Annotated in this window: 94 protein-coding genes and 4 pseudogenes (2 of these 98 cut by a window edge); 31 read left to right on the top strand and 67 right to left on the bottom strand. The window is 61.0% G+C overall.

Features of this window, described 5'->3' with window-relative positions:
• Positions 1–843, bottom strand: partial view of a methyl-accepting chemotaxis protein gene (locus tag AC07V9_RS09305; RefSeq protein ID WP_495015426.1) — the 5' portion only. The gene continues 783 nt to the left of window position 1, outside the view; only the first 843 of its 1,626 coding nucleotides appear in the window; the start codon lies at positions 841–843; the stop codon falls past the left edge of the window.
• Positions 844–1,055: 212 nt separating this feature from the next.
• On the opposite strand from AC07V9_RS09305, the gene AC07V9_RS09300 reads away from it, so the two are divergent.
• Positions 1,056–1,919, top strand: a complete 864-nt coding sequence (locus AC07V9_RS09300; RefSeq protein ID WP_495015425.1) for a pirin family protein — start codon at positions 1,056–1,058, stop codon at positions 1,917–1,919.
• A gap of 204 nt (positions 1,920–2,123) precedes the next feature.
• Here AC07V9_RS09300 and AC07V9_RS09295 read toward each other — a convergent pair whose 3' ends face one another.
• On the bottom strand, positions 2,124–2,849 hold the full coding sequence (locus AC07V9_RS09295; protein ID WP_495015424.1) for a dienelactone hydrolase family protein: 726 nt from the start codon (positions 2,847–2,849) through the stop codon (positions 2,124–2,126).
• Between the two features lie 78 nt (positions 2,850–2,927).
• Positions 2,928–4,832 carry a molecular chaperone HtpG gene (gene htpG / locus AC07V9_RS09290; protein WP_495015423.1) on the bottom strand — a complete coding sequence of 635 codons (1,905 nt, stop codon included), beginning with the start codon at positions 4,830–4,832 and terminating at the stop codon, positions 2,928–2,930.
• 333 nt (positions 4,833–5,165) lie between these two features.
• On the opposite strand from htpG, the gene AC07V9_RS09285 reads away from it, so the two are divergent.
• Complete coding sequence (locus AC07V9_RS09285; RefSeq protein ID WP_495015422.1) at positions 5,166–5,420, top strand: hypothetical protein; 255 nt, start codon at positions 5,166–5,168, stop codon at positions 5,418–5,420.
• A gap of 97 nt (positions 5,421–5,517) precedes the next feature.
• Here AC07V9_RS09285 and brnQ read toward each other — a convergent pair whose 3' ends face one another.
• The 10 genes from brnQ to sdhC form a co-directional block, all read right to left on the bottom strand.
• The gene (gene brnQ, locus AC07V9_RS09280) at positions 5,518–6,831 is read right to left on the bottom strand and encodes a branched-chain amino acid transport system II carrier protein (RefSeq protein WP_495015421.1); all 1,314 of its coding nucleotides are present in this window, start codon (positions 6,829–6,831) and stop codon (positions 5,518–5,520) included.
• A gap of 502 nt (positions 6,832–7,333) precedes the next feature.
• Complete coding sequence (gene sucD, locus AC07V9_RS09275; protein ID WP_495015420.1) at positions 7,334–8,221, bottom strand: succinate--CoA ligase subunit alpha; 888 nt, start codon at positions 8,219–8,221, stop codon at positions 7,334–7,336.
• A complete protein-coding gene (gene sucC, locus AC07V9_RS09270; protein ID WP_431745713.1) occupies positions 8,221–9,387 on the bottom strand; it encodes an ADP-forming succinate--CoA ligase subunit beta in 1,167 nt (388 codons plus the stop codon). The genes sucD and sucC overlap by 1 nt, the downstream gene beginning before the upstream one ends.
• 202 nt (positions 9,388–9,589) lie before the next feature.
• Positions 9,590–11,029, bottom strand: a complete 1,440-nt coding sequence (gene lpdA / locus AC07V9_RS09265; protein ID WP_495015419.1) for a dihydrolipoyl dehydrogenase — start codon at positions 11,027–11,029, stop codon at positions 9,590–9,592.
• Positions 11,030–11,196: 167 nt separating this feature from the next.
• Positions 11,197–12,429: a 2-oxoglutarate dehydrogenase complex dihydrolipoyllysine-residue succinyltransferase gene (gene odhB, locus AC07V9_RS09260; protein WP_495015418.1), complete on the bottom strand. Its 1,233-nt coding sequence runs from the start codon at positions 12,427–12,429 to the stop codon at positions 11,197–11,199.
• Between the two features lie 41 nt (positions 12,430–12,470).
• Positions 12,471–15,302 (bottom strand): 2-oxoglutarate dehydrogenase E1 component, encoded by a 2,832-nt coding sequence (locus AC07V9_RS09255; RefSeq protein WP_495015417.1) that lies wholly within the window; start codon positions 15,300–15,302, stop codon positions 12,471–12,473.
• Between the two features lie 324 nt (positions 15,303–15,626).
• Positions 15,627–16,331 (bottom strand): succinate dehydrogenase iron-sulfur subunit, encoded by a 705-nt coding sequence (locus tag AC07V9_RS09250; RefSeq protein WP_495015416.1) that lies wholly within the window; start codon positions 16,329–16,331, stop codon positions 15,627–15,629.
• An 11-nt stretch (positions 16,332–16,342) separates the two neighbouring features.
• Entirely contained in the window at positions 16,343–18,115 is a 1,773-nt protein-coding gene (gene sdhA, locus AC07V9_RS09245; RefSeq protein ID WP_495015415.1) for a succinate dehydrogenase flavoprotein subunit, read from the bottom strand.
• A 3-nt stretch (positions 18,116–18,118) separates the two neighbouring features.
• Complete coding sequence (sdhD, locus tag AC07V9_RS09240; protein ID WP_495015414.1) at positions 18,119–18,487, bottom strand: succinate dehydrogenase, hydrophobic membrane anchor protein; 369 nt, start codon at positions 18,485–18,487, stop codon at positions 18,119–18,121.
• Positions 18,481–18,855 carry a succinate dehydrogenase, cytochrome b556 subunit gene (sdhC, locus tag AC07V9_RS09235; protein WP_495015413.1) on the bottom strand — a complete coding sequence of 125 codons (375 nt, stop codon included), beginning with the start codon at positions 18,853–18,855 and terminating at the stop codon, positions 18,481–18,483. The genes sdhD and sdhC overlap by 7 nt, the downstream gene beginning before the upstream one ends.
• 364 nt (positions 18,856–19,219) lie before the next feature.
• Between sdhC and gltA the strand changes: the two genes are divergently transcribed.
• Positions 19,220–20,509 carry a citrate synthase gene (gltA, locus tag AC07V9_RS09230; protein WP_495015412.1) on the top strand — a complete coding sequence of 430 codons (1,290 nt, stop codon included), beginning with the start codon at positions 19,220–19,222 and terminating at the stop codon, positions 20,507–20,509.
• Positions 20,510–20,574: 65 nt separating this feature from the next.
• Here gltA and AC07V9_RS09225 read toward each other — a convergent pair whose 3' ends face one another.
• The 9 genes from AC07V9_RS09225 to AC07V9_RS09185 all read right to left on the bottom strand — a co-directional run bounded on the left by AC07V9_RS09225 (position 20,575) and on the right by AC07V9_RS09185 (position 27,919).
• Positions 20,575–21,180 carry an START domain-containing protein gene (locus tag AC07V9_RS09225; RefSeq protein ID WP_495015411.1) on the bottom strand — a complete coding sequence of 202 codons (606 nt, stop codon included), beginning with the start codon at positions 21,178–21,180 and terminating at the stop codon, positions 20,575–20,577.
• Between the two features lie 57 nt (positions 21,181–21,237).
• Positions 21,238–21,495: a YkgJ family cysteine cluster protein gene (locus AC07V9_RS09220; protein ID WP_495015410.1), complete on the bottom strand. Its 258-nt coding sequence runs from the start codon at positions 21,493–21,495 to the stop codon at positions 21,238–21,240.
• Positions 21,496–21,592: 97 nt separating this feature from the next.
• Positions 21,593–22,171, bottom strand: a complete 579-nt coding sequence (locus tag AC07V9_RS09215; protein WP_495015409.1) for a translation initiation factor 2 — start codon at positions 22,169–22,171, stop codon at positions 21,593–21,595.
• 229 nt (positions 22,172–22,400) lie between these two features.
• Complete coding sequence (locus tag AC07V9_RS09210) at positions 22,401–23,840, bottom strand: PLP-dependent aminotransferase family protein (protein ID WP_314582736.1); 1,440 nt, start codon at positions 23,838–23,840, stop codon at positions 22,401–22,403.
• 231 nt (positions 23,841–24,071) lie between these two features.
• On the bottom strand, positions 24,072–24,887 hold the full coding sequence (locus AC07V9_RS09205; RefSeq protein WP_495015408.1) for an OmpA family protein: 816 nt from the start codon (positions 24,885–24,887) through the stop codon (positions 24,072–24,074).
• On the bottom strand, positions 24,884–25,237 hold the full coding sequence (locus tag AC07V9_RS09200; RefSeq protein ID WP_495015447.1) for a DUF4398 domain-containing protein: 354 nt from the start codon (positions 25,235–25,237) through the stop codon (positions 24,884–24,886). The genes AC07V9_RS09205 and AC07V9_RS09200 overlap by 4 nt, the downstream gene beginning before the upstream one ends.
• Positions 25,238–25,259: 22 nt before the next feature.
• On the bottom strand, positions 25,260–26,099 hold the full coding sequence (locus tag AC07V9_RS09195) for a substrate-binding periplasmic protein (RefSeq protein ID WP_495015407.1): 840 nt from the start codon (positions 26,097–26,099) through the stop codon (positions 25,260–25,262).
• Positions 26,100–26,240: 141 nt separating this feature from the next.
• Complete coding sequence (locus AC07V9_RS09190) at positions 26,241–27,170, bottom strand: electron transfer flavoprotein subunit alpha/FixB family protein (protein ID WP_495015406.1); 930 nt, start codon at positions 27,168–27,170, stop codon at positions 26,241–26,243.
• Positions 27,170–27,919, bottom strand: coding sequence for an electron transfer flavoprotein subunit beta/FixA family protein (locus tag AC07V9_RS09185; protein ID WP_093459233.1), 750 nt, complete (start codon positions 27,917–27,919; stop codon positions 27,170–27,172). The genes AC07V9_RS09190 and AC07V9_RS09185 overlap by 1 nt, the downstream gene beginning before the upstream one ends.
• A 524-nt stretch (positions 27,920–28,443) precedes the next feature.
• Between AC07V9_RS09185 and AC07V9_RS09180 the strand changes: the two genes are divergently transcribed.
• Positions 28,444–30,108, top strand: coding sequence for an electron transfer flavoprotein-ubiquinone oxidoreductase (locus AC07V9_RS09180; protein WP_495015405.1), 1,665 nt, complete (start codon positions 28,444–28,446; stop codon positions 30,106–30,108).
• A 161-nt stretch (positions 30,109–30,269) separates the two neighbouring features.
• Here the strand turns inward: AC07V9_RS09180 and AC07V9_RS09175 are convergent, their stop codons facing one another.
• The gene (locus AC07V9_RS09175; protein ID WP_495015404.1) at positions 30,270–31,175 is read right to left on the bottom strand and encodes an AraC family transcriptional regulator; all 906 of its coding nucleotides are present in this window, start codon (positions 31,173–31,175) and stop codon (positions 30,270–30,272) included.
• A gap of 180 nt (positions 31,176–31,355) precedes the next feature.
• Between AC07V9_RS09175 and AC07V9_RS09170 the strand changes: the two genes are divergently transcribed.
• Complete coding sequence (locus AC07V9_RS09170; RefSeq protein WP_495015403.1) at positions 31,356–32,408, top strand: NAD(P)-dependent alcohol dehydrogenase; 1,053 nt, start codon at positions 31,356–31,358, stop codon at positions 32,406–32,408.
• A gap of 143 nt (positions 32,409–32,551) precedes the next feature.
• On the opposite strand, the gene AC07V9_RS09165 is transcribed toward AC07V9_RS09170, so the two are convergent.
• The 5 genes from AC07V9_RS09165 to AC07V9_RS09145 all read right to left on the bottom strand — a co-directional run bounded on the left by AC07V9_RS09165 (position 32,552) and on the right by AC07V9_RS09145 (position 37,741).
• Positions 32,552–33,367 (bottom strand): IclR family transcriptional regulator, encoded by an 816-nt coding sequence (locus tag AC07V9_RS09165; RefSeq protein WP_495015402.1) that lies wholly within the window; start codon positions 33,365–33,367, stop codon positions 32,552–32,554.
• A 64-nt stretch (positions 33,368–33,431) separates the two neighbouring features.
• Positions 33,432–34,745, bottom strand: a complete 1,314-nt coding sequence (locus tag AC07V9_RS09160; protein WP_495015401.1) for an MFS transporter — start codon at positions 34,743–34,745, stop codon at positions 33,432–33,434.
• Positions 34,746–34,854: 109 nt separating this feature from the next.
• The gene (dgoD, locus tag AC07V9_RS09155; RefSeq protein WP_495015400.1) at positions 34,855–36,003 is read right to left on the bottom strand and encodes a galactonate dehydratase; all 1,149 of its coding nucleotides are present in this window, start codon (positions 36,001–36,003) and stop codon (positions 34,855–34,857) included.
• Between the two features lie 84 nt (positions 36,004–36,087).
• The gene (locus tag AC07V9_RS09150) at positions 36,088–36,723 is read right to left on the bottom strand and encodes a 2-dehydro-3-deoxy-6-phosphogalactonate aldolase (RefSeq protein WP_495015399.1); all 636 of its coding nucleotides are present in this window, start codon (positions 36,721–36,723) and stop codon (positions 36,088–36,090) included.
• A gap of 1 nt (position 36,724) precedes the next feature.
• Positions 36,725–37,741, bottom strand: a complete 1,017-nt coding sequence (locus AC07V9_RS09145) for a 2-dehydro-3-deoxygalactonokinase (protein ID WP_495015398.1) — start codon at positions 37,739–37,741, stop codon at positions 36,725–36,727.
• 368 nt (positions 37,742–38,109) lie between these two features.
• On the opposite strand from AC07V9_RS09145, the gene AC07V9_RS09140 reads away from it, so the two are divergent.
• Positions 38,110–39,273 (top strand): acyltransferase family protein, encoded by a 1,164-nt coding sequence (locus AC07V9_RS09140; protein WP_495015397.1) that lies wholly within the window; start codon positions 38,110–38,112, stop codon positions 39,271–39,273.
• Positions 39,274–39,488: 215 nt separating this feature from the next.
• Here AC07V9_RS09140 and yegS read toward each other — a convergent pair whose 3' ends face one another.
• Positions 39,489–40,397, bottom strand: a complete 909-nt coding sequence (gene yegS / locus AC07V9_RS09135; protein WP_495015396.1) for a lipid kinase YegS — start codon at positions 40,395–40,397, stop codon at positions 39,489–39,491.
• Between the two features lie 896 nt (positions 40,398–41,293).
• Here yegS and AC07V9_RS09130 point away from each other — a divergent pair.
• From AC07V9_RS09130 to AC07V9_RS09115, 4 genes and pseudogenes are all read left to right on the top strand, one after another.
• Positions 41,294–41,629 (top strand): annotated as a pseudogene (locus AC07V9_RS09130) (sugar transferase); the annotation flags it as partial.
• On the top strand, positions 41,629–43,083 hold the full coding sequence (locus AC07V9_RS09125; RefSeq protein WP_495015395.1) for a mannose-1-phosphate guanylyltransferase/mannose-6-phosphate isomerase: 1,455 nt from the start codon (positions 41,629–41,631) through the stop codon (positions 43,081–43,083). The pseudogene AC07V9_RS09130 and the gene AC07V9_RS09125, both read left to right, overlap by 1 nt.
• Before the next feature lie 335 nt (positions 43,084–43,418).
• Complete coding sequence (locus AC07V9_RS09120; protein ID WP_495015394.1) at positions 43,419–44,732, top strand: cellulase family glycosylhydrolase; 1,314 nt, start codon at positions 43,419–43,421, stop codon at positions 44,730–44,732.
• Positions 44,733–44,734: 2 nt separating this feature from the next.
• Positions 44,735–45,948 (top strand): annotated as a pseudogene (locus AC07V9_RS09115) (glycosyltransferase family 4 protein).
• Positions 45,949–46,013: 65 nt separating this feature from the next.
• On the opposite strand, the gene AC07V9_RS09110 reads toward AC07V9_RS09115, so the two are convergent.
• The 8 genes and pseudogenes from AC07V9_RS09110 to moaB all read right to left on the bottom strand — a co-directional run bounded on the left by AC07V9_RS09110 (position 46,014) and on the right by moaB (position 55,266).
• Positions 46,014–46,949: a LysR family transcriptional regulator gene (locus AC07V9_RS09110; protein ID WP_495015393.1), complete on the bottom strand. Its 936-nt coding sequence runs from the start codon at positions 46,947–46,949 to the stop codon at positions 46,014–46,016.
• Between the two features lie 423 nt (positions 46,950–47,372).
• Positions 47,373–47,726: pseudogene (locus AC07V9_RS09105) on the bottom strand (REP-associated tyrosine transposase); the annotation flags it as partial.
• A 42-nt stretch (positions 47,727–47,768) separates the two neighbouring features.
• Positions 47,769–48,959, bottom strand: coding sequence for a CaiB/BaiF CoA transferase family protein (locus tag AC07V9_RS09100; protein WP_495015392.1), 1,191 nt, complete (start codon positions 48,957–48,959; stop codon positions 47,769–47,771).
• A gap of 78 nt (positions 48,960–49,037) precedes the next feature.
• Positions 49,038–50,465, bottom strand: a complete 1,428-nt coding sequence (locus AC07V9_RS09095) for an efflux transporter outer membrane subunit (protein WP_495015391.1) — start codon at positions 50,463–50,465, stop codon at positions 49,038–49,040.
• The gene (locus tag AC07V9_RS09090; RefSeq protein ID WP_495015390.1) at positions 50,462–51,514 is read right to left on the bottom strand and encodes an HlyD family secretion protein; all 1,053 of its coding nucleotides are present in this window, start codon (positions 51,512–51,514) and stop codon (positions 50,462–50,464) included. Before AC07V9_RS09090 ends, AC07V9_RS09095 begins: the two co-directional genes overlap by 4 nt.
• A 25-nt stretch (positions 51,515–51,539) precedes the next feature.
• Positions 51,540–53,084, bottom strand: a complete 1,545-nt coding sequence (locus tag AC07V9_RS09085; protein ID WP_495015446.1) for an MFS transporter — start codon at positions 53,082–53,084, stop codon at positions 51,540–51,542.
• Positions 53,085–53,505: 421 nt separating this feature from the next.
• Entirely contained in the window at positions 53,506–54,720 is a 1,215-nt protein-coding gene (locus tag AC07V9_RS09080) for a molybdopterin molybdotransferase MoeA (protein ID WP_495015389.1), read from the bottom strand.
• A 6-nt stretch (positions 54,721–54,726) separates the two neighbouring features.
• Positions 54,727–55,266 (bottom strand): molybdenum cofactor biosynthesis protein B, encoded by a 540-nt coding sequence (moaB, locus tag AC07V9_RS09075; protein WP_495015388.1) that lies wholly within the window; start codon positions 55,264–55,266, stop codon positions 54,727–54,729.
• Between the two features lie 78 nt (positions 55,267–55,344).
• Between moaB and mobA the strand changes: the two genes are divergently transcribed.
• Both mobA and AC07V9_RS09065 read left to right on the top strand, forming a co-directional pair.
• Positions 55,345–55,938 carry a molybdenum cofactor guanylyltransferase MobA gene (gene mobA / locus AC07V9_RS09070; protein ID WP_495015387.1) on the top strand — a complete coding sequence of 198 codons (594 nt, stop codon included), beginning with the start codon at positions 55,345–55,347 and terminating at the stop codon, positions 55,936–55,938.
• An 88-nt stretch (positions 55,939–56,026) separates the two neighbouring features.
• Positions 56,027–56,251: a YgdI/YgdR family lipoprotein gene (locus tag AC07V9_RS09065; RefSeq protein ID WP_110947197.1), complete on the top strand. Its 225-nt coding sequence runs from the start codon at positions 56,027–56,029 to the stop codon at positions 56,249–56,251.
• A 219-nt stretch (positions 56,252–56,470) separates the two neighbouring features.
• On the opposite strand, the gene AC07V9_RS09060 is transcribed toward AC07V9_RS09065, so the two are convergent.
• Genes AC07V9_RS09060 through AC07V9_RS09050 form a run of 3 tightly spaced genes read right to left on the bottom strand, consistent with a single transcriptional unit; the run spans position 56,471 to position 60,269 of the window.
• Complete coding sequence (locus AC07V9_RS09060) at positions 56,471–57,766, bottom strand: NAD(P)/FAD-dependent oxidoreductase (RefSeq protein WP_495015386.1); 1,296 nt, start codon at positions 57,764–57,766, stop codon at positions 56,471–56,473.
• A 9-nt stretch (positions 57,767–57,775) separates the two neighbouring features.
• Entirely contained in the window at positions 57,776–58,870 is a 1,095-nt protein-coding gene (locus AC07V9_RS09055; protein ID WP_495015385.1) for a polyamine ABC transporter substrate-binding protein, read from the bottom strand.
• 49 nt (positions 58,871–58,919) lie between these two features.
• Positions 58,920–60,269, bottom strand: a complete 1,350-nt coding sequence (locus tag AC07V9_RS09050; RefSeq protein ID WP_495015384.1) for a glutamine synthetase family protein — start codon at positions 60,267–60,269, stop codon at positions 58,920–58,922.
• Positions 60,270–60,521: 252 nt separating this feature from the next.
• Between AC07V9_RS09050 and AC07V9_RS09045 the strand changes: the two genes are divergently transcribed.
• Positions 60,522–61,403 (top strand): helix-turn-helix domain-containing protein, encoded by an 882-nt coding sequence (locus AC07V9_RS09045; protein WP_495015383.1) that lies wholly within the window; start codon positions 60,522–60,524, stop codon positions 61,401–61,403.
• 142 nt (positions 61,404–61,545) lie between these two features.
• On the opposite strand, the gene AC07V9_RS09040 is transcribed toward AC07V9_RS09045, so the two are convergent.
• Positions 61,546–63,021 (bottom strand): MltF family protein, encoded by a 1,476-nt coding sequence (locus AC07V9_RS09040; RefSeq protein WP_495015382.1) that lies wholly within the window; start codon positions 63,019–63,021, stop codon positions 61,546–61,548.
• Between the two features lie 186 nt (positions 63,022–63,207).
• On the opposite strand from AC07V9_RS09040, the gene AC07V9_RS09035 reads away from it, so the two are divergent.
• The 3 genes from AC07V9_RS09035 to AC07V9_RS09025 all read left to right on the top strand — a co-directional run bounded on the left by AC07V9_RS09035 (position 63,208) and on the right by AC07V9_RS09025 (position 66,021).
• Positions 63,208–64,017 carry a TatD family hydrolase gene (locus AC07V9_RS09035; RefSeq protein ID WP_495015381.1) on the top strand — a complete coding sequence of 270 codons (810 nt, stop codon included), beginning with the start codon at positions 63,208–63,210 and terminating at the stop codon, positions 64,015–64,017.
• 169 nt (positions 64,018–64,186) lie between these two features.
• Entirely contained in the window at positions 64,187–65,506 is a 1,320-nt protein-coding gene (locus tag AC07V9_RS09030) for a methyl-accepting chemotaxis protein (protein WP_495015380.1), read from the top strand.
• A 296-nt stretch (positions 65,507–65,802) separates the two neighbouring features.
• Positions 65,803–66,021, top strand: coding sequence for a hypothetical protein (locus AC07V9_RS09025; RefSeq protein ID WP_495015379.1), 219 nt, complete (start codon positions 65,803–65,805; stop codon positions 66,019–66,021).
• Between the two features lie 35 nt (positions 66,022–66,056).
• Here the strand turns inward: AC07V9_RS09025 and AC07V9_RS09020 are convergent, their stop codons facing one another.
• From AC07V9_RS09020 to AC07V9_RS08995, 6 genes are all read right to left on the bottom strand, one after another.
• Positions 66,057–66,851, bottom strand: a complete 795-nt coding sequence (locus AC07V9_RS09020) for an acyl-CoA thioesterase (protein ID WP_495015378.1) — start codon at positions 66,849–66,851, stop codon at positions 66,057–66,059.
• A 102-nt stretch (positions 66,852–66,953) separates the two neighbouring features.
• The gene (locus tag AC07V9_RS09015) at positions 66,954–67,733 is read right to left on the bottom strand and encodes a CHAD domain-containing protein (protein ID WP_495015377.1); all 780 of its coding nucleotides are present in this window, start codon (positions 67,731–67,733) and stop codon (positions 66,954–66,956) included.
• A 16-nt stretch (positions 67,734–67,749) separates the two neighbouring features.
• Complete coding sequence (locus AC07V9_RS09010) at positions 67,750–69,753, bottom strand: transglutaminase TgpA family protein (protein WP_495015376.1); 2,004 nt, start codon at positions 69,751–69,753, stop codon at positions 67,750–67,752.
• 25 nt (positions 69,754–69,778) lie between these two features.
• A complete protein-coding gene (locus tag AC07V9_RS09005; RefSeq protein WP_495015375.1) occupies positions 69,779–70,732 on the bottom strand; it encodes a DUF58 domain-containing protein in 954 nt (317 codons plus the stop codon).
• Positions 70,732–71,649, bottom strand: coding sequence for an AAA family ATPase (locus AC07V9_RS09000; protein ID WP_495015374.1), 918 nt, complete (start codon positions 71,647–71,649; stop codon positions 70,732–70,734). The genes AC07V9_RS09005 and AC07V9_RS09000 overlap by 1 nt, the downstream gene beginning before the upstream one ends.
• A 311-nt stretch (positions 71,650–71,960) precedes the next feature.
• Positions 71,961–72,239, bottom strand: coding sequence for a hypothetical protein (locus AC07V9_RS08995; RefSeq protein WP_062381160.1), 279 nt, complete (start codon positions 72,237–72,239; stop codon positions 71,961–71,963).
• A 175-nt stretch (positions 72,240–72,414) separates the two neighbouring features.
• Between AC07V9_RS08995 and AC07V9_RS08990 the strand changes: the two genes are divergently transcribed.
• Positions 72,415–73,476 (top strand): patatin-like phospholipase family protein, encoded by a 1,062-nt coding sequence (locus AC07V9_RS08990; protein ID WP_495015373.1) that lies wholly within the window; start codon positions 72,415–72,417, stop codon positions 73,474–73,476.
• A 264-nt stretch (positions 73,477–73,740) separates the two neighbouring features.
• Here AC07V9_RS08990 and AC07V9_RS08985 read toward each other — a convergent pair whose 3' ends face one another.
• The 7 genes from AC07V9_RS08985 to AC07V9_RS08955 form a co-directional block, all read right to left on the bottom strand.
• Positions 73,741–74,430 (bottom strand): response regulator, encoded by a 690-nt coding sequence (locus tag AC07V9_RS08985; protein WP_495015372.1) that lies wholly within the window; start codon positions 74,428–74,430, stop codon positions 73,741–73,743.
• A gap of 207 nt (positions 74,431–74,637) precedes the next feature.
• Complete coding sequence (locus AC07V9_RS08980; protein WP_495015371.1) at positions 74,638–77,295, bottom strand: DUF4118 domain-containing protein; 2,658 nt, start codon at positions 77,293–77,295, stop codon at positions 74,638–74,640.
• 155 nt (positions 77,296–77,450) lie between these two features.
• Entirely contained in the window at positions 77,451–78,002 is a 552-nt protein-coding gene (gene kdpC / locus AC07V9_RS08975) for a potassium-transporting ATPase subunit KdpC (RefSeq protein ID WP_495015370.1), read from the bottom strand.
• 79 nt (positions 78,003–78,081) lie between these two features.
• Complete coding sequence (gene kdpB, locus AC07V9_RS08970) at positions 78,082–80,148, bottom strand: potassium-transporting ATPase subunit KdpB (RefSeq protein ID WP_495015369.1); 2,067 nt, start codon at positions 80,146–80,148, stop codon at positions 78,082–78,084.
• A gap of 10 nt (positions 80,149–80,158) precedes the next feature.
• Positions 80,159–81,853, bottom strand: coding sequence for a potassium-transporting ATPase subunit KdpA (gene kdpA, locus AC07V9_RS08965; RefSeq protein ID WP_495015368.1), 1,695 nt, complete (start codon positions 81,851–81,853; stop codon positions 80,159–80,161).
• Between the two features lie 5 nt (positions 81,854–81,858).
• A complete protein-coding gene (kdpF, locus tag AC07V9_RS08960; RefSeq protein ID WP_037009437.1) occupies positions 81,859–81,954 on the bottom strand; it encodes a K(+)-transporting ATPase subunit F in 96 nt (31 codons plus the stop codon).
• A gap of 325 nt (positions 81,955–82,279) precedes the next feature.
• Positions 82,280–83,743: a glyceraldehyde-3-phosphate dehydrogenase gene (locus AC07V9_RS08955; protein ID WP_495015367.1), complete on the bottom strand. Its 1,464-nt coding sequence runs from the start codon at positions 83,741–83,743 to the stop codon at positions 82,280–82,282.
• Positions 83,744–83,924: 181 nt separating this feature from the next.
• Here AC07V9_RS08955 and mfd point away from each other — a divergent pair, with 181 nt between their 5' ends.
• Genes mfd through AC07V9_RS08940 form a run of 3 tightly spaced genes read left to right on the top strand, consistent with a single transcriptional unit; the run spans position 83,925 to position 90,642 of the window.
• The gene (gene mfd / locus AC07V9_RS08950; RefSeq protein WP_495015366.1) at positions 83,925–87,377 is read left to right on the top strand and encodes a transcription-repair coupling factor; all 3,453 of its coding nucleotides are present in this window, start codon (positions 83,925–83,927) and stop codon (positions 87,375–87,377) included.
• 9 nt (positions 87,378–87,386) lie between these two features.
• A complete protein-coding gene (locus tag AC07V9_RS08945) occupies positions 87,387–87,923 on the top strand; it encodes a peptidoglycan binding protein CsiV (protein WP_495015365.1) in 537 nt (178 codons plus the stop codon).
• 13 nt (positions 87,924–87,936) lie between these two features.
• Positions 87,937–90,642, top strand: a complete 2,706-nt coding sequence (locus AC07V9_RS08940; RefSeq protein ID WP_495015364.1) for a DEAD/DEAH box helicase — start codon at positions 87,937–87,939, stop codon at positions 90,640–90,642.
• 407 nt (positions 90,643–91,049) lie between these two features.
• Here AC07V9_RS08940 and AC07V9_RS08935 read toward each other — a convergent pair.
• Positions 91,050–92,717, bottom strand: a pseudogene (locus AC07V9_RS08935) (VRR-NUC domain-containing protein); the annotation flags it as partial.
• A gap of 151 nt (positions 92,718–92,868) precedes the next feature.
• Between AC07V9_RS08935 and AC07V9_RS08930 the strand changes: the two are divergent.
• The 3 genes from AC07V9_RS08930 (at position 92,869) to AC07V9_RS08920 (ending at position 95,646) form a co-directional block, all read left to right on the top strand.
• Positions 92,869–93,378 (top strand): nucleoside 2-deoxyribosyltransferase, encoded by a 510-nt coding sequence (locus AC07V9_RS08930; RefSeq protein ID WP_495015363.1) that lies wholly within the window; start codon positions 92,869–92,871, stop codon positions 93,376–93,378.
• Between the two features lie 217 nt (positions 93,379–93,595).
• Complete coding sequence (locus tag AC07V9_RS08925) at positions 93,596–94,336, top strand: response regulator (RefSeq protein WP_495015362.1); 741 nt, start codon at positions 93,596–93,598, stop codon at positions 94,334–94,336.
• On the top strand, positions 94,333–95,646 hold the full coding sequence (locus tag AC07V9_RS08920) for a sensor histidine kinase (protein ID WP_495015361.1): 1,314 nt from the start codon (positions 94,333–94,335) through the stop codon (positions 95,644–95,646). Before AC07V9_RS08925 ends, AC07V9_RS08920 begins: the two co-directional genes overlap by 4 nt.
• A gap of 174 nt (positions 95,647–95,820) precedes the next feature.
• On the opposite strand, the gene gntR is transcribed toward AC07V9_RS08920, so the two are convergent.
• Entirely contained in the window at positions 95,821–96,837 is a 1,017-nt protein-coding gene (gntR, locus tag AC07V9_RS08915; RefSeq protein ID WP_495015360.1) for an HTH-type transcriptional regulator GntR, read from the bottom strand.
• Positions 96,838–97,108: 271 nt separating this feature from the next.
• Here gntR and AC07V9_RS08910 point away from each other — a divergent pair, with 271 nt between their 5' ends.
• The 3 genes from AC07V9_RS08910 (at position 97,109) to csrA (ending at position 99,816) form a co-directional block, all read left to right on the top strand.
• A complete protein-coding gene (locus tag AC07V9_RS08910; protein ID WP_495015445.1) occupies positions 97,109–97,624 on the top strand; it encodes a gluconokinase in 516 nt (171 codons plus the stop codon).
• Positions 97,625–97,740: 116 nt separating this feature from the next.
• Positions 97,741–99,093 (top strand): GntP family permease, encoded by a 1,353-nt coding sequence (locus tag AC07V9_RS08905; protein WP_495015359.1) that lies wholly within the window; start codon positions 97,741–97,743, stop codon positions 99,091–99,093.
• A 531-nt stretch (positions 99,094–99,624) separates the two neighbouring features.
• The gene (csrA, locus tag AC07V9_RS08900) at positions 99,625–99,816 is read left to right on the top strand and encodes a carbon storage regulator CsrA (protein WP_495015444.1); all 192 of its coding nucleotides are present in this window, start codon (positions 99,625–99,627) and stop codon (positions 99,814–99,816) included.
• A 296-nt stretch (positions 99,817–100,112) separates the two neighbouring features.
• Here csrA and AC07V9_RS08895 read toward each other — a convergent pair whose 3' ends face one another.
• On the bottom strand, positions 100,113–100,355 hold the full coding sequence (locus AC07V9_RS08895; protein ID WP_495015358.1) for a DUF465 domain-containing protein: 243 nt from the start codon (positions 100,353–100,355) through the stop codon (positions 100,113–100,115).
• 177 nt (positions 100,356–100,532) lie between these two features.
• On the opposite strand from AC07V9_RS08895, the gene AC07V9_RS08890 reads away from it, so the two are divergent.
• Positions 100,533–101,780, top strand: coding sequence for a M20/M25/M40 family metallo-hydrolase (locus AC07V9_RS08890; protein WP_495015357.1), 1,248 nt, complete (start codon positions 100,533–100,535; stop codon positions 101,778–101,780).
• Positions 101,781–102,007: 227 nt separating this feature from the next.
• Here AC07V9_RS08890 and AC07V9_RS08885 read toward each other — a convergent pair whose 3' ends face one another.
• Both AC07V9_RS08885 and AC07V9_RS08880 read right to left on the bottom strand, forming a co-directional pair.
• On the bottom strand, positions 102,008–102,949 hold the full coding sequence (locus AC07V9_RS08885; protein ID WP_495015356.1) for a ketopantoate reductase family protein: 942 nt from the start codon (positions 102,947–102,949) through the stop codon (positions 102,008–102,010).
• A gap of 194 nt (positions 102,950–103,143) precedes the next feature.
• Positions 103,144–104,574, bottom strand: coding sequence for a pyridine nucleotide-disulfide oxidoreductase (locus tag AC07V9_RS08880; protein WP_495015355.1), 1,431 nt, complete (start codon positions 104,572–104,574; stop codon positions 103,144–103,146).
• An 898-nt stretch (positions 104,575–105,472) separates the two neighbouring features.
• Here AC07V9_RS08880 and AC07V9_RS08875 point away from each other — a divergent pair.
• Positions 105,473–105,790 (top strand): hypothetical protein, encoded by a 318-nt coding sequence (locus AC07V9_RS08875; protein WP_495015354.1) that lies wholly within the window; start codon positions 105,473–105,475, stop codon positions 105,788–105,790.
• Between the two features lie 37 nt (positions 105,791–105,827).
• Here AC07V9_RS08875 and AC07V9_RS08870 read toward each other — a convergent pair whose 3' ends face one another.
• The 3 genes from AC07V9_RS08870 to AC07V9_RS08860 all read right to left on the bottom strand — a co-directional run bounded on the left by AC07V9_RS08870 (position 105,828) and on the right by AC07V9_RS08860 (position 107,766).
• A complete protein-coding gene (locus tag AC07V9_RS08870) occupies positions 105,828–106,187 on the bottom strand; it encodes a hypothetical protein (protein WP_495015353.1) in 360 nt (119 codons plus the stop codon).
• Positions 106,188–106,649: 462 nt separating this feature from the next.
• Positions 106,650–106,919 carry a DUF1652 domain-containing protein gene (locus AC07V9_RS08865; protein WP_495015352.1) on the bottom strand — a complete coding sequence of 90 codons (270 nt, stop codon included), beginning with the start codon at positions 106,917–106,919 and terminating at the stop codon, positions 106,650–106,652.
• 370 nt (positions 106,920–107,289) lie between these two features.
• On the bottom strand, positions 107,290–107,766 hold the full coding sequence (locus AC07V9_RS08860) for a GNAT family N-acetyltransferase (RefSeq protein ID WP_495015351.1): 477 nt from the start codon (positions 107,764–107,766) through the stop codon (positions 107,290–107,292).
• A gap of 413 nt (positions 107,767–108,179) precedes the next feature.
• Between AC07V9_RS08860 and AC07V9_RS08855 the strand changes: the two genes are divergently transcribed.
• Positions 108,180–109,109: a hypothetical protein gene (locus AC07V9_RS08855; RefSeq protein WP_495015350.1), complete on the top strand. Its 930-nt coding sequence runs from the start codon at positions 108,180–108,182 to the stop codon at positions 109,107–109,109.
• A 172-nt stretch (positions 109,110–109,281) separates the two neighbouring features.
• Here the strand turns inward: AC07V9_RS08855 and AC07V9_RS08850 are convergent, their stop codons facing one another.
• Positions 109,282–110,139 (bottom strand): LysR substrate-binding domain-containing protein, encoded by an 858-nt coding sequence (locus AC07V9_RS08850; protein WP_495015349.1) that lies wholly within the window; start codon positions 110,137–110,139, stop codon positions 109,282–109,284.
• 112 nt (positions 110,140–110,251) lie between these two features.
• Between AC07V9_RS08850 and AC07V9_RS08845 the strand changes: the two genes are divergently transcribed.
• Together AC07V9_RS08845 and AC07V9_RS08840 are read left to right on the top strand one after the other, a co-directional pair.
• Positions 110,252–110,962 carry a haloacid dehalogenase type II gene (locus tag AC07V9_RS08845; RefSeq protein ID WP_495015348.1) on the top strand — a complete coding sequence of 237 codons (711 nt, stop codon included), beginning with the start codon at positions 110,252–110,254 and terminating at the stop codon, positions 110,960–110,962.
• A gap of 11 nt (positions 110,963–110,973) precedes the next feature.
• Positions 110,974–111,759, top strand: coding sequence for an aldolase (locus AC07V9_RS08840; protein ID WP_495015347.1), 786 nt, complete (start codon positions 110,974–110,976; stop codon positions 111,757–111,759).
• Between the two features lie 145 nt (positions 111,760–111,904).
• On the opposite strand, the gene dctM is transcribed toward AC07V9_RS08840, so the two are convergent.
• From dctM to AC07V9_RS08820, 4 genes are all read right to left on the bottom strand, one after another.
• A complete protein-coding gene (dctM, locus tag AC07V9_RS08835; protein ID WP_495015346.1) occupies positions 111,905–113,188 on the bottom strand; it encodes a C4-dicarboxylate TRAP transporter large permease protein DctM in 1,284 nt (427 codons plus the stop codon).
• Positions 113,188–113,820, bottom strand: coding sequence for a TRAP transporter small permease (locus AC07V9_RS08830; RefSeq protein WP_495015345.1), 633 nt, complete (start codon positions 113,818–113,820; stop codon positions 113,188–113,190). The genes dctM and AC07V9_RS08830 overlap by 1 nt, the downstream gene beginning before the upstream one ends.
• 93 nt (positions 113,821–113,913) lie before the next feature.
• Complete coding sequence (locus AC07V9_RS08825; RefSeq protein ID WP_495015344.1) at positions 113,914–114,909, bottom strand: TRAP transporter substrate-binding protein; 996 nt, start codon at positions 114,907–114,909, stop codon at positions 113,914–113,916.
• Between the two features lie 286 nt (positions 114,910–115,195).
• Positions 115,196–115,343: the 3' end of an HpcH/HpaI aldolase/citrate lyase family protein gene (locus tag AC07V9_RS08820; protein ID WP_495015343.1), read on the bottom strand. 683 nt of this gene lie beyond the right edge of the window; the window shows 148 of its 831 coding nt (coding positions 684–831); its start codon lies off the right edge, out of view — the gene reads right to left on this strand; it ends in the stop codon at positions 115,196–115,198.

The raw sequence follows: 115,343 nt of genomic DNA, 5'->3' as shown, positions 1-115,343 counted from the left end.
GCTCAACTCTTCCGAGGCCGACGCCAGCTGATTCGATGAATCGGAAATCCGCAGGATCGTGCGACGCAGACTTTGCTGCATGGTCTTGAGCGCCTCCAGCAAACGCGCAGGCTCATCTCGCCCCTGCACCACGATGCTCGCCGTAAGATCACCCGCCGCGATCACCTGCGCGATCCCCAGCGCCTGCGCTAACGGCTGAACGATGCTGCGGGTCAGACCCCAGGCCAGTACCAGCGTAATCAACGCGGTCAGTACCATCATGGAGGTGACCCAGCTGATGGCACTGCCGAACACCGACTGCGCGGCTTGCGTAGCATCGCTCGCACCCCGCTTGTTCAGGGCAGTGAGTTCGTTGAGGGCATGGGTCATCTTGTCGGCGAACTGATTCATTTCTCCGTTGATGACTTGGGTAGCGCCGTCCAGATCGCTCTGCCTGGACAAGTCCACCACGCGCCCCTGACGCTGAAAATACGCCTCTTTGGCCGTGGAAAACTGTCCATAGAGCTCACGCTCGCGGGGCGACTCGATCAGCGCGCCATAGCGTTGCTCGGCAGCCTGCAGCCCGGTTTTAAGCTGATCGATCTTGTCGTAGTTTTCCTGCAGCGCCGCAGGATCGCGACCAATCATCAGGCGCAGGGTGAGCGTACGGATACGCATCAAATCCTGCCCCATGGCACCCAGCTCCATGACGCTGGGCAGCCATTTGTTTTCGACCAGGTCCGACTGTTTGCGCATGCTCGCCATCTGCAGCAGCGCAAACGCCCCCAGACCGAACACCAGCAACGCCAGCACACCAAAGCCAAGCGCGGCACGGGGTGCAATATTCATATTTCGTACGGTCACAATGGGTCCCTCCCCAAAATCCTGCCTTCAAAGTGCGGCGGGTCAACGCCACGAATATCGGCTGAGAGGGTCAGGATCTGTAGGACAATTCCGAGATTTATTGGAGACTGACTCGCGATCACCATCGTTCGGCTGGAATAGGCAGCACAGACGATCCAGACGATGGGGTTTATGATTCGTACTCTGTCGCCAAGCCCATCGAGAGCCATGACATGTTGACCATCAAACCCCGTGCAGAAGACGTTGAAGGCCAGCCGATTCTGCGTCCTCTGCCCTCCGCGCAGTGCCGCAGCGTCGGACCGTTCGTGTTTTTCGATCACATGCTGGAAACCACCTACTCCCCCGGGACTGGCATGGACATCCGCCAGCACCCGCACATCGGCCTGTCGACCCTGACTTACCTGTTCGAAGGCCAGGTTCAGCACAAGGACAGCCTGGGCAGCGACCAACACGTCATGCCCGGCGAAGTGAGCTGGATGACTTCCGGAAGCGCGATTGCCCACATTGAACGCACGCCCCAGGCCCTGCACGACAGTGGCTCGCGAATGCATGGCCTGCAGGTCTGGCTGGCGTCGCCAAAGGAGCATGAACAAGGCCCCGGCCATTACAGCCATCACCCGGCTGCCAGCCTGCCGTTGAGTGACAGCATGGGCATCGCGATCCGCATGATCGCAGGCAGTGGCTTTTGTCTGGAATCGCCGGTGCCAGTGCTCTCGCCTACCCTGTACGCGGAAGTGAAGATGCAGACGGCGACGACGCTGTTGATTCCCGCCGAACATGAGCAGCGTGCGCTGTATGTGATAGAGGGCGACATGACGCTCGATGGCGAGCCGGTGGAGCCGCGCAGCCTTGTGGTGTTGGATGCTGACAGCGAACCGACACTGTGCGCCGACAGCGAATCCCACGCCGTGCTGATTGGCGGCGCGCCGCTGGATGGGCCGAGGCGGATGAACTGGAATTTCGTGTCCAGCGATCCAGCGCTGATCGATCAGGCCAGGGCGAAATGGGCGGCCGGAGACTGGCCGACCGTGCCGGGAGAAGTGGCACGGATTGAGTTGCCGGCGGGCAGAAAGTAGCGCCTGAATGGCACTCGACCTCTGTAGCAGCACGGCTTGCCGGCGGTGGCGCCCTCGAGAGTCCCTTCACGTCGAACGCAGAACCTGTGGGAGCGAATTCATTCGCGAGAGGCCAGTACATCCGACGCCGACGTGTCGGATGCTGCACCATCTCGCGAATGAATTCGCTCCCACAGGGGTCAGCTACATCTCATAGAGACGGTATTAACCCGCGAACACTTCATCCAGCAGGTTATGCATTGCCGTAAATGCACGCTTGGACACCGTCGGGTTGTACATCTGCACACCCGGGTTGTTCGCGTGCGGGTCGGTAAACGAGTGGAACGCGCCGCCGTAGCTCAGCAACTGCCAGTCGACGTTGGCGTCATTCATCTCGGCTTCGAACGCTGGCAACTGTTCTTTCGGCACCAGAGGGTCGCAAGCGCCGTGCAGCACCAGAACCTTGCCCTTGATGTTGTTCGCGTCAGCCGGATTGGTGGTGTCCAGAGTGCCGTGGAACGATACGGCCGCTTTCAGCGGAGCACCGGTGCGAGCCAGTTCCAGCGCACAGCAACCGCCGAAGCAGAAGCCAAAGGCCGCCAGGCTGTTCTTGTCCACGACTGCGATCGATTGCGCGGTCAGTTGATCCAGCGCCGCCTGCATGCGCTTGTTCAGCAAGGCGCGGTCGTTCTTCAGCGGCATCATCGCTGCCAGCGCCTGATCGGCATTGGTCGGGCGCACGCCCTGCCCGTACAGGTCAGCCAGGAACACCACATAGCCTTTACTGGCCACTTGCTTGGCAATCTGCTCGGCATCTTCGCTGATACCCATCCAGTTGGGTGCCATCACCAGGCCCGGCGCAGCTTTCGCGCCTTCGCTGAACACCAGGCGGCTCTCGTAGCTCTGGCCGTCAATCTGATACACCACGGACTGCACAGTAACGTTGCTCATTGCTGACTCCTGCTTTTGAGAATGTGGGGCTAATCAAATGACAAAACCCGCCGAAGCGGGTTTTGACTGGTTTCGATCTTAAACCGAGAGCTCGACCAACAACTTGTTCAAACGGCGCACGTAAGCGGCCGGATCTTTCAAGCTGTCGCCTGCCGCCAGCGCGGCCTGGTCGAACAGAATGTGCGACAGCTCGCCGAAGCGCTCTTCGTTCTGCTCGTTGTCCAGTTTGCCGATCAGCGGGTGAGTCGGGTTGAATTCGAAAATCGGCTTGGAATCCGGCACCTTCTGGCCGCTGGCTTCCAGGATCTGACGCATCTGCAGGCCCAGGTCCTGCTCACCGATGGCCAGGATCGCAGGCGAATCGGTCAGGCGATGGGACACCCGCACTTCGCTGACAGCATCGCCGAGCGCGGTTTTCAAACGCTCGATCAAACCTTCCTTGTCCTTGGCGACTTCTTCCTGGGCTTTCTTGTCCTCTTCGGAGTCCAGTTTGCCCAGGTCCAGATCGCCTCGGGCGACGTCCACGAAACCCTTGCCGTCGAAGTCGCTGAGATAGCTCATCAGCCACTCGTCGATGCGGTCGGTCAGCAGCAGCACTTCGATGCCTTTCTTGCGGAAGACTTCCAGGTGCGGACTGTTCTTGACCTGCGCGTAGCTTTCGCCGGTCAGGTAGTAGATCTTGTCCTGACCCTCCTTGGCGCGCGCCAGGTAGTCCGCCAGGGATACGCTCTGCTCGCCGCTCTCGTCGGAGGTCGAGGCGAAACGCAGCAAGCCTGCGATCTTCTCTTTATTGGCGAAGTCTTCGGCCGGGCCTTCTTTCATGACCTGGCCGAAGTTCTTCCAGAAGCCTTTGTATTCTTCCGGCTGGTTCTTCGCCAGTTTCTCCAGCATGTCCAGTACGCGCTTGGTCAGCGCCGACTTCATCGAATCGATGATCGGATCTTTCTGCAGGATTTCGCGAGACACGTTCAGCGACAGGTCGTTGGAGTCGACCACGCCCTTGATAAAGCGCAGGTACAACGGCAGGAAAGACTCCGCCTGATCCATGACGAACACGCGCTGCACGTACAGCTTCAGGCCGCGCGGTGCTTCACGCTGGTACAGATCGAACGGCGCACGGGCCGGTACGTACAGCAGCGAGTTGTACTCCAGCTTGCCTTCGACCTTGTTGTGGCTCCAGCTCAGCGGGTTCTCGAAATCGTGGGCGATGTGCTTGTAAAACTCCTGGTATTCCTCATCCTTCACTTCGGTGCGAGGACGGGTCCACAAGGCACTGGCGCGGTTGACGGTTTCCCACTCTTGCTCCGGTGCCGGCTCGCCTTCCACAGCGATCTGCTCTTTTGGCAGCTCGATCGGCAGGGCAATGTGGTCGGAGTACTTCTTGATGATGTTGCGCAGGCGGTAGCCGTCAGCGAACTCGTCTTCAGCGCCCTTGAGGTGCAGGACGATACGCGTACCGCGCTCGGCCTTGTCGATGGTGGCGACTTCGAACTCGCCCTCGCCTTTGGAGGACCAGTGCACGCCTTCGCTGGCAGGCGTGCCTGCGCGACGGCTGTACACATCCACCTTGTCAGCAACGATGAAGGCGGAGTAGAAGCCCACACCGAACTGGCCGATCAGGTGCGAATCCTTCTTCTGATCGCCGGTCAGGTTCTTCATGAAATCAGCGGTGCCGGATTTGGCGATGGTGCCCAGGTGGGTGATCACATCGTCGCGGTTCATGCCGATGCCGTTGTCTTCCAAAGTCACGGTTTTCGCGGCCTTGTCGAAGCTCACACGGATCTTCAGCTCGGCGCCGCCTTCCAGCAGCTCGGGCTTGGACAGCGCTTCGAAGCGCAGCTTGTCCACGGCGTCCGAAGCGTTGGAAATCAGCTCGCGAAGGAAAATTTCCTTGTTCGAATACAGCGAATGGATCATGAGGTGCAGCAGCTGCTTCACCTCGGTCTGGAAGCCCAGGGTTTCCTTTTGAGTTTCCACACTCATGGTCATCAAACTCCAATCAGTCCACACGAATCAGGGATACCGTCCAATAAGCCCGACAGCACAGGGCCGGACGGCGGGTTGTCATCAAGGTGGGGGCTGGGTGGAGGATTTCAAGGGCTGGTGTGGGGGCCTGATGAATCTTCACGAGCAACTAACGGTATTCATCGGACGATGGGCGCAAAGGCTTGCGAGCAAAAACGATTAATCAGCCCCGATCAGAGGTGGGGCGTAACACCCCTGAAACAGCGAATGATCAATCCTGCGCAAAGACGGAACTAAGTTAATAACGGCGCGTTCGAAGGCTCGTAGATATTCAATAAGGAGAAACACCCCATGCGTAAGACTTTAGCCATTGCCCTCATGCTCTCTGCCACCCTGGGTCTCGCTGCCTGCGACAAAAAATCCGAGGATAAACAGCAAGATGCCAACAAGGCTGCCCAGCAATCCCAAGAGTCGATGCAAAAAGCCCAGGACAAAGTGAACGACGCCGCCAAAGAAAGCCAGGAAGCGGCCCAGAAGAATGCCGAAGCCGCTCAAGAGCGCGCCAAAGAGGCCAACGAACAGGCGCCTGCTACAACTAAGCCGTAAGTTCCAAAGTTTCTAAAAATAAAGCCCGCATTATGCGGGCTTTATTTTTGGGCGATAAATGAACGACAGGGCAATTGCACCCTGCCGCTCACTGTGCTCAGGCCAGCGCTTCGCTGCGCTTGCCGATCATGCGGTCGACCACGAACGCGCCGAACAGCGTGATCAGCGACGGGATCAACCACGCCAGCCCCTGCTCGCTCAACGGCAGATGAGCGGCCGCGGCCGGCAGGTAATCACCCAGCCCTGCCCCTTTGAGCGCATCAACCATGCCGAACAGCAGCGACACCAGCATGACCGGTGCGACGATTCGGCCTTGCGACTGCCAGAAATCCTTGCAGAAGCTCAGTGCCACCAGCGCAATGCAAGGCGGGTAGATGGCCGTCAGCACTGGGATCGAGAACTGGATCAGCTTCGTCAGCCCCAAATTCGACACCAACAGCGAAAACGCAGCCAGCAGGATCACCAGCGTCTTGTACGACAGCGGCAGCAAGCGGCTGAAGTACTCGGCACAGGCGCAGGTCAGGCCCACCGCCGTTACCAGACAGGCCAGGGAAATCAGCACGGCCAGAAAACCACTGCCCAGCGAGCCGAAAGTATGTTGCACGTAGGCGTGCAGCACGGCAGCGCCATTGCTTGCGTCAGCAGCAATCGCGTGACTGTCCGAGCCCAGGCGGAACAGGCTGACGTACACCAACGCCAGACCGACACCGGCGATCAGGCCCGCAATGATGGCGTAGCGCGTGATCAGCTGGGGTGAGTCAACGCCACGGGAACGAATGGCATTGACGATCACGATGCCAAACACCAACGCGCCCAGGGTATCCATGGTCAGGTAACCGTTGATGAAGCCCTGGGAGAACGGCGCCGCCACATAAGCGGGTTGAGCCGTGCCGACATCACCGGCCGGCAAGGCGAACGCCGCGATGCCCAGAACGGCCAGCGCGATGATTTTCAACGGTGCGAGGAAACGGCCAACGGTGTCCAGCAGACGCCCCGGATACAGCGAGATCCAGAACACCAGCAGGAAGTAGACGAGGCTGTAAAGAAACAGTGCGAGCGGGCTTTCGCCGGTCAGCGGCGCCAGGCCAACTTCGAAGGAAACAGTGGCAGTACGCGGGGTCGCGAAGAGCGGGCCTACCGAGAGGTAACAAACCGCGGCAAGTACCGTACCGGCGACCTTGCCGATCGGACTGCTCAGGGCGTCCATCGCGCCGCCGACCTTGGCCAGCGCAACGACGGTCACCACCGGAAGGCCCACCGCAGTCACCAGAAAGCCCAGCGCGGCCATCCACACATGGGGACCGGCCTGAAGGCCTACGATAGGAGGGAAGATGATATTGCCAGCACCCACGAACAACGCGAACGTCATAAAGCCAAGTGCCAGGATGTCCTGGCCTTTCAACACTTTCATCAAAGAAACCACACTGCAGAATCGGAATTAAGAGGAGGATTTCCCAATGGGTCGAGGGAAATGCTGCCCGTCCTTATAAGACAGGCCCGTTGGGCGCGAAGACTCTTTTTGGAAGCCGACCACGCAAAATGGCGGCTAGCCTACCCTATTTGCTGCACTAAAGCAGGGCGGCACGACCGATGAACGCACTTTCACGTCGCATTTCGGAAATGTCCTACAGCAATGCGCTTGTTACCGAACCACAGCCGTCACCGCAGAACCTGTAGGAGCTACCGGAGCTGTGCGACAGCGGCGAAAGGGGGGTGTCAGGCGAAACATCTGATCCAGATAAACCGCTTTCGTCCGATCGCGGCCCGGGCCGTCGTAACCTCCGACTGCTCCTACAGGAACAACCCAGACGGAGCATCGTGTGCGTCCTTGCCATTAGTGAAAATCAAATCCCAGAAAACACAAAGGCCACCCGAAGGTGGCCTTTGTCGATCAAGCAGTGATCAGAGGGCGATCAGGCCTTCTTCACTTCCCAACCGGTCAGCTCAGCCAGGGCTTTGCCGATGTCTGCCAGCGAACGCACGGTTTTAACGCCTGCGTCTTGCAGCGCAGCGAATTTCTCGTCTGCAGTGCCTTTGCCGCCGGAGATGATTGCACCTGCGTGGCCCATGCGCTTGCCCGGAGGAGCAGTCACACCGGCGATGTAGGAAACAACCGGCTTGGTCACGTTTGCCTTGATGTAGGCAGCCGCTTCTTCTTCAGCCGAACCGCCGATCTCACCGATCATGACGATCGCTTCGGTCTTCGGGTCTTCCTGGAACAGCTTCAGGATGTCGATGAAGTTCGAGCCCGGGATTGGGTCACCACCGATACCGACGCAAGTCGACTGACCGAAACCGGCGTCAGTGGTCTGCTTCACAGCTTCGTAAGTCAGGGTGCCGGAACGCGACACGATACCGACTTTACCTGGCAAGTGAATGTGACCTGGCATGATGCCGATCTTGCACTCGCCCGGAGTGATCACGCCTGGGCAGTTAGGGCCGATCAGGGTAACACCCAGCTCGTCGCACTTGACCTTGGCGTCCAGCATGTCCAGGGTAGGAATGCCTTCGGTGATGCAGACGATCAGCTTGATGCCGGCGAATGCAGCTTCCAGGATCGAGTCTTTGCAGAAAGGAGCCGGAACGTAGATAACCGAAGCATCAGCGCCGGTTGCCTTGACAGCTTCGGCAACGGTGTTGAACACAGGCAGGTTCAGGTGAGTGGTGCCACCTTTGCCTGGGGTCACGCCGCCAACCATTTTGGTGCCGTAGGCAATGGCTTGTTCGGAGTGGAAAGTACCTTGCGAGCCGGTGAAGCCCTGGCAGATAACTTTGGTGTCTTTATTGATCAGGACGCTCATTATTTGCCCTCCGCAGCTTTGACGACTTGTTGAGCAGCGTCGGTCAGGCTGGTAGCTGCGATGATGTTCAAGCCGCTTTTTGCCAGTACTTCTGCGCCCAGCTCAGCGTTGTTGCCTTCAAGGCGAACAACAACCGGGATTTTCACGCCGACTTCTTTCACGGCGCCGATGATGCCTTCGGCAATCATGTCGCAGCGAACGATACCGCCGAAGATGTTGACCAGTACTGCAGCGACGTTGGTGTCGGACAGGATGATCTTGAATGCTTCGGTCACGCGCTCTTTGGTAGCGCCACCACCTACGTCGAGGAAGTTGGCTGGCTTGCCGCCGTGCAGGTTGACGATGTCCATGGTACCCATAGCCAGGCCAGCACCGTTGACCATGCAGCCGATGTTGCCTTCCAGTGCCACGTAGTTCAGTTCGAACTTGGCAGCGTGGGCTTCACGTGGGTCATCTTGCGATGGGTCGTGGAAAGCCTTCAGCTTTGGCTGACGGTACATGGCATTGGCGTCGATGTTGATCTTGGCGTCCAGGCAGTGCAGATCGCCGTCAGCCTTGATTACCAGCGGGTTCACTTCCAGCAGGGCCAGGTCATGGTCCTGGAACAGCTTGGCCAGACCGGTGAAGATCTTGGCGAACTGGGCAACCTGCTTGCCTTCCAGACCCAGCTGGAATGCCAGATCGCGACCCTGGAATGGCTGAGCGCCAACCAGTGGGTCGATAGTTGCTTTGAGAATCTTCTCAGGCGTGTCGTGAGCGATTTTCTCGATGTCCACGCCACCTTCGGTGGAAGCCATGAACACGATACGACGGCTCGAACGATCGACTACAGCGCCCAGGTACAGCTCTTTGGCGATGTCAGTGCAGGATTCAACCAGGATCTTGGTGACTGGCTGACCGTTGGCATCAGTCTGGTAAGTGACCAGACGCTTGCCCAACCACTGTTGAGCGAACGCAGCTGCGTCTTCCTTGCTGCGAACCAGCTTGACGCCGCCCGCTTTACCGCGACCACCGGCGTGAACCTGGGCTTTGACGACCCACTCGGTTCCGCCGATCTTGTCGCACGCTTCTGCTGCTGCTTCCGGGGTGTCTACTGCAAAGCCCTTGGATACTGGCAGGCCATATTCAGCAAACAGCTGCTTACCCTGATACTCGTGAAGATTCATGCTTATTACCGTCTTCGTTAGGTACTGCGCTTCGGTGCTGCTCGTCTATGCGTGCCGCACCACCTGTGACCGCTTCCCCCGGAAAGTCCCGAATGACCACTGACGTGGTCTTTCGAAATCCGCCGGGAGTTCGAGTCCAACGGACCTTCCGCGGCAGACCTTGCGAGCAAGGCCTGCGACGGGCGGTCCGTCGTGGTTTTTCTTAGCGTTTTTTCTTGTTCTGAATGTGGATGGCGCCGCCATTCACAGCCAGAGCCGCTTCGTGCAGGGCTTCGGACAGGGTTGGGTGCGAGAAGACCATCATGCCGATGTCTTCAGCGCTGGTACCGAATTCCATACCGATAGCGCCCTGCTGAACCAGTTCTGCAGCGCCTGGACCGATAACGTGTACACCCAGTACACGGTCAGTCTTGGCGTCAGCGATTACCTTGACGAAACCACCGGTGTCGTTCGCCGCCATTGCACGGCCACTGGCCGCGAACGGGAACTGACCGACGTTAACTTCAACGCCTTCGGCCTTCAAGGTCTGCTCGGTCTTACCGACCCACGCGATTTCCGGGTGGGTGTAGATGACCGACGGGATCAGGTCGTAGTTCATCTGGGTCTTGTGACCCTTGATGCGCTCAACCACCATGATGCCTTCTTCCGAGGCTTTGTGTGCCAGCATCAGACCACGAACCACGTCACCGATCGCATAGACACCCGGAACGCTGGTCTCGCACTGATCGTTGACGAAGATGAAGCCGCGCTCGTCGATGTCGACGCCGCTGTCCGAAGCCAGCAGGTCGGTGGTCACCGGGCGACGGCCTACAGCGACGATCAGGCGGTCGAACGTGATGTTCTGCTCGCCGTCCTTGTCGGTGTAGTTGACAACGACTTCGTTGCCGTTGACTTTCGAGCCGGTCACGCGAGCGCCCAGCTTGATGTCCAGGCCCTGCTTGGTGAAGGTCTTCTGAGCTTCCTTGGCGACTGCTTCGTCGGCGGCTGGCAGGAACTTCTCCAGTGCTTCCAGAACAGTGACCTTGGAACCCAGACGAGACCATACCGAACCCAGCTCCAGACCGATAACGCCGGCGCCGATCACGCCCAGACGCTCAGGCACAGCCGGGAATTCCAGGGCGCCGGTGGAGTCGACGATGACATTCTGGTCGACCGGAGCCGGTGGAATGTCGATCGGACGCGAGCCGGAAGCCAGGATGATGTTGTCGGCTTCGATGACTTCGGTGGTGCCGTCAGGCTTGGTCAGCTCGACTTTCTTGCCGGCCAGCAGTTTGCCGTGGCCTTGCAGGGAAGTGACGCCGTTGGCCTTGAACAGGCTGGCAACGCCGCCGGTCAGGCCTTTGACGATCTGCGACTTGCGACCGACCATGGCCGGCACGTCCATTTTCACGTCGCCCGAGATCGAGATGCCGTGCACGTTGAACTGGTTTTTCGCTTCATAGAACTTCCAGGAGCTGTCCAGCAGCGCCTTGGAAGGGATGCAGCCTACGTTCAGGCAGGTACCGCCGAGAGCCAGCTTGCCCTCTTTATCCTGATACTTCTCGATGCAGGCAGTCTTGAGACCAAGTTGTGCAGCCTTGATGGCGGCCACATAACCTCCAGGGCCTGCGCCAATCACTACCACGTCGAATTTCTGGGACATAACAAAGTTCCTTTAGCTACAAGCTTTAAGCTGCAAGCTGCAAGCTGATCTGCGTTGATCTGCAGATTCAACTCGCGACTTGTACATAAGGGCAATCCAAGCTACCCGAGCCACACACCGCTCTGCTTCTGACTTGAAGCTTGCAGCTTGCAACTCGGGGCTGCTTTTTAGATGTCCAGCAACAGACGAGCCGGGTCTTCCAGCAGGTTCTTGATGGTCACCAGGAAGGTCACAGCTTCTTTACCGTCGATCAAGCGGTGATCGTAGGACAGCGCCAGGTACATCATAGGACGAATGACAACCTGACCGTTGATCGCCATCGGGCGCTGCAGGATGTTGTGCATGCCCAGGATGGCCGCTTGTGGCGGGTTGACGATCGGGGTCGACATCATCGAGCCGAAAGTACCACCGTTGGTGATGGTGAAGGTACCGCCAGTCATCTCGTCGATGGAGAGTTTGCCGTCACGGGCTTTCTTGCCGAAGGTGGCGATGCCGCCTTCGATTTCAGCCAGGCTCATCTGCTCGGCGTTACGCAGCACCGGAACCACCAGGCCACGGTCGCTGGAAACCGCAACACCCACGTCGGCGTAGCCGTGGTAAACGATGTCGGAACCGTCGATCGACGCGTTGACAGCCGGGAAGCGTTTCAGTGCTTCGGTGGCAGCCTTGACGAAGAACGACATGAAGCCCAGGCGTACGCCGTTGTGGGACTTCTCGAACAGATCCTTGTACTTCGAACGCAGGGCCATGACTTCGGTCATGTCGACTTCGTTGAAGGTGGTCAGCATCGCCATGTTCGACTGGGCTTCGACCAGACGCTTGGCGACAGTGGCACGAACGCGGGTCATCGGTACGCGCTTCTCGGTGCGGTCGCCCGCAGCGAACACAGGAGCAGCGGCAGCCGGAGCGGCAGCAGGCTTGGCAGCTGCGGCCGGAGCGGATTTCTTCGCTTCGATGGCCGCGACGACGTCTTCCTTGGTGACGCGGCCGTCTTTACCGGTGCCCTTGATGCTGGACAACGCGATGCCGTTTTCTTCAGCCAGCTTGCGGGCAGCTGGAGCACCGATGGCGTCTTCGTCGGCAGCCGATGGAGCGGCGGCTGGCGAGGCAGCAGGTGTAGCGGCTGGTGCAGCAGCGGCAGCCGGAGCAGCCGATGCAGTGGCGCCTGCGTCCAGGGTTGCGATCAGTTCGTTGGACAGGACGGTGTCGCCCTCGCCTTTCACGATGGAAGCCAACACACCGTCCGCTTCGGCCAATACTTCGAGCACGACTTTGTCGGTTTCGATGTCGACCAGCAGCTCGTCGCGTTTAACCGCCTCGCCCGGCTGTTTGTGCCATTTGGAAATGGTGCCGTCGGCAACGGATTCCGGGAAAGAGGGGGCTTTGATCTCAATAGCCATTGTCTGTAATTCCTTAATTCGGTTTCTAGTGCGCGAAGGCGTTAAACAGTGAACGCGTCTTGCAGCAGTTTTTCCTGCTGCTCGGCGTGCATCGAAGCGTAGCCACAAGCAGGCGCGGCAGAAGCATCACGGCCCGCGTACTCGAGAACGAGGTTGCGGTTGTGATTGCCGATGCTACGGCGCAAGTGATGCTGGCTGCTGTACCAGGCGCCCTGGTTCATCGGCTCTTCCTGACACCAGACCACGTGGGTCAGGTTGGTGTAAGGCGCGATGGCCTCCATCAGGTCGTCTTCCGGGAACGGGTAGAGCTGCTCGATACGCACGATGGCGATATCTTCGCGGCCTTCGGCACGGCGTTTTTCCAGCAGGTCGTAGTAGACCTTGCCACTGCACAGGACCAGACGGGTCACCTTGGCAGGATCCAGGGTGTCGATTTCCGGGATGACAGTCTGGAACGAGCCTTCGGCCAGATCCTCGAGGGTCGAAATGGCCAGCTTGTGGCGCAGCAGCGATTTCGGCGTCAGCACAACCAGGGGCTTGCGCAGCGGACGAATTACCTGACGGCGCAACAGATGGTAGATCTGCGCCGGCGTGGTCGGCATGCACACCTGAATGTTGTGCTCGGCGCACAGCTGCAGGTAACGCTCCAGACGAGCCGAGGAGTGCTCCGGCCCCTGACCTTCGTAGCCGTGAGGCAACAGCATGGTCAGACCGCACAGACGGCCCCACTTGTGCTCGCCGCTGGTGATGAACTGGTCGATCACGACCTGCGCACCGTTGGCGAAGTCACCGAACTGGGCTTCCCAGATCACCAGCGCGTTTGGCGAGGTGGTCGAGTAGCCGTATTCGAACGCCAGCACCGCTTCTTCCGACAGGAACGAGTCATACAGGTCAAAGCGAGGCTGACCGGCATACAGGTTCTGCAGAGGCACGTAAGTCGTGGCGTCTTTCTGGTTGTGCAGCACGGCGTGACGGTGCGAGAACGTACCGCGACCGACGTCCTGACCGGTGATACGCACCGGGTGACCTTCGAACGCCAGGGTGGCGTAGGCCATGGTTTCGGCGTAGCCCCAGTTGATCGGCAGGCCACCGGCTTGCATCTTCTGGCGGTCTTCGTAGATCTTCTGGACCTGACGCTGAACCACGAAGCCTTCCGGCAGCTCCATCAGCTTGGCTGACAGTTCCTGCAGGGTCTTGAGGTCGAAACGGGTGTCGTGACGCGCAGTCCAGGCATGGCCCAGGTATGGACGCCAGTCGACGAACAGTTCCTTGTTGGGCTCTTTGACCAGGCTCTTCACAACGTGCATGCCGTTGTCCAGGGCGTTGCGGTACTCATCGACCTTGACCTGAGCGCCAGCGGCATCGAGCACACCGGAAGTCGCCAAGGCATCGGCGTACAGCTCACGGGTGGTGCGCTGCTTGGCGATCTGCTGGTACATCAGCGGTTGGGTACCGCTCGGCTCGTCCGCTTCGTTGTGGCCGCGACGACGGTAGCAAACCAGGTCGATCACCACGTCACGCTTGAATTGCATGCGGTAGTCGATGGCCAGCTGGGTCACGAACAGAACGGCTTCAGGGTCATCGCCATTGACGTGGAGAATTGGCGCCTGAATCATCTTGGCAACGTCGGTCGCGTACTCGGTGGAGCGCGCATCCAGCGGGTTGCTGATGGTGAAGCCGACCTGGTTGTTGATCACGATGTGAATCGTGCCGCCAGTCTTGAAGCCGCGGGTCTGCGACATCTGGAAGGTTTCCAGAACCACGCCCTGACCTGCGAATGCAGCGTCACCGTGGATGGAAATCGGCAGGACTTTTTCGCCCGTGGTGTCGTTGCGGCGGTCTTGACGCGCGCGTACCGAACCCTCGACCACCGGAGACACGATCTCCAGGTGAGACGGGTTGAACGCCATCGCCAGGTGAACTTCGCCACCTGTGGTCATGACGTTGGACGAGAAGCCCTGGTGGTATTTCACGTCACCGGAACCCAGCTCGACCTTCTTCTTGCCTTCGAACTCGTCGAACAGTTCTCGCGGGTTCTTGCCGAAGGTGTTGACCAGAACGTTCAGACGGCCACGGTGGGCCATGCCGATCACGACTTCCTTGGTGCCATAGGAACCGGAACGCTGGATCAGCTCGTCCAGCATCGGGATCAGGCTTTCGCCACCTTCCAGACCGAAACGCTTGGTACCCGGGTATTTGGTGCCCAGGTACTTTTCCAGGCCCTCAGCTGCGGTGACGCGCTCGAGCAGATGGCTCTGAATGTCGGCGGAGTATGCTGGACGGCCACGCACGCTTTCGAGGCGCTGCATGAACCAGTTGCGCTGATTGGAATCCACGATGTGCGTGAACTCGGCGCCGATGGTGCGGCAATATGTCTTCTGCAAGGCTTCGAAGATTTCGCGTAGGCTCGCCTCCTCCTTGCCGATGAACAGGTCGCCGGCACGGAAGGTGGTATCGAGGTCAGCGTTGGTCAAACCGTAATGGTTGATCGACAGGTCAGCTGGCGCAGTACGCTTCCACAAACCCAGAGGATCGAGTTGCGCACCCTGATGGCCGCGCATACGGAATGCCTGGATCAGTCGCAGCACTTCGACTTGCTTCTTCTCGTGTTCGCTGCTCACGCTCCCGGCGGAGACCGGCTGAGCGCGGCGCTGGTTCTTGCCCAGCAACACGAAATGATCGCGAACCGTAGAGTGCGATACATCGTTGGCAGTGCCACCTTCTGCAGGCAGCGTCTGAAAGTAGGTGCGCCACTCTTCTGGCACAGCGTTAGGGTCGTGCAGGTAGAGCTCGTAGAGCTCTTCCACATAGGCAGCGTTACCACCTGAAAGGTGGGCGCTGTTCCACATGCGCTGCATCACGCTTTCTTGCATGCTTGGTCACCCTCGGTTAGGGGACACCACCGGCGTCGACGCCAGAGCAAACCTGAAAAGCCCATGCAGCGAATGCATCCAGTCGCTGCCTGTATCAAGTCGCCAAGGATCACGCAGATAGCCCGGGTACCAGCCCGGATGCCCCTGCTGGTCTCATTTCTTCAAAATAAGAGCCGCAGCCATATGACCGCTGCTCAGGTTAAAACTACAGCGCCGGTTGAAGCCTGCGCCGCAGCGTTTACGGGTACAACATTTTCAAATACTGCGATGTATCGATGCCACTGGTGCAACGAACCGGCCCGCGCATCAGCACGGGCCGGAACATCAGATACCGCTGGTGAGAAGCATGCTGCGAACGTGACCGATAGCCTTGGTTGGGTTCAGGCCTTTCGGGCAAACGTTTACGCAGTTCATGATCCCGCGGCAACGGAACACGCTGAACGGATCGTCCAGCGATGCCAGGCGCTCCTGGGTCTTGGTGTCACGGCTGTCAGCCAGGAAACGGTAGGCTTGCAGCAGTGCGGCCGGACCGAGGAACTTGTCAGGGTTCCACCAGAACGAAGGGCAGGAGGTCGAGCAGCAAGCGCACAGGATGCACTCGTACAGACCGTCGAGCTTCTCACGCTCTTCAGGCGACTGCAGACGCTCGATGGCCGGAGCTGGCGTGTCGTTCTGCAGGAATGGCTTCACCTTCTCGTACTGCTTGTAGAAGATGCTCATATCGACGACTAGGTCACGGATGACCGGCAAGCCAGGCAGCGGACGCACCACCAGCTTGTTGTTCTTCACCACGGAAGACAGCGGCGTGATGCACGCCAGGCCGTTCTTGCCGTTGATGTTCATGCCGTCGGAACCGCAAACGCCTTCACGGCACGAACGACGGTACGAGAAACCTTCGTCCTGCTCTTTGATCAGCGCCAGCACGTCCAGAACCATCAGGTCCTTGCCGCCGGTATCGACGTCGAACACCTGGGTCTTAGGCGCCGAGTCGGTGTCGGGGTTGTAACGATAAACTTCGACTTTCAACATAGCGGCCACCCTTAGTAAGTCCGGACTTTCGGTTCGAACGCCGGTACGGTCTTCGGCGCAAAGTTGACGGCACGTTTGGCAACCCGCTTCTCACCCGGGTAGTACAGGGTATGGCACAGCCAGTTGACGTCGTCACGGTCTTCGAAGTCTTCACGGGCGTGAGCGCCGCGGGACTCGGTACGCGTATCGGCAGCGATCGCGGTGGCTTCAGCGACTTCCAGCAGGTTCTGCAGCTCCAGCGCTTCGATACGCGCGGTGTTGAAGCCCTGGGACTTGTCGTTGATCTTGACGTTGGCGATGCGCGCACGCAGGTCGGCCAGTTGCTCGATGCCCTTCTTCATGTATTCGCCGGTACGGAATACACCGAAGTAGTTCTGCATGCAGCTTTGCAGCTCGCGACGCAGAGTGGCAACGTCTTCGCCATCGGTACGGTTGTTCAGTGCGTTCAGGCGCGACAGTGCAGCGTCGATATCGGCCTGGGTCGCGTCGTCGTATTCGATGCCGTCGGTCAGGGCCTTTTCCAGGTGCAGGCCGGCAGCGCGACCGAACACCACCAGATCGAGCAGCGAGTTGCCGCCCAGACGGTTGGCACCGTGAACCGATACGCAAGCCACTTCGCCCACGGCAAACAGGCCCGGGATGATCGTGTCGTTGCCGTCAGCGTCCATGGTCATGGCCTGGCCATGAATGTTGGTCGCGACGCCGCCCATCATGTAGTGGCAGGTTGGAACGACTGGCACTGGCGCGACAACCGGGTCAACGTGAGCGAAGGTCTTGGACAGCTCACAGATGCCAGGCAGGCGGCTGTGCAGTACTTCTTCACCCAGGTGATCGAGTTTCAGCATCACGTGGTCGCCGTTAGGACCGCAACCGTTACCGGCGATGATCTCTTTGACCATCGAGCGAGCCACAACGTCACGACCTGCGAGGTCCTTGGCGTTAGGCGCATAGCGCTCCATGAAACGCTCGCCGTGCTTGTTGATCAGGTAACCGCCCTCACCGCGGCAACCTTCGGTGACCAGTACACCTGCGCCAGCGATGCCGGTTGGGTGGAACTGCCACATTTCGATGTCCTGGACCGGAACGCCAGCACGCAGCGCCATGCCAATACCGTCACCGGTATTGATCAGGGCGTTGGTGGTCGAAGCGTAGATACGACCCGCGCCGCCGGTAGCCAGTACAGTGGCCTTGGCCTTGATGTACATGGTTTCGCCGGTTTCGATGCAGATGGCGATCACGCCGACGAAAGCGCCTTCGGCGTTCTTCACGAGGTCTACAGCGTAGTACTCGTTCAGGAACGTGGTGCCGGCTTTCAGGTTGCCCTGATAAAGGGTGTGCAACAGTGCATGACCGGTACGGTCGGACGCGGCGCATGTGCGCGCAGCCTGACCGCCCTTACCGAAGTCCTTGGACTGACCACCGAACGGACGCTGGTAGATACGACCGGTTTCAGTACGCGAGAAAGGCAAACCCATGTGGTCCAGCTCGAAGACCGCGGCCGGGCCTTCCTGACACATGTATTCGATAGCGTCCTGGTCACCGATGTAGTCGGAACCCTTGACGGTATCGTACATGTGCCAGCGCCAGTCATCGTTCGGGTCGGCCGAAGCGATGGCGCAGGTGATGCCACCCTGGGCGGAAACGGTGTGCGAGCGAGTCGGGAATACCTTGGTGACTACGGCGGTCTTGTGGCCGCCCTGAGCCAGCTGCAGGGCAGCACGCATGCCTGCACCGCCGCCACCAATGATGATGGCGTCGAATGAAAGTGTATTGATGTTAGCCATGAATCAGATACCCCAAAGAATCTGCACACCCCAGACGAAGTACGCGAACATTACGATGCCGCATACAGCCTGGAACAGGAAACGCACAGTCAGCGCGGACTTGCCGAAACTCATTGGAGTCAGGTAGTCGGTGGCGATGGTCCACATGCCGACCCAGGCGTGAGCGCCTAGGGCAACGAGGGCCAGCAGACTGAAGATGCGCATTCCGTTATGGGAGAACAGACCGTGCCACGTGACATAGTCGATGCCAGGGTGCGCGACCAGGTATCCGATCAGAAAAATGAAATAAGCCGCGAGCACTACAGCGGAGACGCGTTGCGCCATCCAGTCGTAGAGGCCCGAACGAGACAGGTTCGTAACGCTGGTTACCATATCCAAACTCCCGCCAGAACGATCAGCACCACGGAGATGGCGATGACGATTTTCGAGCCCAGTTTGCCGCCTTCCAGCGTCTCACCGACACCCGTGTCCATGATCAGGTGACGAACACCTGCCACAAGGTGATACAGCAGGGCGGACAGAAGCCCCCATGCGATGAACTTGGCCAGAGGACTGGTCAAGGTCGCCTTCACATCGGCGAAGCCCTCTTCAGAACCCAGCGACTTGCTCAATGCCAGAAGCATGAAGAAGACGCCTACGAAGAGAATGATGCCGGAGATGCGGTGAAGGATCGACGTGATCGCGGTGATGGGGAGTTTGATGGTCCTTAGGTCTAGGTTTACAGGTCGTTGGCTTTTCACGGCTTTTTTTCACACTGAAGAGCCCCTAGGAATCAGGGCAAGTTGTTGGGAAGTGCACTGGTCAGGTACCCACTACCCAGGAAGTGACGACCCCCAAGAAAAACAGGCCTGCAAGCCCCTGGCGGTCGGGTGCCGAGTATAGACAGTTAGCCCGCTAATGACAACGCACATGCCCTCCCCCAATGGCGGATTGCTTTAGTGGAATAAAAGGCGTAAATGGCAGGGAATTTCGAGGAAAACCGTGGGTTAAAGCCTTCTGCTACAAGACTTTTGGCAAATTGACTTTAGAATTTATCTCACTATAGTGATGCGGGCCCTGCGTGGGGGGCCTGTCTGATGATTTGAAGCATAAATAGGAGGCCACATGGCTGACAAAAAAGCGCAGTTGATCATCGAGGGCGCAGCCCCCGTCGAGCTGCCCATTCTGACCGGCACCGTTGGTCCCGATGTAATCGACGTACGCGGCCTGACCGCCACCGGACGCTTCACATTCGACCCAGGCTTCATGTCGACCGCCTCATGCGAATCCAAGATCACCTACATCGACGGTGACAACGGCATTCTGCTGCACCGTGGCTACCCGATCGAGCAACTGGCCGAGCAGTCCGACTACCTCGAAACCTGCTACCTGCTGCTCAATGGCGAACTGCCAACCGCCGAACAGAAAGCCCAATTCGTGGTCACCGTGAAGAATCACACCATGGTGCACGAGCAACTGAAGACCTTCTTCAACGGCTTCCGTCGCGACGCTCACCCGATGGCCGTCATGTGTGGCGTTGTCGGCGCGCTCTCGGCGTTCTACCACGACTCGCTGGACATCAATAACCCGCAGCACCGCGAAATCTCCGCGATCCGCCTGGTCGCCAAGATGCCGACCCTGGCCGCAATGGTCTACAAGTACTCCATGGGGCAACCCATGATGTATCCGCGCAACGACCTCAGCTACGCGGAAAACTTCCTGCACATGATGTTCAACACGCCGTGCGAGATCAAACCGATCAGCCCGACGCTGGCCAAGGCCATGGACCGGATCTTCATCCTCCACGCCGACCACGAACAGAATGCCTCGACCTCCACCGTGCGCATGGCCGGCTCTTCGGGTGCCAACCCGTTCGCCTGTATCGCCGCTGGTATCGCTGCGCTGTGGGGCCCTGCCCACGGCGGCGCCAACGAAGCCGTGCTGACCATGCTCGATGAGATCGGCGATGTCTCCAACATCGACAAATTCATCGCCAAGGCCAAGGACAAGAACGATCCATTCAAGCTGATGGGCTTCGGTCACCGCGTCTACAAGAACCGTGACCCGCGCGCCACCGTGATGAAGCAGACCTGCGATGAAGTACTGCGCGAGCTGGGCATCACCAACGACCCGCAGCTGGAACTGGCGATGCGCCTGGAAGAGATCGCCCTGACCGATCCGTACTTCATCGAGCGTTCGCTGTACCCGAACGTCGATTTCTACTCGGGCATCATCCTCAAGGCGATCGGCATTCCGACCAGCATGTTCACTGTGATCTTCGCCCTGGCGCGTACCGTCGGTTGGATCTCGCACTGGAAAGAAATGCTCTCCAGCCCGTACAAGATTGGCCGTCCGCGCCAGCTGTACACCGGCGAAACGTCTCGCGACATCGTGCCTTTGGCCGAACGCAAGTAAGCGTATCGCAAACGAAAAAGGCTGCCATCGGCAGCCTTTTTTCATTCTTGCAGAAACTCTACCGGTTACTTCAGCGCGCGCTCACGCAGTGCCTTCAGCGTGTTGAACGGCGCATCTACCACAAATTTGTTCGCCAACCACGACGGCACGCTACCGCCAGGCTCGGTATGGACCTGATAGGTCACTTCGGTTTCATTGGGCCCTTTGGGCACTAACTTCCAGAAGCCGTCGACTTGCGTGACGCGCACGAAGCCCTTCTCTTCAGGTATGTAGGTCGGCTGGCCCAGGAGGTTGCGCGTCAGGCTGCCATCGGCGCCTTCGACCGTGGTGATCTGCAGGACCGAGTCGCGAGGCGTGACCGGCCACGGCGTATTGAACTGGGTGTAGGTCCAGGTTTTGTCGCCTTCGTGTTTGAGCACCTTCTGCGACTTGCACTCATGAACCCATGCGCACGCGCCCGCAACGTCCTCCTGCAGGCTGCGCAGTTTGGCGACACTGGCCTTGATGGTGGTAACACCTCGGTAAGCCTTGTATTGCGAACCCGAAACATCACTGAGGGAAACCTTGATGCCGTCTTCGTCCTTGGCGACTTTCCAGTCGTCAGCCTGCGCAGCACCTGCAACCAGTACAGTCATGCCAATTCCAAACGCGATCCGGTACAGCGAACCCATATTTTAATCCTTATTGTCAGTCGTTCAGATGCATCGATTCAGCGCTCGAATCGCCTTTCAGGCGACCGAGGTAGCCTGCTCCCACCAGCCAATCAGACGAATCGCTTCCTCGGAACTCTCGCCACACACCTCGGTATCCGCAGCAAAGCCACCGCAAACCGCAGGCCGATCTGGCTGGCCGAAAATCAGGCACAGCATGTCGACTGACAACTGCACGCAACGTTCTCCAGCCGGCTTGCCGTGGGGCATCCCAGGGATCGGTGAGGAAATGGAGGGGGCAATGCAGCAGGCACCGCAGCCCGGACGGCATTCCATGGAAACATTCTCTTGCAAAAGCGATGGGAGTTGACTGGATCTTACTCCCTGAAACGCACGTTTGAAATCGTGCTATCAGAGGCCGAAATCAGAGCCGTCAGTTCTTGAACTTGAAGTCCAGTGCCGCGCCGTCCACTTCCTTGCGCGCTTCGTTGCGCAGCTGCAGTTCCATTTCGTTGCTCAGCAAACGTCCCTGAAGCTCAAAGTCCGAGGGCGAGTCGGCGTCCGGAAACATCTTCGGCAACAGCGGTTTCCCCCCGGCGGACGGGGACTTGGCCTTGTGGTTGGCAGTGATAACGTTGGCCGGAGGGTTCAGTTGCTTGACCATGTCCGGCGGCAGGCTCAGATCCAGCGCCGCCTTGGGCAGCTTTGTGTCTTTGACCACCTGCGCAGGGGATTTGCTTTTGCTGGCGACCGGTGCGCGGTTCGCCACTTCGGCGTTATCCGCTTTGACCTTGGCGGATTTGGCGTTCGCGCTGGGGTTCTTCTGCTCGATCGCGGCGGCCTTGGCCGGGGTGGTGGCTTTCTTCGCGACCTCGGGCTTCACATCACCAGGCTTGTTGGCCGCCACCACAGGCACGACTGATACATTGGGTTTTAGCTCATGAACTGGAGCAGCAGGCTCGGGAGGCTTTTCTACCGGCGCGACGGCTTGCGGTGGCTTATTCTCAGGCACGACTGCAGGCGCCTGAACAGCAACTTTGGCAGGAGGTGCTGGTGACTTATCGGCATCACACCCGCTGAGCAACATCAGCAACAGCAGACCGACACAACGCAGTGAATTCATAATCGAACGGCAGAAAATAGGCAGAAGCCGATATGCTGGCTCTTTGCATGGCGGCTGACAAGTAAATGCCTTGTCAGCCAGCCCCTTCAAAGGGTGGAAAACGTTGCCTCAAAAGAGTTCACCAGGATTGACCGGCATCCTGACACAGCTGTTTGGCGAGCATGCCGAGGGTCATCAGCGCCCTCTCCGCTTCGCGATTCCATGGCAGGCCACAGTTCAGACGAATACAGTGGTTGAACTGCTCTGTGTTGCTGAAGATGAGGCCCGGGGCGATGCTGATGCCCTGCTCCAGCGCCCGCACGTGAAGCTCTTGAGTGTTCACCCGGCCCGGCAGGCTGATCCAGAGAATGAAGCCACCCGCAGGACGACTGATCTGCGTGCCTTCCGGGAACATCTGCTGCACCGCCAGCTGGAATGCACTCAGGTTCTTGCGATGTTCTTGTCGGATGTAGCGTAAATGACGATCGTATCCGCCGTTTTCCAGGTAGGACGCCACCGCCATTTGCGTCACGCTGCACGCCGAATGGGTGCTGAACGTCTGCAAGCGCTGGATTTCCGCCTGGTATTTACCGGCAATCATCCAGCCGATACGCACTCCCGGCGACAGGGTCTTCGAAAAGCTCGAACAGTAGATCACCCGACCCAGACGATCGAACGCCTTTAGCGCCTTGGTCTTGTTCTGCTCGTACATGAGCTCGCCGTAGATATCGTCCTCAATGACCTGAATGTCGAAGTCCGAAGCCAGCCGCAACAGATGCTTTTGGCGCTCTTCCGGCATGGTGCTGCCCAGCGGATTGCTCAGGCGCGAGGTCATCACTAGCGCCTTGATCGACCACTGGTTGGCCGCCAGTTGCAAGGCCTCGAGGCTGATGCCGGTATTCGGGTCGCTGGGAATCTCGATGACTTTCAGACCCAGCAAATCCGCCAGCTGCAACAACCCGTAATAAGTCGGCGACTCGGCAGCGATCAGGTCGCCAGGGCTGGTCAACACCCGCAGCGACATTTGCAGCGCGTCAACGCAGCCGTGGGTGATCACCACCTCGGACGGATCAACCACTACGCCCGCGTCGCGCATGCGAATGGCCACCTGACGGCGCAGCGGCTCGAAGCCGGGGCTGAACATGTAGTTGAAGGCGCGAGGACTCTGGAAGCGCGTGACCTTGGCCAGCTGCTGATGCAGCGCGCGCAGCGGCAGGTAATCAATGTGTGGCACGGCTGCGCCGAAGGCAAACACCCCTTCGCGACGAGCCTCCACCAACACCTGCTGAATAATGCTGGCCCGAGTGACCAGACCGGGACGCTCAACCCGCGCGATATCGGGGGTTGGCGCGGTCAGCGCAGGCGTCTGGTGAACGTAGTAACCGGACTGGGGGCGGGCCCGGATCAGACCTTGATCTTCGAGATTGGCGTAAGCCTGGAGGACCGTGGCATGGCTCACATTAAGCTGCGAGCTCATTTTTCGAACGGAAGGAACGCGCTCGCCGGGCTGGTACACGCCACGACGGATGTCCTCAGCCAACTGCTGGGCGATACGTTGATACAGCAGGAGATTGGTCATTTCGCGTCCCTCGATTCCACTCACTCACGGCCATTACGAAGATGAGGCGGCGATCAGTGCAGAGCGATCACCAGAACAGTTGCGAAGTGTACGGGGACAGTTGGCTTGGCGGCTAGCCATACTTCGGTTTGATGAAAAATTTAATGCGGGATAACCGCCAAACGGCCGGCCTCTTTTCACGAAAAAGCCCGGCTTCTGCAAAGAAAACCGGGCTTGGCGAGAATATTTTTTTCAGCGAGGGGTGCTGAGCTTGCCGTTCTCGTCTGAAAACACGATCTCAACTCGACGATTCTGCGCCCGACCCCGCTCGGAGGTGTTCACGTCCACCGCAAACTGGTCGCCATAACCTTCGACCTGAATGCGCTCGTCTTCGATGCCAAGATCGGACAGCACATCGGCCACCGCTTGAGCACGATCACGGGACAGCTGCAGGTTCTCCTGGCTATCACCCGTGCTGTCAGTGTAGCCCTCGATCCGCACGACCCGCTTGGGGTTGAACTGGAGAAACTGCACGACCTTCAACACGGTACGGTTGGCTGAGCTCTTGAGTTCAGCGCGGCCGGTGTCGAACAACATGTCGCCCAGAGTCATGACCAGCCCGCGCTCGCTTTGCTGCGTAGAGAGGCTGATGACCTGATCTTCCGCCCACTTGCCCTGCTGTTGTGCGTCGGCCAGCTTGGCCTCACGCAATGCCAGTTGCAGACGCTGACGCTCGAGTTCGAGGCGCGCGAGCTTTTCCTGATTGAGCAACAGTTGGCTGTGCTCGGCGGCGATGGCGCTATAGCGGCTGCTCAGGTACGCGTAATGACTCACATCATCGGCGCTGCCGACATAACTGGATAAACGTTCGGCTCGACCGAGTAGCTCGCCGGCGCGTATCACGTCTCGGGGCGCACTGCGCAAAACATTGGTGTCGCCCTTTACCTTCTGGAAATCGGCGCTGGCGCTTTGCAGTGCCTTTTCACTGTCTTGATGAGCCGCACAGCCGTACAGTCCGGCGTTGCCCAGCATCAGGCACACACTCAGCATCCGAGGAAAGCGATTCATTGGGCGGCCCCCAACTGTTTGCGCAGACGCTCAAGACGCGTGTTCACTTGCATCAGCTGCTCATCACTCTTCTGCGTCAGCACACGAGCCTCGGCCAGCCGCGCATCCAGTTCGGCCTGTTCGGCCTGCATGCGCGCATCCTTGAAGGATTTGCTCGCCATGTCGGCCTGGGCCTGAGTCAGCTTCGACTGCGCGGCAGCCATGTCCGGCTCATCAACAGTGGCACCGACGGCAGTGGCTTGGGCCACGGCCTGCTGGGTGAGTTTGAGCTGCTCGGTCGGCGCAGGATCATTGGCGCAACCAAACAGAGAGGCGATTGCCATGACGGCGAATAGCGGTCGGACTTTCAAAAAAAAGCTCAAGAAAACATTCCTACTGAACAGTCTTGCTGGTTACGGCGCTGGTCGGCTGCTGGAGCTGGGCCTTCCACAGTTCCAGATTGCGCGCAATGGCTTCAATGGCGCGGCCCGAAGCCGCCAATTCTGTCATTTTTTTTGCCAGCTGTCCGCGCAACCACGGATCGTTGCAAGCCGAGTTGAATGACAGCGCCAAGTACAGGCCCGGACGATCCAGCGGTAACGGCTGCGCCTGCAGGTCCTTGGCCATGCCCAGGGCCTGGGTCAACGCCATGCCCGCGTAACGACCGGCGAGTACGAATTCGACTTGCCCCAGCATGAGTTTTTGAAAGGCTTGGGTCAGGTTCGGCTGCTTTTCGAGGGTCAAGTGTTCCCTGATGGCATTGTCGAAACCGGGCGTGATACGCGTTTTTTCCGAGATGGCGCCGGAGTGGCCTTGCAGATCGGCAAGGGCGTTGAACGGCTGGGCGTGTCCGGCCTTGGTCCAGACCATGATTTCGTTCTGGGCGATCGGCGGGTGAACGAAGTCCAGGGATTCAAGCTCATTGCTGTTGAGCGGCGTGTCGGCCAGCAGGTCCATGCGCCCGGTGCGCACTTCTTCCAGCGCCTGGCTGCGCTTGCCGCCATAGAGCAAGTCGACTTTCACGCCCAACTGCGTCGCGACTTCCTTGAGCAAGTCGGCGTTGGCGCCCATCAGATGGGCCGGGTCTTGCGGGTCGCGCCACAGATAGGGCGGCGCGTCCGGGCTGCCGGTGACCACCAGACGATCACACTTGCCCGCAGCAACAACGCTCACCGAGGGCAACAGCAGCAGGCCTGCGATCAACGCGGTCAGCGTTTGCCTTGGCGACGACATGGCAACATCCTTTTTCCGATCCAATAAAAAAACCCGCTCACCCAAAGCAGCTGAAGGCGTCAGTCATCGAAAGCTTTCGACGGTCAACGCGTTCGAGCAGCCCGAAATGAACGGGTTCTCTTTATAAGTCAGTCGACTGGATTAGACCAGCTTCTCCAACTCTGGAACGGCTTCGAACAGGTCAGCGACCAGGCCGTAATCGGCCACCTGGAAGATCGGCGCTTCTTCGTCCTTGTTGATCGCAACGATCACCTTGGAGTCTTTCATGCCGGCCAGGTGTTGGATCGCGCCGGAGATACCGACGGCGATGTACAGCTGTGGCGCAACGATCTTGCCGGTCTGACCGACCTGCATGTCGTTGGGGACGAAGCCTGCGTCGACGGCCGCGCGGGAAGCGCCAACTGCGGCGCCCAGCTTGTCGGCCAACGAGTACAGGTGTTTGAAGTTGTCGCCGTTCTGCATGCCGCGACCGCCGGAAACGACGATTTTGGCAGCGGTCAGCTCAGGACGGTCGGACTTGGCCAGCTCTTCGCTGACGAATGACGATTTGCCTGCGTCGTGGGCAGCGCTCACGGCCTCAACAGCGGCAGAACCGCCTTCAGCAGCGACAGCATCGAAGCCAGTGGCGCGCACGGTGATGACCTTGACGGCCGCCGACGACTGAACGGTCGCAATGGCGTTACCGGCGTAGATCGGACGCTTGAAGGTGTCCGCCGATTCAACCGAGATGATCTCGGAGATCTGGTCGACGTCCAGTTGTGCAGCAACGCGCGGCAGGATGTTCTTGCCATTGGAGGTGGCGGCGGCCAGCACGTGGCTGTAGCCGGACGCCAGCTCAGCGACCAGAGGCGCGACGTTTTCAGGCAGTTGGTGCGCGTACGCCGCGTTGTCGGCGACCAGCACTTTGGCAACGCCGGCGATTTTCGCAGCAGCTTCACCGACAGCACCCACGCTCTGGCCCGCGACCAGTACGTGAATGTCGCCACCGATCTTGGCGGCAGCGGCAACGGTGTTCAGGGTGGCGGGAGCGATCACGCCGTTTTCGTGCTCAGCGATTACCAGGGTAGTCATCAGATCACCTTCGCTTCGTTTTTCAGTTTCTCGACCAGTTCTGCAACCGACTTGACCTTGATGCCTGCACTGCGGGCAGCCGGGGCTTCGACTTTCAGGGTCTTGTTGGTCGAAGACGTGGAAACGCCCAGCGCGTCAGGCGTCAGGGTTTCGAGCGGCTTCTTCTTGGCCTTCATGATGTTCGGCAGCGACGCGTAGCGTGGCTCGTTCAGACGCAGGTCGGTGGTGACGATCGCTGGCAGCTTCAACGAAACAGTCTGCGCGCCGGCATCGATTTCACGGGTGACATTGACGCTGTCGCCGGAGACTTCAACCTTTGAGGCGAAAGTGCCCTGGGCGTAGCCGCTCAGCGCAGCCAGCATCTGACCGGTCTGGTTGTTGTCGCTGTCGATGGCCTGCTTGCCAAGGATGACCAGTTGAGGCTGTTCTTTATCGACAACAGCCTTGAGCAGCTTGGCCACGGCCAGGGAGGTCAGCTCGTCAGCGGATTCAACGAGGATGGCGCGATCGGCACCCAGCGCCAAAGCGGTACGCAGTTGCTCCTGGGCAGTGGTCGGGCCAATGGAAACGACGACGATCTCGGTCGCGACGCCTTTTTCCTTCAGGCGTACGGCTTCTTCCACAGCGATTTCGCAGAAGGGGTTCATCGACATTTTGACGTTAGCGAGATCGACGCCGGAGTTGTCCGCTTTGACGCGAACCTTGACGTTGTAGTCGACCACTCGTTTGACAGCTACAAGAACCTTCATGGATTCCTCGTTACTCTCCGGTGAAAAGAAGTCGCCAGGCCATGCCTGGCGATGGGTACACGTCAGTGTAAAGAACACCTTTGAAAACAGCGTATTCGTCGTTGCTTAACGGTGAGTTCAGCAAAAAACAACCGCCCTTGCCCGTCCATCCACGTCAGATGCGGGCCGTGCGTGTAAACTGCTCCCCGCCTGTCGCCCCGTAGGAGCTGCGGGTTTGCTGCACGGCACTCGCGTCGTTTTCAGAGGTGTTCTCTTACCAACGGTCAGCCTACGGCGAGCGCAAAACCGCCCGTATCTTGACCGGAACGCCTATTGCGGTCAATACGACAAAAACGCCAGTCACAAGCCGTCTCCCTATGTTTTATCAGGGTTTCAGCTGATTCAAACAAACGTTTGTATTGGACCTTCAAGGTGGTGTAGATATAATGCGCCCCTTTGAGATGACACCCGGATGACCACCTTCCCGGGCGTCGGTTTTTAGCGACTATAAAAAATACGTTCGAGCCTTGATCAGGAGATAGCCAGTGGAACGCGAATTTATGGAATTCGACGTCGTCATCGTCGGAGCCGGCCCCGCAGGGTTGTCCGCCGCATGCCGTCTGAAGCAAAAGGCCGCCGAAGCTGGCCAGGAAATCAGCGTCTGCGTGGTGGAAAAAGGCTCCGAAGTCGGTGCTCACATTCTCTCCGGCGCGGTGTTCGAACCTCGTGCCCTGAACGAGTTGTTCCCGGACTGGAAAGAACTCGGCGCGCCGCTCAACACTCCCGTCAAGGGCGACGACATCTATGTGCTGACCAGCGGCGAAGCCGGCACCAAGGTCCCCGGCGCGTTCGTGCCCAAGACCATGCACAACGAAGGCAACTACATTATTTCCCTGGGTAACCTGTGCCGCTGGCTGGCGCAGCAGGCCGAGAACCTGGGCGTCGAGATCTACCCTGGCTTCGCCGCTCAGGAAGCGCTGATCGACGAGAACGGCGTAGTGCGCGGGATTCTCACCGGCGACATGGGTGTGGACCGCGAAGGCAACCCGAAAGACGGCATGTACACCCCCGGCATGGAACTGCGTGGCAAATACACGCTGTTCGCCGAAGGCTGCCGTGGCCACATCGGCAAGCAGCTGATCAAGCGCTTCAACCTGGACAGCGAGTCCGACGCCCAGCATTACGGCATCGGCCTGAAAGAAATCTGGGAAATCGATCCTGCCAAGCATCAGCAAGGCCTGGTGGTGCACACCGCTGGCTGGCCGCTGGACGTGATGGGCACCGAAAACACGGGCGGCTCCTTCCTTTATCACCTGGAAAACAACCAGGTGGTGGTCGGCCTGATCGTCGACCTGTCCTACGCCAACCCGTTCCTTTCGCCGTTCGACGAGTTCCAGCGTCTCAAGCATCACCCGATCCTCAAGCAGTACCTGGAAGGCGGCAAGCGCATCAGCTACGGCGCCCGCGCCATCTGCAAAGGCGGCCTGAACTCGCTGCCGAAGATGGTCTTCCCCGGCGGCGCGCTGATCGGTTGCGACCTGGGCACCCTGAACTTCGCCAAGATCAAGGGCAGCCACACGGCCATGAAGTCCGGCATGCTGGCCGCAGACTCCGTGGCCGATGCACTGTTTGCCGGTAACCAAGGCGGCGATGCGCTGAACACCTATGTCGACGCGTTCAAGGGCAGCTGGCTATATGAAGAGCTGTTCGCCAGCCGTAATTTCGGGGCGGCGATCCACAAGTTCGGTCCGATCCTGGGCGGCGCATTCAACTACATCGATCAGAACTGGTTCGGTGGCAAGATTCCGTTCACCCTGCACGACAACAAGCCTGACTATGCGTGCATGAAGCTGGCAGCCGATTCGAAGAAAATCGACTACCCGAAACCGGACGGCAAGCTGAGCTTCGACAAACTGAGTTCGGTGTTCATTTCGGGCACCAACCACGAAGAAGAGCAGCCGTGCCACCTGAAGTTGAAGGACCCGAGCATCCCGATCAGCGTCAACCTGCCCAAATACGACGAGCCCGCGCAGCGTTATTGCCCGGCGGGTGTGTATGAGGTGGTGACTCAGGAAGACGGCGCCAAGCGCTTCCAGATCAACGCGCAGAACTGCGTGCACTGCAAGACCTGTGACATCAAGGACCCTTCGCAGAACATCACTTGGGTGACGCCGGAAGGCGCGGGTGGGCCGACTTACCCGAATATGTAAACAAAAAAGGCGCCTGAATCGGCGCCTTTTTCATGGCATTCGAAAATCCCGGTGGGAGCGAATTCATTCGCGAGAGGCCTGTACACCCGACAAATTTCTATCGACTGTACCGATGTCTCGCGAATGAATTCGCTCCCACGGGGCGAGTCAGCAGTGGGTCCTCACGCCGAAATCCTCAACCCCGCCCCCTCCTCCCCCGGATTGCGTTCGAAGTAGCGCTTGTACTCGCGACTGAACTGCGACGTGCTCTGATACCCCACCTTGTGCGCCACCTGGGCCACGCCCATGCCTTCGCCGATCAGCATCTGCTGGGCCTTGAGCAGTCGCACGCGTTTCAGATACTGCACCGGCGAGAGCAAGGTGCTGCGTTTGAAATGCTCATGAAAAGTCGAGGCGCTCATATTGGCGCAGCGGGCCAGGTCATCGACGCTCAACGCTTCGTTGTAATGGTCACGCAAGTGCTGGAGAGCCGCCGCGATTCGGGCAAAATGCCCCTGCTGTTCGACCAGCGCCCGCAACACGCCCGCCTGCGGCCCGCGCAATGCCGCATACAAGACCTCCCGCACCCGCGCCGTGCCCATCACCTGCGCATCCAGCGGATCGTGCAAGCACTGCAACAAGCGCTCGACGCTCTCACGCATCGACGCATCCAGCTGCGCCGAGCTCATCGACTCCGGCGTTTGCGCCTTGACCATCACATCCGGCGCCTGCCCCATGGCCTGCACCAGCTCGCTCAACACCGTGCGATCAATGGACACCGCGACGCCATACATGGGCTCTTCGGTGGTCGCGAACGTCTCGCACATGAATGGCACCGAGAGCGCCTGAACCAGATAATGTCCGGCGCCGTACTCCAGGGTTCTCGACCCCAGACGCGCCAGTTTGCTGCCCTGAGCAAGGATGACCAGGCTCGGCTCGTAGATCTGCGGGCTGCTGGCGACGTAATAGCTCCAGGACATCGCCTGCACGCCCGGCACCCGGGTGTCGACGAAACCGGCGCGGGTCGCCAGCGGTTTGATCAGCGACACCAGCGTAGCGTTGGCATCGGAATGAAGGGTCAGTGACATAAGTAACCGGACAGAGGATTAGACACTGGCATCATCGCAGATCTGCGCCATCAAGCACCCCCTCAATGGGCAGGTCCGGAGGATTAGGCACGACTCACGTAGGAATGGTCATGGCCCGCAGGGGGGCCGGCTGCGCAGAATGCAAAGCCTCCACTGTCATCGTTTCTAGCGAGGTTTCACATGTACACAGCTATCGGTTACGCCGCCCAATCGGCCACCACTCCCCTCGCCCCCATGACCTTCAAGCGCCGCAGTCCGCGACCGGACGACGTGGCCATCGAGATCCTCTACTGCGGCGTCTGCCACTCCGACATCCACCAGGCGCGCAACGAGTGGGGCATCGCGGTTTACCCACTGATGCCGGGCCACGAAATCGTCGGCAAGGTCACCGAAGTCGGCGCCAATGTCAGCAAGCACAAGGTGGGCGATCTGGTCGGGGTCGGTTGCATGGTCGACTCCTGCCGGCATTGCGAAGCCTGCGCCGCCGACCTTGAGCAATATTGCCTGGAAGGCCCGACCCTGACTTACGCCACCCCGGACCGCGTCGACGGCAGCAACACCATGGGCGGCTATTCGAGCAGCATCGTGGTCAGCGAGCACTTCGTCGTGCGCATCCCCGAGAAGCTGAACCTGGCCGCTGCCGCGCCGATTCTCTGCGCCGGCATCACCACCTACTCGCCGCTCAAGCACTACGGCGTCAAGGCCGGCGACAAGGTCGGTGTGCTGGGCATGGGCGGTCTGGGCCACATGGGCATCAAGTTCGCCAAGGCCATGGGCGCGGAAGTTACGCTGTTCACCCGCTCGGCGAGCAAGGCTGAAGAAGCCCGTCGTCAGGGCGCCGATCACGTGATCGTGTCCACCGACGCCGAGCAGATGAAGGCGGCGGCCGGTCATTTCGACTTCCTGCTGGACACCATCCCGGTGCAGCACGACCTCAACCCCTACCTGGAAACCCTGCGCTTTGACGGCGTGCACATTCTGGTGGGGCTGATCGAACCCGTCGACCCGGCACTGCATGCAGCGAATCTGGTGATGAAGCGCCGCGTGCTGGCCGGTTCGTTGATCGGCGGCATTGCCGAAACTCAGGAAGTGCTGGATTTCTGCGCCGAGCACGACATCAGCTGTGACATCGAGATGCTCGACATCAAGAATATCAACGAGGCCTACAGCCGCATGATCGCGGGCGATGTGAAGTACCGTTTCGTGATCGATATGGCGACATTGAAGGCGTAATCACCGCAAACCCTGTGGGAGCGAATTCATTCGCGAGACGTCGGTACAGCCAATGGAGATGTGTCGGATGTACCAGCCAATCGTCGGATCGCCGCCCGGAATGAATTCACTCCCACAGGTTTTCGTCATCCAGCACTGCCCATTTACCCCCCCAACTCCGCCGACAAGCGTGCGGCCGTTTGCTTGATGACCGGCACCAGCTCGGCCATTTTTTCCAGCGGCATGTATGGCACGGTGCTGGCGATGCTGATCCCGGCAACGATGCGCTTGCTGGCATCGCGAATCGGCGCCGCGACGCAGCGGATCGACGGTTCGTTGTCTTCCAGGTCGAACGCGTAGCCGCCTTGCACATACTCGTGCATGCGTTCGCGTACCTGCTCCCATGTCTGTTCCTGATGGGCAGGCCACTGCGGGTTCCTCGCCACTTCCGGCACGCTGATGTCATACAGGCGTCGCCACTCGCTTTGCGGGCTGTCCAGTAATAACGCCTTGCCGATACCGGTGCGCGCCAGCGGCATGCGATGCCCTACACGCGAGCGCATTTCCGGGCCATTGCGACCGGGATTCTTGTGCAGGTACAGCACCTCGTCGCCATCGCGCACAGCCAGGTGCACAGTGTCGCCGGTCAGCGCCGACAACTCGTCGAGAAACGGTCGCGCCAGCATTGCCAGCGGCAGCTCCTCGCGAGCCTGAAACCCCAGCTCGATCAACTTTGGGCCCAGTAGATATCCCACTTGCGGCAACACCCGCAGGTAGCGCTCCTCCACCAGGCAGCTGGCCAAGCGATGTGTCGTGCTGCGGGTAGTGCCGATCAGACGGGCGATTTCCTTGAGGTCGCGGGCGCCGCTGGCCACGGCCTGGACCACGCCCAGACCGCGCAGCAGGGTCTGCGTGCCGGTGGGCGCGGCGTCCTTGCCCGAAGCGCCCCCAAGGTCTTTGAGGTAGGAAGAATCTTGCATATCACGCCTTATCGAATCAGAAAGCTGGCGGCATTATCGTCGCCAGCCTTTTCAGTGCCAACGGTCACAGCTCAATGCGCTCAACCTTGCCCACCAACAGGATGTACGACAGCGCGCCCAGCAGCGCCAGAACGGCGATGTAGGTGATGGCCGGCGCGAACGACGGGCCCGACGCCAGAAAGCCGATGACAATGGGGGTGGCAATGGCCGCGAGGTTGCCGATCAGGTTGAAGGTCCCGCCGGTTAGGCCCAGCAAGCGGGCCGGGGCCAGGGTCGAAACCAGCGACCAGGTGATGGACGCCAGGCCGTTGCCGAAGAACGCCAGCGCCAGGAAGGCAATCACCAGCGGCGTCGATTCCACGTAGTTGGCGCCGATGATCGAGGTGGAAATCAGCAGCCCCGAGATGATCGGCAGCTTGCGGGCAAAGCCCACGGTGTAGCCGCGACGGATCAGCCAGTCCGAGAAAAAGCCCGAACACAGCACGCCGACGAACGCCGCGAGAAACGGCAAGGAGGCCAGCAGACCGGACTTGATGAAGTCCATGCCGCGGTATTTCACCAGGTACGTCGGGAACCAGGTGAGAAAAAACCACAGCGTCGAGTTGAGGCAGAACTGCCCCAGATAAATGCCCCACAACTTGCGCTTGCTCAGCACGATGCCCAGGTCCGACCATCTGAACCCGCTCTTGACCTTGGCGGCGTCGGTCTGGATGTCGACCAGGCCGCCACCTTCCTTGATCAGGTCGATTTCGCCCTCGTTCACGCCTTTGAAATCACGCGGCTCGCGATAGACCAGGTACCAGATCACCGCCCACAGCACCCCCACGCCACCGGTGGCGACGAACACCATGTGCCAGCCGAACGTGGTTTGCAGCCAGGCCAGGATCGGCGTCAGAAACGCCAGCCCGACGAACTGGCCGGAGGTATAGAAACCCACGGCGGTGGCGCGCTCCTTTTCCGGAAACCAGGCCGTGACCACGCGACTGTTGATCGGGTACGCCGGGGCTTCCAGCGCGCCGACCGCCATACGCAGCACGAACAGGCCGACGAAGCTGCCGACGAAACCGAGGAAGATCGTCGCGACCGACCACAACGCCAGGGCGACGGTGTAGAGGATGCGCGGCGGTACGCGGTCCACCAGCCAGCCACCGGGCAGTTGCATGGCGGCGTAGGTCCAGCCGAAGGCGGAGAAAATCAGACCAGCGTGAACGGCGTCGATGCCCAGTTCACTGGTCAGGGCGGGTGCGGCGATGGACAGGTTGCTGCGGTCCAGGTAATTGATCACCACCGTGATGAACAGCAGCACCATGATGAAGAAGCGTTTGCGGGTCGGCGCGGCGGCGATCGCCCGTGCCTGCGGCAAGCTCTGTGTGCGCATGGGGAGTGCCTCTTTTTATGGTTGTCTGAGGTCTGGAAATTTTCTTGCGTGTGTACGTTCGTCTACGTCCGATGGGCACGACGCCGGATCAGCGTCGTGCCCGGGTCAATCACCACTCGGCAAAACTGCCATCGGCATGACGCCAGATCGGGTTGCGCCAGCGGTGGCCGACGGCCGCGCGCTCCTTGACGTATTCCTCGTTGATCTCGATGCCCAGGCCCGGGCCATTCGGGATTTTCACCATGCCCTTGTCGTAGTCGAAGACATCGGGGTTCTTGATGTAGTCGAGCAAATCGTTGCTCTCGTTGTAGTGAATCCCCAGGCTCTGCTCCTGGATGAACGCGTTGTAGCAGGCCGCGTCCAGTTGCAGGCATGCCGCCAGCGCAATGGGCCCCAACGGGCAATGCAGCGCCAGCGCCACGTCATAGGCCTCGGCCATGTTGGCGATCTTGCGGGTTTCGGTGATGCCGCCAGCGTGGGACGCGTCCGGCTGGATGATGTCGACGTAGCCTTCGCTGATCACACGTTTGAAATCCCAGCGCGAAAACAGGCGCTCGCCCAGGGCGATCGGCGTGCTGGTCAACGGCGCCAGTTCTTTCAGGGCTTCGTAGTTTTCGCTGAGCACCGGCTCTTCGATGAACATCAGCTTGTACGGGTCCAGTTCCTTCATCAGCACCTTGGCCATGGGCTTGTGCACCCTGCCATGGAAATCCACGCCGATGCCGACGTTCGGGCCCACCGCATCACGCACCGCCGCGACGTTGGCCAGGGCCAAATCGACCTTCTCGAAGGTGTCGAGAAATTGCAGCTCTTCGGTGCCGTTCATCTTCACCGCAGTGAAGCCGCGCTCTACGGCTTCTTTCGCCGCGCGCGCGGTGTCGGCCGGACGGTCGCCGCCGATCCACGAGTACACGCGAATCTTATCGCGCACCTGGCCGCCCAACAGATCGCTGACCGAAACGCCCAATGCCTTGCCCTTGATGTCCCACAGCGCCTGATCGATACCGGCCAGCGCGCTCATGTGGATGGCGCCGCCCCGGTAGAAGCCGCCGCGATAGAGCACGGTCCAGATGTCTTCGATGTTGCGTGGGTCTTTGCCGATCAGGTAGTCGGACAATTCCTCGACCGCAGCGGCGACCGTGTGCGCACGGCCCTCGACCACAGGCTCACCCCAACCGGTGATGCCCTGATCGGTTTCCACTTTCAGGAAGCACCAGCGCGGTGGAACGATGAAGGTCGTGAGTTTGGTGATTTTCATCTCGTTTCTCTCTTATTCGAAGACGCTTATTCGAAGCCGTTTTGTCCTGAGGCGCGTCTGGGCGGCCACAAAAAATCGGATGCATTACTGATCGTTGGCCGGGCGCGCCTGATTCCACGCTGCCACATAGGCCTTTGCCCGCTCGGCGACGTCGTCGGCGCTCATGCCCGGTTTGAACAGCCCGGAACCCAGGCCGAAACCACGCACGCCCGCATCGAGGAAGACCTTCATGTTGTCCGGGGTGATACCGCCCACCGGCAGCAGCACCGTGCCGGCCGGGAGCACCGCCAGCCAGGCTTTCACCACGGCAGGGCCCATCTGCTCGGCAGGGAACAGTTTGAGCACGTCGGCGCCATTGGCCAGCGCGGCGAAGGCTTCGGTCGGTGTCGCAACGCCCGGCGACAACAGCAGGCCTTCGGCCTTGGCGGCGCGCAGTACCTCGGGATCGCTATGGGGCATGACGATGACCTGCCCGCCCGCCTCTTTCACCTGACGCACCTGCTCAGGGGTCAGCACGGTGCCCGCGCCGATCAGGCAATCGGCAGGCAGGCGCTGACGCAGCAGGCGGATGCTGTCGTACGGCTGCGGGGAATTGAGCGGCACTTCGATAACGCGGAATCCGGCGGCGTACAGGACATCGCCAATGGCCGGGGCTTCTTCTGGGCGCAGGCCGCGCAGGATCGCGACCAGGCCGTTTTGCGCGAGGGCTTGCTTGAGCATGTCAGTTCTCAACGTGAAGGGGCCGGGAAGCGGCCGCAGAAAGAGGGGCAATCAGACCGGCCTGCAGCGCAACCTGCCACAGGCCGCGTTCGGTGGCCTGCTCGGCGAGGGTTACCTGAGGGAAGCCGCTGGCGTCCAGTGCGCGCTGATAGCGTTCGAGCAACGGCCCGCTGCCGATCAGAATCACCGCAGGCAATACGGCTTCGGTCTGTTTGAGCAGATGAGTGAGGGCGACGACTTCGTGGCCGATCAGCAGCCCGGACAGGTAGTCAGCCTGCTCGGCGCCACTGAGCACGCCGGTCAGGCCCAGGGTTCGCGTACTGAAGATGGTCGACAGTGGCCCCGCAGCACCTTCCGGGGAAAGCGAGACACCGACCCCGCGATCGAACGCAGTCGCATCGAACCCATCGTTGCGCTGCATCGTGCGCCCCAGAATGGTATGACCGGACAGCGCCGCGTAGACCTCGCCGGTCATGAAGGTGTCGAAGTGCGCGATGCGCCCCTGCTCCGCCCTGACCCATTTGGAATGGCTGCCCGGCAGGCCGATCAACAAGGGTTTGTCAGCCTCGGCGGCTGGCAGTGAGCTGAGTATCCCAAGGACCTGAGTCTCTTCGCCGCGCATGACATTGGGCAGCGCCGAACGCTGCAACACGCCAGGCACGATATGGACGTCAACCCCGCGCTCGCTGCGCACGGTCACCAATCCATCGCTCAGGGCAGCGACGCTGGCAGGCGTTTCCTGATACACAGCCTCGCGCCAGCCTTGGGCGCTGCCGACCATGCCACAGGCGATCACCGGCAAATGCGGCTCGGCGTCGAGCCAGTCGCCACAGGCCTCATCAAAGGCCAGTTCGAATCCGCCGGAACACAGTTGCCCGGCGATCGGCCGGGGTGTTGAAGGCAGTTGCATGATGCCCGCGCTGAGCGAGCGTTGTTCCAGTACCCGACCCTGGTCGCCGAGTCGATACGCGCGAAGGGATGTCGTTCCCCAATCGAGCGCGATCAATTGCGCCTGCATGGCTTCACCTGATTGTTATTAATGAGTGAATGCGTGGCGAACTATAAACCCGGACTCGATCGGATCTCAATATGTAAATCATCGTCCCACATAATGAGACATTACTCTTTTGCGACGAAGCGTTGCCGTGGTAGATGAACGCGGGTGGTCAGTCGGGGATTCGCTGGGGCATACTCCGACGCACTTGGCGCCCGTATTCCTACAAGCCATAACCACCATTCATCAGCCGTCCGTGCCGAAGGTGGTAACTTCCCTGTCCTGTTTTTACTTTCCCTGATCCACCTTCCAGCCCCGGCTTGCGTGATGCCCACGCAGCGATAGACCACTGCCAGCCAACCTTCACACTCATCTACAAAAGGACCCGTCAGATGAAGCGATTTCTCGTGCTCGACAGCCTTCGCGGCCTCTGCGCCGTAGCCATGATCATTCATCATTCGCACATTGAACGCAGCCTCACAGAGCTCGCGTTTTTCCGGAACGCCAGCCAGTTCGTCGGTTTCTTCTTCGCCCTGAGCGGTTTCCTGATCTACCGGCGCTACATCGGCCACCTGAGCACCCCGCGCCAGCTGGGCGAATACATGATCAGCCGCACCTGCCGAATCATGCCGCTGCATTTTGCCGTGCTGCTGTTTTTCATTGCCTTCGAATGCCTGAAGCTGGTGCTGGAGCGCTATGGCCTGTCCCTGAGTTACCCCGCGTTCAGCGGCGATCGCGCACCCGGCGAAATCCTCCCCAACCTGCTGCTGATCCAGGCGTGGTGGCCGACGTTCAACGCGCTGTCGTTCAACTACCCGTCGTGGTTCATCAGCGTCCAGTTCTATGTATGGATGATGTTCGGGCTGATTCTGTTCGCGCTGCCGAGCCTTGGGCGCAAGCTGTTTTCGCTGTCGTGCGTGGCGGCGTTCATCGCGCTGTACCGGGGCATCGGTCCGATTTCGGCCAATGTGCTGTGGGGCGTGTCGTGTTTCTTTGCTGGCGCTATCACCTATCGGCTGTACGTGCGGCTGCGCGACTCAGCGCCTGGGCCACGGGTGTCGAGTGTGCTGGAGATCGGCATTCTGGCGGCGATTTATGGGGTGATGACTGAGGGCGAGGCGCCGTTGACGGTTGAATTGGGGTTGTTGTTCTGCGTCGCGATTCTGATTTTTTCTCACGAGGCGGGCGTGGTGTCGCGGTTACTGAGCCTGCGATTGTTTCCGGCGTTGGGGAAATTGTGGCTGTCGATTTATCTGACCCATGCGGCGGTGATTTTCGTGTTGGCGACGGCGTTGAGCCTGGCGACGAAGTTTTCGGGGTATTCATTGCTGGTCGATAAACCGGGGGAAACCAGCGGGGTGTGGGTGCGGTATCTGAGCACGGGCAGTGCGTTGAACGACAATCTGTTGATGGTGTTTGTGGTGGCGGCGGTGATCGTCGTCTCGATGCTGACGCACCGCTACATTGAGGCACCGGGGGTTCGGTTTGGCATGCATTGGAGTCGGGGGACATTGTCTCGGCGCAGGAAAGATGATCCGCCTGCGCAGCAGATTTGACGATGTCAGTCGCTTGAAGCGGGCGTGTCTGCCGCTCCCCGATGGCTGCTCACGCAGCCTGTTTCGCCTTCGAAGAGGCCCTGCGGCGCTCTTGCCGCATCCCTGCGGCTCGTTCCACTGCGCATCGCTTGCGCTCAGTCTGCGCCCATGTCGCGTTCGGCGGTGTCTGGACCCATACGTTGCCGGATAAAGATCAAAGGCAAAAGCGCCGGGCCTCATCCGATGCGTTTAGCCTGCCCCAGCAACGGTGAATGCGCGGGCAGGTGAATGCGCAACGCTGCGGGGCGGGCTTCGAAACGCAGTTGCTCGCCGCTCAGCGGTTCGCCGTCCAGATTGATGTCCAGGCCCTGAGCCGATTTGAGCTCCACCCACGGCAGACGGGCGCGCACGAACAGGTTGTCGATGCCCAAGCCCCCTTCGAGGAACCCCTTGAGCGCACCGACCACTTCCCGAGGCGCCGGCAGGATGCTGATGTCCAGCAGGCCATCGTCGGCCAAAGCATTGGGACACAGCGGGTGACCGCCCCCAGCCTGTCGGCCGTTGCCGATGCCCAGGGCCAGCAGATCCCCTTGCCAGTGGAAGTCCGGTCCGCTCAATTCGCCGTACGCGGCCTTCAACTCGCTAAAGCGCGACAGGCCGGTGAACAGATACGCCGCGCCACCCAGCACCTTTTTCAAATCCTCCGAGGTGTTGGCCGTCACCTGACTGCCAAAACCACCCGTGGCCATGTTCAGGAACAGATGTCCGTCAACGGCGCCCATGTCGACTGTGCGCGCCGGCACGTCGAGCAGATCCAGGGCTTTTTCGATCTCCAGTGGCACCCCCGCCGAGCGGGCAAAATCGTTGGCCGTACCCAAGGGCAGAATCGTCAGGCAGGCCTGGCGGTCGGCCAGCGCCAGGGCTTCGGCAACATCCCGCAGGGTGCCGTCTCCGCCTCCCGCAATGATCTCGCGATGCCCGGCCGCCAAGGCCTCGACCACCAGCCTTTGCGCGTCGCCCGCCTCCCAGGTCAGGCGCACATCCAGTTCCCAGCCATGTTTGCGCTTGCGTTGCACAGCCTGGCGAACCTCCTCGTTGAGCGCCTGCTTGCCATTAAGAACCAATATCGCCCTGCGCTCCGTCATGCTCCTTCCCTCATTGGTGCGATTGATTGCGTGAGATGTTGACCTCAGCGCAGTGAGAAATAGCCCAGCGGCAAAAATATTTTTCGAGCCCCACGAGCGGATCCAAAGCCTGGGAAGCATTGGACACCTCGCGCCAGGCCAATCTGAGCCCTGACTGTCGTGTTGCCACGTTCATGCAGTCTTCTGCCTCTATTCCCTGACACGTCTTGTTTCATGGGCTTTACTCCGCCCAGGCACTCGTTTGAAGAAACTTCCGATCTGCATTCGGAAGTGGTCCTACACCGCTTGGGAAGAAATGGGATTTTTTCTCATCGTCAGGGATTGAAATGCAGGTCGATAACGTGCTTAATCGACAAATAATTGGCTTATTCAGAAGCTTTAAGTAAAAAAGTCATTAAATTGACTTAAGCTGACAAAGTACCGGGCAGATAGGTCAGTCCTGGGTTCATGGATTGAAGAGGTGAGGACGTTTTATGCGGCTGCAACCGGTCGACAACCTTCCGCTTACACGCACCCGTCTGATCGAGTATTTCCTGTTCGCTGTCAGGTTGGTCCACGGAGTCATTTGCGTCCTGCCCGGCATTCTGATCCTCGCCTTCTGGCCAAACGAAACCCCGACAGCACCGCAACGCTATCTGATGATGCAGATCCTCTTCGGCGTGGTCTGCGTGCTGATGTTTCAGGCCCTCGGGGTTTATTCCGCAACCATTTTCAGCAACCGATCGCGCTTCAAGATGATCCTGTTCGTCTGGTCGTTGGCTTTTTGCGTGCTGCTGTTCATGCACAAGGCGATGGGGCTGTTCGACTACATCACCCAGGAGCAGCTGAGGGTCTGGTTCGTCGCCAGCCTGGCGATGTTCTGCGCCGAGCGGGTGCTGTCGCTGTTGATCTGCAAACGCAAGACCAGCCTGGATGAGTTAGCGCAACAGTTCAATGTGTTCGCGGGCAGCAGGTCAATGCTGGGGCCGCGCCCACACGCCACGGCCACCAAGGCCGCCGGCATTTTGTTCGAACAAGCTGTCAAGGAGTACACCTCGCGTCATCGAGTCAAACCGGGGATTACCGGGCTGGCTCAGATCAACGGTTTTCGTGGTGAGACAGACACTGTGGAGAAGATCGAAAAACGGGTGGAGTTCGATCTTGAATACGTCGAAAGCTGGTCCGTCTGGTTCGATCTGTACATTCTTCTACGCACTGTTCCGGCAGTGCTCTTCTCTCGCGAGGCTTACTGATGGGCACCCTTATTCCCTGCATTATCGCCGGCGGTGCCGGCACCCGGTTGTGGCCCGTTTCACGGGAAGCCATGCCCAAGCCATTCATGCGCCTGCCTGATGGCGAAAGTCTGCTGCAAAAAACCTTCAAGCGCGCCACTGGCCTGCAAGACGTCGAAAGCCTGCTGACGGTGACCAACCGGGAAGTGTATTTCCGCACCGTCGACGACTACCGGCTGCTGAACAAGGACAAAATCCATCTGGATTTTCTGCTCGAACCCTTCGGTCGAAATACCGCCCCATCCGTTGCCGCAGCGGCGCTGCACGTGCAAGCGCTGCACGGTGACGACGCGCAACTGTTGATCCTGCCCGCCGATCACCTGGTCAGCGACCTGGACGCCTTCAGCGCCGCCGTCAAGGACGCCCGCAAGCTGGCCGACGAAGGCTGGCTGGTGACCTTCGGCCTGATCCCGACCCGCGCCGAAACCGGCTTTGGCTATATCGAAAAAGGCCAGGCGCTGAGCGACAACGGCTATCAGGTGGCGCGCTTCGTCGAAAAGCCCGATGCCGTCACGGCCACCGAATACCTCAACGGCGGGCTGCACCTGTGGAACGCCGGGATGTTCTGCATGCGCATCGACATCCTGCTGCGCGAGCTCGAAACCCACGCCCCCGACGTGCTCGCTGCGGTGCGCCACTGCCTGTCGCAATGCCGCAGCAAGGAAGGCAGCAACGAGCTGCAGATGGAGCTGGACGCCACCACCTTCGCCCTCGCGCCGGACATTTCCATCGACTACGCGCTCATGGAGCGTTCGCAAAAAGTCGCGGTGGTGCCTTGCGAGTTGGGCTGGAGCGACATCGGCTCGTGGCAGGCCATTCGTGAGCTGGCCCCGGCCGATGCCAACGGCAACCAATGCAACGGCCAGGTGGTACTGCACGACGTCACCAACTGCTACATCGACTCGAAGAAGCGTCTGGTAGGCGGGGTCGGTCTGGACAACCTGATCATCATCGACACCCCGGATGCCCTGCTGATCGCCGATGCCGAACGCACTCAGGAGGTCAAGGTCATCGCTCAGGAACTCAAACGTCTGGGCCATCCGGCGTACCTGCTGCACAACACCGTGACCCGCCCTTGGGGCACCTACACGGTGCTGGAGGAAGGCAAGCGCTTCAAGATCAAGCGCATCGTGGTCAAGCCGCAGGCGTCATTGTCGTTGCAGATGCACCACCACCGCAGCGAGCACTGGATCGTGGTGAGCGGCATGGCGCGGGTTACCAACGGCGAGCGTGAATTCATGCTCGACACCAACGAGTCGACCTTCATCAAACCCGGCCACACCCACCGCCTGGTCAACCCGGGGGTCATTGACCTGGTGATGATCGAGGTGCAGAGCGGCGAGTACCTGGGCGAAGACGACATCGTGCGCTTCACTGACGTCTACGGCCGCGTGCCGGAAGGCGCGAAGGCCTGATCGAGGCGCCCGCCGCATAGAGCCTGGCGGGCGCCGGTTTTTCAGTTTCCGGCTTTATTACCCAGCAAGGCAACAGCGCTCCCCCACAGACCACCGCGACAAACATTGGACCTGGCAGTACCGCCGACATGATTGTCTTACCCGCAAGGGAGCCATATTCACGCATGACAGGAGTTCTGGACCAATGGAAACGGTGATGGAGCTGACCTTTACCTGGGACGACCCGCAGGTCGCTGCGTGGGCCGATCAAGCAGCTACGCTGGGTCGGAAAGGGTCTGGAGCCTGACTGCAGAGCGCTTTCAACAACTCTTCCAGACCGCCTGCGAGGTGCATGAATGAAGGGCAAGGCATTACTGGCGATCAGCGTTCTGAGTGCCTGTGTGCTGGGTGCGATCAACCCGGCGGCAGAGGCCGAAACCATTTTGCGAGGGGAACGGGCGGTGACCTGGAAGGACTTTCTGGGGGTCAACGTGCAGTTTCATTACTTCCGCCCGGATATCTACCAGAAGCAGATGAACCGCCTCGATCAACTGGGCCTGAACTGGATTCGCTGGACCCTGCACTGGCCGATCCTGGAGCCGACGCAGGGGCAATACAATCTCGGCGACCTGGACGCGGCGATGAATACCGCCAAACCCCACAACTACAACACCGTGGCGTACATGGTGGGCTCGGCGACCTTCGACAGCACCGCGCCACAAGGGGCCAGTAATGCTGATCAATACCCGCCGCGTGACAACAGCATCTTTGCCGAGCGCATGACGGCGCTGGCCCAGCATTACCCCCAGGTCAGCGACTGGCAGGTGTGGAACGAGCCCAACATCATCTGGCTACCCCAGGCCGACCCTGTAGCCTATTACGATCTGTTGACCACGACCGCCAACGCCATTCGTGCCGCGCTGCCGGGCAAGCCCATCGTCACGGCGGGCGTGGCCTATTACGGGCAGATGCGCGGCACCACCGGCTACATGCTGCAATCGATGGTGGACCAGGGGCTGGCGAGTCAGAACATTATCGCCGCCTATCACCCCTACTCCGAATACCCCGAAGGCGATTCCCTTCAGGATCGCGATTTTCTGGTGCGCGCCAACGCCCTCAACACAAGCCTGCACAACGCCGGGGTGAGTCAGGTTTGGGCCACCGAATGGGGCTGGTCGAGCTACCGGGGGCCTGTGGACATGCAGCACGTCATCGGCCTCGCTGGCCAGGCGGACTACACCCTGCGGCGCCTGGCGATGATGAGCACCCTGGATTACCAGCGCATCTTCCTGTTCAACTTGAGCGACCTCGATCAGCGCGCCAGTCCTCGTGATCGCGGCTATGGCCTGCTGGACCTCAACGGCGAACCGAAACCGGTGTACACAGCGCTGAAAAACTTCTTCGACGTCACCGGCCCGACTCTGAAACCCGCAGATCCGCCACCCGCGCTTTCGGTGCCCGAAGACCTCTATGCCATCGCCTGGGACCGTGCGGACGGCGCGCACCTGCTGATGGCCTGGAGCGCCAGCAGCGCACACCTGAATTTCCCCGGTATCAAAACCGCCACGCTGTACGACCCGTTGACCGGCAACCATACGGAGCTGGGCAACGCCAAGGGGGTCGACCTGGCGCTGACCCCCACCCTGCAAATCCTGGTCTGGAAGCCTTAGCCATGCGCATTCTCTGGACATTGCCCTATCTTCCCTGGCCCACCACCAGCGGCGGCAAGACCCGGCAGTTTCACCTGCTGCGCAACCTTGCCGCCCGCGGGCATCGCATCACGCTGCTGGTGCAGTCCAAGACCGAGCTGGACGACGCCACCCGCGCCGCGCTCGAGCCTTGGCTTGAGCGGCTGATCGTGATCCCGCGCAGGCCCCTGCGCAGCGCCCGAACCCTGCTCGCCATCGCCTTCGCCCGACCTCCGATGCTGGCCAGCGCCAACGGTTATTCGCCGTCGCTGGAGCACCAGTTCGAGGCGTTGCTGCAAGAGCACTGGGACGTAATCCAGATCGAGCACAGCTACAGCTTTCAGCCGTTCGAAGCGCCGCTGCGGCGCGCCGGCAAGCCTTGCATCATGACCGAACACAACGTGGAATCCGGACTTGGCGCGGCCAGCTATCATCAATTTCCCAACTGGGCGCGCCCTTTTACTCGCTTCGATCAATGGCGTTATCGGCACTGGAAAGAACGCGTGTTTCGCCAGACCCGCCAGTTGATCGCGGTCACCGAAGAAGACGCTAAAGGCCTCACCCGCCTGACCTCGCGGGCCACCAGCCTTGTGGTCAATGGCGTGGACTGCGACTACTACGCCAAGGTGACCCCCGACCGCTACAGCCGCCGCCTGCTGTTCATCGGCAACTACGAATACGGCCCCAATCTGGACGCCGTAGAGTGGGCGCTGGACGACATCATGCCCAAGGTCTGGAACATCGACCCCATGGTGCGCCTGACCATCGGCGGTTACGCCTTGCTCCAGGACTGGCCCGAACGCTGGGCAGACCCGCGCATCGACTGGCTGGGTTTCGTGCCCGACCTGCGCACCGTGCAGAACGACGCCGCGATCTTCTTCGCCCCGCTGCGCGACGGTGGAGGCTCCAAGCTCAAGGTGCTGGAAGCATGGCCGCGGGGCTTACCGTGGTCACCACCGAGCAAGGCGCATCGGGCCTGAAGGTGGTCAACGGCACCCATTATCTGGGCCGCGAAGACACTCAAGGCCTGGCGCGCCTGCTGGTCGAAGCCCTTGAGCAACCCACCCGCCTGGCGAAGATCGGTGAGGCCGGTCGCGCTTATGTGCGGCAGTACCACGACTGGTCGGTGTCCGCCGCGCAACTGGAAGGCATCTACGCTCGGGTTCACCAGCAAGAGGACGCTCACGCATGCGCGTAGGACTGGATTACCGCCCCGTGGGCCTGGCACTGTGGCTCAAGCCGTGGCGAACGGCCGACGGCTGATCAGTTCGCTTGCGGCCACACTCCGGCATTGCGCTCATCGGCCGTGGTGCAGATCTGCTTTACGGTCTGACGCAACCAGCGATGAGCCGGGTCCTTGTCAAAACGCGGGTGCCAGGCCTGCACCACATTCACCGATTCGAACGCCAGGGGGATCACGAACGGGCGCATGCGCAGGCCCAGTTCACGCATGCCCCAGAGCACGGTTTCGGGCAACGAGACGATCAGATCGGAGGCAGCAATGGAGAAAATCGCCGAGTGAAAATTCGGTGTGGTCAGGGTCACCCGGCGCGACAGACCAAGCTGTTCCAGCGCCGCATCGATCGGCCCGTGAGGACGCCCGCGGCGAGATACGCTGACATGATCGTAGAGGGCAAAACGTTCTGGGGTGATGGGCGCCTGGAAGATCGGATGATCTTCACGGGCCAGCGAGACAAAGCGCGTGGTGAACAGCTGCTGCACCTTCATCTCGGGGCCGAAATTGCGCCGCGAGGTGACGTGCAGATCGATCCGACCCTCGCGCAACGCATCGTCGTCACCCTCGCCTTCGGGAGCGAACCGCAGGGCTGTGCCAGGGGCCTGAATGCGCAAGGCGTCGACCAACTGGCCACCGAACGCACCGAAGAACACATCGTTGGAACGCACGTTGAAACGCCGCTCCAGGGTGCTCATTTCCACCTCATCGCGGGCCTGAAACACCTCTGTGGCCTGCTCCACCAGACTGCGCACCTGCCCCTGCAACGCCAGCGCCCGAGGCGTCGGCACCAACCCCCGCCCCGCGCGCACCAACACCGGATCCCCCAACGCCTCGCGCACCCGCGTCAACGTGCGGCTCATCGCCGCCGGACTCAAATGCATCCGCCGCGCCGCCCCGACCACACTGCCCTCTTCGAGCAAGGCGTCGAGGGCGATCAGCAGGTTCATGTCGGGCAAAGGCATCGTTGGGTGTCCGTGGGGCGGGTGGAGGGGGGATGATGCGGGAAATGATGGGGGTTGAGAACTGTTGGCGTATCAACCATGGCCCCGCTTCTGCGAGATACGGCTGAACAATCAACGCCGGCCCGCTTCTGCCGGACACGGCTGGGCAATCAACACTGTCCCGCTTCTGCCCGACGCGGATGGACAACCAACGCCGGCCGCTTCTGCCGAAGGCGTAGGAGTCCGGCTTGCCGACGATCTGGCGCGCAGCGGCAGCAAACCCAGACACCCCGGTGTGCCAGACACACCGCATCGACAGGGTTGACGACTGCTGCGCAGCCGATCGCCGACAAGTCAGGCTCCTACGCCCTTCGGGCAGAATCAAAAGCGGCTCACGGGATTGCTTGCCTGCCTGAGCGGCGACACTCGACGTCTCACGATCCTTCACGACAACCACACCGCATCCCATAACGGATAATCGCCCACTCTCTCCACCAACCCTGCCCGCAACGGATTGGCGACGATATACCGGGCGACGTGTTTGATGTCCTCCTCAGCCCGCAACGCTCGGTCGTGATAACCCTTCTGCCAGACCTGACATTGCCGCCCCAACGCCCGGTTGATGCGATGGGCGCTGCGTGACTTCGCTCGACGCATGAGCCTCGGTAGCGAGCTGTCATGCAATTCGATGAGCCAATGAAAATGATCAGGCATGACCACCCAGGCCAGCGTATTCGCGGCGCCTTCCTGTTCGGCGAGTCTGAATTCATCGACCACCAGACGCCCGATCCGCCAGTCGATATTTCAATGAGACGCGCCTGAAGAAAACCGTCACATCCGTCAGATCAACCCACGCGCCCGCCACTGCGCGCGCTGCTGGGCATCAATCCCCAACTCGGCCAGGACTTCGTCGGTGTGCTGCCCCAATGTCGGTGCCGGGCGGCTGACGCCTCCGGGGGTGGCGCCGAGTTTGGGGACGATGCCGGGCAAGGTGACGGGCGTGCCGTCGTCGAGCTGGCTGGCGAGGAGCATGTCCCGCGCCTGGTAGTGGGGGTCGCTGGCGATGTCGGCGGCGTCGTAGATCTTGCCGGCCGGGATACGCGCGGCGGTCAGCTTGCTCAGCACGTCGTCCAGGTCCAGGCTCGCGGCCCAGGCGCTGATCGCCGCGTCGATCAGCTCGACCTGCTTCACTCGTCCGTCGTTGTGCGCCAGGGCCGGGTCGTTGGCCAGATCGGGGCGTTCGATCAGGGCCATCAGACGCTGATAGATGCTGTCGCCATTACCTGCGATCAACGCATAACGGCCATCACGGCAGCGGTAGGCGTTGGACGGCGCAATGCCCGGCAGGCTGCTGCCCGCAGGCTGACGCACGGCGCCGAACACGGAATATTCGGGGATCAGGCTTTCCATCATGTTGAACACCGACTCGTACAGCGCAACGTCGATCTCCTGCCCTTGGCCGCCGTTCTGGTCACGATGACGCAGGGCCAGCAGCACGCCGATGACGCCATGCAGCGCCGACAGCGAATCACCGATCGAGACGCCAACGCGAACCGGCGTGCGCTCAGGCTCGCCAGACAGGTGCCGCAAACCGCCCATGGCCTCACCCACCACACCGAACCCCGGGCGATCGCGATACGGCCCGGTCTGGCCATACCCGGACACCCGCAGCATCACCAGTTTCGGGTTCAGGGCACGCAGCTCTTTCCAGCCCAGGCCCCAACCTTCCAGCGTGCCGGGGCGAAAATTCTCGACCAGCACGTTGGCTTCGGCGATGAGTTTGCGCACTACGTCCTGGCCTTCAGGCTCGCGCAGATCGAGGGTCACCGAGCGTTTGTTGCGCGACGACACCGCCCACCACACCGACGTGCCTTCGTGCAGCAGGCGCCATTTGCGCAGTGGATCACCGGTGCCCGGCGGCTCGATCTTGATCACATCGGCGCCGAATTCACCGAGGATCTTGGCGGCGAACGGCCCGGCGATCAGCTGCCCGAGCTCGATGACCCGAATCCCTTGCAGTGGCTTTTGCATGAGGTGCCCTTTCTTGTTTGAACAGTGGGGCCATTGTCGACTATCTCGAGCACAAATCCAGCCTCGATTCGCGCCCCCTTACCAACCGCCCCCCAGAGATTTATACAACCCCACCAACGCCAGGGTCTGCGCGGTCGAGCTGTCGACGAATTGCTCTTGGCTGGCCAGCAACGCGCGCTGCACGGTCAGCACGTTGACGAAATCCACCGCACCCGCCTTGTACTGCTCCCTGGCGGTGCTCAGAGCGATCTGGTTCTGCTGCACGGCATCTTCCAGCTTGCGTTGCTGCAACTGACTGGCGTTGTACAGGCTCATGCTGTCGTCGATTTCCTGCCAGGCGCGCAGTACGGTTTTCTGATAATTGAGCGCTGCTTCCTGCTCCTGGGCCTCACGCAGGTGCAGCATTCCGCGCAGCCGCCCGCCCTCGAAAATCGGCAGGCTCAACTGCGGGCCGATGCCAAAGGTGCGCGAACCCCAGCTGCCGAAATCGGCCAGTTGCAGGGACTGAAAACCGACGTTGCCGGACAGCATGATGCGCGGATAAAAGTCGCCCTCGGCCACCCCGACACTGGCCGCTGCCACGTGCAGGCGCGCTTCGGCCTGACGAATATCGGGGCGTCGCTGGGCGAGTTCAGAAGGCAGGCCCACCGCGATGGCCGCAGGCAATGGGGCACTTTGGATGAGCGCGGAGAGTTCCGCTTGCAAGGTGCGCGGCTGCTGCGCCAGTAACAGGCTCAGGGCATTGATCAGCTGCGCCTGACGCTGTTCCAGCAACGGCAGCCGCGCTTCGACGGTAGCGACCTGGGCCGAGGCTTCGGCCACATCCAGATGAGTGGCGACGCCGCTGGCCAGGCGCACCTTCGACAGTTCCAGGCTGTTGCGCGAAACCTCAAGGTTTTCGCGGGTCACGGCCAGGGTCTCCTGCACGCCACGCAGTTGCAGGTAATCGCGCGCAGTTTCCGCCTGCAACGACAACAACACGCCGCGACGATCGTTATCGGCAACCGCCACCGTGGCATCGGCCGCCTCGACCTCGCGTTTGACCCGGCCCCACAGATCGATTTCCCAGAACGCATCCAGCCCGCCATCCCACACGTTGAAGGCCGACTTGCCGTTGTTACCCGACGGGTCGCTCAGGCCCTCGCCACTGTTGCGCGCACGCTGATAGCCCATGCCCGCCGACACCGACGGCAACCGATCCCCTGCCACCACCTCACGCGCCGAACGGCTTTGTTCCAGGTGCGTGGTGGCGATTTTCAGGTCCAGGTTGGCGCTGGTCGCGCGATCGATCAGCGATGACAGCAGCGGGTCGTTGAACACCTCCCACCAGCGCTCCTTGATCGGCGTCGCCTGAGGCTGGCTGGCGCCCTGCTCGCCCTGGGTCGGCAGCCAGTCCACCTGAGCCGTGGCCTTGGGCGCCTGAAAGTCATGGCCAACCTGGCAGGCCGACAAGGCCAGCACCAGCGCTGACAGCGTCAGGCCCTGCAACGTCATCGCAGCCTTCATCGCGCGCTGACCTCTTGCTCAGGGCTGGACCGGGTGTCAATGCTCGCGTCCACCGACATCCCCACCCGCAAGCGGCTCAGCAGCGGCTGCTGGGGGTCGAGGACGATCTTCACTGGCAGGCGCTGCACCACCTTGGTGAAGTTGCCGGTGGCGTTGTCCGGTTTGATCGCGGCGAAGGTCACGCCGGTCGCCGGAGCAATGCTCTGCACCCGGCCCTTGAGGGTTTCACCGGAGAAGGTATCCACCCGCACCTCAACGGCCTGCCCCGGCGCGACGTGGGTGAGTTGGGTTTCCTGGAAATTGCCGACCACGTAGACCTGATCCAGCGGCACCACCGACAGCAGGTGCGCGCCGGGCGTCACGTAGTTGCCGAGGCGCACGCTGCGTTCACCGACCATGCCCTCCACCGGCGCTTTGATGCGCGTGTACGACAGCTGCAGCTGCGCCTGATCATGAGCCGCCTGGGCGCGCTTCAAACCGGCTTCAGCGGCGTGTTGCTGGGCCACCAGGATATCGACCTGCTTGCGGTCCGCCGCCAGCGAGGCCGTCGCGCTGTTCTGTCGGGCGCGGGCGGTGTCGATGCGGTTACGTGCCTGCTGGGCGTTCTGCACGGTGCCTGCGCCCATGCCCGCCAGGTGCTCGTAACGGGCCTGCTCCTGTTCGGCAAAGGTGACTTGCGCCTTGCTCGCGGCCAGCGTCGCTTCGGTCTGGGCGATCACCGACGTCTGCCGTTGCAGCACGGCGCTGGCCTGTTCGTACTGGGCTTTGGCGGCGAGGACTTGCGCTTCGGACGCGGCCAGCGCGGTCTGCAAATCCCGGTCGTCGATCACCGCGAGCAACTGCCCGGCCTTGACCTGCTGGTTGTCCTCCACCAGCACCTGGCTGATGAAGCCCGCCACCTTCGGCGCAACGTTGGAGTAGTCGACGGCGATGTAGGCATCGTTGGTGTTCTGCCGGCCGTTGCTGCCGGTGAACCCGTAGATGCCGACGGCGGCCACTGCGATCACGACGCCACACAGGGCCAGGGTTTGTTTCGAAGTCATGTTCATGAAGGAAGTCTCGAATGGTGCGAAATCAGGCGGCGCGCGGCGGGTACACGCGGCTCGGCATCAGCGGAATCAGCAGAATCATCGCGGCGGCTACCCAGCCCATGCAGTAATAGAGGTCGATGCTGGTCAGGGTCACGACCTGCTCGTGGATGCGATGGGCCAGCGAGGCTGCCGAATCCTGGCCCGCCAGTTCAGGCGTGTTGCCCAGGCGGTCCACCAGCACATTGGAATGAAAGTGTTGGCGCGAGGTGGTCAGGGCATCGAGCACACCGGTGGCGACCACGGCGGCGAAGCCGCGCACGGTGTTGAACCAGGCCGAAGCAAACGGACCGTCCGGCGGCGCGATGCCACCGGTGGCCTGCATCAGCAGCGGCATCACCGCCATGGGCTGGCCGATCACCTGCAGCAGTTGCAGGTTGTAGAAATTGTCGCGAATCCACTCCGGGCTCATCTGCGTCGCGGCGAAGCAATACAACGACAGCAAACCCAGGCCTGCGCTCAGCACACAGCGGCAATCCACCGCGCGGATGTTGCACAGGGCCGCCACCAGTGGCAGCGCCAGCAGTTGCGGGAGGGCCACCATCAGCATCATCGGCGCCGTCTGCAACGGCCGGTAACCGTGCACCTGCGCCAGATACGCCGAAGGAATGGAGCCAGTGGCAGTCAGCACCACCAGCACGCCGCCAAGGGTGATCAGCGCGTGGGACAAGTTCAGGTTAGACAGCATCTGCAACTTGAAGAACGGCACCGGCGTGAACCATTCATTGACCATGAACAGCACCAGCAGCAGGGCCCCGCCCACAAGCAACCCGGTGATCAGGCTGGACTCGAACCAGTCCAGCCGATTGCCCTGCAACAGCCCGGTCACCAACATGCAGATCGCCGGAGCGCCCAGCAGCACGCCGCGCCAGTTGAAGGTCTTGAAGCGCTCAAGGCGTAGCGGGTCCTGAGGAATGCCGTGGGCGATGGCGATCATCGCCACCAAACAGGGCGTGATGACCTGCCAGAAGGTCCACTGCCAGTTGAAGTATTCGGTCCACAACGCCGCCAGCGGTGTGCCCAGGCTGGGTGCGAAAGTGGCCGTGAGCGCGTAGCCCGCCAAGCCATAGAGCTTGATGTTCGGCGGCAGGAATCGCAGGGCCACGGTCATCAGCATCGGCGGCAGGCAGCCCGCCGCCAGCCCCTGCAGCATGCGCAGCACCAGGAAGCTCGGGTAGTCCGGTGCCAGCGGGCAGAGCAATGCCAGCACCACGAATGCCGCGATGGCACCCAGCGTGAAACGGCGCAACGACAGCGTCACCGCAAACCAGGGCGCGAACGCCGTGGCGGTCAGCGAGGTGGCGGAATACATCGAGGTGACCCACGTCGCTTCGTCATAGCCGATGAACATCGCTCCTCGGATGTCAGCCAGGGCGATGCGGGTCACGCCTTCGTTTATCCCGGCCACCAGCACAGCCAGCAGCACGCCCACCAGACCCAGGATGATTTGCAGACCAAACGGCGCCGGCGCTGCAGCTTTGATCACAGGCAGCGGAGCGGCGGCGGTCACTGCTGAGCTTCCAGTTTGCAGGCCGGAATATGGCGGGACATGGGCAATCGGCTCCGGAAACAAGGATCATTTCCGGTAGTTTAAAAAGCCCGCGCGTTGAGAAAAATTGACATTTGGGCAGTGTATGAGTGCGCCAGACGCACGTATCAACATTCGACCCGTGACGCCACGCGCACTATCACGCTTGGCTATATCAGCAAGATCAGGCGTTCTCACTGTCCCAGAAGCGCTTGTACATGCCCCTGCCCGAAATAGGCCGATACCGAAGTAACGGCGAAACTCCTCGCGCAAGGCGGTGGGCAGGCGTCCTGACTGAGGTAGACGAAGACGGCCACACGCAAAGGCTGCATAACAATACTTGGGGGCAAATACTCGATGCCCATTTGTCATGACTCGCATTTGAGCGTTAGGTCAGGATCCGCTCGTTGAATCCACCCGCTGGTCAGCCCATGACTTCACTTAAAGGAATGAAATTCAGCAGGTCACCTTCGGCCACGGTGGTGCCTTCAATGACCTCGATCAGCCCGTCCGCCCACGCTGCGCTGCGCAGTACGCCCGAGCTCTGATTGCGATAGGCGATCAGCCGCCCTTGCTCCAGACGACCGCGCAGGTATTCGCGACGATTGCCCGGTTTGGTCCAGACGAACCCGGCCGGCACCTTGAACGACAGCGGCTTGACCTCGGCCACGCCCAATCGACGCAGCAGATAAGGCCGGGCCAACAAAGCAAAGGTCACGAGAGTAGACGCCGGATTGCCCGGCAGGCCGATCACCGGCACGCCACGAAAATGCCCGAAGGTCAGCGGCTTGCCCGGTTTGATCGCCAGTTTCCACAGAGAAATCTCGCCCTCTTCGCGCAGGGCATGGCCGAGGAAATCCGCCTCGCCCACCGACACGCCCCCGGTCGAGAGGATGAGGTCGACATCGCCCAGCGCGCCCAAGGCCGCACGGGTTTTTTCCAGGTCGTCTGGCAGAATCCCGGCATCCACGACGTCGCAGCCCAGACGCTTGAGCCAACTGCACAGCAGCACGCGGTTGCTGTTGTAAATCTGCCCCGGCCCCAACGGCTGGCCCGGCTCGATCAACTCGTCGCCCGTGGACAGCACCGCCACCCGCGCCCGACGCACCACCTGCAACTGTCCCAGTCCCAGTGTTGCGGCCAGACCCAGTTCGATCGGCGTCATCACGGTACCAGCGTCCAGCACTTTGTCGCCGACGGTGGTTTCCTGGCCTTTGGGGCGAATGTTCTGGTCGATGCTCAGGGCTTCAAGAAAGCGCACGCGCTCATCGGCCTGCACTTCGGCGTTTTCCTGCATCTCCACGCAATCGGCGCCTTCCGGCACAGGGGCACCGGTGAAGATTCGCGCACAGGTGCCGGGCTGCAACGGCTCCGGCGCCATGCCTGCGAAGATCCGCTGACTGACCGGCAAGGGCTCACCGGTCCAGTCAGCAGCGCGCAGGGCGTAGCCGTCCATGGCGCTGTTGGGCCATGGCGGCAGGTCCAGGGTGGAGATCAGGTCATCGGCAAGGATGCGGCCTTGAGCATCGGTCAGCGCCACGGTTTCGCGCTCACGAATTGGCGCCGCGTCGGCCAGGCTCATCAGCCGCGCCATGGCCTCTTCCACAGGAATCAGGCCGGGCAGTTCAGGCTTGCTCATGGCAGATCACCCACGGGTCGCGCACGGCTCGGCCTTTTTCAGGTGCGGCACGAAGTTGCAGGGGCGAAAGCTGTTGTTCAGCTGATCGGCGAGGATGCCATCCCAACCGGTGCGCACCGCGTTGGTCGAGCCTGGCAGGCAGCAGACCAGCGTGCCATTGGCCAGGCCCGCCAGCGCGCGGGACTGAATGGTGGAGCTACCGATGTCCGGTACGGAGATCTGCCGGAACAGCTCGCCGAAACCGTCGACCTGCTTGTCCAGCAGGCAAGCCACGGCTTCTGGCGTGCTGTCGCGTCCGGTGAACCCGGTGCCACCGGTGATCAGGACAACCTGAACTTCATCGTCGGCAATCCAGGTGGCGACCTGAGCGCGGATCTTGTAGAGGTCGTCCTTGAGCAGCACCCGTTCGATCAAGCCATGGCCGGCAGCGGTCAGGCGGTCGACGAACATCTGCCCGGAGGTGTCATTGTCAAAGGTACGGGTGTCGCTGACGGTGAGAACGGCAATGTTCAGCGGCACGAATGGGGTGTCAGCCTTGGCTTTCATCGGCTAGGTCCAGTTGTAGGGAAAACAGACCGGTGTTATATCACAAGGCCCCTTTTTTCTGTGCTGAACGAGTGCCCCATGACTGCTGCCGATACCCTGCCCCCCTGCTCGATTCTGCTGCTGGCCGGTGGTCAGGGCCAGCGCATGGGCGGCCGCGACAAGGGCCTGATCGAATGGCGCGGCGAGCCGCTGATTCAGCATCTGCAACGCCTGACGCGGCCTCTGACGGACGACCTGATCATCTCCTGTAACCGTAATCGGGCGCTGTACGCGGCGTTTGCCGACCGGCTGGTGGAGGATGACGAGCGCGGTTTCCCCGGCCCCTATGCCGGCATTCGCGCAGGCCTCGCCGTGGCTCGGCATGAGTTTCTGTTGGTGATGCCGTGCGACTCGCCGCTGCTTGATCAGGCACTTCTCAATGGCCTGCGACACACCGCCGCCGAGCATCCCGGCAAACCGGTGATGGTGCGTCAGGGCGAACAATGGGAGCCGCTTTTGTGCTGCATTCCCACCGCCCATGCCCAGGTGTTCGAACAACACTGGCAGCAAGGTCAGCGCAGTCCACGCCGGACCATGGCCGAGCTTGGCGCTGTAGCGTTGCACTGCGAAGCGAACGACCCGCGACTGGCGAACCTGAATACGCCGGATCTGTTGACCGGTATCAAGCCGTAAGGCGCCAGATCAGGTTTCATGGAACTTTGCAGATAATCGCTGCGTCAGAAACATCACTACACAAAGAATTACCCTCGGAGACACAGTAATGAAACAACGGACTATTCCCGCAGCCCTTCTGCTCGCACTTGGCCTTGCCACCCTTGCCGGTTGCTCTTCGCCCACTGTGATCACCCTGAACGACGGCCGTGAAATCCAGGCCACAGATGCGCCGAAGTACGATGAAGAGTCGGGCTTCTATGAGTTCAAACAGCTGGATGGTAAAGAGACGCGCATCAACAAGGATCAGGTCCGTACCGTTAAAGAGCTGTAATCAACGACTGATGCTGAAGCTGTCAAAAAGACCCGCCTTTTCAGGTGGGTCTTTTTTGGCTTGGATAGACATCCAATCAACCATCCTGGCTGTGCCCCAATCCCCTGTAGGAGCAGTCGGAGGTTACGACGGCCGCGAATGCGGTGTGTCAGCTACAGGTGGTGTGTGAGATACCCCGCCTTTGCCACGAAAAATCCCGGTTACACACAAAATCTGCGTTCAACCCACCCACTCCTTCAGCCGATACCACATCATCCCCAACGCCAGCAGCGGCGAGCGCAACAGCTCACCTCCCGGGAACGTGCGATGCGGCACCCGCGCAAACAGCTCAACCGCCCGTCCATCCCGTTCCGCAATCGCCTGGGCCAGAATCCGCGCCGCAAAGTGCGTCACGTTCAACCCATGCCCCGAATACCCCTGGGCGTAATACACATTCGGCGCCTTGGGCACAGCACCGATCTGCGGAAAACGATTGGCGCTGATCCCGATCATCCCACCCCACTGAAACTCAATGCCCACCCCCTTGAGCTGCGGGAACACCCGCTCCATCTTCGGTCGCATGTAATCGGCGATGTTCTTCGGGTCCCGCCCCGAGTAGTGACAGGCGCCACCAAACAGCAACCGGTTGTCCGCCGTAAGCCGGTAATAATCGAGCGCGACCCGCTGATCACACAGCGCCATGTTCTGCGCAATCAACGCCCTCGCCCGCTCCGCCCCCAATGGCTCGGTGGCGATGACATAACTTCCGGCCGGCAGCAGCTTGCCCGTCAGCGTCGGCTCCAACTTGTTCAAAAACGCATCACAGGCCAGCACCACATGACTGGCCGAGACCTGACCGTGGTCGGTGAACACCTGCACCTTCGCGCCATGGACGATGCGCCGCGCCGGGCTGGCCTCGTAAATGATCGCCCCTTTGGCTTGCGCCAAACGGGCTTCGGCGAGGATCAATTTGAGCGGGTGCAAGTGCCCCGAACCCATGTCGATCAGCCCGCCCGCATACACCTTGGAATTCACCACCTCATGCAGCGCGTCCTTTTCCACCAGCCGCAGCGGATGGGGATAGCCCTGGGCGGTCAGGGCCTGCAACTCTTCCTGCAAGCCCTTCCAGTGCGACGCCGTGTTGGCCAGATCGCAGTAGCCCCAGCGCAGGTCGCAGTCGATGCTGTTGCTCCGCACACGCTGACGCACGATGTCCACCGACTCGGTGCCCGCCTGTTGCAGATAATCCACACCCTCTTTGCCGACCCAGCGCTCAACCCCGCTGACGTCATGCCCGAGGCCGCGGATCAGTTGCCCGCCGTTGCGCCCGCTGGCGCCCCAGCCGATGCGCTGGGCCTCCAGTAACACCACCGACAGGCCCCGCTCGGCCAGTTCCAGCGCCGTGTTCACACCCGTAAAGCCGCCACCGATGACACAGACGTCAGCGCTGATGGCGCTGTCCAGTGACGGCCTTTGAGGTTCAGGCCTCACCGAGGCGGCGTAGTAGGACGAGGTGTACGGCAGTGCAACAGGCATGGGGCTTCCTTAGCGGCTGGATTTGATATCGGTCCACTTGCGCGTCATCAGGCGCAGGGTCGCGGGCGGCAATTCGGAGGAAATGTAGAAGCGGCTCATCACCTCAGCCGATGGATAGATCGACGGGTTCTGGGTGATTTCATCGCCCATCAGCGTGTTGGACGCCGGGTTCGGGTTGGCGTAGCCAACGGTTTCGCTGACCTTGGCGATCACTTGCGGGTCGAGCAGGTAATTGATGAAGGCCAGCGCTTCACGGGGGTGCTCGGCGTCTTTGGGGATGGCCAGCATGTCGAACCAGACGTTGGCGCCTTCCTTGGGAATCGAGTAGGCGATGTTCACGCCATTCTTGGCTTCGGTGGCGCGGGCCTTGGCCTGGAGCACGTCGCCGGAATATCCAAATGCAACGCAGATGTCGCCGTTTGCGAGATCAGACACCCATTTGGATGAATGAAAATAGGTGATGTAAGGACGCACGGCTTTGAGTTTCGCGGTCGCTGCCTCGTAATCCGTGGCCACTTCGCTGCGCGGCGACAGGCCCATGTAATTGAGTACGGCGGGGAACACTTCGTCCGGTGAATCCATGTAGGACACCCCGCACTTCTGCAGTTTCTTCATGTTCTCGGGCTCGAACAGCACTGCCCAGGAATCGATGGTGTCCACGCCCAGCGCGGCCTTGACCTTGTCGACGTTGTAGCCGATGCCGTTGGTGCCCCACAGATACGGCACGGCGTACAGGTTGCCAGGGTCGTTGGCTTGCAGCTGTTTCACCAGTTGCGGGTCGAGGTTTTTCAGGTTCGGCAGCTGGCTCTTGTCGAGCTTCTGGAATGCGCCGGCCTTGATCTGACGACCGAGGAAGTGGTTCGACGGCACCACCACGTCATACCCCGAACGGCCGGTGAGCATCTTGCCCTCCAGGGTTTCGTTGGAGTCGAACACGTCGTAGGTCGGCTGAATGCCGGTGGCCTTCTGAAAATCCGCCAGGGTGGTCGGGCCTATGTAGTCGGACCAGTTGTAAATCTTCACGGTGCGGTCTTCGGCGTGTGCCCCAGTCACAGCGACGGCCAGAATGGCCGGCAGAAACAGCGTGGAAACGATCGACTTCATGGTGCCCCCAACGTCAACGAAACAGGTCAATGGAAAAGGATGGCTGCGCTCACACGCTCATCATCAGGAACTGGCGCTCCCACGAACTGATGACGCGTTTGTAGTTTTCATGTTCGGCGCGTTTCACCGCGACGTAGCCCTGCACGAACTTGTCTCCCAGCACCCGACGCAGCGCGGCACTGGCTTGCATGCGCTCCAGCGCATCTTCGATGGTCAGCGGCAGGCGCAGACTGCGTCGCTCGTAACCGCGGCCCTGCACCGGGGCGCTCGGGTCGCAGCCTTCGATCATGCCCATGTAGCCGCACAGCAGGCTCGCGGCAATGGCCAGATAGGGGTTGGCATCAGCGCCCGGCAGGCGGTTTTCGACGCGACGGGCCTGGGCGTTGGAGGCCGGCACCCGCAGCCCGACGGTACGGTTTTCCTCGCCCCATTCGACATTGACCGGCGCCGAGGTGTCCGGCAAAAAGCGCCGGAACGAGTTGGCGTTGGGCGCGAACAGCGGCAGCACTTCCGGGATGTAGCGCTGCAGGCCGCCGATGTGATGCAAGAACAGCGGCGTCGCTTCGCCTTCGGCCGTGCTGAACACGCTCAGGCCGGTCTTGATGTCGACCACGCTCTGATGCAGGTGCATGGCGCTGCCCGGCTCATCGGTGATCGGCTTGGCCATGAAGGTCGCCGCAACGTTGTGTTTGAGCGCGGCCTCGCGCATGGTGCGTTTGAACACGGTGATCTGGTCGGCCAGATTCAGTGCATCGCCATGGCGGAAGTTGATTTCCATCTGCGCTGGGCCGTCCTCGTGGATCAGCGTGTCCAGGTCCAGACCCTGGGCTTCGCACCAGTCGTAGACGTCTTCGAACAACGGGTCAAACTCGTTGGCCGCCTCGATGGAAAACGACTGGCGCCCGCTTTCAGGCCGGCCTGAACGCCCGGTCGGCACTTGCAGCGGCAGGTCCGGGTCTTCGCAGCGTTGGGTCAGGTAGAACTCCATCTCAGGCGCCACCACCGGGCGCCAGCCTTGGGCGGCGTACAGCTCCAGGACCTTTTTCAGGATGTTGCGCGGGGACAGTTCGATGGGGTTGCCGTAACGGTCGAAGGTGTCGTGGATCACCATCGCAGTGGGCTCGATCGCCCAAGGCAGTACGTAGACGGCTTGCGGATCGGGACGGCAGGTCATGTCGATGTCGGCCGGGTCGAGCAGGCTGTAATAGATGTCGTCGTCGACGTAATCGCCGGTCACGGTTTGCAGCAACACACTCTCCGGCAGGCGCATGCCGTGCTCGTTGAGGAACTTGTTGGTCGGCAGGATCTTGCCCCGGGCGATGCCCGTCAGGTCGCTGACCACGCATTCGACTTCAGTGATGCCGTAGCTCTTCAACCACTCGGCGAGTGGGTCTTTCACGCTGCTGTCCATGGGGCCTCTGCCAGTTGCGACGAAACGTTGCGCGGCGGGACCTCGGCCCCGGCGCTGGGTTGGTCGCTATGCTGGTAGATCGTTCGGGGTCGGGTCTATCCACTTTCGAACGTTGCTAACGCTCTTTTTTGGTGCGCTGCAGCAGTGCCGGTTTCCTACGACCGCCGATGGTTGCCAGCCGACAAAGCAGGCTGTTAGGGTGCTGACCACTCACAACAACACTGCTTGAGCAGGTCATGTATGCCGGTCAAGGTATTCGAAACTGCCACCGCCGATCAGCAAGGCATCTCCAACGCGGGCTGGAGCCTGCATTACGCGCAAATGTCTTCGGGGCAGTTCAAGGGGCGCCTGGTGGAGGCCGAACTGGGCGGCGTGCAGGTCTATGAGGAGCACATGAACACCCGCATCGAGCAGTATTACAAGGCGCCCTGCGACGCCCTGGTGTTCAGTTTCGACATGGCCGACCGCGCGCTTTATCTGCTCGACGCCACGACCCAGAATCTGTGGATCACCCCGGAAAACTATCGCGAGATCGCCGTCGTGATTCGTCAGGACGCTCTAGGCACGCTACACCTGCATCGCACCTTTGAAGACCTGCTGCTGACCCCGCTCAAATCCCGCCACGGCGACGTGTTCAGCGGCTGGCTGAGCGCGATGTTGACCCGCATGGCGCAACACGCCGACGCTCCGCAATCCAGCCATCTGGGCGAGCAACTGATCGAAGATTGCCTCTACGTGCTGGAGCAATCCGATGCGGTGCCAATGACCGAACGCAGCCTGCGCATCCGCGAGCAACGCAAGATCGTGCAGCGAGTGTTCGAACAGGTCAGTGCCAGCCCTACCGAGAATTTCAGCGTCGTGCAACTGGCGCAGACCGCCGGGACGTCCTTCCAACAATTGCGCAGGGCCTTCAACGAATGCGTCGGCATGGCACCGACCGCCTGGCTGCGCACCCGCAGGCTCAACCTGGCGCGACAGGACCTGTTGCAGGCCAGAAGCCGCGAAACCAATGTGGCCGAGGTCGCCATGCGCTACTCGTTCTGGCACCTGGGGCGATTTTCCGAGACCTACCGCGCGCTGTTCCTCGAATACCCGAGCCAGACCCTGGCCCGCAAAACTTGAAGATGACGAGCGCCATTTTCACACTCAGGGTGAAGCTGCTCCCCGATTGCTTATCTTTGAGATGCGCTCGGCGCCTTCGAACACTACCGTGAACGCCCCACCCAGCAGGGCCAGGCCGAATTTGTAGCCTCGAATTGCTCGATTAGTCTCGCAAGGCTATTTTTCGCGAAGACGGGCTTTCCAGAGCGCTACGTTCTTGATCATAGGCCAGGTAATACTTGTTCACGCTGTTCACATAGGTGACGACATTCATGCCCACCTGCTCCATCGCCACGCGCTCGACCTGGAAGAACCACTGGTTGGGGTTCAGGCCCTGGCGTTTGGCCTGGGTGCGCATGGCCTGCACGCGCTCCGGGCCCAGGTTGTAGGCCGCAAGGGTGAAGGCCATGCGCTCGCGCTCGTTGATTTTCGGGCTGGCGAAGAACTTGCGGCGGATCATCGCCAGGTATTTGCTGGCCGCCTGAACATTACCGTCGACGTCGCGGATGTTGTCCACGCCGACCCGCTGTGCAGCCGATGGGGTGATCTGCAGCAGCCCGGTGGCACCGCTGCCGCCCTTGGCGCCGGGGTTGAGTTGCGACTCCTTGAAGGCCAGAGCCGCGAGGTCCAGCCAGTCCATTTTCTGCGCGTCGGCGTGGCGTTGCAGGGTCGGGCGCAGTTTTTCCAGGCGCTGGCGGTCTTCCCGGGCCAGCGGGTAATGAACGCGATAGAGGTCTTTGTAGGCCTTCTGGAACGCCACGTCCTGATTGGCCGGGGGCTCGTAAGTTTCCAGGAAGCGGTCGACGGTGGCGTGCAGCATCACGGCGTCCTTGCGCACGTACCAGTTCATGTCACCGGGATCGCTCAAGGCCAGGGAACGATCGACCCGCAGTTTGGGCATGACCCGCGCCCAGCGCTCGGCAATGGGTTGCTCGACGACGGTCAGGTGATAAATCCCGGCCTGAACCATTTCCAGCACGTCCTCGACCGCCAGGCTCGGATCGACCCATTCGATCTTCACCGGTGGCAATTTGCGCAACGCCAGCTTCTGATTGAGTTGCACGATGGCCTGATCGGCGGCGCTGCCACTGGTCAGCATCAGCGTGCGACCGGACAGCTGCTCAGCGTGCTTGAGGCTGCGCTCGCCACTCATGCCGACAATCACCAGCGGCACATGACTGACCACAGGCTCAGTGGCATCGACGTAGTGGGCGGCACTGGCGTCCAGCAGCTCGCCGGGCGCGACCAGATCGCCTTCGCCGCGTTGCAGGGCGGCGAGCAGTTGGTCCTTGGCTTTGGGGATCAGTTTCAGGGCGACTTTCTGGCCATCACGGGCGTGGCCATTGAGGTATTTTTCGAAGGCTTGCAGGCGGCGGTACTCAACGCCAATGGGCTCGCCCTGCACTTCACCGGAACTGTTGCGGCTCTGGTTGACCAGTACGCGCAGCACTTTACTGCTGCGGATGGCCGAGAGGTCGCGCACCTGGGATTTCTTGATCACCACCGGCGGCCCGGCAGGACGCGGTTTGTCGTGGGTCGAGCCCTGATTCGATGCATGGATCGATGCCGTGGTGGCATGGGCCGATACAGGAATGGCGGCGAGCAGCAGGCACAGCGAGATCAGCGAGGCTCGGGTCATTGACGCTCCGGGAATAAAGCCAAAAAAGGCTTGAAGTCTGTGTCGGGCAGTTGCGTTCGCCATTGGCGTGCGCCATGGCTGGCAACATCACAGGGATCTAATCATTCCAAGCAGTTGAACCTGCTTGTTTTTTATATCGCTTCAATCGCTCTGGTATTCTTCTCGGCCTTAAGCCTGGGGTGAACCATGCAACTTATCGACATCGGCGTCAATCTTACGAATTCCAGTTTCGCCGGTAAGGAACGCGACGTTCTCGACCGCGCCCATGCCGCGGGCGTGGCTCAATTGATCCTCACCGGCACCGACGTTCAAGGCAGCGAACAGGCATTGCAGCTGTGCCGCCAACTGGACGAAAGTGGCCAGCGACTGTTCAGCACCGCCGGGGTACACCCCCATTCGGCGAGCGCTTGGACACTGGACACCGAGAAAGAGTTGCATGCCCTGCTCAAAGAAAATTCGGTGTGTGCGGTGGGCGAATGCGGCCTGGATTTCAATCGTGACTTTTCCCCTCGCCCGCAGCAGGAAAAGGTGCTCGAAGCGCATCTGGCATTGGCGGTGGCGCTGAAGATGCCGGTGTTTCTCCACGAGCGCGAAGCAGACGAGCGGCTGCTGGCGATCCTGCGCGAGTACCGCGATCACTTGCCTGGCGCCGTGGTGCACTGCTTTACCGGCGAAAAACGCGCGTTGTTCAGCTACCTGGACATGGACCTGCACATCGGCATCACCGGCTGGATCTGCGACGAACGCCGCGGCACTCATTTGCATCCGCTGGTGCGCGAAATCCCCCGAGGGCGCCTGATGCTGGAAAGCGACGCGCCATATCTGTTGCCGCGCAGTCTTCGTCCCAAACCGAAGAACGGTCGCAACGAGCCGGCTTACTTGCCTGAGGTATTGCGGGAAGTGGCGTTGCATCGGGGCGAAACCCTGGACGACGTCGCCGCGCATACCACCGCGTGCGCGCGGGCGTTCTTCGGGTTGCCGACACCTGATCTGTAGCACCACGGCTATCGGACGGCAGGGATTTCGAGAACGCCAACCGGCGGTACTGCCGCAAAGGCGGTTGTGTGCCCTCCATGAGTTGATCCAGATCAACGCTTGTGTCACGTGCCGTTGAGAAACTAATGGCACCTTGCCTTATCACGTGCAATCACAGAAGAGCTTCCTCATGGGCCGCTGGTTCAGCAACATCTCGCTGAAATACAAATTCTGGGCGGTCAATGCCGTCGCCTTCATGACCACCCTGTTGCTGGTGCTCTATGCCCTGAATCTGGAGCAACAGAGCCGCGCGCAAGACGCAGGCCTTGCCGCTCGGGCACAGGCGCAACTGCTGGCGGCATGGCCAGGCGGGCAACCGCTGCCGACGCTCACGCCTCTTCCCGCCGCTCCCTCGTTCAACGACGTGCTGACCGAGCACATCACCCACTACGCCTTTGCAGTATTGGTGCTGATGCTGGCCATGCTCAGCGCCTCACAGTTGCTGATTCGTTTTCTGCTCACTCACCTCAACACCCTCAAGGACGTGATGCTGCACGTGGAAAGCAGCGGCGATCTGTCCGCCCGCGTTCCGCTGGCCGGGGACGATGAAGTCGGGCAGATGGCCAAGGCGTTCAACGCCATGCAGGCCGGGTATCAGCGCATTGTCGGCACGGTCGCGCAATCGGCGGCGCGGCTGGATCAGGGCGCGGTGCATCTGGCCAAGGGCATGAGCGATGTACGCGAAGGCATGCTTGGCCAGCAAAGCGAAACCGATCAGGTGGCCACTGCGATCAACGAAATGACGGCCACGGTCTACCACATTGCCCAGCACGCCAGCGCCACCCGCGATCAATCGCAGAACGCCGACGCGCTGGCAGGCAGCGGCAAGGACGTGGTGGATAGGGTGCAGACCTCGATTGCCGGGCTGTCCAGCGGCGTGCAACAGACTGCCGGAATGATCCAGCGTCTGGCCGAGGATAGCCAGAAGATCAACGGTGTGGTCAACGTGATTCACAGCATCGCCGAGCAGACCAACCTGCTGGCCCTCAACGCCGCCATCGAAGCCGCCCGCGCCGGAGAAATGGGCCGCGGTTTTGCCGTGGTCGCCGACGAAGTGCGTAACCTGGCCAAACGCGTGCAGACCTCCACCGACGAAATCACCACCATGGTCTCGGCGCTTCAGGCCGGCACCCGGGACGCAGTGGATTTCATGCAGGAAAGTTCCTACAAGGCCGACGACTGCGTGCAGCATGCGCGCGAGGCCGGCGACGCATTGGCCGCGATCACAGAAGCCGTGGCGCAAATGCGCGAAAGCAATACGCAAATTGCCGTCGCCGCGCAGCAACAGAGTCAGGTGGCTGAAGACATGAACCGCGCGGTGGTGAGCATTCGCGATGTGACCGAACGTACCGTACGCCAGACCGTTGAGTCGGCGAGCACCAGTGATGAGTTGGCAACCTTGGCGGGGGAATTGAACACGGCCATCGGGCAGCTCAAGTTGCGCGGCTGAGTCGAGTCCCTGTGGAGCGAATTCATTCGCGAAATTCGATCAGGCGATGAGGCTACGTCGGATGCACCGGCCCCTCGCGAATGAATTCGCCCCATAGGTCCGGTAGCCACTCCTGAAAGGTGTAGTGCCGGCACAGCTGGGGGATGTCGCGAAGATCAACGTTATTAAGGCAGCGATTGTTTCCCCCCATGCTGGCTATGACACCGATAGCAATCCTCGATTCGCCGTCGGGCAACGGCAGGCCTATTCTGAACCATCGAAAACGGTTCTTATTCAGGCTTTACGAGGTCCGCATCATGCCCAAGTTCATCGCCAACCTTCACCTTGAAGAGTTCTTCAGTGCGCACAAATCCGGCCTGTCATCGAATCGGGTGCTCTCGTCGCTGGCTTTTCCACTGTCCATCGTCTCAGGCCTGTTGCTGCTAGACGGCGCGCTGAATGCCAGCATCACTTCTGTCGGCATCGGCATTCTGGGGCTGATTGCAGCCCAGGCGATCAAGGCCCGAGGCCAGTGAGGCCTCGGTGCTGATGGCCCTTTCTTTCCATCTACTCACCCGAACACCGTCACCGTCTGACGGCTGATCGCGACCAACTCTCCTTTCGAGCTCCACAGCCCAGCCGCGACATGGCCATAGCCATCGCGAGCATGCTCGATGACTGCGCGGTATTGAGTCCAGTCGCGGGTCGTCATCTCTGGTAACGGCTGCACGAACTCGATCGTCCACGTCAACGAACTCCCCGGCGCCGGTTTGCTCAGGTGCGGCAGCACAGCAGGTGGCCAGATGTCGACCAGCGCCAGCAGATGCGCCTCGCTCAGCTTCTCTTCTTTTGCATCGCGCAACCGCGCGTAGCCACCTATGGCCGGCGAAGGCGTGTTGCTGTACGGCAAGCCGCCCAAGGCCCAGCGCATGTCGATGTGGCGCAGGTATTCGGGCATCACCCCGGCAATGAACGGGAACACCGGCACCTCATCGACGGCCTTGAATTCAGGTGCAGGGTCTGCTGCGACGGCGATCATCGACACCCGCGGCGCCCCGAAACTGCCCTGAACCAGCGTCACGGTCTCGCCGTTTTGCACCGCGCGGCCGAGCACCTGGCTGACGGCCTTGCCTTCTCGCAGGATTTCAACTTCAAAAGAGATCGGCACATCGATCGCCGGTGGCCCGACAAAACAGATGGCCAGCGAGCGGATTGGCCGATCCTCCGGGACTTGCGCGCGCATGGCTTCAAACAGCAGGGCGGCCATCAGGCCGCCAAAGCAGGAACGGCCCTGAGCCCAGGAAGCGGGAATGGAAACGGACTGCGGGGTTTCGCGCACCGCATCGAGCAATTCGGAAAAGATCATCGGACACTCCATGTGGCTCGGCAAAACATCGTGTCCGGATCTTAGCGAGGCGTTGCCCCCTGAACAGCGCTCATAACTGCCAATCCTGCGGCCTGATCGGGATCAACGGCTCGCAGGTTCGCCAAAGCAGGCTTGATACAGCCGATCCAGCGCCTTGTCGGATTTTTCCTCAGCGCGAAGAATCCCCAGTTGCCATCCCACCACACACGGCGACAAATCCGACTGCTGCTCGGCCTGCGCCAGCCATTGCAGGTGATCGTGCCAGTCGCCTAGCGCACCTTGCGCCGATTTCAGGCGTTTCTGCAGGCCCTTGGGTTGATGGCTGAGTTCCGGGTAAGCCTCGGCGGCATAACGCACGCGCTTGATCAGCAGGCGCAAGCGATGGCGATCGTGGGCGGGATCGGCCATGGCCTCGCGCAGCTGCTTCCATTGTTTGTCCATGCGCTTTTCGATGCGCTGGCGCAGCTTCTTCAACAGGCCATGGCGCTGTTGCGCCCGCAGAAAAGAAGGCAGCTGATCGAGCACGCCCAGCAGGCGATTCAATTGCGCGGATGTCGCCACCTTGGGGCACGCTGAGTCCAGGTATTTCGTGCGCTTGAGGGCGGCCTGATTCTGGCCCTGTTCGCTCAAAAACGCGGCGAGTACCTGCATGTCGCGCAGCGGCGTGGTCAGATCGCCCACGCCTTTGGCGGCTTCTTCGACCTGATCCATCCCCGGCAGCCCTCGCAACGGCCGCAGCACACTGCGCAGACGCCGCACTGTGGTGCGCAGGTCGTGCAACGCCTCGCTGTCGGTGGAGGCCGCCAGCCGTGCATGACAGGCCAGCAGCTTGACGTTGAGACTGATGATCTCAGCGATCAGGTGATCGACCATGGCAGACATGAAACACACTCCTTATTCATTCGTGAGGCGAGATGTCCTTCGCCGCTGACAGGCGCCAGGGCAAACGCCGGCGCAGGTATTTCAAACGGCGGCGCAAATGCCCCACCGAGCCGGACGCACCGGCGTAACGCTGTGCTTCGAACTCCTTGGCGAACGCCTCGATCGCGTCGGCATGGGCCGGAAAACGCTGCGCCGCACGCAGGGCAAACGCTTGGGCACCCTCGCCCGCCTGACGTCTGAGACCCTGCCGGGCGAGCAATCGTTCGAATGCCGTAAACAGGCGCAGCTGCGAGTCGCTCTCGCGCCGCCAGGGTTTGAACAGCCACAGCGCCAGCAGCGCCAGAATCGCCGCAGCACCGCCTGCGAAGACCGGCGCCTGGAAGCCCGAGAACCAGCGCCCCAACACCTGCAACTGCTGCTGACCCTGATAGCCCAGTACCCAGCGCTGCCAGCCGTAATTGAGGTTATCCCAACTCAGGCGGATGGCATTGAGCCAGGCCAGGTGTCGGTAGCGCAGGGCCGACATGGGCGAATCGGCAAGAAATTCTTCGGGCGCTAGCGCCTGCTCAAGCCCCTGCTCGATGCGGGCCGGGGCCACGGCGGCGGTCGGGTCGACACTGCGCCAGCCCACGCCCGCCTGCCAGTATTCGACCCAGGCGTGGGCATCGAGTTGACGCACGCTGATGTAATGACCGTCCGGGTTCAGCTCACCGCCTTGATAACCCGCCACCACCCGCGCCGGAATCCCTGCCGCGCGCAGAACGAAGGTCATCGCCCCGGCGTAATGGGCGCAAAACCCCGCGCGGCTGGCGAAGAGGAAGTCGTCGATGCTGTTGGGACCCAGTGTCGGGGGCTTCAAGGTGTAGTGGAACGGCTGTTCGGTGAAGTACGACAGCACATTGTCGACCAGCGCGTCGGGCTTGGGATAACGACGATGCAGGTCCGCCGCCCACTCTCGCGCTTGGGGGTTGCCCTTGGCGGGAAGCTGCAGATCCTGCATCCGCCCGCCCTCGCTGAGCGCGGTTTCACGCACCGCATCCGGCCATGAGCTGACGGTGTAAAGCATCGATTGATCGATGGGCCGCCTGCGCTGCCAGCGGAAGTCGGTCATCTGCCGCGCGCCTTGCAGATCCGGCACGCCCACGTCCAACGTCATCAGCCAGGGTTTGCCGGTAGGCTCCAGCACCACGCTGTAACTGAGTTTGTCGCCCTCCTTGCGCCAGTCGGGGGCATCCGGGACCTGTGCGCGGGACGACTGCGACCAGCGACGACCATCGAACTGCTCCAGGGTCAGGGCGCGCCAGTACTGCTGGTCGCGAGGCGGGATCGGGCCATCGAAACTGGCGCGAAACACCAGTGCCGCCGACTTGCTCAACTCGGCGATGTCGCCCGGCGCCATGCTGTCGGACAAACCGGTCAACGCCTTGTTGCTCGGCTGCGGCAGCGACCACAGCGGGTCCAGACGCGGGAAGAACAGGAACAACAGCAGCATCAGCGGCACAGCCTGCAACAGCAGCTTGCTCGCCAGCATCAGGGTGCCAGCGGGTTTGCTGGCCAGAGTCGATTGCTGCAAGCCGATCAGCGCCGCCAGCAAGGTGGCGATGGGCAGTAACGTGAACAAACCCCAGAGCAGGCCGTCTTCGAACAGATAACCGACCGCCACGCAAAAGAAGCCCAAAAAGATCAACACCAGAGCGTCGCGCCGGGTCTGCATTTCCAGCATTTTCAGGATGAACGCCGCGATCAGCAATGCGGCCCCGGCATCAAGGCCCACCAGGCTGCCCCGCGCCAGATAAATCCCCCCCGCTGTGCCTACCAGCAGCCCGGACTTGACCCAAGTGCCCGGCATGCGCACGCGCATGCGAAAGATCTGGATGCGCCAGAACGAACACGCCAGCCACAGCACCAGCAAGGACACAGGGATGTGCAGCGAAAACGGCACGATGACCAGCGCCTGGGCGATCAGCAGCCAGTTCAGGCTGACCCTGGGAATGGGCTTGCCGAGGTTGGCGGAGGTCATGGCGACACCCTGCGCACCAGCGTGTTCATGCCCGCACGCCGTAGAGCGCCAGTTGCCGCAGGCAGGCCTCACGATGAGCGTCGCCAGTGTCCACCGCCGAGAGAAAACCCGGCAGGCGCAAAGCGAACGGTTGCTGACGCTGGGACAACTCCAGCACCCAATAGCACAAGCGCGACAGACGCTCTTCGATGTCGCCACCCAGGGCCATGAAATCCAGGCACAGGTCATGGCCGCTGAGGTCGGTAAACTCCTTGACCATCAAGCCCTGACCACGAGACCAGGCTTTCCAGTGCATGCGACGCATGGAGTCGCCCGGTTGCCATTGGCGCAACCCCTGGTAGTCATCGACGCCCTGGCCTTGGGTGGCCTGGCCGTCGTCTTCGGCATGGGGTTGTACCCCTTGCAGCAACGGCAGGCTGCCGGGCACGGGGCGTGGGTAGATCAGCACGGTCTGCTCCAGATCCAGCCAGCTCCAGGCACGAAAGATACCCAACGGAAACACGCTTTCGACTCGCAGGCGCGGCGCCCGCAGCCAGCCCCGGCGCGCGGCCGGCAGGGTCATCGCGACTTCGACCTGACGCTGCGCCTCAACGTCGGTCTGCTCCAGTTGCTCGCTGTCCCAACCCAGGGCGATGGCCTGGTGCCCGCCCGACGCGCTTTCCAGACGCAAACGCAGTTGCACCGCTTCGCCAACGAACACTGAACGGGCATTGCTGGCGCTGAGAATCAGGCCGCTGAAATTGCGGTAAGTGTGCAGGATTGCAAGGATGCCCACCGAAAGCATGAGGAAGGTCAGGCCGTAGGCGAGGCTGTTTTGGTAGTTGATCGAAACCAGCAGCAGTAGGAAAAGCACAAGTGCGTAAGTGCCGCCGACCCGGGTCGGCAGAATGAAGATTCGGCGGTGATCCAGCTCGATCCGCGAGGCCGGGGGGATACGACGCCCCACCCAGCGCTGCCAGACCGGTTTGAACTGTGGCATCAAAGCACCGGCACCTCACGCAGCAGCCATTGAACCAAAGCCCCGCCGCCATGTCCGGTCGGATCGGTCCGCTCACGCAGACGATGGCCGATCACCGCAGGCAGGATCGCCTGAACGTCTTCAGGAATCACGTAATCGCGCCCGATCAGCAGCGCCCAGGCCCGCGCCGCCGACAGAATCGCCAGGCTCGCCCGAGGCGACAGGCCATAGGCGAACTGTGGCTGGCTGCGCGTGGCATCGACCAGGCGCAGCACGTAGTCGACCAACGCATCGCTGGCCCTGACCCGACGCGCTTCTTCTTGCAGGGCCGCCAGTTCAGTGTGGTCGAGAATGGGCTCAATGCGCGGCAATAACTCGCGCCGGGACTCGCCCAGCAGCAAGGCTTTTTCCGCAGAACGCGCCGGGTAGCCCAACGACAGGCGCATCAGAAAGCGGTCCAGTTGCGACTCGGGCAAGGCAAAGGTGCCGCCCTGGCTGAACGGGTTTTGCGTGGCTATGACGAAGAACGGATCCGGTAACAGGCGAGTTGCACCTTCGATGGTCACCTGGCCCTCCTCCATCGCTTCGAGCAGCGCACTCTGGCTTTTCGGCGTGGCGCGGTTGATTTCATCGGCCAGCACCAGTTCGGCGAAGATCGGCCCGGGATGGAAGGTGAATTGCCCTGTTTCCCGGTCGAAGATCGACGTGCCGAGAATATCTCCCGGTAACAGATCGGAGGTGAATTGAATCCGCTGAAAGCTCAGCCCCAATACGCGCGCCAGCGTATGGCTCAAGGTGGTCTTGCCCATGCCGGGCAGATCCTCGATCAGTAAATGACCGCCGCCCAGCAGACAGGTCATGGCCAGACGCACCTGGGGCTCCTTGCCCAGCACCACTTCATTGATAGCGTTCAGACACGCATCCAGTTTTCTGCCCATCGGAAAGCCTCCCCAGGCGACTGCTCTTGGCTAGTAGGACTGCAGAAGATGCCAGACGTGCTGCCACTTTAAAGTCAGCGTAGGCGGTTTCGCCAGAGCGGATAAGAGGAATCGGGAGGATTTATAACAAGGATGCAGGGTCGAGGGTTTCAACGCCGGAATTTCAGCGCTCGAAAACACCTGTGGGAGCGAATTCATTCGCGAAGGGCCGGTACATCCGAAAATTTCTATCGTCTGTACCTACGTCTCGCGAATGAATTCGCTCCCACAGGTCCTGCAGTCACATGTTTGGCGGTGTTGACACGACGGACTTAGCGCCCCGCGCGGGACTCACGAATATAGAAGCGCGCCTTCTCGGCCTTTTCACTGCAGCCTTCAAAGGCTTCGAATTGCTGCTGGGTCTTGGCGCCCGTCAGCAGCGACAGGGCTTTGGAATAGCTGACCGTGCCAGCAAAACCTTCGGCCTTGGCCAGATCCAGCTCGTGCCACGCAGCATCCAGATTAGTGGCGCAACTGTCACGATAAGCGGTTTTACCGGCGCAGCCTGTGAGAACGAGGGCGAGCAATGGCAGACAGATCCAGGCTTTCATCGGGTGTTACCTCAACAAAGGAAATCGGCAATGCGGGTTGGACGATAGGGCGATGTAAAAGTGCCACAGTCGGCGCTCGCGAAGTATCTATTTCCTCGAAAAAATCTGCCCCCGACCTGATGAATCGCGCCCGCCTTGGGCGTAGGGTAGAAGCCTTGCGACGGGGAGCCTGCGAATGAAGAAAAGAATCGCGCTGGTCCTGGGGTCCGGGGGCGCCAGGGGGTATGCACACATCGGGGTGATCGAGGAACTGGAACGCCGTGGCTATGACATCGCCTGCATTGCCGGGTGCTCGATGGGCGCCGTGGTGGGCGGCATCTATGCGGCGGGAAAGTTGCCGCAATACAAGGCCTGGATCGAAAGCCTGGATTACCTCGACGTGCTGCGTCTGGTAGACGTGAGCTTTCGTCTCGGGGCCATTCGAGGGGAAAAGGTTTTCGGGCAGATCCGCGAGATCGTCGGCGAGATCAACATCGAAGACCTGCGCATCCCCTACACCGCTGTCGCCACCGACCTGACCAACCAACAGGAGATCTGGTTTCAGGAAGGCAATCTGCACTCGGCCATGCGCGCCTCGGCGGCGATCCCCAGCCTGTTCACGCCAGTGGTTCAGGGCAACCGCACGCTGGTGGACGGCGGCCTGCTCAACCCGCTGCCGATCGTGCCGGTGGTGTCCAGCCATTGCGACCTGATCGTGGCGGTCAACCTCAACTCCACCAACCAGAAGCATTACCAGCTGCCGGTGATCGAACGCCCGCCTGCCGTGAAGAAGCGCTTTGACAGCCTGATCAGCTCTATCGGCTCGCACCTCCCGTTCCGACGCAAGATAGACGTGGCAGGCAATGACGTGTTGCGTCTGGAGCAGGACAGCCTCAAGGCCAGCGCAGCCATTTTGCCCGACCCGTGGCAGGGCGATCGCGGTCCGGAATCCGCCGATCCTCAAGGCCAGCAGCCAGCCGCCGCCCCCACCGAACCCGGTGCGCCGAAATCGGCCAGCGGTTCAGTGATCGTCGATAACGTCGGCCCCGCGTCGTTGCTGGACCTGATCAACCAGAGCTTCGAGGTGATGCAGACCTCCCTGGCGCAGTACAAGATTGCCGGCTACCCGCCAGACATCCTGATCAACGTGCCCAAGCGGGTGTGCCGGTTTTTCGAGTTTTACAAGGCGCCGGAACTGATCGCCCTGGGACGGGAAATCGCGCGCGATACGCTGGACCGGTATGAGCGGGAGCATTGAGTCCGACGCGTGGGCCGAAGATTGTGTGGGAGTGCTTGCTCACGAAGGCACCGGGTCAGATGCACATGCAGTGACTGAGCCACCGTCTTCGCGGCCGTCGTAACCTCCGACTGCTCCCACAGGATTTGCTGCGGGCCTGAGGTTGGCGGTAGACACCAGATGGCAGGGTCAGCGGGTGTGTGCCAACGTTACACCGCTGAACCTGTAGGAGCAGTCGGAGGTTACGACGGCCGCGAAAGCGTTTTAGCGGCCGGACACAGAACCTCAGCCCCCCACCAACCGATACCCCACCCCCGCCTCGGTCATGATGAACCGTGGCGCAGCAGGGTCGTCGGCCAGTTTTTGGCGCAGGTGGCCGACGACGATACGCAGGTAATGGGTGTCCTCCACATGAGTCGGGCCCCAGATGTCCTTGAGCAACTGCTGCTGCGTGATGACCCGCCCCGGATGCCGCGCCAGTTGCGCCAGCACGGCGTACTCCTTGCGCGTAAGGGCCACCTCGACAGCGTCCAGCAGCACCCGTCGATAGGCCAGGTCCACGGTCAGCGGGCCGATCACCAGCGCTGATTCGGTTTGCCCGGTCTCCGGCGCCTGGCGCAGCAGCGCGCGAATCCGCGCTAGAAACTCTTGAATGCCGAAAGGTTTGGTCACGTAATCGTTGGCCCCGGCATCCAGCGCGCGGACTTTCTCGCTTTCGCTGGCGCGCACCGACAACACCAGCACCGGTACCGCCGACCACTCGCGGAACTGGCTCAGCACCTCCTGCCCGTCCATGTCCGGCAGGCCCAGGTCGAGCACCAGCAAGTCGGGCTTGTTCAATGCGGCCTGGCTGAGGCCCTCGTTGCCGGTGCCCGCTTCCAGCACTTTGTAGCCTTGCGACGAAAGGCTGATGCGCAGGAATTTGCGGATCTGTGGCTCGTCGTCGATCACCAGAATGGTTGCCGTCTGGCTCATGGTTTTCCTGTCAATTTGTCGACCTTGATCTGTGGCAAAGCCCAGACCTGTGGGAGCGAATTCATTCGCGAAACTCGATCAGACGATACTGGTGCGTCGGATGTACCGGCCTCTCGCGAATGAGTTCGCTCCCACAGGTTGATTTGCTTGGCCGGCGAGCTCATCCATTTTCAGGCTCACAGGCAATAAGCGTAACCCATCGCCTGCTCAAACAACCTGCTCCATTTCTGCCTCGGGCTGGGCCTGCAACGGCAGGTGCAGGCTGATGCAGGTGCCGCGACCGTCGAGGCCGTCGCCGACGCTGATGCGTCCGCCATGGGCGCCGACCATGCCCTGACAGATCGCCAGCCCGAGCCCTGTGCCCTGCCCGCCGCGATCGCCCCGGGCAGCGGTGTAGAACATGTCGAAAATCTTCGCCCGCTCGGCCTCGGGAATCCCCGGCCCTTCGTCGCTCACCGCAAAGGCCAGCTCATCGTGCGAGGCCTCCACGCGAATCTGCAAGCGGCCATGAAGCGGCGAGAAGCGCGCGGCGTTTTCCACCACGTTGATCAGCGCCTGCTCGATCAACGCGGCGTGAACGTAGAGCAGCGGCAGGTCGACCGGCAGCTCGGTGCTCACCTGCAAAGGCGCCAGCACAGCGCGCAGACGATTCAGGGTACTGCCGACGATGTCGCCGGGCGAGACCCAGTCCCGCGCCAGTTTCAGCGCGCCGTGGCCCAGCCGGGTCATGTCCAGCAGATTCTGGATGTAGCGGTCCAGCCGCTCGGCTTCATCGCGGGTGCCTTCCAGCAGCTCGCGGCGGTCGTCCAGCGGGATGGCCTCGCCCAGCGCCAAGAGGCTGTCGATGCTGCCGCGCATGGCGGTCAATGGCGTGCGCAAATCGTGGGACACCGAGGCCAGCAAGGCGCTGCGCAGTTGTTCGGTTTCGCCATGCAGACGCGCCGCCTCCAGGTCCTCGGCCAGTCGCGCGCGCGCCAAGGCTTGGCCCAAGGGCTGACTGAGGGCTGTCAACAGGCGACGACGCTGGGCCGTGAAGCTCTGGCCCTGACGCGGACGCACGCCGAGCAACGCCAGCGGCGCATCGTCGACCCACAACGGCAGCCACCACCACTCACCCGACGGCAGCGTGCCGGTGCCTCGGCCTGCGGGCTGACCGTGTTGCCAGGCCCAGTCGGCGGCGGCGCGCTCGAACTCGGAAAACTCCAGCGCGCGGCCCACTTCCACTTTCCAGCCTGAGGCCCCTTGATTGTCGAGGATGCAGACCCGCAGCTCATTCCACCCTGCCAAGTGATGGTCTGCTGCGCTCAGAACCGCTTGTCGATCGGTCGCGGCGGTGAGGCGTTTGGACAGGTCGAGCAGTTCGCTGGTCTCTTGCTGGGTGTCGCGCAAAGCTTGCAACTGGCGACGCTGGCGAGCCGCGAGGTTGCCGGTCAGCGCCGCCATCATCAGGAAGAAGAGCAAGGTCAGCACGTCCTCCTCGCGCTGAATGCTCAGGGAGAAATTCGGCGGGATGAACAGAAAGTCGTACGCCAGAAACGACAGCACCGAGCAGACCATCGCCGGCCCCACGCTGCTGCGCACGGCCACCAGCAACACAGCGGCTAGAAACACCAGCGAGATGTTGGGCAACGCCAGCACACTGGACACCGCCCAGGCCAGGGCGCTGGCGCAGACCGTGGCGAGCACCGCCAGCAGGTAATCGAACCATTGCAGCGTGCGCGGTGTGGTCGAGCGCGGTTGATCGGGGCGCGCTTCGCTGTCGAGCACGTTGATCTCCAAGCCCTGGGCATTGCGCAGCAGACGCGCAGCCAGTCCACCACCGAACAGCCGCCGACGCAGCAAGGGCCGCGACTGCCCCACCAGCACCAGACTGGCGCGACGCTCGGCGGCGTGTTGAATCAGGGTTTTCGCCACTTCCGGCGCGCGCAGCACCACCACTTCGCCGCCCAGTCGCTCGGCCAGTTGCTGGGCACTTTGCAGGCGGCTGCGCGCCAGTTCGTCGAAGAAGCGGCCGTTGTCGACATGCACCAGACTCCACGGCAGATGCCGCCGTTGTGCCACGCGACTGGCATGACGCACCAGACGCTCGGCCTGGGCATCGCCATCGACGCCCACCAGCAGGCGCCCGCGCACAGCCGGTGCGGCCTGCCCCATCTGCCGATAGCCCAGCGCCAGATCGTTATCGACCTGAGCCGCTGCGGTCTGCATCGCCAGCTCGCGCAGGGCGGTGAGGTTGGTCTGGGTGAAAAAGGCATCGATGGCCGCCCGCGCCTGCTCCGGCACATACACCTTGCCGTCGCGCAGGCGCTCCAGCAGTTCCCGGGGCGGCAGGTCGATGAGCACCAGTTCGTAGGCTTCCTGCAACACCCAGTCCGGCAGGGTTTCGCGCACTTGCACGCCGGTGATGCCACGCACCTGATCGTTAAGGCTTTCCAGGTGCTGCACGTTGACCGTGGTGTAGACATCGATGCCCGCCGAGAGCAGCTCCTGAATGTCCTGCCAGCGTTTGGCGTGGCGACTGCCTGGCGCATTGCTGTGGGCCAGTTCGTCGACCAGCACCAGTTTCGGCCCGGCCTTGAGCAGGCCGTCCAGGTCCATTTCTTCGAGCATCACGCCACGGTACTCAGAGCGCAGCATCGGCAGTTGCGGCAGGCCGCCGAGCAGGGCTTCGGTCTCGGCGCGGCCATGGGTCTCGACCACCCCGACCAGCAGGGAAACACCTTGACGCAGTTGCGTGTGCGCTGCCTGCAACATGGCGAAGGTCTTGCCGACGCCGGGGGCAGCCCCCAGAAACACCTTCAAGCGGCCACGGTCATCCCGGGGGAGCGTGGCCAGCAAGGCATCGGCGCGGCTGTCTGAATTCAAGATGGTTGTCCTGATGAAAATAGTTCGTTGATAGCCTCAGGACCGCCACCGTCCCTGTGGGAGCGCGCTTGCCCGCGATGGCGGTTTGGCTGTGAAACATATGTTGCCTGACACACCGCCGTCGCGGGCAAGCGCGCTCCTACAGGGCGTCTCTATTACTGGCGAATCTCACTCAAACTCTGGTTCAAGGCCAGCACATTCACCACTGCCGGGCCAATCAGCGGGCTATGGGTGTTGGCTACCACCAAGCGCTGTACGGTTTCCCGAGGCAGGTGCCGGGCTACGGCCACGCGGGTTATCTGATAATCGGCAGCGGCAGGCGACAGATGAGGGTCCAGGCCACTGCCTGAGGTGGTCAGCAGGTTCAATGGCACAGGCCCCTGCCCTTCAACCTTTTCCCTGGCCGCATCGTCACCGATGCGGGTGGCCAGCGCCGGGTTGCTCGGCGCCAGGTTGCTCGCGCCACTGGCCACGGTGGCATAGGCCCCGGCCGATGGACGAGAATGGAACCACTGCTCACCCGTGAAGCTCTGCGCGATCAATTCCGAGCCCCGCACCTTGTCCTGATCGTCATACACCAGGCTGCCGTTGGCCTGTTCCGGAAACGCCACTTGCGCAACGCCCGTCACCACCAACGGATAAGCCACGCCGGTGATCAGGGTCATCAACACAATCAGACTCACAGCGGGACGCACTATAGTCGACATCATTCAATCCTCAATCAAATCGAGTGGCTGCGGGCGCGTTCGAGTGAACCAACGGGCCCCGCAGCACAGTTAACAGCCCTTAAACCAGATGCAGGCCGGTCAGCAACAGGTCGATCGCCTTGATGCCCACGAACGGCACGACAATCCCGCCCAGCCCGTAAATCAACAGGTTGCGACGCAGCAGATGCGCGGCACTCGCCGCCTGCACGCGCACCCCACGCAGGGCCAGCGGAATCAGCACCACGATGATCAGCGCGTTGAAGACGATGGCCGACAGGATCGCGCTTTGCGGACTGGCCAGGTGCATGATGTTGAGCACGCCCAGTTGCGGATAGATCGCCGCGAACAGCGCCGGCAGGATGGCGAAGTACTTGGCCACGTCGTTGGCAATGGAGAACGTCGTCAGCGCGCCACGGGTGACCAGCAGTTCCTTCCCGATCTGCACCACGTCCAGCAGCTTGGTCGGATCGCTATCCAGGTCGACCATGTTGGCTGCCTCCCGCGCCGCCTGGGTGCCGTCGTTCATGGCCATGCCGACGTCCGCCTGAGCCAGCGCCGGGGCGTCGTTGGCGCCGTCGCCGCACATCGCCACCAGACGCCCGTCGTTCTGCTCCTGACGAATGCGCTCCAGCTTTTTCTCGGGAGTCGCTTCGGCCAGCACGTCATCAACGCCCGCTTCAGCGGCAATCGCAGCAGCGGTCAGCGGGTTGTCGCCGGTGACCATGACCGTGCGAATGCCCAGCTTGCGCAGCTCGTCGAAACGCTCGCGAATGCCGGGCTTGACCACGTCCTTGAGGTGAATCGCGCCCAGCAATGTGTTGTCCACCGAAACCAGCAGGGGCGTGCCACCGGTCTTGGCGATCTTGTCGATCTCGCGGGCCAGGGTCTGCGGCAGGTCGGCGCGGTCACGGCCGATGAACTTGAGCAGCGAATCCACGGCGCCCTTGCGGTACACACGGCCATCGAAGTCGACGCCAGACAGGCGGGTTTCGGCGCTGAACGGCACGGCCGTCAACTGGCTCGGCGCAGGCTCGACCATCGGGTTCAGCGCGCGCAGGTATTCGACGATGGACTTGCCCTCGGCGGTGTCGTCGGCCAGAGACGCCAGCAACGTGCCTTCGCTCAGCTCTTTGCCGCTAACGCCGGGCGCCGCGTACACCGCCGCGCAACGACGGTTGCCGAAAGTGATGGTGCCGGTCTTGTCCAGCAGCAATACGTGGACGTCCCCTGCCGCCTCGACCGCACGGCCGGATTTGGCGATCACGTTCAGGCGCACCAGGCGATCCATCCCGGCGATGCCGATGGCCGACAGCAGGCCGCCAATGGTGGTCGGGATCAGCGTCACCAGCAGCGCCACCAAGAACACCAGCGGCAGGTTGCCGCCGGCGAAATGGGCGAACGGCTGCAGGGTGACGACCACCAGCAGGAAGATCAGGGTCAGGCCGATCAGCAGGATATCCAGCGCGACTTCATTGGGGGTTTTCTGGCGTTTGGCACCTTCGACCAGGGCGATCATGCGGTCCAGGGTCGACTCGCCGGGGTTGGCGCTGATGCGCACCAGCAGCCAGTCCGAGACCAGTCGGGTGTTGCCGGTGACCGCCGAGCGGTCGCCGCCGGACTCGCGAATCACTGGCGCGGATTCACCGGTGATCGCTGCTTCGTTGACCGCCGCGATGCCCTCGATGACCTCGCCGTCACCGGGAATCAGCTCCCCCGCTTCGACGCGCACCACATCGCCCTTGCGCAAGGTGCTGGCGTTGACCGTGATGAAGGCCCCGGTCGCCCCTTGCAGACAGGCTTTCAGGCCCTCGGTGCCGGCCTTTAGGCTGTCGGCCCGGGCCTTGCCACGGCCTTCGGCCAGTGCCTCGGCAAAGTTGGCGAACAGCACGGTGAACCACAACCACACCGCGATCTGCACGGCGACAAAGGTCGGTACGGCAGGGTTGGGGATCAGGCACAGGATAGTGGTGAGGATCGCGGTCAGCTCGACCACCAGCATCACCGGTGCGCGTTGTAACTGACGCGGATCGAGCTTGACGAAGGCCTGGACCAGCGCCGGACGCCATAGCGCAGCGAAGCCGGTCTTTGCGGGTTCTGCGACCGAGGCGTGTTCGGGGTTCTTTGTGACAGGTGCATGCATGTTCATGATTCGATCCTCAGAAGCCCAGGCTCAAGTGTTCGGCAATCGGACCCAGTGCCAGGGTCGGCAGGAACGTCAGGCCGCCCACCAGCAAAATGGTCACGGTCAGCAGGGTGACGAACAGCGGGCCATGAGTCGGGAAGCTGTTCAGGCCCAGAGGCGCGGTCTTCTTCGCCGCCAGACTGCCCGCAAGGGCCAGCACCGGCAGGATGTAGCCGAAGCGGCCGATGAACATCGACAGGCTCAGCATCAGATTGTGGAACAGGGTGTTGGCGCTAAAGCCGCCGAACGCCGAGCCGTTGTTGGCGGTGGCCGAGGTGTAGGTGTACAGCAGCTGGCTGAAACCGTGAGCGCCGGGGTTGCTCACCGCTCCCACAGGGCCGGGCAGCGAGGCCGCCAGGGCACCGAACACCAGCACGCCGACCGGCATGACGATGAGGGTCGCGACCAGCAGTTTCACTTCTCGGGCCTGCAGCTTCTTGCCGAGGTATTCCGGCGTGCGACCGATCATCAAACCCGCGAGGAATACGGCGATCAGCACGTTGAGCAACATCCCGTACAAGCCCGCGCCGACGCCGCCGAAGATCACTTCGCCGACCATCATGTTGGCCAACGCAATCATGCCGCTCAGCGGGTTGAGGCTGTCGTGCATGCCATTGACCGAACCGTTGGAGGCCGCGGTCGTGGTCGTCGCCCAAAGCACAGTAGCGGTGGTGCCGAAGCGGGTTTCCTTACCTTCCATCGGCGCGGTCTGCTCGACGGAGGCGATATTCAGCGTCGGGTTGGGCTGATATTCGGCCCACAGCGCGGTGGCGCCGCCGATCAGGAACAGCGTCAGCATGCAGGCGACGATGGCGCGGCTCTGGCGCATGTCCTTGACGTAGTGGCCAAAGGTGAACACCAGCGCCACCGGGATCAGGATGATCGACACCAGCTCGAACAGGTTGCTCCATGCCGTCGGGTTTTCGAACGGGTGCGCCGAGTTGACGCCGAAGAAGCCACCGCCGTTGGTGCCCAGTTGCTTGATGGCGATCTGGCTGGCGGCCGGGCCCAGAGGAATGCTCTGGTCAGCGCCTTGCAGCGTCACCGCATCAACATAGTGGGCGAAGGTTTGCGGCACGCCCTGCCAGACGAGGAACAACGCCAGCACGATGCACAGCGGCAGCAGACCGTAGAGGGTCGCGCGGGTCATGTCGGCCCAGAAGTTGCCCAGATGCTGCGTCGAACGACGACCGATCCCGCGACAGAAAGCGACCAGCACGGCGATGCCGGTGGCGGCGCTGACGAAGTTCTGCACGGTCAGGCCGGCCATCTGGCTCAGGTAGCTCAGGGAAGATTCGCCGCTGTAGCTCTGCCAGTTGGTGTTGGTGACGAAGCTCATCGCGGTGTTGAACGCCAGCGACCACTCCATCCCCGGCAAGCCTTGCGGGTTAAGCGGCAGTGCACCCTGCAACAGCAGAATCGCGAACAGCACGACAAAGCCCGCCAGGTTGAACGCCAGCAGGGCCAGAGTGTAGGTTTTCCAGTTCTGCTCGACCTTGGGGTCGACGCCAGACAGGCGATAGCAAATGCGCTCGACCGGCCCCATCACCGGGGTCAGGAACGTGCGCTCACCCTCCATGACCTTGTAATAGAAGCGGCCCAGCAATGGCGCCGGCAGCAGTACCAGCGCGAAGAAGGCCAGAATCAGCAGATAGTCGTAACCGTGCATGGTCGTCACTCCTCGACCCGGCCAGCGCGCAGCAGCGCCACCAGCAAGTACACGAACAACCCTGCCGCCAACAGCAGTGACACCCCATCCAGAACGCTCATGAAAACCTCTCCGTCATACGGCGATTGCCGTGTGCAGGAATTGTCGTCACGAGGGGTGTAAAGGAACGAGATCGACCGCAGGTGCCGGGCATAAAGAAAGTGTAAAGACTGCCGGGATTGTTGAGCCGGAGGCTGTAAAGAGCGCGTTTACAGAGGCTTGCCCAAGGATGCACTTGATTTCACGGCTGCCAGTGATGCCCTCTGGCAGAAACCGGCGGCATCATCCGAAACGGTAAAAACCCGATACAAAAAAAACGCCCCGAACCAATCGGGGCGTTTTCATCAGGCTTTAGCGGGCAAATCCTTACCCGCCGCTGCCCTCACATTACTTGGGAAACGCAGGCGGGTTGACCCCGGCCATGTCTTCCATCACACGAACCACCTGGCAGCTGTAACCGAATTCGTTGTCGTACCAGACGTACAACACAACGCGGTTATCGTTGACGATGGTGGCTTCAGCGTCGACCACACCGGCGTGACGCGAACCCACGAAGTCGGTGGATACCACCTCCTGCGAGGCAACGAAATCGATCTGCTTGTGCAGGTCCGAATACAGCGCGGTCTGGCGCAGGTATTCGTTGACTTCTTCGCGGCTGGTGGTCGCGTTCAGGTTCAGGTTCAGGATCGCCATCGAAACGTTCGGCGTCGGAACGCGGATCGCGTTGCCGGTCAGCTTGCCGGCCAGCTCAGGCAGGGCCTTGGCAGCAGCGGTGGCAGCACCGGTTTCGGTGATCACCATGTTCAGCGCGGCGCTACGGCCACGGCGATCGCCCTTGTGGAAGTTGTCGATCAGGTTCTGGTCGTTGGTGTACGAGTGAACCGTTTCAACATGACCGTTGACGATCCCGAACTTGTCGTTGATGGCCTTGAGGACCGGCACGATGGCGTTGGTGGTGCAGGACGCCGCCGAAACGATCTTGTCATCAGCGGTGATCTGCTGATGGTTGATGCCGTGAACGATGTTCTTCAGCTTGCCCTTGCCCGGTGCGGTCAGCACCACGCGATCGACGCCAGGGCACTGCAGGTGCTGGCCCAGACCGTCGGCATCACGCCACACGCCGGTGTTGTCGACCAGCAGCGCGTCCTTGATGCCGTACTGGGTGTAGTCCACCTCGGTCGGGTTCTTGGCGTAGATCACCTGGATCAGGTTGCCGTTCGCGGTGATGGTGTTGTTGGCTTCGTCGATGGTGATGGTGCCATCGAACGGGCCGTGCACCGAGTCACGACGCAGCAGGCTGGCGCGCTTGATCAGGTCGTTTTCCGAACCCTTGCGGACCACGATGGCGCGCAGACGCAGGCCGTCGCCGCCACCGGTTTTTTCGATCAGGATGCGCGCCAGCAGGCGACCGATACGACCGAAACCATAGAGGACGACGTCGGTGCCTTTACGCGCGCCGGAGTTCTGCTGCCCAACGATTTCGGCCATTTCTTCGCGAACGAACTGCTCGGCGGTGCGGCCATTGGCTTGAGCCTTGTATTTGACCGCCAGCTTGCCCAGGTCCACCGAAGCGGCGCCCAGTTTGAGCTCGCTCATCGCTTTGATGAGCGGGAAAGTCTCGTGTACGGACAACTCGGTCGCATCGGCTTGACGATGGCGGGCAAAGCGGTGGGCTTTGAGAATCGCAATCACGGAACGGTTGATCAGGGTACGGCCGTAGATCGAACTCACCACATTGTTATTGCGGTAGAGCTGACCGATAAGCGGGATCATGGCCTCGGCGAGCGCTTCACGATCGATCCATTCACCAAGACACTGGTCGGGCTTCTGAGTCACGGGAACCTTCCACATGTAGGGGCTGAAAAAAGGGACTACATTATGCCCAAGCCTTTGTTTATGAGCAATCCGGAGTTTTCATCTTGCCGGGCACTACATAATTTGGCTGCCACAAAGGCGAGCACAAAACTGACAGCGGTTTGCCGATTTAGTTACAATCACAGGCTTTGCCGCAACGCCTGGAGCTCTATCTTCCGTGCCCGTTCTGCGCCTACCGATTCTTCCTGCCGCCGCAGGCAAACAACATTGGGGCAACCTGCCCGGTGCCGCTCAAAGTCTGGCCATTGCCGAGGCTGCAAGCGCCGCGAAACGCTTCACCCTGCTTTTGACCGCCGACAGCCAGAGCGCCGAGCGGTTGGAGCAGGAACTGAAGTTTTTCGCCCCCACCCTGCCGGTCCTGCATTTCCCTGACTGGGAAACCCTTCCGTACGACCTGTTCTCGCCCCATCAGGACATCATTTCTCAGCGTATCGCCAGCCTCTACCGGCTCCCGGAGCTGGAACATGGCGTGCTGGTGGTGCCGATCACCACCGCCCTGCACCGCCTGGCGCCGACCAAATTCCTGCTCGGCAGCAGCCTGGTGCTCGATGTTGGCCAGAAGCTCGATGTCGAAGCGATGCGCACGCGGCTTGAAGCCAGCGGCTACCGCTACGTCGACACGGTGTACGAGCACGGCGAGTTCACGGTGCGCGGCGCGCTGATCGACCTGTTCCCGATGGGCAGCAAACTGCCCTACCGGATCGATCTGTTCGACGATGAAATCGAGACCCTGCGCACCTTCGAGCCGGAAACCCAGCGTTCCATCGACAAGGTCGATTCGGTGCGTCTGTTGCCGGCCAAGGAGTTTCCGCTGCAGAAGGAAGCCGTCACCCGCTTCAAGGCGCGTTTTCGCGAGCGTTTCGATGTCGACTTCCGTCGCAGCCCGATCTTTCAGGACCTGAACAGCGGCATCACACCGGCAGGTATCGAGTACTACATTCCGCTGTTCTTCGAAGAAACCTCCACCCTGTTCGACTACCTGCCCCAGGACACCCAGGTGTTCTCGCTGCCGGGCATTGAAGCGGCGGCGGAAACCTTCTGGAAGGACGTGCGCAACCGCTATGAAGAGCGCCGCGTCGACCCGGACCGTCCCTTGCTGCCGCCGGACGAGCTGTTCCTGCCGGTGGAAGACTGCTTCGCCCGTCTGAAAAGCTGGCCGCGTGTCGTCGCAAGTCAGGACGACGTAGAAACGGGCGTCGGCCGCGAACGTTTCCCGGCTCAGGCGTTGCCCGATCTGGCCATCGAAGCCAAGGCCAACCAGCCGCTGGCGGCGCTGTCGACCTTCCTTAACGACTTCCCCGGTCGCGTGCTGTTCACCGCCGAATCCGCCGGTCGCCGGGAAGTGCTGCTGGAACTGCTCGACCGCCTGAAACTGCGCCCGAAAACCCTCGACAGCTGGCAGGAATTCGTCGACAGCAAGGAGCGGCTGGCGATCACCATCGCGCCGCTGGACGAAGGGCTTGTCCTGGAGCAACCGGCCTTGGCGCTGGTCGCCGAAAGCCCGCTGTTCGGGCAACGGGTCATGCAGCGCCGTCGTCGCGAGAAGCGCATGGACGGCCACTCCAGCGACGCGGTGATCAAGAACCTCGCCGAGCTGCGTGAAGGCGCGCCGGTGGTGCACATCGACCATGGCGTCGGTCGCTATCTGGGCCTGGCGACCCTTGAGGTGGAAAACCAGGTCGCCGAATTCCTCATGCTGGCCTACGCCGACGAGGCCAAGCTGTACGTGCCGGTCGCCAATCTGCACCTGATCGCCCGCTACACCGGCAGCGACGACGAACTCGCGCCGCTGCACCGCCTGGGCTCCGAAGCCTGGCAGAAAGCCAAGCGCAAGGCTGCCGAACAGGTGCGCGACGTGGCCGCCGAACTGCTCGACATCTACGCCCGTCGCGCCGCCCGCGAAGGCTATGCGTTCGCTGATCCGAAGCTGGACTACGAGACCTTCAGCGCCGGTTTCCCGTTCGAAGAAACCCCGGACCAGCAGACCACCATCGAAGCCGTGCGCGCCGACATGCTGGCGCCCAAGCCTATGGACCGCTTAGTCTGCGGCGACGTGGGTTTCGGCAAGACCGAAGTGGCCATGCGCGCAGCCTTCATTGCCGTGCATGGCGGCAAGCAGGTGGCGATTCTGGTCCCCACCACCCTGCTCGCCCAGCAGCACTACAACAGCTTCCGCGACCGCTTTGCCGACTGGCCGGTGAAGGTCGAGGTGATGAGCCGCTTCAAGTCGGCCAAAGAGATCAACGCTGCGGTGGCTGAGCTGGCCGAAGGCAAGATCGACATCGTCATCGGCACCCACAAGCTGTTGCAGGATGACGTCAAGGTCAAAAATCTGGGCCTGGTGATCATCGACGAAGAGCACCGCTTCGGCGTGCGTCAGAAGGAGCAGCTCAAGGCCCTGCGCAGCGAGGTCGACATCCTGACCCTCACCGCCACGCCGATCCCGCGCACCTTGAACATGGCTGTCGCCGGCATGCGCGACCTGTCGATCATCGCCACCCCGCCGGCCCGACGCCTGTCGGTACGCACCTTCGTCATGGAGCAGAACAAGCCGACCGTCAAAGAGGCGCTGTTGCGTGAGCTGCTGCGCGGTGGTCAGGTGTACTACCTGCACAACGACGTGAAGACCATCGAGAAGTGCGCCGCCGATCTCGCCGAGCTGGTGCCCGAAGCCCGTATCGGCATCGGCCATGGGCAGATGAACGAACGCGACCTCGAACAGGTGATGAGCGACTTCTATCACAAGCGCTTCAACGTGCTGATCGCCTCGACCATCATCGAGACCGGCATCGACGTGCCGAGCGCCAACACCATCATCATCGAACGCGCCGACAAGTTCGGCCTGGCCCAGCTGCACCAGTTGCGCGGCCGGGTCGGGCGCAGTCACCACCAGGCCTACGCCTACTTGCTGACGCCGCCGCGCAAGCAGATCACGGCGGATGCCGAGAAGCGTCTGGAGGCCATCGCCAATACCCAGGACTTGGGCGCCGGCTTCGTGCTGGCCACCAACGATCTGGAAATCCGTGGCGCGGGCGAGCTGTTGGGCGAAGGCCAGAGCGGGCAGATTCAGGCGGTGGGCTTCACCCTTTATATGGAGATGCTCGAACGCGCGGTGAAGTCCATCCGCAAGGGTGAGCAACCCAATCTGGAACAGCCGCTGGGTGGCGGGCCGGAGATCAACCTGCGCGTGCCGGGGCTGATTCCGGAGGACTACCTGCCGGATGTCCACGCGCGGCTGATTCTCTACAAACGCATCGCCAACGCTGCCGACGAAGAGGGCCTAAAAGACCTGCAAGTGGAAATGATCGACCGCTTCGGCCTGCTGCCGGAACCTACCAAGAACCTGGTGCGCATGACCTCGCTGAAACTCAAGGCCGAGCAACTGGGCATCAAGAAAATCGACGCGGGGCCGCAGGGTGGACGAATCGAGTTCGCTGCCGATACTTCAGTGGAGCCGTTGACGCTGATCAAGCTGATTCAGGGGCAACCCAAACGTTACAAATTCGAAGGCGCCACGCTGTTCAAGTTCATGGTGCCGATGGAGCGTCCCGAGGAGCGCTTCAATACGATCGAAGCGCTGCTTGAGCGCCTGACCCCGACTTCAGCCTAAGGATTCACCATGCGTGTGTTTCGTTCGCTCGCCCTGCTGCTGGTGCTGATCGCCCCTGCGGCATTTGCCGATGGCACTTATCAGGTGGAGCTGATTCTGTTTCGCCAGAACGGCGAGCCCGCCGCCACCAATCAGGCGGCGCCGGAAGACTGGGCCGCAGGGGCCACAAAGCTGGGGGCCGACAACCAGACCACCCCGGTGCTTGACGCACTGGTCGGCAAGCTTGAGGCCAGCGATAACTATAAGGTGTTGCTGCACCGGGCCTGGCAACAGGAACTGGGCGCCACCCCGAGCAAGGTGGCGATCAGCAGCGGCCAGGAGCAGTTCGGCCACTTCCCCATCGAGGGCACGGTGAGCCTGGGTCTGGCGCGCTTCACCGACATCGACGCCAATTTCTGGGTCAATCAGCTCGACGATCATGGCGTGCTGGTCACCAGCGAACGCATGCGTCAGGCGACTCGGGTGCGCAACGGCGAATTGACCTACATGGATAACGGGAGCCTGGCCATGCTGATCAAGGTTTCTCCTCTTCAAGCACCGCGTTGACGTAGGGCAAGACGTGTCATCCCTATTGGAAAAAGCCCTGGCCCTGCCATGGGAACCCTTGTTCAAGGCGCAGAGTGTCGAGCGCGGGCTTGACTACGCCCGGCAGAATCGCGTCGTGCTCCAGCACCTGAGCCCTGAGATCGTGCGCACGGTGTGCAAAGGTTCGAGCCTGGAAACCTACACCCAGACCCTGCAATTCAAGGATCCGGAGCGCAATCGTCAGTTCGTGGTCGGCAAATGCACCTGCCCGGTCAGAAACAACTGCAAACATTGTGCGGCCGCGCTGTTCTACCTGCAGGATCCGGAAAACAAGCCAGGTATTCTGGCGGCCATGGCGCGAGGCCTTCCTGCCCCGACGCCCATCGTCGTCGAGAAACCGGCTGTGCCGGAGCGCATCGAGAAGAAGATCAAACCCGAACCGCGGCTGATCCTCGCCAGCTTCGAGTTCAGCGCTTACGAACCCCGCAACGGCAAGATGCAGCGGCACATTCAGCACCGCGCCGCATTGGCCTTTCGGTATCGCGAGCTGTATGCCTCCGGCGTGCCGAGCCCGGGCCGTTCCGCCGATTTGCTGTGGCATTTGAAGGACGAAACCCTGCGCCTGCGCAGGCATCTGGACATCGAAGCGCAGTACCGCAAACAACTGCTGGAACTGGGCTTTCGCATCGCCACCCGCCAGAGCAAAGCGTTGCCCGACACCGCCGGCGAAATGTTCGAGCTGCCCAACGACAAGGCGTGGCTGAGTTTCATGCTCGACGACCTGCCGACCCTGCGTGAGCAAGGCTGGCAGGTGGAAATGAGCGCCGACTTCGGCTTTGACGTGACGCCTGTCGACGACTGGTACGCGGTGGTCGACGAGCAGCCGGAACGTGACTGGTTTGACCTAGAGCTGGGCATCATCGTCAACGGCGAGCGGCTGAGCCTGCTGCCGATCCTGATCAACCTGCTGCGTACCCACCCGGAATTGATGAGCCTGGAGGGCATCGCCAAACGTCGCGATGACGAGCAGTTGCTGGTGCAGCTCAATCACTTCACCCAGCGCGGCGGCGGCCCGATACAAGTGGCCCTGCCCTATGGTCGTCTGCGGCCGGTGCTGGCGACATTGGGGGATTTCTACTGGCGCGAGGACGGCAACTATTCCATTCGCCTGAAAACCGCCGACGCCGGTCGCCTCACCCACCTGGACGACATGCCGCTGGTGTGGCAAGGCGGCGACCGCTTGCGGCAATTTGCCGAGCAACTGGTCAACATTCGTAACACTCAGGTCAAGGCGCCAAAGGGCCTCAACGCCAAATTGCGCCCTTATCAGCTGGAAGGCCTGAGCTGGATGCAGGCACTGCGCGAGCTGGAAGTCGGCGGCGTGCTGGCCGATGACATGGGCCTGGGCAAGACGCTGCAGACCCTCGCCCATCTGCTGATGGAGAAACAGGCCGGACGCCTCGATCAACCCGCGTTGGCAGTGATGCCCACCAGCCTGATCCCCAACTGGGTCGACGAAGCCAGGCATTTCACCCCCCAGCTCAAGGTGCTGGCCCTGTACGGCGCCAATCGACACACCGACTTCAAGCATTTGAAGGATTACGACCTGATCCTGACCACCTACGCCCTGCTGCCCCGGGACGTGGAAACCCTGAGCAAGCAGCTGTTCCATGTGCTGGTGCTCGACGAAGCGCAGTACATCAAGAACCCCACCAGCAAGGCGGCTCAGGCAGCCCGGCAGCTCAACGCCCGCCAGCGCCTGTGCCTGAGTGGCACGCCGCTGGAGAATCACTTGGGTGAGTTGTGGTCGCTGTTCCACTTCCTCATGCCGGGCTGGCTGGGCGATGTGAAGCAGTTCAGCAGCAACTACCGCACGCCCATCGAACGCCTCGGCGACGAAACCCGCCTGCAGCACTTGAACGCGCGCATCAAGCCGTTCCTGTTGCGCCGCACCAAGGAGCAGGTGGCCACCGAGCTGCCGCCCAAGACCGAGATCATCCACTGGGTCGAACTCAACGACGCGCAGCGGGATGTCTACGAGACCATGCGCCTGGCCATGGATAAAAAAGTGCGTGACGAGATCACCACCAAGGGCGTGGCGCGCAGCCAGATCATCATCCTCGAAGCCTTGCTCAAACTGCGTCAGGTCTGCTGTGACCTGCGGCTGGTCAAGAGCGCCCCGGCCAGCGGCCGTCATTCCAGCTCCGCCAAGCTGGAAAGCCTGATGGACATGCTTGAAGAGCTGCTGGCGGAGAATCGCAAGATCCTGCTGTTTTCACAGTTCACCTCGATGCTCGGGCTGATCGAAGCCGAGCTGGCTCAGCGCGGCATCGAGTACGCCCTGCTGACCGGGCAGACCAAGGATCGCCGCACGCCGGTGCAGGAATTCCAGAACGGCAAGCGCTCGATCTTTCTGATCAGCCTCAAGGCTGGCGGCACCGGCTTGAATCTGACCGCCGCCGACACCGTGATCCACTACGACCCGTGGTGGAACCCGGCCGCGGAAAACCAGGCCACCGACCGCGCCTACCGCATCGGCCAGGAGAAACCGGTGTTCGTCTACAAGATGATCGCCCGCGGCACGGTGGAGGAGAAAATCCAGCACCTGCAGCAGGAAAAATCGGCGCTGGCCTCGGGCGTGCTGGATGGGCGCAAGGCTGGGGACTGGAAGCTGCAGGACGAAGACATCGAAGCGCTGTTCGCGCCCTTGCCCTCACCGCCGAAGAAGGTAAAACGCTGAGCCGCTTTCTATAGCAATCCGGCTTACCGGTGGCGCCCTGTAAATCGCCACCGTCGGCAAGCCCTGCTGCTACAGGGGGATCTTGTGTATCTCTGTGGGGATTTGCGGCGTGCTTTGAGCGTGTGTCTGTAGGAGGTTGCGGAGGTTACGACGCTGCGGGCCGCGATCGGACCAGGGTGTGTAAAAACGTCGCGAGCGATGGTGAGGCAAGGCAAAAACAGGCGAAAAAAGGCCGGGGTCGCGACCGACTCTAGGTGTTCTAAATGAGCATTTTTCGCCTGTTTTTAACGAAGCATCATTGAGCGCAGCAGTTTTTACACACTCTGGGACGAATGCGGTGCATCGATTATAGCTGGGCTAGCAGGCACACCGCGTTCGCTGCCGTCGTAACCTCCGACGTCTCCTACAAGGTTCGCAGTGGGCCATAGAACCGACTCCTCGGCCCACTGCACGTAACACACCACCACCGGCATGCCGTGTTCGGCGCAGAAATCCAGCCAGCGCAGCTGGTTGTCCTGCAGGCGATCGCCGGGGCCTTTCACTTCGATCATCCGGTAGCTGCGCTGCTCGGGGTAGAACTGGATCAGGTCAGGCATGCCAGTGCGGTTGGCCTTGATGTCCTGCAGCAGGCGGCGGAACCAGCGCTTGAGGTGTTGCGCGGGCAAGCAATGCAACGCCTGCTCCAATAAAGGCGGCGTCACGGTGCCCCAGAACACGAAAGGTGATTGCAGGCCGAACTTGTCGGTGTAGGTCTGGCGAATCACGTCCCGGTAACGCTCATCGTCCAGCTGCGCCAGGCAGGCATCGAACATCGCCGCGCGACGCTGGTAGAAATCCGGGCTGTAGAGATCGCTGGGCGCGCTGTGAAACGGGTGAAAAAACGCCCCCGGCAACGGCGCGAACACCGCTGGCCAGCAGAGCAGGCCGAACAGCGAATTGATCAGCGCGTTCTCGACGTAATGCACCTCGCTGCCCTCCTCGCTCAGGTGCAGCTGAATCAACTGCTCAACGCTGTGATCAGGCCGTGGAATCACGCTCAAATCCAGCCGCGTCATGGATCGCGCCGTGCGTTTACGCACCCCGCCTTGCCCCAGTTTTTTCAACAAGCGCGGCTGAATGCGCAGCAGGTGCTGGGTTTCCTCGTCGTTCTCCGGCGCCGCCTGGGCCTGCTGCAACAAGGCCATGGCCTCGACAAAATGCTCGGCGCGTTCCAGCACGCGAATCCTGCGCACCCGCGCGCCGGGGTAACTGGATTGCGCATAGACGTCCAGGGCCAGCGCCGCTTGCTGCTCGCGCTCGGCCTGCTGACCGATCTGGAACAGCAGCTTGGCGCGACGCATGGACAGCCACGGATTGTCGGTCTGAATGGCCAAGGCCTGAGCCGCCAGCTCGGCGAGCGCAATGCCTTCGTCCAACCCCCTGCGGCAAGTGTGCAGATGCAGGCAGGTGTCGACGTCCTGGCGCTGACTGATGCCCCGGGACTCAGGGGAGAATTCGACCTTTTCATAGCGATAGATGCCAAGATCGGCCAGCACGAACTCGGACCATTCCTGGTAAAGGTTGCCGAAATACAACAGGCGCAGGCGATCGCACAGCGGCATGATTTCGAGGGCGAAGATCACCTCATCGAAACCGTCGAACCACAGCGACAAGGCTTGAGGGTGTTCGTAATGGGGCAGCAGCCGCTCGAGCAGATCGGCCTTTTTCTCGGCACTTTTGACGGCGTGGGCCTTGAAGCACTGGCTCAGCTCGTCCTTGCGCAACAGGGCGAACAGTGCCTGCAGATCAAGCTGCGGCTGCCCATCGACCCAGCCGTTGGCAAGCAAGGGCGCGGCCGCGACAAGCACGTCGCCGATCTCGGCATAGTCCAGTTTGCTGGCGCGAAACAGCACGCCCTTGCGCATGACCATGCGCACCAGCAACGCCTGGGCCGGTTGCGGCAGCTGCGCGAAGTCGGCAATGAACCGGCGCTCTTCGTCGTCCAGCAGATCGTCGTAGCGCTGGGCGATCCAGCTCAGTACCTGGCGAAAGTTCTCCAGGTAATAAAACGGATTGTCGAGGGGCGAAGTGCTCACGGCGCGGTCACAGTACGGCTGACGGAAACGCGTCAGGATACTGGTTATCCGTACAGATTCCAGCCCCTGCCTGGGCTTTGCTGACAAGCACCCGATCAACGGCAGCTGGCGAGCGCTAGAATCGCTTCATCCACCCTTGAGGACCCCACCGATGCCCCACTCCCCTGCTCCGCGTGTTTACCTCGCCGGGTTCGATGTTTTCCGCGCTGACGCCATCGAGCACGGTCGTTACCTCAAGGCCCTCTGTGAGGCTCATGGCCTGGAAGGGCTGTACCCATTCGACAACGATGTACCACCCGGGCTATCGCCCGCAAAAACCGCCGCCGTGATCTGCAACGCCAATATCGCCATGATCCGGCGTTGCGACGCGGTGCTGGCCAACCTCAATGGGTTTCGCGGCGCCGAGCCGGACTCAGGCACGGCCTTCGAAATGGGCATGGCGGTGGCGCTGGGCAGGCCGGTGTGGGCGTATTTTGAGGCGCAAGGCACCTTGCGCGAGCAAATCCCGCACGATGACAACGGCTTCGATGACCAGGGGTTTCAAGTCGAGGATTTTCAGCTGCCGAAAAATCTGATGCTGGCCTGCACCTGGGCGGGCAGCAGCGCGAGCGCCGAAGCGGGAATCGAGGCGCTGGCACGCTATCTCGCCGAGTCCCGCTGAGGCTCGCCTCAGTTTTTGTGCTCGCGGGGTATAACACCTGAGTGCCATAGCGAGCCTCGCCCATCGGCGATACATTTGCGCTGAAAGCATCCGCTTATTTTGCATCCGGATGTATGTGCCGTGGTGCCAGATACAGTGCAATACAAAGGGTGGCAGGCAAGCCGATCGCGGAAGGTTAAGATGCGCCACACGCCAATGAATACGGGGAGCCGAAGCAATGGAGCACGTTGACCACATCCTGATTGTCGATGACGATCGCGAAATTCGCGAGCTGGTGGGCAACTACCTGAAGAAGAACGGCCTGCGCACCACCGTGGTGGCTGACGGCAGGCAGATGCGCTCCTTTCTCGAATCGACCCCTGTGGACCTCATCGTGCTGGACATCATGATGCCCGGCGATGACGGCCTGCTGCTGTGCCGCGAATTGCGCTCCGGCAAGCACAAGACCACTCCGGTGCTGATGCTCACCGCCCGCAGCGATGAAACCGACCGCATCATCGGCCTGGAAATGGGCGCCGACGATTACCTGGTCAAGCCCTTCGCCGCCCGTGAATTGCTGGCGCGCATCAACGCCGTGCTGCGCCGCACGCGCATGCTGCCGCCGAATCTGATCGTCAGCGAAAGCGGTCGTCTGCTCGCCTTCGGCAAATGGCGGCTGGACACCACCGCCCGCCACCTGCTGGATGCAGAAGGCACGGTCGTCGCCCTGAGCGGCGCCGAATACCGCTTGCTGCGCACCTTCCTCGATCACCCCCAACGCGTCCTCAGCCGCGATCAATTGCTCAATCTGACCCAGGGCCGTGATGCCGATCTGTTCGACCGCTCTATCGATCTGCTGGTCAGTCGCCTGCGTCAGCGACTGCAGGATGACGCTCGCGATCCGGCCTACATCAAGACCGTGCGCAGCGAAGGCTACGTGTTCACCTACGCGGTGGAAATCCTCGGGAACGACGTATGAAGCTCAGCCTCGGCTGGCCGCGCACCCTGGCATCGCGGCTCTCCTTGATCTTTCTCATCAGCCTGGTGCTGGCCCACGGCATGTCCTTCGGCCTGCAGTTTTATGAGCGCTATCAGAGCGCGATGACCCTGATGCTGGGCAACCTCGAACAGGACCTGACCACCACGGTCGCCGTGCTCGAACGCCTGCCTGCCGACGAGCGCGAGGCCTGGTTGCCGCGCTTCGAACACCCCAATTACCGCTACATGCTTGGCACCGGCCAGCCCGGCACGCCCATGGACATGAGCAAGGCGCCGATTTCCGTGCGCTCGATGCAGGCCACGCTGGGCCGCGACTACGCGCTCTCCTTCAACGACATCGCTGACGTGCGTCCTCACTACCAGGCGCACCTGACCCTGCACGACGGCAACCCGCTGACCATCGACGTGCGCCCGGCGATCACCCCGCTGTCGCCCTGGCTGCCGCTGCTGTTAATGGGCCAACTGGTGCTACTGGTGACCTGCACCTGGCTTGCGGTGCGCACCGCGATCCGCCCCCTCACCCGCCTGTCCGAGGCCGTCGACACCCTGGACCCCAATGGCAACGGCATTCGTCTCGACGAAAGCGGCCCCACCGAGGTGGCCTATGCGGCAGTGGCGTTCAACACCATGCAGCAGCGCATCGCCAATTACGTGAAAGAGCGCATGCAATTGCTCGCCGCGATTTCCCACGACCTGCAAACGCCGATCACGCGTATGAAACTGCGCGCCGAGTTCATGGACGAAGGCATCGAGAAAGAAAAACTCTGGAGCGACCTCAGCGAGATGCAGCACCTGGTGCAGGAAGGCGTGGCCTACGCGCGCAGCATGGACACCTCCACCGAAGCGCCGAAGCGGGTCGATCTGGATTCGTTCCTCGACAGCCTGGTGTTCGACTATCAGGACATGAACAAGCAGGTGCAACTGTGCGGCAAGAACGGTGCAGTGATCGACACCCGCCCTCACGCCCTGCGCCGGGTGCTGGTAAATCTCACCGACAACGCGCTGAAATTCGCCGGCGCTGCCGAGATCAAGGTGCGGGCCGAGGGCGACAAGGGCTTTTCGATTCAGGTGCTCGATCGCGGGCCGGGGATTGCCGAAGCGGAACTGGGGGAAGTGCTCAAGCCGTTCTACCGCGTGGAAAGCTCACGCAACCGCGACACCGGCGGCACTGGCCTGGGCCTGGCGATTTCCCAGCAACTGGCCATGGCCCTGGGCGGCTCGCTGAGCCTGTTCAATCGTGAGGGTGGCGGGTTGTGTGCCGAGCTCAAGTTGCCCAGAAAGGTTGCCTGAGCTGACAGGCGTGAAACGCAACGCCCGGCGCTCAATAGGTAATACCCGACCTGTGGGAGCGATTCATTCGCGAAAGGATCGTACGTTCGACAGAAATGTTGTGGTTGGAATAACGTCTCGCGAATGAATTCGCTCCCACAGGGAAAACCGTCCAGCCCTCGAACCGAGCGTTTATCAGGTGCTTTCCCGCACCACCAACTCAAACCCCAGATCCACCTGCGCCTGCTGCACATTGCCGTCCAGCAGGCCCAGCAACAATTGGGCGGCGCGCTGGCCGACCTCTTCGCGGGGCGTGCGGATCGAGGTCAGGCGCGGCACCATGTGCGCCGAACCGGGCAGGTCGTTGAAGCCGATCAACGACACCTGTTCGGGGATCTTGATGCCACGACGCAAGGCTTCCAGCGCAGCGCCCTGGGCAAGGTCATCGTTGCAAAAGAACACGCCGTCGACGTCCGGATGCTCAGCCAGCAACCGGGCAAACAACTCCCCACCCAGGCCGATCGACGATGGCAATGGCGAGGCTATTTGCAGGGTCTCATCAAACAGCCCTTCTGCCTCAAGGGCAATGCGAAACCCGCTGCCACGCTGAATCACCCGAGGGTCCAACTGCGCCGACACATAGGCCAGACGCCGACGCCCGCGACTCAAGAGATGCCGGGCGGCTTCAGCACCCGCCTGCTGCTGGGAAAACCCCACGCATGGCTCGGCGCGTTCGGGGTCCAGCTCCATCATGTGTACGCACGGCACGCCGCTCGCTGCCAGCAGCTGCTGCGCGGCCTGGCTGCGGTCGAAACCGGTGAGCAAGATGCCGCGCGGGCGGTTGGCCAGGTGGCTTCGCAGCAGATTTTCTTCTTCTATAGGGGAGTAATGGTAATTGCCGATCACCACTTCCAGCCCGCGCGGGCGCAGCACGGTCTGAATCGCCTCCAGGGTTTCGATAAACAACTGGTTGGACAACGACGGCACCAGCACCACCACCGACTGACTCTGCGACGACGCCAACGCCCGCGCGGCAGGGTTGGCGACATAGCCTAGACTCAGGGCGGCGGCCTGCACTTTCTCCACCAGTTCAGGCGCCACCGTAGCCACGCCACGCAGGGCGCGAGAGGCCGTGATGGGCGATACAGCGGCCAGTTTTGCGACTTCGTTAAGGGTGGGACGACCGGTGGAACGGGAACCAATGCGTGTCATGCGTTGCCAACTGATTGGAAGTGAAAGCGAAGGGGTTGCGATTGTCTCGGATGGGCTCTAAGGTAGCGCTATCTCACGGAGGCCCGCAACTTCTTCGACCACAGCGTCGAATGGAGCCAATGCATCTCATGGATCAGCGAGATACCCATAACAATGACTACACCCGGAAACAGTCTTGCCGGACTTGCACACCATTCGGCAAAGACAGCGCTGTCTTCGGGACGAGGTTTTTATGACTACTGCTCCAAATGCTATCTGCGCCGTCGTGGTAATGGGTGTTTCCGGTTGCGGCAAAAGTGCCGTGGGCGCTGAAATTGCCAAGAACAGCGGCGGCCGCCTGATCGAGGGCGATGCCTTTCACCCCCAGGCCAACATCGACAAAATGAGCGCAGGCCACCCCCTCAATGACGAAGACCGCGCAGGCTGGCTCACCCGCTTGGGCGAAGAAGTCGCGACCGCGCTGCGCAACGGCGAAAAACCGGTCCTGACCTGCTCTTCCCTGAAGCTGATCTACCGCGACCGCCTGCGCGCGGCCGTGCCGGGCCTGGGGTTCGTGTTTCTGGAACTGACCAAGGAGCTGGCCACCGAGCGCTGCTCCCACCGTCCGGGCCATTTCATGCCGGCAAGCCTGGTCGACAGCCAGTTCGCCACCCTCGAACCGCCTTACGGCGAAGACCGTACACTGGTCGTGGATGCCACTAATACGATCGAAACCATCGGCGCCCAAGCCTCTGCCTGGTGGAGCGCATCGCAAACCCCATCTGCCACCGCTCTCACCGGCTCCTGATTCGGGATCTGGCGTGAGCGACAAAGATAGCGCTGTCTTAATCGTGTACACAGGGCAGTGAACAACAGCGTTGAGCAGTAGCTCCAAAAAAACAAAATACAACGGAGAGACACCCCATGTTCGGTATGACTCAAGACACGTATCTACTTGTAGATGCGCTGGTGACCATCATTGGCCTTGTGCTGTTGATCACCAAGTTCAAGGTCCACCCTTTTATTGCACTGACCATTGCAGCAGGTTTTCTCGGGCTGACCTCCGGGATGCCGGTCGACAAAGTCATGAAGTCGTTCCAGGACGGCTTTGGCGGCGTGCTGGGCTTTGTCGGCATCATCCTTGGCCTTGGCACCATGCTTGGCAAGCTGATGGCCGACTCCGGCGGCGCCGACCAGATCGCCCAGACCCTGATCCGTCGCTTCGGCAAGGATCGCGTTCACTGGGCCATGATGTTTTCGGCGTTCCTGGTGGGTATCCCGCTGTTCTTCGAAATCGGCTTCGTGCTGCTGATCCCGCTGGTGTTCATCGTCGCCCGTCGCAGCGGCGTGTCCATCGTCAAGATCGGTATCCCGTTGCTGGCCGGCCTGTCTGCGGTTCACGGCCTGGTGCCTCCTCACCCGGGTCCGCTGCTGGCCATCGGCATCTTCAACGCTGACATCGGCAAGACCATTTTCTACGGTCTGATCGTTGCGTTTCCGACGGCGATCATCGCAGGCCCGATCTTTGGCAAATGGATTGCCAACCGCATTCCCGGCACGCCGAACAAGGATCTGATGGACCAGATCGCCAGGGAATCGACCAACGAGAACCTGCCAAGCTTCGGCATCACCCTGGTAACCATCCTGCTGCCGGTTTTCCTGATGCTGCTGAAAACCTTCGCTGACGTGGCGCTGCCAAACGGCCACATTTTCCGCATCTGGATGGACTTCATCGGTCACCCGATCGCCGCGCTGTTGTTCGCCCTGCTGCTGGCGTTCTACACCTTTGGTTCGGCCCGCGGCTTCAGCCGTGAGCAGATCATCAAGCTGCTGGACCAGAGCCTGGCGCCGGTCGCGGCGATCGTACTGATCGTCGGTGCCGGTGGTGGCTTCAAGCAGATGCTGGTGGACAGCGGTGTGGGCAACCTGATTGGTCACATGGCGGTCCAGGCGCAGATCTCGCCGATCCTGCTGGCCTGGCTGGTGGCGGCGGTGATCCGCGTCGCGACCGGTTCGGCGACCGTGGCGACCATCACCGGTGCCGGTATCGTGGCCCCGGTGGTGGCGATGGTGCCAGGCGTCAACCGCGAGCTGCTGGTGCTGGCCACCGGTGCGGGCTCGTTGATCCTGTCCCACGTGAACGATGCTGGCTTCTGGTTGGTCAAGCAGTACTTCAACATGACGGTGACCGAGACGCTGAAGACCTGGACCGTGATGGAAACCATCCTTTCCGTGGTCGGTATCATCCTGATCATGCTGTTGTCGCTGGTGGTCTGATTCACTGACCGCTACGTATTACCCGCACCACCCCATGCCCACCCTCGCGGTGGGCATGTCGTTTCTGCCGTGCGCACGCTTCTCCTGCCCTTGTGACGCCCTCAATTGAACGGTCCGAAGCGCTTTCGGATAGGTCTTTTATACTTTGCCTTCACGTAATACGGAATTCTCCTACACTGCTCTAGGAGATCGCGTACAGGATGACTAATGAAAATTTCATCGCCGCCTGGCACGAGTTCTTTGCAATAAATGTGAAAGGAGTGTGCAATAGGCGCCGCCCCGGATCTGGCTATCAGGGTCATAGCCAATTCATGCGGGGATTTAATGCCAAAAGCAGGCAAAATTCGCGTGCCGTGCGGCCTCAGGAGAACCCAAGCCAATGACAAGAAGATGAACCCTGGGGGAATTTAAATCATGCCAAGGGCGTCTTACAGATGGACGCATTTGGATGCAACCGGCAATAACCACCACCCAAAGGCTAACGCCAGCCTCCTGGTAGAGGCGCTTCAAGAGGCCATCAAGGAAAAGATTATGTTGATACTCACCCGCAAAGTCGGCGAAAGCATAAACATCGGTGACGAAATCACTGTCACCATTCTGGGCGTGCAGGGCCTTCAGGTCCGGCTCGGAATCAACGCTCCGAAGAATGTTTCGGTTCACCGTGAAGAGATTTACAAACGTATTCAAGCCGAGATTGCACCGAACAACCAAGAGCCGCAATGAGCCACCCGGTTCATCTTCTTTGCAATTAAGTCTGTCGTTTCGGCGGCAGACAAAAAAACGGCGTTCGCCCCAACGCCGTTTTTTTTCGCCTGAACTTTTGGATCCATTCAAACTCCACGCCTTTCGATCTCGCGGCAACTAAGGCGCTCACTCCCGTTTAACTCCCCAAGCTTGCAAGCAACCGCTCTACTACGCACTTGGCTGCAAGTTGGGGTCGCACTGCGCGCGAACGCTCGAAACAAAAACGGCGGACATCCTTGAGGACTCCGCCGCGCACTATCGGGTTTCGAAGATCGTCAGCCGGAGTTGCTCAATTGCCTGACGATCTCGTCCTTGGCCAGCAGCCGCTTTTCCTTGAGCTTTTTCAGCTCGTCATCGGAGACATCGCCTGCCGACCCGGACTCCGCCTTGACGATGTCGGCGTCGATTGTGTCGTAATGATCGACCAGGTGATTGAGCCTGGGGTCCTGGCCCCGCCGCTTGCTCAGCTCATCCTTGGGGATACTCAAATCTGCGTACAAATCGTGCTTGACCGGCATGGTGCGTCTCTCCTCTGACAACAACAGATGTTGAGTATTGAGGGTAGCTCACGGCGAAGGTTCGGCGTTTTCGCCGTACGGCCGAAAAACAGATCCGTCGCATTTCGACATGCACAAACCTGTTCAAGGCGCTACGGTGTGATCGGTACCACTTCAAACAACATCAAGGATCGACCCATGACTTTACCTTTTGCCCGTTCCGTTCTGTCCCGTACGCTGGCGCTGAGCCTTGCTTTCGCAGTCGCGGCTCAGGCGTTCGCCGAGCCCCATAAACAGGTGCAGGCCGACGCCGAGCAGTACAAGGACGAAGCCCTCAAGCTGCTGGAGCGGCTGGTCAACATCGACTCCGGCTCAGGTTATGAACCGGGTCTGACGCAAGTGCGCGACATCACCGTCGGCGAATTGAAAAAGCTCGGTGCGACCATCGAAACCATCCCCAATACCGCACCGGACAAGAGCAGCCATGTGGTTGCCACGCTCAAAGGCACCGGCAAGGCAAAAATCCTGCTGATGGCGCACATGGATACCGTGTTCAAGGAAGGCTCCGCCGCCGCCCGTCCCTTCCACATCAAGGACGGACGCGCCTACGGGCCTGGGGTGATGGATGACAAGGGCGGGATCGTTGCCGGTCTGTACGCGCTGAAAATTCTGAAGAACCTCGACTTCAAGGACTACGCGCAAATCACCTTCCTGCTCGATGCCAGCGAGGAAACCGGCTCAAAGGCTGCGACTGAGCTGATCCAGAATGTCGCCAAACAGCATGACGTGACGCTGAACCTTGAGCCGGGTCGTCCGGCCGACGGTCTGGTGGTGTGGCGTAAAGGCAGCGCGACTGCCGTGGTCGAGGTCAAGGGCAAGGCGTCCCACGCAGGCGTTGCGCCTGAGCTTGGCCGAAATGCCGCGATGGAAGCCGCGCACCAGATCCTGCAGTTGGGCCAGCTGGGCGACGCCGAGAAGAAAACCACGATCAACTTTACCGTGCTCAACGCAGGTGACCGGGTCAACGTGATTCCGGATCAGGCCACCGCCAAGGCCGACGTGCGCGCCGCGGTGCCGGAAGAATTCGATCGCATCGAGAAGGACCTGGCGCGGGTGTCGGCCAACAAGCTGATTGCGCAAACCGAGGTCACCACCCACCTTGATCGAGGCCTGCCACCGATGCCGCAAACCGCAGAGTCCAACAAGCTGGTGGACATGGCCCAAGGCATTTATGGCGAGATCGGCCGCAAGCTGGCCATTGAAGGCAGCGGCGGCGCGGCAGACGCCAGCCTGTCGGCGGGCGTTGGCGTACCGACGCTGGACGGTTTTGGCATCGTGGGCGGCAACATCCACACGCCGGAGGAATATGCCGAAGTAGAGAGCGTCTCGCCGAGAATCTACCTGCTGACGCGGATGATCATGGAGTTGGCCAAAGCCAAAGGCTAGGGCACACCTCAGCCCTCCATGGGAGCCGCCAACCCCTGTGGGAGCCGCCGATCCGTTTGGGAGCCGCTAATCCCTATGCGAGTCGCCGATCCGTTTGGGAAGCCGCTGAGCCCTGTGGGAGCGAATTCATTCGCGAAAAATTGGTTAGACGACGCATCTGTCTCAACTGTACGGCCCACTCGCGAATGAACTCGCCCACAGAAGTACTGCGCCCGCGGCCTGAAGCTTCAGCCCCCCTCGCGCACCCGCCGGGCCTCGTAAGATTTGAGGTGCAGATAGACCACATCCAGCACCGACAACCCGCCCTCAGCGTGTTTGTCGCTGCTGGATCGGCGAGCGATCATGTCGCCAATCACGTGCTCGACTTCAATCGGCACGCCGCGCTCGATGTCACGCAGCATGGAGGCCGTCATCTTCGAGCCATGGGTGGTCAGCATCTTCTGAAATCGTTCGCGTACGTCATTGCGCAGCGCGTGGCCGGCGTGCTCGGCAACACGGGCGCATTCGTCCAGCAACGTGAGGATCAGCCCCTCGCCACCGCTGACCAATACATCCCCAATGCTCGCGCGCATGGCGCCGGTGATGCCTGCAGCGGTTGCGATGAAGCACCACTTTTCCCACATCTCCTGCACGATCTGCTGACTCAGGTTCGCATCGAATCCTGCATCGGCCAATGCTTGGGCGACCTTGAGAATGCGTGGCGTCGAAGCGCCGCTCAGCTCGCCAAAAGACAGCTGATTGGTGTCGTTCAAATGTAGAATCGCGCCTGATGCATCCCGGTCCAGGGAAATCAGGCACTGCCCGCCCAGCACGTTTTCCGGGGCAAAGCGCTCGGCCAGGCGATCCAGATGGGCCATGCCGTTGAGCAGCGGCAGGATCAGGGTCTCAGGGCCGACGGCGGCCGAGAAGGACTCCATTGCCGCGTCCAGGTCATAGGCCTTGCAACTGAGCAGAATCAGATCGTAGGTCTGGTCCAGCATCGGTGTCATCACATGGGGTGGCGAAGGGTAGAGAATGTTGCCCAACGGGCTGCGCACGATCAGGCCGTCGCGGTCCAGCTCCTCGGCTCGACCAGGGCGAACCAGAAAGGTCACCTCGCGCCCGGCCTCCAGCAATCGCCCGCCAAAATACCCGCCTATCGCGCCTGCACCCACGATCAAAATATGCATTCTGTCGGTTCCTTGTCGAGTCAGTCTGAGGTGTCCGGACACCCCAGAATAGATGAAGGCGTCGACTCTATCCAAAAGCAGGATGATGACAAACATATTATTTTGGCCCAACCCTTGCGCCCATACGCGAACGCCGGGCAAAAAAAATCCCGAACCACACGAGGCGGCTCGGGACATACGTCTTGCAAGGAGAGTCAGGACTGCGCGCTGGCCAGCACCGGCCATATGAACGGCTGGCGTTGTTCTTCGCGATTGGCGACCAGGCGATGAGCCAGGCTCACAGGCCGGATGACCGGTTGCTGCAGGCGGGCCAGAACAGAATCAATGACCGCGCCGCTGGCATCGTGGTGGAATTGCCAAACGCCGTAGATGCGCCCGTCGAATGAGGCCTCGCTGCCCAGACGCGGGTCGACGCCAAGGCCAGCGCCCAGTCCGAACAGATGCAAGCCGTAGAGACGCTGACCGTTGCTGTCCAGCGGGCAACCAGAGGTGTCGGAGTCCACCCCGCCCTTGACCGCCATCAGGCTGATCGCGCCACCGCCGGCATAGGTCAGCGTCGGCAGCAATGGCTGGTAACCGGTGCATTGTACGACCACCTCGGATTCAGCCAGAGCACTGCGCGCGCTTTCATACTGGCCTTCAGCGCCATTGCGGGTTTGTAGCATCTGCACCCGGACACCGGTTTTGCCGATGTGCCCATTAGCCAGCGCCTCACGACCGACGTCCAGCGCACGATAACGCAAGCCGCCCGAGCGGTTGACCCGGCCAGACACCGGGCACACGTCCTGGAGAGGGTCAAAGACATAACCAGCCTCAACGGCCGCCTCGGCGGTCTCGTAGAACAGCCGGACCGGCGAGCGATGCACCAATGTCACTTCGCTGAGGCCAGCAAACTCCAGCGCGTCCGCCAGGTTTTCGAGCACCGAGAATGCACTGTGAGAGCCGCCCACCACGCTGATCCGGCCTTTGCGTGCCAGGGTCGGGGCGAAGAAGTCACGCAATTGCACGCCATTCATGCGCAACAGTGCGTCGGCGCTCTGCACCTTGGCCGACGGCGAGACGGCAAGCCCCTGATCGGCAAGGCTGTCGAGCAAGTGCTGAGGGTCCTGGCGACCGCCCAGATTGAGCACCACCGCACGGCAGCGAATACGGCGGGTGTGCCCTTCAGACTCGACCCAGACCTGATATTCGTCGTCTTCGTGGACCACCTCGGTGATGGTGGTGCTGGTCCACAGCTTCACGCCGTAATGTTCGACGATGAAGTTGAGTACCAGGGTCGAGGCTTGCGCCAGCAGCTCGGCGACATCCGCCAATTGCGGGGCGCTTTGAGCCTGACGACGGATGCGCCAGTAGGCCGGGGAATGCTCGAGTGGCTCGAACACATCGCGCAACGCAGGATCGCGCAGGCAATCGAGGAAAACGTCGCCCACCGAGTTGGCGGTAATCCTGTAGTCGCCCAACCGGCCAGTGCCGGGGTTGGGGCTTGCATCGACAATGATCAGGCCTTCCCTGGCCAGTTCAGGCATAGCGCCGCTCTTCAACGCATTGAACAGCAACCCCATCCCTGCTGGTCCGGCCCCCCCTACTACGCATCCGCACACGGTTTCCAGATGATCTCCATACATAATCGTGACCCCATACTTAGTCGATGCATCAGGTGCATCCCAACATCCACCTGAACCCTGTACAACGAGCACAACCTATCGCCCGCCCTGACGTGCTTTTTATTTATTTCCAACTTGATACAACAATGAACATCATTAAAACCGGAATACAGCTCCTGCCACAGTTGCAATAACGACTGTGTCAACGCAGGCAGCTCAGAACGTGTTCCCGCTAACCGAAACCTGGGGAAATAGGCCCATGCCCAGTCCGTTCTGAACACGTATGCTGAAGGCATTCGAGAAAGTATATGTAACGTTCGTACGACCAGCCTCGGGCGACCAGAGACGCTACCGCCATTTCGCCAAGCGCCCTGAATCAAGGCTTTCGGGAATTGAGAGTGGCTCGCTAAAGCTGTTACAAAGTATTACAAGAGGAAATCCGTAGAGTGATAGTTTCAAAAAAGCCGGAAAGTGTCAAATTTTCGAGAAAATCGCCGAACATCAATTTAACAGACGCAACCTATTGTTTTTACTGTTAATTAAAAATTGACGTCAATGTTTTTCAACACCGACCTGTCCCCATTGGTTTTTAACATCAAAAAACCTATTTTTGCCACCTTTAGCAAACTAATAAACTTTGTCGTTATCGCTATTTGTACTCAACAAGTTGCCATTTTTCCGCCATTCACAAATACGTCGTTATGACCGACCCGAAGACGTCCCTGTGTTTTTTTTCACAGCACTTCGTTCTCAGCAAAATAATGACGCCGGAAATCGCTCTTTTCGTTCATGGCAATGAGAATATTTTCACCTTGCCGATGAGCGGCCATGCCTTCGGTAAAAAAACCAGAACTATTTCAAATGCATCTGGCCCCATGATCAGGCTGTCGCACATTTCTGAATGGACATAGAGGTTGTCATGATGAACACGGAGAAAAATTTTCACTCCAGCATTGCCGAAATCGATTATTCCCGAGACACGCTTTTCGGGCCCATCCCGATGCAGGCGACTTGCCGGGTGCGGCTGGCGACCATCGAGCACGGCGGACAATCACTACGAGAGTTGATCATCATCGGTGAAGTGCCGGACTACTTGGCCAAGTCCTCCGTTATCCGCGTGGCCATGGAAGGGCAAATCGAAGCCGGCCCGATTCGCGAGCACAGCGTAATCAATGAAGAAGGCGAAGGGACGTTCAGATTGTTGTTTGAGAACGAGCATCGCCGCCGGATGCATTGACAGCGAAGGCGCTAGATGTAGGGAGCGACGGGCTGTGTTACCGGGTCTGGCGAGCAGGCTGCAGATCCGAATGGGTATCGGCGTGAAGGTCCTGAGTTCGCAGGATCATTGCATGACTGAGGGGAAGATGCTCATCGTGGGCCTGGTCCTCAACCGGTGAGAACTCGGCGGTCTTGATCTCGACCTCATCGCCATACCGCAAACCGTCGAGCCTGGGAGCGGCATCGAGCACCGGATCCTTTGGCAAAAGACGCTGACGCTCGAGGGCGGTCATCGGCGGCTGGAACGTGGCATTGCGCGCTTCCAGGCGTTGCAGCATCGTCAAAATGGCTGTCACACAGGCCACCACCACACACAGCAGCAGACCGATGCCCAGCATGACCTTGCGTCGACGCATCGATTGTCTGTGATCATTCCCCTCAAGCCGCTGATGGACGTCCTGGGGTCGGTGGTCAGCCATGCATTTCCCTCGAATTGAGATCGGCGTTCAGCCGCCGGTGGCGGGCTAAAGATAAAAGGTAATGAAGACCTTTGCCAGAGGCATGTGAGGCGTTGGCTCAACGAACAGCGGATGGGTGGCTATGCGCACATGGGGCGAGCCGATCTGAACTGGCATGAGAGAACATATCCTGTTACTTATTGACTGTATAACGTGGAGTTCGTCACTCCATTTGCATGCCATCGCCAGCTTGCCTCCATTCGAAAGAATGAGAAATTTATTCAATGAATGTTTTTCGGCCGACTGATGGAACGTATCCACACTTCTCCATTACGCGGAGTGCAACGACACCACACACAAAAACGCCCCTGACACGAGTTTCATCACGGGCGTTCATTCAAGGAAAACAACAGCTATTAATTAACTGGCCAACGCATGTCCCTGATTGGGTTGACTATGGCGTAGGTCAGCGCCAATGCGCAGCTCGTGGATCAGTTCACAGATCGCCCGGCTGGTATCCAAGCGGTCCAGTTTGATGCCGCGCTTCAGCACTTCCACACGACCGGTGACGGGGTCGATAACTTCAACGGTCATGGTGCCGTCCATGATGGAGCAGTTGCATTGCCAAGGTTGTAGTGCACTTTCAATCATGCCGCGCAACTCAAGATTCGAGAGAATGCATGCAATCATTAGCGATATCCTCCTTAGGCGCTTTCTGACATACAAAGACAGCAACCGCCTGTACTTTTATCAAGAACTTCCCTGGATAAATACGGTTTATCCCCATTCGTCACATGACCTTCTGGGTTATTGGCGAATAACCAAGTTATACGCCTCGCCCTGTATTGAAGCAATGCGGCGCCCCGCCGCGCCCTGATTAAGGACGAGACAAATAATGGACGATGAAAAAACGTTTCATCACTGAGACTGCACGCAAAAAACGGCGCATTTCATTCGGCAATGAGAGATCAGGAAGAGGAAAAGCCGTCAGATCAGCCCTCAAACAGGGCAGCCATTCGTCGGCTACTGTAACGACAGCCGACGAATGACATGACGCCGCTCAAGCATGGGGCAAACGCAGATGAATGAGCGCCACCCGCTTGCCATGCTTGTCGAGCCGCTCCTCGATGGCGAAGGGTTTGAAGCCCAGTTTGGGATAGAACAGCAGGCCGGGCACGTTGTGGTTGAAGCAGGACGCCGTCAGCTCTTTGGCCTCATGTTTGCCGAAAGCCAGCTCCATCATGCAACCCAACATGTAGCGGCCCACCCCTTTGGATCGAGCATGGGGCGCGATGATGACATTGCCCATGGAACACCGACCGCGAAAATCAAACCGGGAAAAGTTGGCAAAGCCGACGATCTCGCCGTCCAGTTCGATCACCGTGTTGTCGGAGCGTTGGTCAATGGCATCCACGAGCTGGGAGGGCGTCAGCGGAAACTCGGCCCTAGGAAACATGTAAAACAGCTCGTCGACACTCTGAGGCATGTCGCAAATGGCCGGGATGTCTTTTTCTTCCAGGGGGCGATGCAAGAACATGGTGTTACCTCTCGAAGAGACAGGGGCCTGAGGGGTGACTATAGGCCAATGGCTGGCACCAAGACATTACCCTGTCGGTTCTAGAGCCTTTATAGGCGTCAGTGCTGCTATTGATGAAGGGCAGCACTGACCGCATGAGACCGTTTTTTCACTCTTTTGTGCCCGCATGTGTCGCCGCCTTTCACCGAAACGCTAAAAAGCCCGTGCAAGCCCATGAACACACTGAACTTTTCATGACCGGGCAGAACGCCTGTGAACAGGAGAAGATTCATGCAATTTGCATGAACTTCAGACTTTTAAACATTTTTAAATGCTTGATTTATAACGTTTTTTTACAAAACTCCTGGCTGGCACAGTGAATGCAATATCCCCTGCGAAGTCACACAATTATTCTATTCGCACGGAGCACAACGATGAATGTCTCGCCTGATTCCTACCCTGCCGCAATTGAAGAACCTTCCTCTGTCTCAGGCGTGTCCTGGGGCGCAATCCTTGCCGGTGCCGCGGGCGCCGCTGCGTTATCCCTGATATTGGTGCTGCTGGGTTCGGGCCTTGGCTTCTCGGCCATGTCGCCTTGGGCCAACGAAGGCGCCAGTGCCAAGACCCTGGGCATCTCAACGGTGGTCTGGCTCGCGTTCACTCAAATCGTCGCCTCCGGCCTCGGCGGTTACCTGGCCGGTCGCCTGCGGGTGAAGTGGTCGAACATGCATGGCGATGAAGTGTATTTCCGCGACACCGCCCACGGCTTTCTGTCCTGGGCCATCGCGACCCTGGTGGCCGCGGTGCTGATCGTCGGTTCCGTCAGTGGCATGGTAGGCAGTGGCGTGAAGGCCGGTGCCAGCGCGGTGGCCGGCGTGGCCGGTACTGCCGCTGTGGCTGCAGGCTCCGCCGCCGGTAATACCAGTGGCGACCAGTACGGTTATTTCGTCGATTCGCTGTTCCGTGATGACCGCCCGGCCGCTGTCAGCGACGATGCCGCTCGCGGCGTCGTGGTACGGATCTTCGCCAAGACGTTGGCCAACGACGGTCAACTGGCTCCTGAAGACCGTACTTACCTTGCACAACTGGTGGCTCAACGTACCAACCTGAGCCAGGCCGATGCGCAAGCTCGCGTCGATCAGGTCTACGGCCAGGCTAAACAGGCTGTTGCCGATGCCAAGCTCAAAGCCCAACAGGCTGCCGAAACCGCCGCCAAAGTCGCTGCCATGACTGCGCTGTGGACCTTCGTTGCCCTGCTCTGCGGCGCGTTCGTCGCCAGCCTCGCTGCAATCTGGGGTGGCCGTCGCCGCGACGCCGTTACTTATGTCGAAACCCGTGCCTACAGCACATCCAACGTTCGTTGATCAAGGAGATTCATCATGCGCTCATTACTGCTGTGGTTCCTGGGTGTGCCAATCCCGGTGATCATCCTGATCGCTCTGTTCATGCACTGACCGAGTCGTAGACGATCCGCGCGGCGCCCTTGGAATCACAGGGTCTGCGCGGATTTTTTATGCCTTGAGAAAAGTACCCGGATCAGTTTCCGCTCATCTGCCCTTTCATGTAGTCCACCAGCGTACGCTGCACGTCGGTCAATAGACGTGAGCCGCTGATCAGCGCCAGCTCGCTGGGCGGCACGCGGGTAAACCCCTCCTCCTCGTTCAACAGACGATGGTCATCAAGCATGGCCGACGTTGGCAGCAGGCTGATCCCCAGCCCCGCCGACACCGCCGCCTGAATTCCCGCCAGACTCTGACTGGCAAACGCAACGCGCCAACGACGTCCGGACGCCTCCAGTGCGTGGATGATGCGATTGCGATAAATGCAGCCCTGGGGGTAGACCACCAGCGGCACAGGGTCATCGATCACCTGCACGTTGCGCCCGGCGACCCAGTTCACCTGTTCCGGCCAACTCGCCAGCGCGGGCTCTTGCTTCGGACTGCGATCACGTTTGACCAGCGCCAGGTCGATGTCCTTGCTGTCCAGACGCGCATTCAGATCGACGCTCAGACCGTTGACGGTATCCAGACGAATGCGCGGGTGGGTTTGCGCGAACCCCGAGAGCAGGGTCATGAGCCTCTGCACATCGAAATCCTCGGGAACGCCCAGCTTCACCACACCGGTTTCATCGCCTCGGCAAAGTACGCTGTGGGCTTCCAACGCCAGCGCGACCAGCCGCCGCGCATAGCCGATCAGGCGCTCGCCGTCTTCGGTCAGCTCGATGTGCTTGCTGGCGCGCTGACGCAGCAGCAAGGGGCGCCCGAGTTGCTCTTCCAGCTTGCGTATCTGCTGGCTGACCGTGGACTGAGTGCGATTGACCCGCTCGCCGGCTTTGGTAAAACCGCCCGAGTCGACGACAGAGACGAAGGTGCGCAGCAATTCCAGATCGAACATGACGTGGCCTTAAATTCGATTTTCGACTTATTTTTTCAATCTAATTTAATTTTACGCTTAACGCCACGCCTCCTAACCTGCAGCCACACCTTCATTTATCAGGAGACGATCCATGACCCTATCCCCTCCTCGCCCCCGCTGGCTGACCTTTGACTGCTACGGCACCCTGATCCAGTGGGACGAAGGCCTGCTCAGCTATGTGCGCCAACTGCTTGAACGCAAGGGCCGCGGGCAACCGGACATCGACACCTTTCTGGCCGTGTACGATCGTCACGAACATCGCCTGGAACAAACTCCGCCTTGGCGCTCGTTTGCCGACATCTCGCGCCAAGCCATGGCACTGACCCTGGAAGAACTCGGGCTGCCCTGCGAACCCGAAGACGCCGAGGGCCTGATCCGCCGCATCGGCCAGATGCCGCCGTTTCCCGAAGTGGTCAACACGCTCCACTGGCTGAAGGATCAGGGCTTCAACCTGTGCATCGTCTCCAACACCGATGACGACATCATCGCGGGCAATGTTGCACAACTGGGCGGCCACATCGACCGGGTGATCACCGCGCAACAGGCCCAGGCGTATAAACCCGATCACCGCGTGTTCCTCCATGCCCACGCGCAGCTGGGGGTGAAGCTCGACGAGGTCCTGCACATCTGCGCCAGCCCTCATCTGGATCTGGAAGCGGCCAAAGGCATGGGCTTTCGTTGCGTGTGGATCGACCGTGGCACCCAGCGCAAGCCACTGCCGGACTACACTCCTGACGCCACACTGGCAGACCTGTCCCGCGTGCCGGATTACCTGCGCAGCAAGGGCTGGGTGAACGAATAAGGAGACGCGGCATGGCGCACGACCTGCGTATCAGCAACCTCAACGAGCGCAATGACCACGACCTCGACACCGCGGCCGTGCGCGCAGCGCGCATCGACCTGGCCGCCAGCCTGCGCATGGCGGCGCGGCTGGGGTTGAGCGAAGGGATCTGCAACCATTTTTCGGCCTTGGTGCCGGGGCATCCGGACTTGTTTCTGGTCAATCCGTATGGGTTGTCGTTTGCCGAGATCACCGCGTCGAGCCTGTTGGTCTGCGATTTCAACGGCAATGTGATTGCCGGCGATGGCAAGCCTGAGGCGACGGCGTTCTATATCCATGCGCGGCTGCACCTGCACAAGCCGGGCGCGGTGGCGGCGTTCCACACTCATATGCCCAACGCCACAGCACTGGCGATGCTCGAAGGCGAACCCCTGGTGTGGGCCGGGCAGACGGCCTTGAAATTTTACGGGCGGGTGGCAGTGGATGAGGATTACAACGGTCTGGCGCTGGACAATCAGGAGGGCGACCGGATCGCGGCGGCGATGGATGACGCGGACATTGTGTTTCTGAAGAATCATGGGGTGATGGTGACGGCCCACAGCATCGCGCAGGCGTGGGATGACCTGTATTACCTGGAGCGGGCAGCTGAGGTGCAGCTCAAGGCCATGAGCACCGGGCGCCCTCTAAAGCCCATTGCCCCGGAGGTCCTGCTGCGCACGGCTCGGCAAATGCGCGAGGAAAATGCCGAAAGTGCTAGGTTGCATCTGGAGAGTGTGAAGCGGATGCTGGCGCGGCATGAGGGGGATTTCCTTTTTTAAGGCGTGTTGGCAGTCAGGGAGACGCCCCGATCTCCTGCAGGAGCAGTCGCAGGTTACGATGGCAACGAAAAAAGCCCTCGAAGACCAAAGGTCGACGAGGGCCAAGGCACTGCGCTCACAGTTCGATTACAGGCTCAGCAAGCCCTCAAGGCATTCCCAGCCAGTTCGGCAACGCCAGCGAAATGAACGGCACATACGTCACCAGAATCAGGAACAGCAACAGAATAGACAACCACGGCAAGGCTGCACGAATTGTCTGGCCCAGGGTCAGCCCCGTCACCGCCGAGGTCACGAACAGGTTCAGCCCGACCGGTGGGTGCACCAGCCCGATCTCCATGTTCACCACCATCACGATCCCCAGGTGAATCGGATCGATCCCAAGCTTGGTCGCGATCGGGAAGAAGATTGGCGCCAGGATCAGCACGATCGCCGATGGCTCCATGAAGCTCCCTGCCACCAGCAACACAACGTTGACCATGATCAGGAAACCGATCGGCGTCAGCCCTTCGGAAATCACCCAGTTGGTGATTTGCTGCGGGATCTGCTCAGTGGTCAATACATGGGCGAACAGCATCGCGTTGGCGATGATGAACATCAGCATGATCGACAACCGGCCCGACTCCAGCAGCACCTTCGGGCAGTCGCGCAGGCGCATGTCCTTGTAGACGAACAGCGCAATGAACGCCGAGTAGACCGCCGCCACGGCCGCAGCTTCAGTCGGAGTGAACATGCCGCTGTAGATCCCGCCAAGGATGATCACCAGCAGCAACAAGCCCCAGAACGCACGGCGTGCCGTGGCCAGCCATTGACGGAACGACACGCGAGGCTGTGCAGGCAGTTTCTTGACCCGGGCGACGATATAGATCACCACCATAAGGATCACGCCCAGCAGGATGCCCGGCACCACGCCGGCGATGAACAGCTTGCCCACCGAGGTTTCGGTGGCGGCCGAGTACACCACCATGACGATGGAAGGCGGAATCAGAATCCCCAAGGTCCCTGCGTTACAGATAATCCCGGCGCCGAATTCTTTCGGGTAACCCGAGCGCACCATCCCCGCCACGGCGATCGAACCCACCGCAGCAACCGTCGCAGGCGATGAACCCGACAGCGCCGCGAACAGCATGCACGCCAACACCGCCGCAATCGCCAGACCGCCGCGAATGTGACCGACGCAGGCGTTGGCGAAATCGATAAGCCGCTGCGCGACGCCACCGGTGGTCATGAACGCACCGGACAGCAGGAAGAACGGAATCGCCAGAAAGGTGTAGCTGTCGGAGGTTTCGAACAGCTTGATCGCCAGCGAGCTGAGCGAGTCCTGGCTGAACAGCAGGATCGACACCGCACCGGACAGGCCCAGCGAGATCGCAATGGGCACGCCTAAAAACATGAAAACGAACAGCAACAGAAACAGGCAAAGAACGGTCATCAGTGTTGCTCCCCATCAGGATTGGCCAGTTTGCTGGCTTCTGCCGCTTCGTCAGCCAGCCCCAGGCCGGTCTGACGGTGGGTCCAGATGCGATAGAGGATTTCCAGATACCGGGCGATCACCAGGGCGAAGCCAATGGGCACGATCACCGTGATGTACGCGATCTTGATGCCGTAACGGTCCAGGTCTTCGGCACCGATACCGGCAACGAACAAGGCCGAGACCCATTTGTAACTGGCTACCAGAAACAGCCCGGCATAGGCCAGGCAGCAGGCGCAGGCCAACATGGCAAGGATCCGCTGCACCGGTTTGCTGGTCTTTTTCACCAGCGCGTCGACCCCCAGGTGTCCAGCGGTTCGCACCCCATAAGAGATGCCGAAGAAGATCAGCCAGCCGAAGAGGGCCTTGGTCAGCGCCACGCTCCAGGTCATACCCTGGGCATAGCCCATCAAGTGGTCGCCGATCCCTGCGAAAAAATCGCTGCTGACCGCCCACTGATCGCTGAGGGTGTAAAACAGCGTGTAGATGTTGTTCAGCGCCACATAGACGAATGTCACCAGCGTCATGGCAGCCAGCAGGAAAGCGATGAGGCCCTCCTCCAGATGCTCCCAGAGTCGCGTCAGCGATTGCATAAGAATTCTCCGAACGTAGAGAGAGCGGCCATCAGGAACCTGATGGCCACGCAGACATCACTGCCTGTATCGATCAAATCGCGCCTTGAGGGCTCAAGGCGCTTTGTTCGAATCGTCTGCAGCCTTGATCAGGTCGGCGCCGATTTCATCGGAGAACTTGTCCCAGACCGGCTTCATGACTTCGCGCCATTTGGCCCGCTGCTCGGGGGTGAGGGTCACGATCTCGCTGGTCTTGGAGTCGATGATCTTCTGCTTGGCGGTCTGGTTCAGGGCTTCGGCCTGCTTGTTCACCTCGACGGTGACCTGATCCATGATCTTCTGCAGCTCATCGCGCACGTCAGCGGGCAGGCCGTTCCAGAACTTGGCGTTGGTGATGACCATGTAGTCGATCAAGCCGTGGTTGGACTCGGTGAAGAACGGCTGCACCTCGTTGACCTTCTGGCTTTCGTAGTTCGACCAGGTGTTCTCGGTGCCGTTGACGGTGCCGGTCTGCAGGCCCTGATAGACCTCAGCGAAGCTCATTTTGCGGGGGTTGGCGTGCAGCGCGACGAACTGCGCCTCAAGCACGCTCGACGCCTGTACGCGGAATTTCAGGCCTCGGGCGTCCTTGGGGTCGACCATCTTCTTGTTCGCCGACAGTTGCTTGAGGCCGTTGTGCCAGTAAGCCAGGCCGTGGATGCCCTTGTCGTCCATGGAGGTCAGCAGCGCCTTACCCTGCGGCCCCTGCTGGAAGCGATCGACCGCCGCCAGGTCGTTGAACAGAAACGGCAGGTCGTAGATCTGGGTCTTTTTGGTGTACTGCTCGAACTTGGCCAGGGACGGCGCCAGCATCTGCACGTCGCCGAGCAGCAGGGCTTCCATTTCCTTGCCGTCGCCGAACAGCGAGGAGTTGGGGTAGACCTCGACCTTGACCTTGTCTTTCAAGGCCGGATCGGCAGCCACCATTTTCTGAAACATCAAGGCGCCCTGGCCTTTTGGCGTGTTTTCCGCCACCACGTGGGCGAACTTGATCACGATCGGGTCAGCGCAGGCCATCCCGGCCATGGACACTGCAGCGGCGCAGAACAGCGCCTTGGTCAGCTTCAACATCGATATCACCTTTTTATTTTTGTAAGAGCTTATGTATATAGCAGTCGGTGGGTCATGAGCGTTGTGCTATTTAACGATGCCCAACGCGGGGTGTTTGTAGAATCAGCTTTTCAATAAGCCAGCGTTCGGTTTAGCTGAACGCGGGATATCACGCACCTGCCCTCCTCAGCTGCGCGGCAGAACTCTCTGTGGGAGCGAATTCATTCGCGAGGGGCCAGCACATTCAATATATCTCTGTTGTCTGGACGATTTTTCGCGAATGAATTCGCTCCCACAGGGGTCCATGTCAGCTCCCGGTCTGCGCCAACGCCAACAACCGTTGCGCGCGCAGCAGCACCGGCGCATCGACCATTTGCCCGTCCAGCTGGAACGCCCCCGCGCCCTGTGCCGCGGCACTCGCGGCCACGACCTTGCGGGCCCACTCCAGATCCTCG

It is taken from the genome of Pseudomonas sp. GW821-FHT02A11, assembly GCF_059421985.1.
The sequence above is the reverse complement of the archived record's forward strand: the minus strand, read 5'-3'. Positions and strand labels throughout refer to the sequence as shown.

Excerpts from the sequence above, each read along its gene's own strand:
- AC07V9_RS08895 (WP_495015358.1), bottom strand. The coding sequence starts at position 100,355 with ATGCCGGTCAAGCACGATTTGTACGCAGATTTGAGTATCCCCAAGGAT.
- AC07V9_RS09170 (WP_495015403.1), top strand. The coding sequence starts at position 31,356 with ATGTACACAGCTATCGGTTACGCCGCCCAATCGGCCACCACTCCCCTC.
- AC07V9_RS08845 (WP_495015348.1), top strand. The coding sequence starts at position 110,252 with ATGACCCTATCCCCTCCTCGCCCCCGCTGGCTGACCTTTGACTGCTAC.
- AC07V9_RS08870 (WP_495015353.1), bottom strand. The coding sequence starts at position 106,187 with ATGCGTCGACGCAAGGTCATGCTGGGCATCGGTCTGCTGCTGTGTGTG.
- AC07V9_RS09055 (WP_495015385.1), bottom strand. The coding sequence starts at position 58,870 with ATGAAGTCGATCGTTTCCACGCTGTTTCTGCCGGCCATTCTGGCCGTC.
- lpdA (WP_495015419.1), bottom strand. The coding sequence starts at position 11,029 with ATGTCCCAGAAATTCGACGTGGTAGTGATTGGCGCAGGCCCTGGAGGT.
- AC07V9_RS09255 (WP_495015417.1), bottom strand. The coding sequence starts at position 15,302 with ATGCAAGAAAGCGTGATGCAGCGCATGTGGAACAGCGCCCACCTTTCA.
- AC07V9_RS09140 (WP_495015397.1), top strand. The coding sequence starts at position 38,110 with ATGAAGCGATTTCTCGTGCTCGACAGCCTTCGCGGCCTCTGCGCCGTA.
- AC07V9_RS09045 (WP_495015383.1), top strand. The coding sequence starts at position 60,522 with ATGCCGGTCAAGGTATTCGAAACTGCCACCGCCGATCAGCAAGGCATC.
- AC07V9_RS08880 (WP_495015355.1), bottom strand. The coding sequence starts at position 104,574 with ATGTATGGAGATCATCTGGAAACCGTGTGCGGATGCGTAGTAGGGGGG.
- sdhD (WP_495015414.1), bottom strand. The coding sequence starts at position 18,487 with ATGGTAACCAGCGTTACGAACCTGTCTCGTTCGGGCCTCTACGACTGG.
- AC07V9_RS09080 (WP_495015389.1), bottom strand. The coding sequence starts at position 54,720 with ATGAGCAAGCCTGAACTGCCCGGCCTGATTCCTGTGGAAGAGGCCATG.
- moaB (WP_495015388.1), bottom strand. The coding sequence starts at position 55,266 with ATGAAAGCCAAGGCTGACACCCCATTCGTGCCGCTGAACATTGCCGTT.
- AC07V9_RS08825 (WP_495015344.1), bottom strand. The coding sequence starts at position 114,909 with ATGTTGAAGCTGACCAAGGCGCTGTTCTGCGCCGCTGCAGTGTCCATG.
- AC07V9_RS09005 (WP_495015375.1), bottom strand. The coding sequence starts at position 70,732 with ATGCCACAGTTCAAACCGGTCTGGCAGCGCTGGGTGGGGCGTCGTATC.
- kdpB (WP_495015369.1), bottom strand. The coding sequence starts at position 80,148 with ATGAACATGCATGCACCTGTCACAAAGAACCCCGAACACGCCTCGGTC.
- AC07V9_RS09165 (WP_495015402.1), bottom strand. The coding sequence starts at position 33,367 with ATGCAAGATTCTTCCTACCTCAAAGACCTTGGGGGCGCTTCGGGCAAG.
- AC07V9_RS09090 (WP_495015390.1), bottom strand. The coding sequence starts at position 51,514 with ATGAACATGACTTCGAAACAAACCCTGGCCCTGTGTGGCGTCGTGATC.
- AC07V9_RS09210 (WP_314582736.1), bottom strand. The coding sequence starts at position 23,840 with ATGACCAATCTCCTGCTGTATCAACGTATCGCCCAGCAGTTGGCTGAG.
- AC07V9_RS09160 (WP_495015401.1), bottom strand. The coding sequence starts at position 34,745 with ATGCGCACACAGAGCTTGCCGCAGGCACGGGCGATCGCCGCCGCGCCG.
- kdpC (WP_495015370.1), bottom strand. The coding sequence starts at position 78,002 with ATGTCGACTATAGTGCGTCCCGCTGTGAGTCTGATTGTGTTGATGACC.
- AC07V9_RS09000 (WP_495015374.1), bottom strand. The coding sequence starts at position 71,649 with ATGGGCAGAAAACTGGATGCGTGTCTGAACGCTATCAATGAAGTGGTG.
- sucD (WP_495015420.1), bottom strand. The coding sequence starts at position 8,221 with ATGAGCGTCCTGATCAATAAAGACACCAAAGTTATCTGCCAGGGCTTC.
- AC07V9_RS09100 (WP_495015392.1), bottom strand. The coding sequence starts at position 48,959 with ATGCAAAAGCCACTGCAAGGGATTCGGGTCATCGAGCTCGGGCAGCTG.
- AC07V9_RS09175 (WP_495015404.1), bottom strand. The coding sequence starts at position 31,175 with ATGTCACTGACCCTTCATTCCGATGCCAACGCTACGCTGGTGTCGCTG.
- AC07V9_RS08885 (WP_495015356.1), bottom strand. The coding sequence starts at position 102,949 with ATGCATATTTTGATCGTGGGTGCAGGCGCGATAGGCGGGTATTTTGGC.
- AC07V9_RS09035 (WP_495015381.1), top strand. The coding sequence starts at position 63,208 with ATGCAACTTATCGACATCGGCGTCAATCTTACGAATTCCAGTTTCGCC.
- AC07V9_RS09220 (WP_495015410.1), bottom strand. The coding sequence starts at position 21,495 with ATGGAATGCCGTCCGGGCTGCGGTGCCTGCTGCATTGCCCCCTCCATT.
- AC07V9_RS09015 (WP_495015377.1), bottom strand. The coding sequence starts at position 67,733 with ATGTCTGCCATGGTCGATCACCTGATCGCTGAGATCATCAGTCTCAAC.
- htpG (WP_495015423.1), bottom strand. The coding sequence starts at position 4,832 with ATGAGTGTGGAAACTCAAAAGGAAACCCTGGGCTTCCAGACCGAGGTG.
- AC07V9_RS09295 (WP_495015424.1), bottom strand. The coding sequence starts at position 2,849 with ATGAGCAACGTTACTGTGCAGTCCGTGGTGTATCAGATTGACGGCCAG.
- odhB (WP_495015418.1), bottom strand. The coding sequence starts at position 12,429 with ATGGCTATTGAGATCAAAGCCCCCTCTTTCCCGGAATCCGTTGCCGAC.
- AC07V9_RS09110 (WP_495015393.1), bottom strand. The coding sequence starts at position 46,949 with ATGCCTTTGCCCGACATGAACCTGCTGATCGCCCTCGACGCCTTGCTC.
- dgoD (WP_495015400.1), bottom strand. The coding sequence starts at position 36,003 with ATGAAAATCACCAAACTCACGACCTTCATCGTTCCACCGCGCTGGTGC.
- AC07V9_RS08890 (WP_495015357.1), top strand. The coding sequence starts at position 100,533 with ATGACTTTACCTTTTGCCCGTTCCGTTCTGTCCCGTACGCTGGCGCTG.
- AC07V9_RS08855 (WP_495015350.1), top strand. The coding sequence starts at position 108,180 with ATGAATGTCTCGCCTGATTCCTACCCTGCCGCAATTGAAGAACCTTCC.
- gntR (WP_495015360.1), bottom strand. The coding sequence starts at position 96,837 with ATGACACGCATTGGTTCCCGTTCCACCGGTCGTCCCACCCTTAACGAA.
- AC07V9_RS09030 (WP_495015380.1), top strand. The coding sequence starts at position 64,187 with ATGGGCCGCTGGTTCAGCAACATCTCGCTGAAATACAAATTCTGGGCG.
- AC07V9_RS09185 (WP_093459233.1), bottom strand. The coding sequence starts at position 27,919 with ATGAAGGTTCTTGTAGCTGTCAAACGAGTGGTCGACTACAACGTCAAG.
- AC07V9_RS08830 (WP_495015345.1), bottom strand. The coding sequence starts at position 113,820 with ATGCAATCGCTGACGCGACTCTGGGAGCATCTGGAGGAGGGCCTCATC.
- AC07V9_RS08860 (WP_495015351.1), bottom strand. The coding sequence starts at position 107,766 with ATGTTCTTGCATCGCCCCCTGGAAGAAAAAGACATCCCGGCCATTTGC.
- AC07V9_RS09145 (WP_495015398.1), bottom strand. The coding sequence starts at position 37,741 with ATGCAGGCGCAATTGATCGCGCTCGATTGGGGAACGACATCCCTTCGC.
- AC07V9_RS09040 (WP_495015382.1), bottom strand. The coding sequence starts at position 63,021 with ATGACCCGAGCCTCGCTGATCTCGCTGTGCCTGCTGCTCGCCGCCATT.
- gltA (WP_495015412.1), top strand. The coding sequence starts at position 19,220 with ATGGCTGACAAAAAAGCGCAGTTGATCATCGAGGGCGCAGCCCCCGTC.
- dctM (WP_495015346.1), bottom strand. The coding sequence starts at position 113,188 with ATGACCGTTCTTTGCCTGTTTCTGTTGCTGTTCGTTTTCATGTTTTTA.
- mobA (WP_495015387.1), top strand. The coding sequence starts at position 55,345 with ATGACTGCTGCCGATACCCTGCCCCCCTGCTCGATTCTGCTGCTGGCC.
- sdhA (WP_495015415.1), bottom strand. The coding sequence starts at position 18,115 with ATGGCTAACATCAATACACTTTCATTCGACGCCATCATCATTGGTGGC.
- AC07V9_RS08955 (WP_495015367.1), bottom strand. The coding sequence starts at position 83,743 with ATGTGGAAGGTTCCCGTGACTCAGAAGCCCGACCAGTGTCTTGGTGAA.
- AC07V9_RS08985 (WP_495015372.1), bottom strand. The coding sequence starts at position 74,430 with ATGAGCCAGACGGCAACCATTCTGGTGATCGACGACGAGCCACAGATC.
- AC07V9_RS08990 (WP_495015373.1), top strand. The coding sequence starts at position 72,415 with ATGAAGAAAAGAATCGCGCTGGTCCTGGGGTCCGGGGGCGCCAGGGGG.
- AC07V9_RS09190 (WP_495015406.1), bottom strand. The coding sequence starts at position 27,170 with ATGACTACCCTGGTAATCGCTGAGCACGAAAACGGCGTGATCGCTCCC.
- AC07V9_RS09150 (WP_495015399.1), bottom strand. The coding sequence starts at position 36,723 with ATGCTCAAGCAAGCCCTCGCGCAAAACGGCCTGGTCGCGATCCTGCGC.
- kdpF (WP_037009437.1), bottom strand. The coding sequence starts at position 81,954 with ATGAGCGTTCTGGATGGGGTGTCACTGCTGTTGGCGGCAGGGTTGTTC.
- AC07V9_RS09195 (WP_495015407.1), bottom strand. The coding sequence starts at position 26,099 with ATGTCGTCGCCAAGGCAAACGCTGACCGCGTTGATCGCAGGCCTGCTG.
- AC07V9_RS08865 (WP_495015352.1), bottom strand. The coding sequence starts at position 106,919 with ATGATTGCATGCATTCTCTCGAATCTTGAGTTGCGCGGCATGATTGAA.
- AC07V9_RS08945 (WP_495015365.1), top strand. The coding sequence starts at position 87,387 with ATGCGTGTGTTTCGTTCGCTCGCCCTGCTGCTGGTGCTGATCGCCCCT.
- AC07V9_RS08875 (WP_495015354.1), top strand. The coding sequence starts at position 105,473 with ATGATGAACACGGAGAAAAATTTTCACTCCAGCATTGCCGAAATCGAT.
- AC07V9_RS09020 (WP_495015378.1), bottom strand. The coding sequence starts at position 66,851 with ATGATCTTTTCCGAATTGCTCGATGCGGTGCGCGAAACCCCGCAGTCC.
- AC07V9_RS09250 (WP_495015416.1), bottom strand. The coding sequence starts at position 16,331 with ATGTTGAAAGTCGAAGTTTATCGTTACAACCCCGACACCGACTCGGCG.
- AC07V9_RS09095 (WP_495015391.1), bottom strand. The coding sequence starts at position 50,465 with ATGAAGGCTGCGATGACGTTGCAGGGCCTGACGCTGTCAGCGCTGGTG.
- AC07V9_RS09205 (WP_495015408.1), bottom strand. The coding sequence starts at position 24,887 with ATGAATCGCTTTCCTCGGATGCTGAGTGTGTGCCTGATGCTGGGCAAC.
- AC07V9_RS08930 (WP_495015363.1), top strand. The coding sequence starts at position 92,869 with ATGCCCCACTCCCCTGCTCCGCGTGTTTACCTCGCCGGGTTCGATGTT.
- AC07V9_RS09300 (WP_495015425.1), top strand. The coding sequence starts at position 1,056 with ATGTTGACCATCAAACCCCGTGCAGAAGACGTTGAAGGCCAGCCGATT.
- sucC (WP_431745713.1), bottom strand. The coding sequence starts at position 9,387 with ATGAATCTTCACGAGTATCAGGGTAAGCAGCTGTTTGCTGAATATGGC.
- AC07V9_RS09285 (WP_495015422.1), top strand. The coding sequence starts at position 5,166 with ATGCGTAAGACTTTAGCCATTGCCCTCATGCTCTCTGCCACCCTGGGT.
- AC07V9_RS09060 (WP_495015386.1), bottom strand. The coding sequence starts at position 57,766 with ATGCCTGTTGCACTGCCGTACACCTCGTCCTACTACGCCGCCTCGGTG.
- AC07V9_RS09025 (WP_495015379.1), top strand. The coding sequence starts at position 65,803 with ATGCCCAAGTTCATCGCCAACCTTCACCTTGAAGAGTTCTTCAGTGCG.
- AC07V9_RS08840 (WP_495015347.1), top strand. The coding sequence starts at position 110,974 with ATGGCGCACGACCTGCGTATCAGCAACCTCAACGAGCGCAATGACCAC.
- csrA (WP_495015444.1), top strand. The coding sequence starts at position 99,625 with ATGTTGATACTCACCCGCAAAGTCGGCGAAAGCATAAACATCGGTGAC.
- AC07V9_RS09120 (WP_495015394.1), top strand. The coding sequence starts at position 43,419 with ATGAAGGGCAAGGCATTACTGGCGATCAGCGTTCTGAGTGCCTGTGTG.
- brnQ (WP_495015421.1), bottom strand. The coding sequence starts at position 6,831 with ATGAAAGTGTTGAAAGGCCAGGACATCCTGGCACTTGGCTTTATGACG.
- AC07V9_RS08925 (WP_495015362.1), top strand. The coding sequence starts at position 93,596 with ATGGAGCACGTTGACCACATCCTGATTGTCGATGACGATCGCGAAATT.
- AC07V9_RS08850 (WP_495015349.1), bottom strand. The coding sequence starts at position 110,139 with ATGTTCGATCTGGAATTGCTGCGCACCTTCGTCTCTGTCGTCGACTCG.
- AC07V9_RS09125 (WP_495015395.1), top strand. The coding sequence starts at position 41,629 with ATGGGCACCCTTATTCCCTGCATTATCGCCGGCGGTGCCGGCACCCGG.
- AC07V9_RS08905 (WP_495015359.1), top strand. The coding sequence starts at position 97,741 with ATGTTCGGTATGACTCAAGACACGTATCTACTTGTAGATGCGCTGGTG.
- yegS (WP_495015396.1), bottom strand. The coding sequence starts at position 40,397 with ATGACGGAGCGCAGGGCGATATTGGTTCTTAATGGCAAGCAGGCGCTC.
- kdpA (WP_495015368.1), bottom strand. The coding sequence starts at position 81,853 with ATGCACGGTTACGACTATCTGCTGATTCTGGCCTTCTTCGCGCTGGTA.
- AC07V9_RS08920 (WP_495015361.1), top strand. The coding sequence starts at position 94,333 with ATGAAGCTCAGCCTCGGCTGGCCGCGCACCCTGGCATCGCGGCTCTCC.
- AC07V9_RS09010 (WP_495015376.1), bottom strand. The coding sequence starts at position 69,753 with ATGACCTCCGCCAACCTCGGCAAGCCCATTCCCAGGGTCAGCCTGAAC.
- AC07V9_RS09065 (WP_110947197.1), top strand. The coding sequence starts at position 56,027 with ATGAAACAACGGACTATTCCCGCAGCCCTTCTGCTCGCACTTGGCCTT.
- AC07V9_RS08910 (WP_495015445.1), top strand. The coding sequence starts at position 97,109 with ATGGGTGTTTCCGGTTGCGGCAAAAGTGCCGTGGGCGCTGAAATTGCC.
- AC07V9_RS09225 (WP_495015411.1), bottom strand. The coding sequence starts at position 21,180 with ATGGGTTCGCTGTACCGGATCGCGTTTGGAATTGGCATGACTGTACTG.
- AC07V9_RS08995 (WP_062381160.1), bottom strand. The coding sequence starts at position 72,239 with ATGAAAGCCTGGATCTGTCTGCCATTGCTCGCCCTCGTTCTCACAGGC.